This window comes from Roseovarius aestuariivivens (assembly GCF_004761875.1).
Classification (GTDB): domain Bacteria; phylum Pseudomonadota; class Alphaproteobacteria; order Rhodobacterales; family Rhodobacteraceae; genus Roseovarius; species Roseovarius aestuariivivens.
The window spans coordinates 113,571-224,873 of sequence record NZ_SJEY01000001.1; the positions used below are offsets into that span (position 1 = coordinate 113,571).

Genomic DNA, 111,303 nt, shown 5'->3' on the forward strand with positions numbered 1-111,303 from the left:
CGAAGAGATCGAAGAGGCGTTTGCCGGCGACATCATCGCGCTTGCGGGTCTGAAGGACACGACCACCGGCGACACGCTCTGCGACGCCAAGGCGCCCGTCGTGCTCGAAACGATGACCTTCCCCGATCCGGTGATCGAGATCGCGGTCGAGCCGAAGACCAAGAACGACCAGGAAAAGATGTCCCAGGGCCTTGCGCGCCTGGCGGCAGAGGACCCGTCCTTCCGCGTCGAGACCGATATCGAATCCGGTCAGACCATCATGAAGGGCATGGGCGAACTGCATCTCGACATCCTCGTCGACCGCCTCAAGCGGGAATTCAAGGTCGAGGCCAATATCGGTGCGCCGCAGGTCGCCTATCGTGAGACCATCAGCCACGAGATCGAACACACCTACACCCACAAGAAACAGTCGGGCGGTTCGGGTCAGTTCGCCGAGGTGAAGATGATCATCTCGCCGACAGATCCCGGCGAAGGCTACTCCTTCGAGAGCCGCATCGTCGGTGGCTCGGTGCCGAAGGAATACATCCCTGGCGTCGAGAAGGGCATCGAAAGCGTCATGGACAGCGGGCCGCTCGCCGGCTTCCCCGTGATCGACTTCAAGGTGGCGCTGATCGACGGTAAGTTCCACGACGTGGACTCGTCCGTCATGGCGTTCGAGATCGCGGCCCGGATGTGCATGCGCGAAGGCCTCAAGCGGGCCGGCGCCAAGCTGCTCGAGCCGATCATGAAGGTCGAGGTCGTGACGCCCGAGGATTACACCGGCAACGTCATCGGCGATCTCACCTCGCGTCGTGGCCAGGTTTCGGGGCAGGAGCCGCGCGGCAATGCCATCGCGATCAACGCCAACGTGCCGCTCGCCAACATGTTCGGCTATATCAACACGCTTCGCTCGATGTCCTCGGGACGCGCGCAGTTCACGATGCAGTTCTCGCATTACGACACGGTGCCGTCGAACATCTCCGAAGAGATCCAGTCGAAATACGCTTAACCCGGGTGGCGGGGTGAACCCCGCCCTACCCATCACCGTAGGGTGGGGTTTGACCCCACCATCCGTACAAGAAAAAGAGGAGCCAAACCCATGGCAAAAGAAAAGTTTGACCGTTCGAAACCGCATGTGAACATCGGCACGATTGGCCACGTTGACCACGGCAAGACGACTTTGACGGCGGCGATCACGAAGTATTTCGGCGATTTCCGGGCCTATGACCAGATCGACGGTGCGCCCGAGGAGAAGGCGCGCGGGATCACGATCTCGACGGCGCATGTGGAATACGAGACCGACGCGCGCCACTACGCCCATGTCGACTGCCCCGGCCACGCCGACTACGTGAAGAACATGATCACGGGTGCCGCGCAGATGGACGGCGCGATCCTGGTGGTGAACGCCGCCGATGGCCCGATGCCGCAGACGCGCGAGCACATCCTGCTGGCCCGTCAGGTCGGCGTGCCGGCGCTGGTGGTGTTCCTCAACAAGGTCGACCAGGTCGATGACGAGGAGCTTCTGGAGCTCGTCGAGATGGAAGTGCGCGAGCTTCTGAGCTCGTACGACTTCCCGGGCGACGACATTCCGATCGTGGCGGGCTCGGCCCTGGCGGAGATGGAAGGCCGCGATCCGGAGAACGGCGAGAACAAGATCCGCGAGCTGATGCAGGCGGTGGACGACTACATCCCCACGCCCGAGCGCGCCGTAGACCAGCCGTTCCTGAGGCCGGTCGAGGACGTGTTCTCGATCTCGGGGCGCGGCACCGTGGCCACCGGCCGGATCGAGCGTGGGCTGATCAAGGTCGGCGAAGAGATGGAGATCGTGGGCCTGAACAAGAACAAGAAGACGACCTGCACGGGCGTCGAGATGTTCCGCAAGCTTCTCGATCAGGGCGAGGCCGGCGACAACGTGGGTCTTCTGCTGCGCGGCATCGAGCGTGACGGCGTGGAGCGCGGCCAGGTGCTGTGCAAGCCGGGTTCGGTGAACCCGCACACGAAGTTCGAGGCCGAGGCCTATATCCTGACCAAGGAAGAGGGCGGCCGCCACACGCCGTTCTTCGCCAACTACCGCCCGCAGTTCTACTTCCGCACGACGGACGTGACCGGCACGGTGACGCTGCCCGAGGGCACGGAAATGGTGATGCCGGGCGACAACCTGAAGTTCGAGGTCGAGCTCATCGCGCCGATCGCGATGGAAGACGGCCTGCGCTTCGCCATCCGCGAAGGCGGCCGCACCGTCGGCGCCGGCGTCGTCTCGAAAATCCTCGAGTAACCCAGACGTTTGCAAACTTAGGGTGGGCAGATTGCCCACCCGACCAGACATGTGGCGCGACGAAGGCCGGCAATGCCGCCGTTCTTCCTCTCCGCTGAAACCCTGTTAGGGATAAGATCAATGGCCATTCAAAGCCAAAACATCCGCATCCGCCTCAAGGCGTTCGATTACCGCGTGCTCGACGCCAGCACGCAGGAAATCGTCAACACCGCGAAACGGACGGGCGCCGAAGTGCGCGGGCCCATTCCGCTGCCGAACAAGATCGAGAAGTTCACCGTTCTGCGCAGCCCGCACGTGAACAAGAAATCGCGCGACCAGTTCGAGATCCGCACGCATAAGCGTCTTCTCGACATCGTCGATCCCACGCCGCAGACGGTCGATGCTTTGATGAAGCTCGACCTCGCCGCCGGCGTGGACGTGCAAATCTCGGTTTAAAGGAGGGTGGCAGACATGTTGCGCTCTGGAGTTATCGCAAAGAAAGTCGGCATGACCCGGCTTTTCATGGAAGACGGCAAGCAGGTTCCCGTCACCGTTCTGCAGCTCGACAAGCTGCAGGTCGTGGCACAGCGGACCCCCGATCAGCACGGCTATTCCGCCGTTCAGCTCGGCGCCGGCACGGCCAAGGCCAAGCGGACCACGAAGGCCCTGCGCGGCCATTTCGCCGCCGCCAAGGTCGAGCCCAAGCGGAAGGTCGCGGAGTTCCGCGTCGCCCCTGAGAACATGATCGATGTGGGCGAGGAAATCACCGCGAATCACTATTTCGAAGGTCAGTTCGTGGACGTCTCGGGCACCTCGATCGGTAAAGGTTTCGCCGGTGCCATGAAGCGGCACAATTTCGCCGGTCTGCGCGCGTCGCACGGTGTCTCGATCAGCCACCGTTCGCACGGCTCGACCGGTCAGTGCCAGGAACCCGGCAAGGTCTTCAAAGGCAAGAAGATGGCCGGACACATGGGTGCGGCCCGCGTGACCACGCAGAACTTGCAGGTCGTCAAGACCGACGCCGACCGTGGCCTGATCATGGTCAAGGGCGCCGTTCCGGGCTCCAAGGGTGGCTGGGTGACGATCAAGGACGCGGTGAAAAAGCCGTTCCCGGAAAACGCGATCCTGCCCGCCGCGCTGAAATCCGCCGCTGAGGAAGCCGCGAAAGCCGCCGAGGAAGCCGCCAAGGCCGCCGAGGAAGAGGCCCGCGCCGCAGAAGAGGCGCGTCTGGCCGAGGAAGCCGCTCAGCAGGAGGCCGCGCTCAAGGAAGCCGAGGCCGAGATCGAGGCCGAAAAGGGTGACGGCGATGCCGCGGCACCCGAAAAGAAGGACGGTGAGGAATGAAACTCGACGTGATCAAACTCGACGGCGCCGCCGCCGGATCGGTCGAGCTCTCGGGCGAGATCTTCGATCTCGAACCGCGTGCCGACATCCTGCACCGCGTCGTCCGCTGGCAGCGCAACAAGGCGCAGCAGGGCACCCACAAGGTCAAGACGCGATCCGAGGTCAGCTACTCGACCAAGAAGATCTACCGCCAGAAGGGCACCGGTGGCGCACGCCACGGCGACCGCGGCGCGCCGATCTTCCGCAAGGGTGGTATCTACAAGGGCCCCGTGCCGCGCAGCCACGCCCATGACCTGCCCAAGAAGGTGCGTCAGCTTGGCCTCAAGCACGCGCTCTCGGCCAAGGCAAAGGCGGGTGAACTGGTGGTCATCGAGGCCGCCGACGGCATCGCCAAGACCAAGGACCTGGCGCGTCACGTCAAGGATCTTGGCTGGAAGCGCGCGCTGGTGATCGACGGGGCCTCGGTGAACGAGGAATTCGCCCGCGCCGCCGCCAATATCGAAGGGCTCGACGTTCTGCCCTCGATGGGCGCTAACGTATACGACATCCTGAAGCGTGACACGCTCGTGCTCACGAAGGCGGGTGTCGAAGCACTGGAGGCTCGACTGAAATGAGTGCCAAGCCAGAACATTACGACGTGATCCGCAAGCCGGTCATCACCGAGAAAGCCACCATGGCGTCGGAATCGAACGCCGTGGTCTTCGAGGTCGCCATGGACGCCGCCAAACCCCAGATCAAAGAGGCCGTCGAGGCGCTCTTCGGGGTCAAGGTGAAAGCCGTGAACACCACTATCACCAAGGGCAAGAAAAAGCGCTTCCGCGGCATCATGGGCCGTCGGAAAGACACCAAGAAGGCCTACGTGACGCTCGAAGAGGGCAACACGATCGACGTGACCACCGGTCTCTGATCGGCGGGGGAGACCCCAATCCAGAATTGAAAGGCCCTCGGCATTTGCCGGGGGCTTTTTTCATGTCCCACGCGTGAGGCAATGGGAGATGGGTTGAATTTCAATGGGGTAGGATGACGAATTAACCGGTTGTCTATCGCTGCTCACGGAGTAACCGGCATACCGCGATAGCGGTGTTCGGCTCAGCCATGGGCTGCGAGGCGCCATCATACCCGTGCCTCCCATCGCGAGGCGGCGGGAGGGCAAAGCGAAAAGGGCTGCCCGCGTGCCAGCGACCAGCCCCTGACGCAGATGGTGATGCGATATCAGGTCTTGCGCCGCCGCAGGCCGTACAGAGCGAACGCACCGGACAGCAGCAGGACCATGCCAGCCGGGAGCGGCACCGCGTTCAGCGCCTCGATTTCCCAGTCGATCGTTCCGTCGAACTGCGAGAACTTAGGAACCCCACCACTAACATTCGACACCAGGTCGATATCGATCTCATAGACACCGGCTGCGAGATCGTAGATCAGCGTTGTCGTCACGGAGGGATCCGTGGCATTGGCCAGGTTCTGACCGGAAACGCCCGGCGCCAGTTCTTGCAGGACCACCCCCTGGAGTCCAAAGCTCGTTGTATTCGCGGCGTCTGCAAAGATGTCAAAATCGATCGTCAGCCGGGCGGCGTCGTCGAGCGAGAACTGGTAGTAAAATCCACTGCCAATAAGGTTCGCACTGCCCGGCGTGATGTCGCTACTGCTGGTCCATCCCGCATCTACAATGCCGAAGGACCCCTGCGCGGCGCTGACAAAGTTTGCCGATAGGGTCGAGCCCGCGTTGGCGAAAGCTCCGCCGGGGGTGAAGGTCGTTACATCCGTAAAGGCAGACAAGGGGTCAAGTGGATTGGTCCATGTCCCGGTCTGCGATGTTGACGCGCTTGCTCCACCAGAGACGGAAACGAATGCACTGGACGTCACGTTTGCATCGAGAGCGGTCACGGTCAGGGCCGAGGCGGTGCCAGCCGACAGCGCAAGGGCAAGTGGCAGTGCAAAACATGTCTTAGTCAGAGTGTTCATGAAATTCCCCTAAAACGAATGGTTTTTTTATTTGAGCTTATTATCAGTTTGTCGACTTGTCCAAGAAATTTCACAATTGGGCGCGATAGGGCAATATCGTTTCAGACCTGCGCGATCCCTTGGCAGAGGATGCTCGCCATATGCCGGGGGTAGATGTTTCCGAGGCGGCGGTCGGGGCGCAATCCTTGTATCGCGGCATGGTTCGCAAAAAAGGCGGAGGTTGGTCGAATGCCCGCCGGGCGGACCTCCAAAATCTCGGCCATTTCATGGCTGGGATTTTGTATTTAGACCGGCACGTCGTCATAGCCGCGTGACGTACCCGTTTTGGCTCCCTTCACCGCCTCTCCGCCGGCGTCGGTCATGATCTCGAACATCTTGTAAGCCTCGGCGGTATACTGGCTCATGGCCTTCTGAAAGAACTCGGCCTGAACCTTCGCCAGCTCGGCCGGCGTCTTGCAGGCCAGCATCTCCCGCTGCGCCTTGACATCCTCCTGCAGACGTTCTGACACGAAGCGCGCGCTTTCCGTCGCCATGTCCGACCACAGCTTTGCCATCGCCGGATTGGCGCTCATCATCGCTTCGGTCATTGCCGCCACGCCGCTCGCCGCGGTTTCGGTGGGTGTCTTCGATTTGGTCATGGTTTTCTCCCGTTTTTCTGATGCAGTGCCGCCCCTGGCAGGCGGGCCGTCTGTGATACCTGCACACCATACCATATTGTCGCGCGGACGACATTGATCTGGATCGTGCGCGCGAATGTCGGGTGTTGCCCCTTGACCCGGGCGCGCGGCTTTATTACGAGACCCCATCCGCACGGCCCCGGATTCGTCCGGGGCTGTGCATTTTTGCCGCAAGGCATCTCAACCGGGCACCTGCGGGGGCCTATATAAACGGCCACCTCCGGGGGGCTATCACATAGGCGGGACATCCCGGAACCGGGCCCTGCCGTTTGCTAAACGGAAGACAGAAAGCATGGCACTCAAGTCGTATAAGCCGACGACGCCGGGCCAGCGCGGGCTGGTGCTGATCGACCGTTCGGAGCTGTACAAAGGACGTCCCGTCAAATCCCTCACCGAGGGTCTGACGAAATCGGGCGGCCGGAACAACACCGGGCGGATTACCTCGCGGCGTCGCGGGGGCGGGGCGAAACGCCTCTACCGGATCGTCGATTTCAAACGCAGCAAATACGATGTCTCGGCCACCGTCGAGCGGATCGAATACGATCCGAACCGGACGGCCTTCATCGCGCTCATCCGCTACGAGGACGGCGAGCAGGCCTATATCCTGGCCCCGCAGCGCCTCGCTATCGGGGACAAGGTCGTGTCGTCCGCCAAGGCCGACATCAAGCCGGGCAACGCAATGCCCTTCGCCGGCATGCCCATCGGCACAATCGTCCACAATATCGAGCTCAAGCCCGGCAAGGGTGGCCAGATCGCGCGTGCCGCCGGCACCTACGCCCAGTTCGTGGGCCGCGATGGCGGTTACGCCCAGATCCGTCTGAGCTCGGGCGAACTGCGCCTCGTACGTCAGGAATGCATGGCCACCGTCGGTGCCGTGTCGAACCCCGACAACTCGAACCAGAACCTCGGCAAAGCCGGCCGTGTGCGCCACATGGGCAAGCGCCCGAGCGTCCGCGGCGTCGTGATGAACCCGATCGACCACCCCCACGGCGGTGGCGAAGGGCGCACCTCGGGTGGCCGTCACCCGGTCACGCCCTGGGGCAAGCCGACCAAGGGCGCACGCACGCGCAACACCAACAAGGCGTCGCAGAAACTCATCCTGCGCTCGCGCCACGCCAAGAAGAAGGGCCGTTAACACATGAGCCGCTCTGTATGGAAAGGCCCCTTCGTCGATGCCTACGTGCTGAAAAAAGCCGAAGCATCGCGCGAGTCGGGGCGCAACGAAGTCATCAAGATCTGGTCGCGTCGCTCGACGATCCTGCCCCAGTTCGTGGGCCTGACGTTTGGCGTCTATAACGGCCAGAAACATGTGCCGGTCAACGTGACCGAGGACATGATCGGTCAGAAATTCGGCGAATACGCACCCACCCGGACCTATTACGGGCATGCGGCCGACAAAAAAGCGAAGCGGAAGTAAGTCATGGGCAAGGAAAAGAACCCCCGCCGCGTGGCTGACAACGAAGCGATGGCAAAGCTCCGGATGCTTCGCACCAGCCCGCAGAAACTTAATCTCGTTGCCGCCATGATCCGCGGCAAGAAGGTCGACAAGGCGCTGAACGACCTGACCTTCTCGAAAAAGCGGATCGCGCAGGACGTCAAGAAATGCCTGCAATCGGCCATCGCCAACGCCGAGAACAACCACAATCTGGACGTGGATGAACTCATCGTGGCAGAGGCCTATGTCGGCAAGAACCTCGTGATGAAGCGCGGCCGCCCGCGCGCACGGGGCCGGTTCGGCCGGATCCTGAAGCCGTTTTCCGAGCTGACGATCAAGGTGCGTGAAGTTGAGGAGCAAGCCTGATGGGAAATAAAGTCAATCCGATTGGCATGCGCCTGCAGGTGAACCGCACCTGGGACAGCCGCTGGTATGCCGACACGAAAGATTACGGTGATCTTCTGCTGGAAGACATCGCGATCCGCGATTTCATCAAGAAAGAGTGCAAGCAGGCCGGCATCAGCCGCGTGATCATCGAGCGCCCGCACAAGAAGTGCCGGGTGACGATCCACACGGCGCGCCCCGGCGTGATCATCGGCAAGAAAGGCGCCGATATCGAGGGTCTGCGCAAGAAACTGTCGAAAATGACCGACAGCGAACTGCACCTCAACATCGTCGAGGTCCGCAAGCCCGAGCTCGATGCCGCCCTCGTCGGCGAAAGCATCGCCCAGCAGCTCGAGCGCCGGGTTTCGTTCCGTCGCGCGATGAAGCGCGCGGTGCAGAACGCCATGCGCATGGGCGCGCTCGGCATCCGCGTGAACGTCGCGGGCCGCCTCGGCGGGGCCGAGATCGCCCGGACCGAGTGGTACCGCGAGGGCCGTGTGCCCCTGCACACGCTGCGCGCGGATATCGACTATGCCAATGTCGAGGCGGAAACGCCCTACGGCATCATCGGCATCAAGGTCTGGATCTTTAAAGGCGAGATCCTCGAGCATGACCCCGCCGCGCGGGATCGTAAGGCGCAAGAGCTGCAGGACGGCCCGGCCCCCCGTGGTGCCGGCGGCGGCCGCCGCTGAGGAGGATAGGACATGCTTCAACCAAAGCGCACGAAATTCCGCAAGATGCACAAGGGTCGGATCAAGGGCGACGCCAAGGGCGGCTCTGATCTGAACTTCGGCACCTACGGTCTCAAGGCAACCCAGCCCGAGCGCGTCACCGCGCGCCAGATCGAGGCGGCACGCCGCGCCATGACGCGTCACATGAAACGTCAGGGCCGCGTTTGGATCCGGATCTTCCCGGATACGCCCGTCACCTCCAAGCCCACCGAAGTCCGGATGGGTAAGGGTAAGGGCTCGGTCGACTTCTGGGCCTGCAAGGTCAAGCCGGGCCGCGTGATGTTCGAGATCGACGGCGTCAGCGAGGCGGTCGCGCAAGAGGCCCTGCGCCTCGCCGCGATGAAACTGCCGATCAAGACCCGCGTCGTCGTCCGCGAGGACTGGTAACGTCATTTCGCCAGAAATGACGCGTGCGGGAAAGCGATTGACGCCGTCAATTGCGGTCGCACCCCGGTGAAGAAATTGGAACCCCCGTCGGAGCACCGGCGGGGTTTTTTCTTGCGACGTCGCTCAAGGCGTCACTCACTGCCGTGGCAACCAAACGCGCGTCTCTCCGCCTAAAGCCCGATGCGCAGCAGGATCCGGGCGTCAGGACGGCGCGGCGGTGTCCGCCCTATGCTTCAAGGTCGGGTTTGAGATCCGGTTCGCGCCATACCCGGGCCGGTTTTCAAAGCTGCCCTTCAACCGGAAGCCAGCCGGTCACACGCGCGACAATGCGGCTGATTAGCCCGGCTCCGGGTTCGCGATCGAAAGTGGCCGGGCCGTTTTCGCCCGTATAGTGCCATTGCAGCCCGCCATTCTCTGCCAGCACGACCTCAAAGGCGTAATCCGGCGCAAGCGCATCGACCCGCGAGATGATCCCGCCGGCCAGCGAGGCGCTGTCGACGATCATGGCAATTTCGGAATTCAGATTGAACGAGCGCGGATCGACATTCGTCGATCCGGCAAAGACGGTCTGCCCGTCGATCACGGCAAGCTTCGTGTGCATGGTAAGCGGCGTGTCATGCCCCGTGATCAGCGCGGGCGCATCGGACCTGACTTCAAGAAACTCGACACCGGCTTTCAGCAACGACACGCGATACCCGGCATAGCCTCCGTGCACATAAGAGTGGTTCGTCGATGCCAGCGAGTTGGTAAGGATCCTGACCTTGCGCCCCTTGGCGGCCTGCTCGGCCAGAACATCCGCAATCCTCTGTTGCGGTACGAAATACGGGGTGATCACTAGAATATCGCGCGCCGCGCCGCCAAGCGTTTCGTAAAGCGCATCGGCGACCGCTCTCGGCCCCTCTCCGGGCCGCGCGCGCAGCTTGCCGGGGTGGTCGACCACGACGCGGGCAGTGCCGTCATGGCGCGCCGCCGTTCCCTGCTCGACGGCCTTCAGGAACTCCGAATTGATCGCGCGCCCATAGGCCTCGAACTCTCGGGACGCAGATTGAGACCGGAACCGCTCCACGATGTCCTGTAACGGCTTCGGATCAGAGGTCGCGATGCGATCCAGCGGGACCGACCAGTGATCGTTCCAGTAAAGGTCAAAGGCCTCTGACACCTCGCCCGTCACCGCCCCGGCCACCAGCATATCGAAATCCGCAAACTCATGATCGGTGCCGATCTGGTAATACTCGTCGGCAATGTTGCGCCCGCCGATCACGGCAATGGATCCATCGACGATCATGGCCTTGTTGTGCATGCGCCGGTTCACCCGCTTGAAATCTAGGATAAAATTCATCGCGAAACCGCTGTTCCGGGACAACGGGTTAAAGACCCGAAGCTCGACATTGGGATGCGCATTCAGCGTTGCGATCTGGTCGTCGCGTGCCGTCGTGAAGACGTCGTCGAACAGCAGACGGATCCGCACGCCGCGTGCGGCGGCTTCGTAAAGCTCGAGCCAGACGAGCTTTCCGGCCGCATCGGGTTTGATCAGAAAGGTTTTAAGATCGATCGACCGCTCGGCCTTTTCGATCAGCTTCAGGCGCGCGCCCAGAGCGTCATTTCCGCTCAGAAGGGGAAAGAATGCGGCGGCCTCGGCATCTGGGCCGACGACCTGTTCCGACAGGTCCGCCGCCGCCGTACTCTCTCCCGATAGCGCCTGTGTCATCTCCTTGTCTTGCTCGAAAGGGACATAGGTGCAACTGGACACGGACGCGAGGTAAAGACCAAGACCAAGCAGAAGCAAAGCTGAAACAAGGCGAAGACCTCTCAAAAGCATACCTTTGAAACCGCCGTCAGACCCGCCGCCGATATCACTGGCCACGCACTCGCGACAGCGGGGACCGCGCCCTTACCCATAGGGCCAAACGAGATTGAGCACGGTCATGACGACGAAGATCGCCAGAAAAAGCGGCCAGCTCCACCGTGGGCCGCCGTCCTTACGGGCGGTGTAAAAGCCAAGCCACTGCATGCCGAAGAGCGTCGCAAGAATAAGCAGCCCGGCCACAAGGGCGTGTGCAAGGTCGAAATGCATCAGGTGTCCTTTCGGTTCTGGTCGAAGCGCGGCGTGCGACCGTGCGAAGGTGCAAGAGAACTGTTCAGGCAAAGTCCCGATGGGTCAAGTCGGGCGCGGGCGAAAGCCACGACCAGCTTGCAACGAGCCCGAAATTTGCGACCGGATCCGGTCAGAGACCAAAAAACGCCCGCCGTGATATTGGCGAGGAAGCTCGTCCGGTCCGTGTGCACCGCGTCTCACCACAGTTCGATGTCCCACGGGTTGAGGTCCTCGACCGACACGCCTTCCAGACGGATCAGCCCATTTTCCCATTCGATCACCACGCCCGGATCGGCCTGGCCGAAGGCATGCTGCTCGATATATTCGGCAAAAGACAGATCGGTGAAATCCGGGTCGGTGTTGCGAATGATAAGCTTGTCGACCCCAAGCTCGAAATCCAGGATAAGGTCCTGTCCGCCGCCGGGTGTCAGCGTCAGAACCCCGTCCGACGAGAACACGAACGTATCCGCGCCCGTGCCGCCGGAAAAGGTGTCGTCGCCGGCGTGATCGGCCAGCCAGTCGTCGCCCGCATCGCCATAAAGCGCGTCATGGCCCGCGTCGCCGAACAGGGTGTCCGCGCCTTCGCCGCCATGCATCTCGTCGGCGTCGTTTCCGCCGCGCAGGGCATCGTCGCCACCTTCCCCCCACAGCGTGTCGTTGCCGTTGCCGCCGGCGATGGCGTCTAGGCCGCTGCCGCCCACGACCTCGTCGTCGCCCCAGCCCGCGTCGATCTGGTTCTGTCCCGAATGGCCATAGATCGTATCGTTGCCGGCATAGCCGTAGATCAAGTTGTCCTGGGCATTGCCGTGAAGAACGTTGTCCTCATCGTCTCCGTGGATCTCGATCGGCAGGATCGCAAAATTGCCCAAGGTTGCCGTGCCGTCGCCCCGATTATCCCCGGACCCGATCGCGAAACCGGCCTCCGGCTGACTGACGCGCGTCGGCTCAAGCAGCTCCCAGGCGGCCAAGGGGTCGTCGGACGGTGGCGCCACGGGGCTTTCCATCAGGCTCAGCCACGGGGCGAAGGGCGTGTAGGTTTCAAGTGAAAGGCTGTTCAGCGCGTCTGCGATAAGGCGGGTGCTCATGGTCTTAACCTCCGGTCAGGGGGATGGATTGGATCGCTTGTCCATGGGTCGCGCGCATCCCCGGGAAGGTTCAAAATGGCGGCAGGCCGTCTTGCCACAGGAAAACCCCCGCCGGTCATGCGGCGGGGGCAGTGGCAGGCGGCGACCGTCCGCGCGTCAGGGCGTGGGGCCATGGCAAAAGCCGGTATGCGAGTTGTTGAACTCCGAGGTTTCAGCGATGTAGTGCGACGCGTCGACCTGGCCCAGAACCTTGACCGATTGCGAATACCCGGGCTGCGCCGCTGCCGGAACCGGGAAGGTCACCGTGGTTTCCTGACCGGGATTCAGCGATTGAACCGGAAGGACCGCGCCGCCCGCATATTGGCCGTTCTTTTGCAGAATGACGTTCAGGCTGGTCGACTCGGCGGACCCGGCGCCCTGATTGCGAACCTTGAACTTGACGTTCACATAGCCCGCGCTCCATGCGCCGCACACGCCGGTATTGGGCATGCCGCTGGCATTTGCCGTGATCGGGATCACCACGAGATCGGGCAGGTTCGGCATGGCGCCTTTCAGAACTCTGGAAACGGACGGCTTGACGATCTTTCGATCGGCCGCCTTGGTTCTCAGCCTCAGATCGGCGGCGCTCGCGGCCGAGCAAATAAGTCCGAAGGCCAGAAGGCCGGCAATGGCGATGGTTTTCTTGTCGTGTGTCATGATCTTGTCCTGTCTTTGCGTTTCGTACTGGACATGCGTCGCAGACAGGGGCGACTTCGTTCAAAAGAGGCGTCTCATGGTCTTTGGCGCGCATGGTCCGGCCATCTTTCGGGCGCGGTTCGGTGGCGGCAGGCCGCAGCACCCGGCGGCGCAGGTCGGAAAAGCCGGTTCAACCGCCCAGAATGCCCCGCACTTCCCGCGCATAGGCCTCATAGCTCAGCACCGCCTTGTTGCCCGCGATCCCCTCGTAATAGGACCGCCCCGACGGTACCGGCAGCCCGGCCCAGATCTTGGCGAGGTTCTGCATGAAGGTCTCTGGCGCCATCTGCCCCGCCTCGACCCGCGCCAGCCCGGCATCGCCCAAAAGCAAATCGCCCAGCCGGTCCTGCACCTCCGCGCTGAACCGCGTCTCGGGCGGCAGGCCCAGTCGTTTTGCGGAATGGCGCATCGTGGCCGGGATGAACTGATACCGCCCGATCGCGTGGGGCTGACCGGGCGTGGCTTTGATCCAGTCATAGATCTCCTGCAGGGTCATCGCCGTGGGCGGCTTGGGCGGTTTCATCCGCGCGCCCAGCTGCACCGCGTCATAGCCCGCGCGCCCTGCCTCGGCCCGGGCAATAAGGTCCCGCAAGCGCGCGGCCTTCGTTCCGCCGCGCAAGAGAGGCGCATCGAGCCGCGCGGGCAGAGCGGCGAAAAGCCCACCCTCGGCGCGATCCTCGAAAAGGCTCGCGCGCCCGCTGCCCCGTCACCCCCTGCCGCGCCTCGAAAAGCGGTGCGCGCTCGGTAAACAGCCCGACGCTCAGAACGCTTTGCGCAGCGGCGGGTGCCGCGCAACAAAATATCAGCAAGACGGGCAGGGCGATCCTCATGCCGCGCACCCTGCCGCAAAGCTGTGAAGAAACCCTTGCGCCGCGCCCCGGAACATCGCAGACCGGCGCCCGACCGCTGCCCGAAAGGACGCCCATGCCCGAGATCCACTCGCTTTTCGTCACCCGCCTCTACCGCGCCGCGCTGGCCGATCACAGCCCCGCGCTCGACATGGCCGAACTGCGCGCGTCTTGCTACTCCATCGCCGAGGATGACGAGGCCGGCCAGGACTGGTGCGAGGAGAACGCCTATCCCGGCTATACCTCCTACGCCTCGCTCACCGATCTGCCCTGGCGCTTCCCGATCTTCGCCGATCTGGTCAAATCGCTCGATGCCCATGTCGCCGCCTTCGCCGAGGATCTGGAGTTCGACCTCGACGGGCGCGACCTCAAGCTCGAGGATATCTGGATCAACATCCTGCCCGAGGGCGGCAGCCACGGCAGCCACATCCACCCCCATTCGGTCATTTCCGGCACCACCTATATCGCCATGCCCGAGGGCACTTCGGCGCTCAAGCTCGAGGATCCGCGCTCTGGCCTGATGATGGCCGCCCCCGCCCGCCGCAAGGGCGCCCGCGAAGACCTCAAGACCTTCGTGCCCGTCGCCCCCAAGGTGGGCGACGTGCTCCTCTGGGAAAGCTGGCTCAGACACGAGGTGCCCGTCAACATGGCCGAGGACGACCGCATCTCGGTCAGTTTCAACTACAGCTGGGGCTGATCTGCCGCTCGCCGGGGCGCGATTGACACCGCCGGGCGCGGTCTATACTGCAAAAGCGTGGACAAGATGCGCTCTACCGCCATGCTGCCGATTGTGCGCCTCCACAGCCTTCCGCGACCAGTGGCATTCACACCGTATCCTCCCGGATGCGGCTGCAGAGGCATCGTCATTTGGAAAAGAAACCGCTCAACCAGGCCCTTGGCCTGCGCATGAAAGCCGAGCGCGCGCTCTTTCGCGCAAGCGGGCGCACCACACGGCTTGTGGCCATCGGCCTTGCCGTAGCCTTCGTATGGCTGGCCTTCAAATATATCTAGAACCGCGACCCGCCCGCTGGCCCAAGGCGTAACGCCGCAAAGGACGTGCAATGTCATTCAATGACTTCAAGAAGAAAGAGGCCCGTCTGCGCGATGACGAGGCCAAGCAGAAGACACCCAAAGACCCCGCGGATCCTGCAAAGGCAAAGCCGGCGCAGGATGAGGACGATTCCGAAACAGGATCCTGACAGAGCCCGGCACTAGGGCTGAAAATCCTTGGGGAATTAGGGTGAAACCCCATGCCTCGACCCGGATCGTCCTCTTTTGCCGATCCTGGCCATGTCGCGCGGCAGCGCTGCGATGCACGTCCTCCCGCATAAGACGAAATCCGCGCATAAGCCCCTGACGCGAGCACGAGGCTTGCTCGAATCGTCTTCGTGGCACCCTTATAGAGGTGTTAATTGATACGACTTTCCCGGTAAGCGGTATTTTTTGCCCGCGCGGGGACGAGCCAGCATTTCATCGGCTCCGTCAAATCTCGCGCTCTTGTTTTGAAAAAGGAGATTACCCATGCGACTTTCTTTCGCGAGCCTTGTCTTTGTCCTGATCACGTTCACCACCCCGCCAGCGTTTGCGGAATCCCGGCATTGCGACGCCGGCTATCTGTGGGAAACCACGGGCGGCACCTTCGGCGGCTGGCTCGACGGGTTCAGCGCCCGGGGCAGTTGCCCGGCGATCAACCCGAACAAGTGCCGCACGCAGGCCAAGAGCCGCGCCGTGCGCTGCATGCGGACACAGTGGGAAAATCGCTGGTCGCATCATCCCTTCAACCGCGATGGAACCCAGGACGACGGCTACACCCGGGACGCGCCCGAGGCCTGTCTCGCCGCAGCCGAAATCAAGGGCTACGACCTGACCCGGACCTGCGTTCAGGAACGCAAGGACGGACACGATCCGGCCGCCATCTGCCATGACGGCGTGCATCCGACCAACGTCAAGAAGCAGAAGGTCGTCGCAACGCGCGGCGATGTCAAAAGCGCGCTGGAAACACAGGTCTGCTGCTTTTTCCGTGAAGGCAAGTACCAGTTCCAGAACAACGCGTCGGTGCATGTCCGGCTGGTCGCCATCACCAACAGCGGCAACGACCCGCAGAAGAAGTGCAGCAGCCGGCGCACGCTGACGGATGACTACGTGATTGACTGCAACCGCGTCCGCGCGCAGGTCTGCAACTGAGCCAAAAGGCGCGCTTTTGGCGCACGCGGGGCAGGGGGCCAAACGCCGTTCCTGTCCCGCGGGCGTCACGCCTTTCCGGTGCTGGTCCTATCGCGGCGGAAAAAAGCCGGAAACCCCTTGCCCCAAACCGGATCACCCCTTATACGGCCCCAATCCACGGCTCCCCGCGCGTTGCGGGGATTCGTTTGTTTGCAATTCATCCACCGGGTTCCAAGGTGACCCTGAGCTTACCGTCAGGGGCTTTCCGGTGTTTTGACGAAAGGACGACGGCACAATGGACGCCACAGAGTTGCGCGACAAGACGCCCGACCAGCTCCGCGAGGATCTGGCAAATCTCAAGAAAGAGCAGTTCAACCTGCGCTTTCAGGCCGCCACCGGCTCGCTTGAGAACCCCGCACGGATCAAAACGGTCCGCCGGGACGTGGCACGTGTGAAGACCGTGCTGAACGAAAAAGCCGCCTCGGCTGCTGAATAAAGGAGAGCCACAATGCCCAAGCGTATCCTGCAAGGCGTCGTGACCTCCGACGCAAACGCCCAGACCGTCACCGTATCGGTCGAGCGCCGCTTCAAGCACCCCGTGCTGCAGAAGACCATCCGTAAGTCCAAGAAGTACCGGGCTCACGACGAGAACAACACCTACAAGGTGGGTGACACGGTTCGCATCATCGAATGCGCGCCGAAATCCAAGACGAAACGCTGGGAGGTTCTGCAGGCCTAAGCCCGCACAACCTTCCGGTTCAATCGAAACCCAGGGGTCGTTACCCCTTAGGTCGGGAGAAACCATATGATCCAGATGCAGACCAATCTGGATGTCGCTGACAACTCCGGCGCTCGCCGGGTGCAGTGCATCAAGGTCCTGGGTGGTTCCAAGCGTAAATACGCCTCCGTCGGCGACATCATCGTCGTCTCGGTGAAGGAAGCCATCCCCCGCGGCCGTGTGAAGAAGGGCGACGTGCGCAAGGCCGTCGTCGTGCGCACCGCCAAGGAAATCCGCCGCGACGACGGCACCGCCATCCGCTTCGACCGCAACGCCGCCGTGATCCTGAACAACGCAGGTGAACCGGTCGGCACGCGTATCTTCGGCCCGGTGGTCCGTGAACTTCGCGCAAAGAACTTCATGAAGATCATCTCGCTCGCCCCGGAGGTGCTGTGACATGGCTGCGAAACTGAAAAAAGGCGACAAGGTCGTCGTGCTCGCCGGCAAGGACAAGGGCAAGGAAGGCACCATTTCTTCCGTTGACCCCAAGGCCGGCAAAGCCGTGGTCGAGGGCATCAACATGGCCATCCGCCACACCCGCCAGAGCCAGACCAGCCAGGGCGGCCGCCTGCCCAAGGCGATGCCGATTGACCTCAGCAACCTGGCCTATCTCGACGCCAACGGCAAACCGACCCGCGTCGGCTTCAAGACCGAGGGCGACAAGAAAGTGCGCTACGCCAAGACCACGGGGGACGTGATCGATGCTTGATACTGAAACCTACGTGCCGCGTCTGCGCCAGCAGTTCAACGAGACGATCAAGGCCGCGCTTAAAGAAGAATTCGGCTACACCAACGACCTTCAGATCCCGCGTCTGGAAAAGATCGTGCTGAACATCGGATGCGGCGCCGAGGCGGTGAAGGACTCCAAGAAGGCCAAGTCGGCCCAGGAGGACCTGACCACCATCGCCGGCCAGCATGCCGTCGTGACCGTCGCCAAGAACTCCATCGCCGGCTTCCGCGTTCGCGAAGGCATGCCGATGGGCGCCAAGGTGACCCTGCGCGGCAACCGCATGTATGAATTCCTCGACCGGCTGATCACCGTCGCGATGCCCCGGATCCGGGACTTCCGCGGCGTGTCGGGCAAGTCGTTCGATGGCCGTGGCAACTATGCCACGGGCATCAAGGAACACATCGTCTTCCCCGAAATCAACTTCGACAAGGTCGACGAGGTCTGGGGCATTGACGTTGTCATCGGAACCACGGCGAAGACCGACGCTGAAGCCAAGGCGCTGTTGAAGCACTTCAACATGCCCTTCAGCAGCTAATCGCGAGGAATTTGGAACATGGCTAAAAAAGCAATGATCGAGCGCGAGAAGAAGCGTCAGCGCCTCGTGGCTCAGTACGCCGCCAAGCGGGCGTCGCTCAAGGCGATCATCAACGATCAGGACAAGCCGATGGAGGATCGCTTCCGCGCCTCCCTGAAGCTGGCGCAACTGCCGCGCAACAGCTCGGCAACCCGCCTGCACAACCGCTGCCAGCTCACCGGCCGGCCGCACGCCTATTACCGTAAGCTCAAGATCAGCCGTATCGCACTTCGCGATCTAGGCTCGTCGGGTCAGCTTCCGGGCATGGTCAAGTCGAGCTGGTAAGGAGGGAATGAGATGAACGATCCTATCGGCGATATGCTCACCCGTATCCGCAACGCGGGCATGCGTGGCAAATCCACCGTCATGGTGCCGGCCTCCAAGATGCGCGTCCGCGTTCTGGATGTGCTGGCCAACGAAGGCTATATCCGTGGCTTCGAGAACACCACGGGCGAGAATGGCCACCCGGCCATCGAGATCAGCCTGAAATACTTCGATGGCGCCCCCGTCATCCGCGAGATGAAGCGGGTCTCCAAGCCCGGTCGCCGGGTGTATATGGGCGTCAAGGACATCCCCTCGGTCCGTCAGGGCCTGGGTGTGTCGATTGTCTCCACCCCCAAGGGTGTGATGTCGGACGCAGCCGCGCGCGCAGCCAATGTCGGCGGCGAAGTGCTCTGCACCGTATTCTAAGGAGGCCGCACATGTCTCGTATCGGTAAACAACCCGTGGCCCTGCCCGATGGCGTCACCGCCACCGTGTCCGGCCAGACCATCGAGGTCAAAGGCCCCAAGGCGACCAAGAGCTTCACCGCGACCGATGACGTGTCGATCGAGGTGGGCGACGGCGCCATCACCGTGACGCCGCGCGGCAAGTCCAAGCGCGCCCGTCAGCAGTGGGGCATGACCCGCACCATCGTCGCCAACCTCGTGCACGGCTCGAAAGAGCCCTTCAAGCAAGAGCTCGAGATCCGCGGCGTGGGCTATCGTGCCCAGATGCAGGGCAACGTCCTGAAGCTGAACCTCGGCCTCAGCCACGATGTCGATTTCGAAGTTCCGGAAGGTGTGACCGTCACCGCGCCCAAGCCCACCGAACTGGTGGTCGAAGGCCATGACAAACAGCTCGTCGGCCAGGTCGCGGCCAATATCCGCGATTGGCGCCGGCCCGAGCCCTACAAGGGCAAGGGCATCCGCTACAAGGGCGAGTACATCTTCCAGAAGGAAGGCAAGAAGAAGTAAGGAACGCGACAGATGGCAAACAGCAAAAGACAACTGTTCCAGAAACGCCGCCTGCGCGTTCGGAGCAAACTTCGCAAGGTCAACTCGGGCCGTCCTCGGCTTTCGGTGCATCGCTCGTCCAAGAACATGAGCGTGCAGATCATCGATGACCTCAATGGCGTGACCCTCGCCGCGGCCTCGACCCTCGAAAAGGATCTTGGCTTTTACGGCAAGAACACGCTCGAAGCGGCCGCCAAGATCGGCGAGACCATCGCCGAGCGCGCAAAGGCCGCCGGTGTGACCGAGGCCCAGTTCGACCGGGGTGGATTTCTCTACCACGGCCGTATCAAGGCCCTCGCAGACGCCGCGCGTGAAGCGGGTCTGAAACTCTAAAGCGTAGGCGGGCAGCCTTGCCCGCCTCGATGATCCGGGAGCACCTCCATCAGGGCTCACCTGGATTGACCAAACCGGGCGCCACGCCGCGCCACGACAACGAAAAGGACGCCGTTCATGGCAAGAGATGACAACCGGGGACGTGGTCGCGACCGCGACGAAAGCCCCGAATTCGCCGATCGCCTGGTTGCGATCAACCGGGTTTCCAAAACCGTCAAGGGCGGCAAGCGCTTCGGCTTCGCAGCACTCGTGGTCGTGGGTGACCAGAAGGGCCGCGTCGGCTTCGGCAAGGGTAAGGCCAAAGAGGTGCCCGAGGCGATCCGCAAGGCGACCGAGCAGGCCAAGCGTCAGATGATGCGCGTGCCGCTGCGCGAAGGCCGCACCCTTCACCACGACATGGAAGGCCGCCACGGCGCCGGCAAGGTCGTGATGCGCACCGCACCCCAAGGTACCGGCATCATCGCCGGTGGTCCGATGCGTGCCGTCTTCGAGATGCTGGGCGTGCAGGACGTGGTCGCCAAGTCGACCGGGTCGCAGAACCCCTACAACATGATCCGCGCCACGCTGAACGGCCTGTCCAAGGAAAGCTCGCCCCGCATGGTGGCGCAGCGCCGTGGCAAGAAGGTCGCCGACATCCTGCCCAAGCGCGACGAGGCCCCGGCCGCGTCCGACCAAGTAGCCGAGGAGGCGTAAACCATGGCAAAGACCATCGTCGTCAAGCAGGTGGGCTCTCCCATCCGCCGCCCCAAGATCCAGCGCCAGACGCTGGTCGGTCTGGGCCTCAACAAGATGCACCGCACCCGCGAGCTGGAAGACACTCCCTCCATTCGCGGTATGATCAACAAGATCCCGCATCTGGTCGAGATCGTCGAAGAAAAGGGCTAAGGCCCCGGGCCGCGCTGAAGCACGGCCTACGAGATCAGGCGCCCCGGTCAGGAATGGCCGGGGCGTTTCGTTTTGCCTGTCCCCGAGGCCGCGCTGAAGCACGGCCTACCGATCCGTTGTAGGGTGTGCTTCAGCGCACCCCTGTGTTCAATCAGCTGGGCACCACCGCGCGTAACGGGCTCGACCCAATCACCGCACAGCCCAGCACCTGCTCCAGCGCCGCCGCCAGCTCGTCCACCGTCTGCGTGTCCACGTACCGCCCGCCCGTGGCATCGGGCAGGCACTTGGCCACCGTCTTGCCGTCATACCCCGCCGCCTCCGGGCTGTTCCAGGAAAACGGGTCATGGACCACGCGGAAGCCGATCACATGCACCGTGATCCCCGGCCTTTCGCGCGCCAACCGCGCCCCAAGCGCGCAGGGCCGCCCGCCGCAGGTCTCGTTCCCGTCGGTCACCAGCACTACGATCCCGTCGCGCCCCAGCACCTCCACCGCCGCCTCGACGGACCCCGCCAGCGGCGTCAGCCCGCCGGGCGCCACCCGCTCGACCTCGCCCAGCACCGCCGCCCCGGCATCCGCCCTTGGCGCAAACCGCAGATCCACGCCCGAACACCCGCCCACGCCGCCTGGCCCGTAGATCAGTAGCCCCACCCGCCGCACCGGCGCGATCCGGGGCATCGCGCGACCCAGCGCCGCGCGCGCCTCCTCCATCCGCGTGGGCGCGCTGACATCGAACCCCAGCTCGCCCATCGAGGCCGACCCATCCAGCACCAGCATCGCGTCGCGCGCGCAATCCTGCGCCGCAACGGGCGCGGAAACCGCAAGACAGAGGAGGAAGGGCAGAGCGGGGCGCATCCCTCATGACACCGCGATCCCCCGCCAAAGGCAAGCCTGCGATGCGCCGCCGCCACCGTAGGGCGTGCTTCAGCGCGCCCTTGCCGCCACCCGCCGATTGCCTTTCACCGACCGCTCGGGCAGCATCACGGCAAAGGATCCGCCCATGCCCAGACCCGCCGCCCTGCAAAACTTCTTGGAAGCCGCGCTCACCGCCTTCGCGGTGCGCGCCACGGATGCGCGGGCACAGGCCTCGATCTCCGCCTGCGCCCGCGCGCTAGGCCGTCCCGGCGACATCTCCGACACGCCCGGCGCCCGCCTGCCGGTCTGCGCCGAACTCGCCGCCGCCGCCGACCCGGCCCGCATGACCGACCCCGCGCTCGAAACCCTCCTGCAGGCGTTCCACGCGCTGGAGCCGCACCTGACCTGGACCCGCCGTCAGGGCGATATGACCCATGCCAGCGCCAATATCGCCGAGGGCCACGCCAACGCGCTCATCCTTGGACCCGGCGGGCTGGAACGGCGCGCCGATGTCTGGCTTGGGGCCTCTCTTCTGGCCCCATACATGCGCTATCCCGATCACTCACACCCGCCGGAAGAGACCTATCTCGTCCTGACCGACGGCGCGTTCCGGCAGGGCGAGGGAGCGTGGTTCACCCCCGGCCCGGGCGGTAGCTTCTACAATCCGCCCCATATCCTGCACGCCATGCGTTCCTTCAACACGCCGCTTTTCGCCTTCTGGTTACTGCGCGCCGGCGATCCGGCCTGAGCGCGTCAAGCCCCTGTATTTTCAACCGGAAATGCGGCATACTGCATTCTGGTCGCGGCTTTGCCCGACCGCAAAAAAACAGGGGGGAATTTCGAAATGACCAATCCGTATTCCGGCGGCTGCGCGCACGTCAAGGTGACGGCGACGGCAGAGCCGATCGACAATCACGAATGCCATTGCAACGTGTGCAAGTCCGTCACAGGGCAGCACACCACCCATGTCGCCTTCTTCAACTGGGGCGATCTCAAGGCCGAGGGCGGCGAGATGAACCGCCAGCCCTTCAACGCCGACAATCCCGACGGCCCTCTGGAGCTTTGTACCTGCGCCGAGTGCGGCGCCGCGCTGATGCTGGACGACAAGGAAAAGCGCATCCGCGTCGCCGTGCCCAACGTGATGGGCTATGACGATGCGGCCTTCCCGGACGCCACCTATCACGCGTTCTGGGACGAGAGCAAAGGCTACGCCAAGCCCGATGACGGCCGCCCTGTCTACGAGGGTCTGCGCCCCGATTTCAGCTGGCCCGCCTCGGCGGCCTGAACGCCCCGTCTTTCTGACTGATCGCCCCTTGCCCGGCCGGCACCGCAGGGCAGGGGGCCTTGCGACGCGGCCACCCCGGTCAGCCATAGCCGGCACGCCATTCCATGCGCCTGCCGCCCGTGAAGGCGCGCCTTTAGCCGCCCCTTGAAAGGCGCGCGCATCCCGTCTATACGCCCGCAGGTGGTCTTTCGGGACCATGGAATCACATATCGGCATGCCGTGGTTGGCCCCACCGCTTCGGGGGTCACATCCGGCTTCAGGAGAAGCGAACATGAAACTGCATGAACTGCGCGACAACGAAGGCGCAACCAAACGCAAAAAACGCGTCGGCCGTGGCCCGGGCTCGGGCATGGGCAAGACCGCCGGCCGCGGCATCAAGGGCCAGAAATCCCGTTCGGGTGTGGCCATCGCAGGCTATGAAGGCGGCCAGATGCCGCTCTATCAGCGCCTGCCCAAGCGCGGCTTCAACAAGCCCAACCGCAAGAAATTCGCCGTGGTCAACCTCGGCCTGATCCAGAAATTCGTCGATGGCGGCAAGCTTGACGCGGGCCAGACCATCACCGAGGACGCGCTCGTGGCCTCGGGCCTTGTGCGCCGCAAGCTCGACGGCATCCGCGTGCTGGCCAAAGGCGACGTGTCCGCCAAGCTCACGCTCGAGGTGACCGGCGCGTCGAAATCCGCGGTCGAGGCCGTGGAAAAGGCGGGCGGCTCTGTGACGACCGCCTCCGCACCGGCGTCCGACCAGACGGCTGAATAAGAGGTTGTGAGCGGGCGTCTCGCCCCTTACATAACTTCCTAGTTTTTCCAAAAACGCCGCCTGGCCGGAAAACGGCTCTGGCGGCGTTTGCCATAACAAAGCAAAAAGAGACCGCGCATGGTATCCGCAGCAGAACAGATGGCCGCCAACACAAGCTGGTCGGCCTTCGGCAAAGCCACCGAGCTTCGCAAGCGCATCGTCTTCACCATCGCCATCCTGATCGTCTACCGGCTGGGCACCTTCCTGCCCGTGCCGGGCATCGACGGCGCGGAACTGCGCGAATTCATGGCTGGCGCGCAAAGCTCCATCGGGGGGATGCTCTCGATGTTCACCGGCGGCGCGCTGGGGCGGATGGGTATCTTTGCCTTGGGCATCATGCCCTACATTTCGGCCTCGATCATCGTGCAGCTGATGACGGCCATGGTGCCGGCGCTCGAACAGCTCAAGAAAGAGGGCGAGCAGGGCCGCAAGAAGATCAACCAGTACACCCGCTACGGCACGGTGTTCCTGGCCACGTTGCAATCCTATGGCCTCGCGGCCTCGCTGCAATCGGGGGGCCTTGCCTCCGATCCGGGCTTCTATTTCATCGCCAGCTGCATGATCACGCTGGTGGGCGGCACCATGTTCCTGATGTGGCTGGGTGAGCAGATCACCGCGCGCGGCGTGGGCAACGGCATCTCGCTCATCATTTTCGTGGGCATTATTGCCGAGGTGCCGGCGGCGCTGGCGCAGTTCTTCAGCCAAGGCCGCTCGGGCGCGATCTCTCCGGCGGTGATCATCGGCGTGATGATCATGGTCGTGGCGGTCATCGCCTTCGTGGTGTTCATGGAACGCTCCTTGCGCAAGATCCACATCCAGTATCCCCGCCGCCAGGTCGGGATGAAGGTCTATGACGGCGGCAATTCGCACCTGCCGGTCAAGGTCAACCCGGCCGGCGTGATCCCGGCGATCTTCGCGTCCTCGCTGCTGCTTCTGCCTGCGACCGTAGCCACCTTTTCGGGCAACCAGACCTCGCCGTGGCTGTCGACCATCCTCGCCTATTTCGGCCCCGGACAGCCCGCCTATCTGGTGTTCTTCACGGCGATGATCGTGTTCTTCACGTATTTCTATACGTATAACGTGTCCTTCAAACCCGATGACGTGGCCGACAATCTCAAGAACCAGAACGGCTTCGTACCCGGCATCCGCCCGGGCAAGAAGACGGCTGAGTACCTTGAATACGTGGTCAGCCGCATCCTTGTGCTGGGCTCGGGCTATCTCGCGCTCGTCTGCCTGCTGCCCGAGGTCCTGCGAAGCCAGTTCGCCATCCCGTTCTATTTCGGCGGCACCTCGGTCCTGATTGTGGTGTCGGTCACCATGGACACCATCCAGCAGGTCCAGAGCCATCTTCTGGCGCATCAATACGAGGGCCTGATCGAGAAATCACAGCTCAGCGGCAAGGGTCGCAAACGCTCACGCAGGAAGGGGGCCGCGCGCCGATGAACATCATTCTCCTCGGACCGCCGGGCGCCGGCAAAGGCACTCAGGCACAGATCCTCGTCGAGGCCCGCGGCATGACCCAGCTTTCCACCGGCGACATGCTGCGCGAGGCCAAGGACAGCGGTACGGAAATGGGACAGATCGTGGCCGACGTGATGGCGCGCGGCGATCTCGTGACCGACGATATCGTGATCGGGCTGATCCGCGAAAAGCTCGCCAGCGACAGCGGCGCGGGCTTCATCTTCGACGGATTTCCCCGCACACTTGCGCAGGCCGATGCGCTGGCCGATCTCCTGTCCGACGTGGGTCAGACGCTCGATGCCGTGATCGAAATGCGCGTCGACGACGAGGCGCTGGTCAAGCGCATCACCGCGCGCTCGACCTGCGGCGGCTGCGGCGCGGTCTATAACGACATCACCAAGCCCTGGCCCGAAGACGGCAAATGCGCCAATTGCGGCTCGACCGAGGTCAAGCGCCGCTCGGACGACAACGAGGACAGCCTCAAGCAGCGGCTGATGGAATACTACAAGAAGACCTCGCCGCTCATCGGCTACTATCACGCCAAGGGCACGCTCAAATCCATCGACGGGCTGGGCGAGATCGACGAGGTCAAAGCGCGCATCACCGGGGCCCTGGACGGGTAAGGCGGACGCGCCCGCCATGCGCCTTCGCCCTCAGCAGGAATTCGACGTCCGCTCGCCGTTGCTGGATTTCCTGCTGACCGCCGAAACGCGCCCCGGCATGTATTACGGCGCTTACGAGCTCGGGGCCGTGCACAAAACCCTGCATGGCTGGATGATGCACCGCGCCGTCACGGGCGACGACGACCCCTTCGCCGAGCTGTTCGCCGACTTCCACGCCTTCGTCTCGCAGCGGCTCGGGGATGACCGCAGCTGTGGCTGGGCCGCGATGATCGCCGCCGCCACGCCTTCCGACCGTGACGCCTTCGCGCTGTTCATGACGCTCGTCCGAGAGCTCGCCGCCACGCGCTTTGCCCCGCCTTCCACGCCGTGAGGGTCGGGTATTGCGGCCCCGGTCACTCGCCAAAGGTGGCAGCGCCGAAGACCTTGTTGATCTTCTCCGCCGCCGTCTTCGTCCTGGGGCGGCGCAACACGATGGGCGTCTTTTCGCGTGCCGGCGACGCTGTCCGGACCGGTAAACCAAATCGGCCGGGAAATATCTTGACACAGGGTTGACGCTCCGCCCGTTTCCTCCTAACCAGCACCATCTCAACTGAGACCATGATTCCCGTTGCGGGTCGCGCCCGCCAGTGAATCTGACCACCTGAATTCAGCTGCGGCCCGATGCATCACGCTCGGGCCTACGTTGTGAAAAAAGGTTCTGGAGCTACGGAACCGCAACGAAAAGGATATATGATTTGGCACGTATCGCCGGCGTAAACATCCCGACCCACAAACGGGTCCCGATCGCCCTCACCTACATCACCGGTATCGGTCACTCCTCGGCCCGCTCGATCTGCGAGGCGGTCAACATCGACCCGGCCCGCCGCGTCAACGAACTGTCGGATACCGAAGTCGTGGCCATGCGCGAGCATATCGACGCCAACTACACCGTCGAAGGCGATCTGCGCCGCGAGGTGCAGATGAACATCAAGCGTCTGATGGATCTCGGCTGCTACCGCGGCCTGCGCCACCGTCGCAACCTGCCCGTTCGCGGCCAGCGCACGCATACCAACGCGCGCACCCGCAAAGGCCCGGCGAAACCCATCGCCGGCAAGAAGAAATAAGGGAGGGCTGAGACAATGGCACGAGATACCCGTCGCACCAAGCGCAAGGTTTCCAAGAACATCGCCACAGGCGTGGCGCATGTGAACTCATCCTTCAACAACACCAAGATCCTGATCTCGGACGTGCAGGGCAACGCAATCGCGTGGTCGTCGGCCGGCACGATGGGCTTCAAGGGCTCGCGTAAATCGACGCCCTACGCCGCACAGATGGCCGCCGAGGATGCGGGCCGCAAGGCGCAGGAACACGGCATGAAGACCCTTGAGGTCGAAGTGCAGGGCCCCGGGTCCGGTCGTGAATCCGCGCTGCGCGCCCTCGCCGCCGTGGGCTTCAACATCACGTCCATTCGCGACGTGACCCCGATTGCCCATAACGGCTGCCGCCCGCCGAAGCGCCGCCGGGTCTGATCGACAGTATTTTCCGGGTGGGGCCGCGTGAATTTTCACGGCCCCATTCCGTCATTTTGAAACCTCGGGCGTTCCCGGCCTTTGGACATGGGGCTGAGAACAGGAATGGAGGGATCGCATGATCCATAAGAATTGGGCTGAACTCATCAAGCCGACCCAGCTTGACATCAAGCCGGGCAATGACCCGCTGCGTCAGGCCACCGTCGTGGCCGAACCGCTCGAGCGCGGTTTCGGCCTTACCATGGGCAACGCGCTGCGCCGCGTGCTTCTGTCGTCGCTGCAGGGCGCGGCCATCACCTCGGTGCAGATCGACAACGTGCTGCACGAGTTTTCCTCGGTCGCCGGTGTCCGCGAGGACGTGACCGACATCGTCCTGAACCTCAAGGGCGTCGCCATCCGCATGGAAGTCGAAGGACCCAAGCGCCTGTCGATCTCGGCAAAGGGGCCGGGCGTCGTCACCGCCGGCGACATCACCGACAGCGCCGGCATCGAGATCCTGAACAAGGACCACGTGATCTGCCACCTCGACGAGGGCGCGGATCTCTTCATGGAACTGACCGTCAACACCGGCAAGGGCTACGTTGCCGCCGACAAGAACAAGCCCGAAGACGCGCCCATCGGCCTCATCGCCATCGACGCGATCTACTCGCCGGTCGTGAAGGTCAGCTACGACGTGCAGCCCACCCGCGAGGGCCAGGTGCTCGACTATGACAAGCTGACCATGAAGCTCACGACCGACGGCTCGCTGACGCCCGAGGACGCCGTGGCCTACGCCGCGCGCATCCTGCAGGACCAGCTGTCGATCTTCGTCAACTTCGACGAGCCGGAGTCGGCCACCCGCCAGGACGACGACGACGGTCTGGAGTTCAACCCGCTGCTCCTCAAGAAGGTGGACGAACTGGAACTGTCGGTGCGCTCGGCGAACTGCCTGAAGAACGACAACATCGTCTATATCGGCGACCTCATCCAGAAGACCGAAGCCGAGATGCTCCGCACGCCGAACTTCGGCCGCAAGTCGCTCAACGAGATCAAGGAAGTGCTCTCGGGCATGGGTCTGCATCTCGGCATGGATGTCGAGGACTGGCCGCCGGACAATATCGAGGACCTCGCCAAGAAGTTCGAAGACCAGTTCTGAGGGCGCGCTGAAGCACGCCCTACGGCTTGACCGGTCGGGCGTGCCTCGCTAAGGCCGCTTCGAACTTTGTACAAAATGCACAATGGCCCTCGGAAATTTGGGCCATTTTGTACAAAACGGGCATCCCGCCCCAAGGAGAGCCGGTGACACGCATCGCCGGCCGGACAAAGCAAAACCGCCCCTCGACGGGCTTTAGGAGACAAGAAAATGCGTCACGCAAAAGGCTACCGCCGCCTGAACCGTACCCACGAGCACCGCAAGGCGCTCTGGGCGAACATGGCCGGCTCGCTCATCGAACATGAGCAGATCAAAACCACCCTGCCCAAGGCTAAGGAACTGAAAAGAGTGGTGGAAAAGCTTGTCACCCTCGGCAAGCGCGGCGATCTGCACGCCCGCCGTCAGGCCGCCAGCCAGCTCAAGCAGGACAAGTATGTCGAGAAGCTCTTCGACGTGCTCGGACCTCGCTACGCCGAGCGTCAGGGCGGCTATGTCCGTGTTCTGAAAGCAGGATTCCGCTACGGTGACATGGCGCCCATGGCCATCATCGAATTCGTGGACCGCGATCTGGATGCCAAGGGTGCCGGCGACAAGGCCCGCGAGGCCGCTGCCGAGATCGAGGCAGAAGAAGACTAAAGATTTGAAATCCTTGTGATTTCCAGAAGCCCTCGCCGGATCGGCGGGGGCTTTCTCTTGCAAACGGGCGGCACTTTTTCCATATCTCTGGTACCCGCAACCAGGTGCCTTTCGTGAAGATCCTTGCTTATCTCCTTGTTTGTCTTCTGGTTTCTCCCGCACTGGCCGAAATGCGCGTGCCGCAAAGCCAGGCAGAGGTGACGATTGGCTTCGTGCCGGTGGTCGACACCGCAGCACCCGCCGTGGTCAACATCTACGCCCGGCGCGTGGTCAACACCCGGTTAAGCCCGTTCCGTAACGACCCGTTTTTCCAAGATCTTTTCCGCGATTTCGGCTCTCCGCGCCAACGAGTGCAGAACTCTTTGGGCTCCGGCGTGATCCTCAGCGAGGACGGTATCGTGGTGTCCAATTATCACGTGGTGGGCGAGGCGACGGATATCCGCGTGGTGCTGAACGACCGTCGCGAATTTTCCGCCAAGGTCTTGTTATCGGACGAGGAATCCGATCTTGCCATTCTCCGGCTAGACGGCGCCTCGGACTTGTCCGCGCTGCAGTTGCGCGACAGCGACAGCGTGCAGGTCGGGGAACTTGTGCTAGCCATCGGCAACCCTTTCGGCGTGGGCCAGACGGTGACCAGCGGGATCGTGTCGGGTCTTGCGCGGTCGGGCACCGCTACGGGCAACGCGCGCGGTTACTTCATTCAGACAGACGCGCCGATCAACCCGGGAAACTCCGGGGGCGCTTTGGTTGATGTGAACGGCCATCTCATTGGAATTAATACTCAAATTCTGAGCCGATCCGGAGGGTCGAACGGCATCGGCTTCGCCATTCCCTCTGACCTGGTGGCGCAATTCGTGGCGCAGGCACAGGCAGGAGAAACCGAATTTCAGCGCCCCTGGGCCGGCGTGACGGGTCAGCCGGTGACCGCCGACATGGCCGAGGGGCTCGGCCTGCCGCGTCCCGGTGGCGTCATTCTGTCCGAACTACACCCGCAAAGCGGCTTTGCCGAGGCCGGTCTCGCCCCGGGCGACGTGATCACGGCGGTGGACGGGGCGCCGGTCAACACCCCGGCGGAAATGATCTATCGGATGTCAGTGACAGGGATCGGGACGTTGGCCCCATTCACGCTCTTTCGCAACGGCTCGTCGGATGTCATTGAAATCACTTTGAAACCCGCGCCGGAAAACCCCGCGCGCGCAACGCGTGTCACCACAGGTTCCAGCGTGATCCCGGGGTTGCGGCTGTCCACCGTCAATCCTGCCGTGATCGCCGAACTGAACCTTCCGCTGACGACCGAGGGCGTCGTGGTCGAAGATCCGGGGCGTTTCGGCCGACGTGCCGGGTTGCGCACAGGCGATGTGCTGTTGCGGATTAACGGGGTTCCGGTGCAGGATAGTCCATCCGCCGAGGCGCTGTTGGTCACGAACGGGCCGTGGTTGATCCTCGACATTCAGCGTGGCACGCAACGCAGCACCCTGCGATACAGGCTCTGATCATGGCCGATCTCTTCGACACTGCCGGCGCGCAGGCCGCTCCGGATACCGCGCCGCGGCCCTTGGCGGATCGTCTGCGTCCGCGCCGCTTGTCCGAGGTTATCGGGCAAGATCAAGTGCTTGGCCCCGACGCGCCGCTTGGCGTGATGCTGTCGTCGGGCAGCCTGTCCTCGCTGGTGTTCTGGGGGCCGCCCGGTGTGGGAAAGACCACGATCGCCCGGCTGCTGGCGGATGAGACCGATCTGTATTTCGTCCAGATCAGCGCGATCTTCACCGGCGTGCCGGAATTGCGCAAGGTTTTCGAGCAGGCCAAGCACCGTCGCGCGAACGGGCAGGGAACGCTGCTTTTCGTCGATGAAATCCACCGCTTCAACAAGGCGCAGCAGGACGGGTTTCTGCCGCACATGGAAGATGGCACGATCCTTCTGGTGGGTGCGACGACTGAAAACCCGTCTTTCGAGCTCAACGCAGCCCTGCTCAGCCGTGCGCAAGTCTTTGTTTTGCAAAGGTTGGGCCTGGCTGATCTCGAACGCCTCGCACAACGGGCCGAACGCGAACTCGGCAAGGGTCTGCCGCTAACCGGCGAGGCGCGCGAGGCGTTGCTGGAAATGGCGGATGGCGACGGGCGTGCGCTTCTGAATCTCGTGGAGCAGGTGGCCGCGTGGAAGACCGAAGGAAAGCTGGACAAGGATGCGCTGAACAAGCGCCTGATGCGGCGGGCGGCGAAATACGACAAGTCCGGTGATGAGCATTACAATCTGATCTCGGCTCTGCATAAATCCGTGCGCGGCTCTGACCCGGACGCGGCGCTTTACTGGCTGGCAAGGATGCTGACCGGCGGAGAGGACCCGCGCTATCTCGCGCGGCGTATCACCCGCATGGCAATCGAGGATATCGGTATGGCCGATCCCCAGGCGCAGACCGTGTGCCTGCACGCTTGGGAGATCTACGAGCGGCTTGGCAGCCCGGAGGGAGAACTGGCCCTTGGGCAGGCGGTGACCTATCTCGCGCTCGCTCCGAAATCGAACGCCGGGTACTCGGCCTTCAAGGCCGCGCTGCGAGAGGCAAAGAAAACCGGAAGCGAACCACCCCCGAAGCACATTCTGAATGCACCGACGGCGCTGATGAAGGATCAGGGCTACGGCGACGGCTACGCTTATGACCACGACGCCGAAGACGGTTTTTCGGGCCAGAATTACTTTCCGGAAGGTGTCAAGCGCCCGGTGCTCTACACCCCGGTCGAGCGCGGATTTGAGCGTGAATTGAAAAAGCGGCTGGACTACTTTTCGAAATTGCGCGCCCGGCGAGAGACCTGAACGGCGCGGTCCGGGCATGTCGTTTTCCGACACGACCGCGCGGTCGGGCAGGCCAGTCCATTCCGAAATACGCGCGAAACCTGTTGTTTGCGTCGTCACAATACTCTTTTAAAACGGAAAATTATTTGACGCTCTGGGGCAGAAGAGGCTGGATACCTCGGATATTTCGTGTTTTGCTTTGAACATGTCGCAATTGGACCTGTCCGCAGGGAAGATGGGGATGAAAGTTTTAGGGGAACCGGCGAGAGACCGGCTTTCTAGCGACAAAAAAACTTCACAGGGAGACAACATGACAAACGCAAAAGATCAGGTTCTTCTGGATCGTCTTGCCGAGGCGGCGCGCAGCGGCTCGATTTCGCGACGGTCCTTTATGAACACCGCGATGGCCGCGGGGATCACCTCGACGGCGGCAACCGGTCTTTGGACCTCCTCGGCCAAGGCCGAACCTTCGCGCGGGGGCACCTTCCGCCTTGGCGCGCATGACGGCAACACGTCGGACACGCACGATCCCGGCACCTACGTGACCTTCTCGATGATCCAGGTGGCGCATACCTATCGCGCCTACCTGACCCTGATCGAGCCCGATGGCTCGCTCGGCCCGGATGTCGCCTCGGAATGGAGCGCTACACCCGATGCGAAGGAATGGACCTTCGTGATTAACGACAAGGCCACGTTCCACTCGGGCAAGAAAGTGACGGCCAATGATGTGATCGCGTCGATGAACCATCACCGCGGCGACGAAACGACCTCGGCGGCGAAGGCGCTTCTGTCGGATGTCGAGGATATCACCGACAACGGCGATGGGTCGGTCACCTTCGTGCTGGGAGCCGGCAACGCCGACTTGCCGTGGCTGATGACCGACTATCACCTGCCCATCGTGCCCGCGAATGAGGACGGTACCGCGAACTGGCAATCCGGCGATGGCTGCGGCCCCTACAAGCTCGACAATGCCGAGTTCGGTGTGCGCTACAGCTTCAGCCGTCATGACGACTGGCACCTTGACGGTGCCTATTTCGACGCGGTGGAGATCATCGTTCTCAACGACCCGAACGCACGTCAGACGGCGCTCGTCACCGGCGACGTCGACGCGGTCACGCAGATCGAACTCAAGACGCTGGCCCTTCTGCAGCGCGACCCGAACATCGCCATCGACAACGTGCCGTCGGCCGCGGCTATCACCATGCCGATGCTCTGCGATGTCGATCCGTTCACCAACGTGGACGTTCGCAATGCGCTGAAGCTGTCGGTGAACCGTCAGGAACTGATCGACAAGATCGCGTTTGGCGCGGCCACGATCGGCAACGACTTCCACCATTCGCCGGCCATGCCTTATTGGCCTGAGGACATCCCGCAGCGCGAGTATGATCCGGATGAAGCCAAGTCGCTTCTGAAGAAAGCCGGGATGGAAGACCTGACCGTCAATATCAGTGTGGCGGACTCGGTCTTCTCGGGTGCTGTCGACATGTGCGTGCTTTATGCCGAACATGCCAAGGCCGCGGGCATCACAATCAACGTCAGCCGCGAACCGAACGACGGTTACTATTCCGACGTGTGGCTGAAAAAGCCGTGGTGCGCGGTGCAGTGGGGCGCGCGCCCGACGCCGGACGTGATGTACTCGCTGGCCTACAAGGACGATGCGGCGTGGAACGAAAGCCACTGGCAGAACGAGCGTTTCAACGTGCTTCTGCGTCAGGCCAAGGCTGAGCTCGACAACGATAAGCGCGCGGAGATGTATGCCGAGATGGCGATGCTGGCGCGCAATGACGGCGGCACGGTCATCCCGTTCTTCCCGAACTTCGTTTATGCCCGCCGCACGAATGTGCAGCACGGCGAAAACCTTGCGGCGAGCTGGCAAATGGACGGCGCGCGCGCCTGCAGCCGCTGGTGGTTCGAAGCCTGATACGACACAAGTCCCGGCGCCTCGTGCGCCGGGACATCACGGATTTGCGCCGGTGTCGGAAAGCATGGGGGCAAGGCCGCTAGGGGGCTCCGTCGGGCTGGCCGTTCTCATCCCGCACGGACAAGAAAAATAAACCTGTTATGCCATCCTGCGCCGCGCGTCGCGGCCTGAACGGACAGGCACAAACAGCAGGAGGGACTTATGGGTGATATCATAAAGCTTGTCGGCAAGCGCCTAGGATTGGGCCTGCTGATCTTGCTGATCATTTCCATCATCATCTTTTTCATGGTCGAGCTTCTGCCGGGCGACATTGCTCAGGCGGTTCTGGGACAAGGCGCGACCGCGGAGAACCTCAAGGCGCTCCGGACGAAGATGGGTTTGGATGATCCGGCCATTGTGCGATACCTAGCTTGGCTTGCCGACGCGGTAACGTTCGATTTCGGACGCTCGATTGTGACGGACGAAAAGGTGACGACGATCATCGGCGAGCGTTTTGCGAATACGCTCTTCCTCGCGGCCTACGCGGCGGTCATCGCGGTGCCCGTGTCGATTATTCTTGGCGTCGTCGTCGCGCTTCTGCGGAATTCGGTCTTCGACAAGGTGGCCAACGTGGTGACCCTGTCTTTCATCTCGTCTCCGGAATTTTTCCTCGGCTATATCCTGATCCTCTACTTCTCGGTCAAATGGGGCATATTTCCCTCGATTGCGAGCCTGAGTGACAGCATGAGTTTCTGGGAACTGCTGAACCGCACCTTCCTGCCGGCGCTGACGCTGGTTCTGGTGGTCATGGCGCACATGATGCGGATGACACGTGCGGCGATTATCAACCTGTTGGCCTCGCCCTATATCGAGATGGCCAAGCTCAAGGGCGCGCCGCCCTGGAAGGTGATCGTGAAACACGCGCTGCCCAATGCATGGGCGCCGATCATCAACGTTATCGCGCTAAACCTTGCCTATCTCATCACCGGTGTGGTGCTGGTCGAGGTGGTCTTCGTTTACCCGGGTATCGGGCAGGCGCTCGTCGATGCGGTGAGTAAACGTGACTTCCCCGTGGTGCAGGCCTGCTGCCTTATCTTCGCGGCGACCTTCATCCTTCTCAACCTTGCAGCCGATGTTGGTGCGATCCTGACCAACCCGCGTCTGCGGCATCCGAAATAAGGGGGCGTCATCATGAGCTTTTTCGTAGTCGGATATTACGCCCTGCTGCTGGTGACCTCGTGCCTGGCAGCGTACTTTAACCAGCGCCAAGCTTTCCTGGTGCTCTTCAGCCTGACGCTCGTGTCCTTTGTTCTCGGCATCGTCGGAGGTGTGCCGGCACTGCGCGCGGTGGCGACCTGTGCCGGGCTCCTGCTCTTTGCCGGCATGATCGCGTATGCGTTCCGCGAATTCCTGATCTATCTGTCGTCCGACGATATGGGCAAGGAACTCAGGACCGCGCCGCTGACCGCAGCCTTCGGCATGTTCGTTATCTTCACCTACGCGATCATGGGAATCTTCGCGCCTTGGATTGCGCCGCATGGCGAGGCCGAGGTGATATCCTCGGCATTCGCACCGGCTGATGAGAACATGCTGCTTGGGGCTGACCAGCTTGGACGCGACATGTTCAGCCGGATCGTTTTCGGCGCAAGAAACACCGTGGCGCTGGCGCTTGTTGGGACAACCCTCGCCTTCATTCTCGGTGCTATGGCAGGCCTGCTGGCCGCGACCAAAGGCGGGTTCTTTGACGGGGTCATGGGGCGCACGGCGGACGTGATCATGTCGATCCCCTCGCTGATCTTCGCGCTGCTGATGCTGTCGATCTTCGGCGGCTCGCTGGCCGCACCCTCGACGAGCTTCTGGCTCTTGACCGGATTCTTCTGTGTCGTGGGGCTGCTGTTCCTCGCCGCAGCGGCGGAGGGGGCCATGGGCTGGCTCATCGGCGCGGCCATTGCGGTGGGCGTTGCCGTGGGCCTCGCGCTCTTTGGTACGTCGATCTTCAACGCCTCCGAGGTCATCCTGATCCTCGTTGTCGCCATCATCTATTCGCCGCGGGTCTATCGCCTTACGCGGGCGGTGGCGGGCAACGTGGTCGTGATGGACTATATCGAGGCGGCCAAGCTGCGGGGCGAGGGCAACTGGTACCTCATCCGCCGCGAGATCCTGCCGAACTCCACCGCGCCGCTCATCGCGGAATTCGGTCTGGAATTCTGCTTCGTGTTCCTGCTCATCGCCGGTCTCAGCTTCCTGGGTCTCGGCATTCAGCCGCCCACGGCTGACTGGGGATCGATGGTGCGGGAAAACGCGACGCTCATCTCATTCGGTGACATCACCCCGCTCATTCCTGCGGGGGCGATCGCTCTCTTGACCGTTGCGGTCAATTTCGTGGTCGACTGGATGCTGCACCGGTCCTCGGGTCTGAAGGAGTAATCACAATGAAGTTCAAGGAAAGCGATGTCCTTCTGAAAATCCGCGATCTAAAGATCCAGGGTTATTCCGATGAAACTTGGGTCGACATCATCAAGGGTGTCGACCTCACGCTCCACCGGGGCGAGGTGATGGGCCTGATCGGCGAGTCCGGTGCGGGCAAATCCACCATCGGCGCGGCCGCAATGGGCTATGCTCGCGATGGAACGCGTATCGTCGAGGGCTCTTCGATCGAGTTCGACGGGATGGAACTGACCAACGCCTCGGAAGCGGACAAGCGGGCGCTGCGCGGATCGCGCATCGCCTACGTGGCGCAATCAGCGGCGGCGTCCTTCAACCCGGCGCATAAGCTGATTGACCAACATACCGAAGCGCCTGTTCAGTACCGCATCAAGAAGCGGCTGGAAGCGCAGGAAGACGCGATCGAACTCTATGAGCGCCTGCGTCTGCCCAATCCGCAAGAGATCGGTTTCCGCTATCCGCACCAAGTGTCTGGCGGTCAGCTTCAGCGGGCGATGACAGCGATGGCCATGTCCTGCCGGCCCGACATGATCATCTTTGACGAGCCGACCACCGCGCTTGACGTGACCACCCAGATCGAGGTGCTGGCCGCGATCCGCGATATCGTGGATCAGTTCAACACCGCCGCGATCTATATCACGCACGACCTCGCGGTCGTGGCGCAGATGGCCGACACGATCAAGGTGCTGCTCAAGGGCGAAGAGGTCGAAGAGGCCCCGACGGATCAGATGTTGAGCAACCCCAAGGAGGACTACACCAAGAGCCTCTGGGCGGTGCGTAGCTTTACCGTCGAGCAAAAAGCGCGCCCCAAGGACAGCGTGCCGCTCATCTCGATCAAAAATGTCGATGCGTCCTATTCCAACGGCCCCAAGATCCTCGATGACGTGTCCTTCGACATCTACGAGGGGATGACCGTGGCCGTGGTGGGCGAATCCGGGTCGGGCAAATCGACCACGGCGCGGGTGATCACTGGGCTCTTGCCGCCATCCAAGGGGGAGGTGCTCTTCAAGGGAGAGCCGTTCCCGCCAAGCTACAAGGACCGCACCAAGGACCAATTGCGGCAGTGCCAGATGATCTATCAGATGGCTGACACCGCCCTCAATCCGAAGGTGCAGATCTCGGAGATCATCGGGCGACCGGCGCAGTTCTATTCCGGTCTGAAGGGCACCGCGCTCAAGAACCGGGTGGATGAACTACTCGATCTGATCGAGCTGGAGCCGGCGAAATACTACAACCGTTTTCCGCCTGAGCTTTCGGGCGGCCAGAAGCAGCGCATTGGTATTGCCCGCGCACTCGCGGCAGAGCCTAGCTTCATCGTCTGCGACGAGGTCACCTCGGCCCTCGATCAGCTGGTGGCGGAAGGCATTCTGCGGCTGCTCGATCGTCTGCAGAAGGAGCTGAACCTGGCATATATGTTTATCACGCATGACCTTGCCACGGTGCGGTCCATCGCCGATGAGGTCGTGGTGATGCAGAACGGACAGGTGGTGGAGCAGGGACCGAAGGACGACATGTTCACGCCGCCGCACCATCCCTACACCGACCTCTTGCTCAGCTCGGTGCCGGAGATGGATCCGAACTGGCTGACCACGCTGCTTGAAGAGCGGGGCATTGATAATATCGGCGATGCGGCCATGGCCAATATCGACCCCGACGACGAAAAGGTCGAGGGCACGCAAGTCTGACCAAGTTTTGCATTGGTTCTGAAACAACGAACGGCGGTCCGAAAGGACCGCCGTTCGCGTGGGTCACATTGTGTCGGCTTAGCTGGTGATCGCCATACCGGTCAGGATCATCGTCGCAACGATGACGCCGTAAACGATGACGACGGATTGCCAGGTGGCGCTGTGCATGCGCAATTCTTTGATCAGCTGGTCACGGGTCATGGCGGGCCCCTTTAACTTCAAACGCGGGTTTTACTGGCGGTTATGAGTTGAAAACAGGTGTCTCGGTCGTCCTTCAGGCGATGATCGACATCGCCGAAAGAACGAGTGTTGCCACGATGGCACCGTAAACAACCGCTACGGACTGCCAGGTGGCACTGTGCATGCGAAGTTCGCGGTTCAATTCGTCGCGGGTCATCTTGGCCTCCTGTTCCTGAGGGTTTGCGGTTGTCGACGCGAAGTGCGTCTACGATCCGCACATAACCAAAAAAACCCATTTCGCAATCCATTTTTCTCGAAAAATGCATGCAATTTGTGCATGCCCGTTCTGGCGTACAGTCATGTCTGGTAAGCGTCAAAAAATATATTTAAAAACAGTATCTTAAGTCATATTCTCCCGTTTGGTAAACGGTGTTTATGCTGCACCCTGTAGCGGCATTACCACAAGTTCTCCCTCTTGCCGGGCTTTCATGGCGAGTGCGGCGGCATGCGCGCCCGCAGCTGTCGTGTAATACGGGATCTTGTCGTAGAGCGCGACCGAACGGATCTCGCGACTGTCCTCGACGGCCTGTGCGCCTTCGGTCGTGTTCATGACAAGGGAAATCTGGCCGTCCTTTAGCATGTCGACCACGTCGGGACGGCCTTCATAGACCTTGTTGACCACCTCGCAGGCGATACCGTGCCCTTCCAGGAAAGCCGCCGTGCCGCGTGTGGCGACGATGGCGAAACCCAGATCGACAAGAATCTGCGCCGTTTCGACCAGTTGTGCGGTCTTGTCATCGTCCTTGATCGAGAAAAATACCTTGCCGCCTTCGGGAAACATCGTGCCCGCGCCCATTTGCGCCTTGAGGAAGGCACGCGGGAAACTGACATCCCAGCCCATCACCTCGCCAGTGGAGCGCATCTCCGGCCCCAAGATCGTGTCGACACCGGGGAAACGGGCGAAGGGCATGACCGCCTCTTTCACCGAGAACCATGGCATCTTCGGGTCGGCCAACGTCAACTGGTCCGCCATGGGCAAAGTGCCGGGGCGCGCGTTTTCCGGGTAGGGGCCACGATGGGGGAATGCGTCCATCGTTTCTCCTGCCATAAGCCGAGCCGCGATTGATGCGATGGCACTGTCGGTGGCCTTGGCCACGAAAGGCACGGTCCGCGAGGCGCGCGGGTTTACCTCGATGAGGTATATTTCCCCGTCCTTCACCGCGAACTGCACGTTCATCAGGCCCACGACGTTCAGCGCGACAGCAAGTGCCTCGGTCTGGCGTTCGATCTCTTCGATGATGTCGGGGGGCAGGGAATAGGGCGGCAGAGAACAGGCACTGTCCCCTGAATGCACACCGGCCTCTTCGATGTGTTGCAGGATGCCGGCCACATGAACCGTTTTGCCGTCGCTCAGCGCGTCCACGTCGCACTCGATGGCCCCTGACAGGTAACCATCCAGCAGAACCGGGCTGTCGCCTGATACGACCACCGCTTCATTGATGTAACGTTCCAGATGCGCCATGTCGCGCACGATTTCCATCGCGCGTCCGCCCAGAACGTACGAGGGGCGGATCACCAGCGGGAAGCCTATGGAGTCGGCGATGGCCAGCGCTTGGGCGTCGGTGCTGGCAATCCCGTTCTGCGGTTGTTTCAGGCCGAGCTGGTTCACAAGGGCCTGAAACCGCTCGCGGTCTTCTGCAAGGTCAATGGCATCCGGTGACGTTCCAAGGATCGGAATACCTTCCGCTTCAAGCGCACGGGCGAGTTTCAACGGGGTCTGCCCGCCGAATTGTACGATCACGCCGTGCAATGTGCCGGCATCCTGCTCGACGCGCAGGATCTCCATGACATGCTCGAAGGTCAGCGGCTCGAAATAGAGGCGGTCAGACGTGTCATAGTCGGTCGACACGGTCTCTGGGTTGCAATTGACCATGATAGTCTCATAGCCCGCGTCGGTCAGCGCGAAACAGGCGTGACAACAGCAATAGTCGAACTCGATCCCCTGGCCGATCCGATTGGGTCCACCGCCCAGGATAACGACCTTTTTGCGTTCAGAAGGGCGCGCCTCGCACTCTACGTCGCCCATCATCGGGGCTTCGTAGGTAGAATACATATAGGGTGTCTGCGCCTCGAACTCGGCGGCGCAGGTGTCGATCCGCTTGAATACGGCGGTGACGCCGGCGGCCTGTCGCGCGCGCCGCACGTCGGCCTCGGTGAAGCCTGTGAGCTTGGCCAGCCGCGCATCGGTGAAGCCCATCATTTTGAGTTTGCGCAGACCCTGTTCGTCCGTGGGCAGACCCTCCTGCCGGACAACCTCCTCGGCCTCGACGATCTCGCGGATCCGAGCCAGGAACCAGGGGTCGTATTTGGTGGCGAGGAAAATCTCGTCGTCGCTCAACCCGTCACGCATCGCCTGTGCGATGACGCGGATGCGGTCGGGTGTCTGTTGGCTTAGCGCCTTGACGATTGCAGCTTTGTCGGGGCTGCCTTCGATCTCGATTTCGTCAAAGCCGGAAAGGCCGGTTTCCATCGATGCCAAAGCCTTCTGCAGCGACTCGTGGATCGTGCGCCCGATGGCCATGGCCTCACCCACCGATTTCATCGCTGTGGTCAGATGCGGCTCAGAGCCCGGGAATTTCTCGAAGGCAAAACGCGGGATCTTGGTCACGACATAGTCAATGGTCGGCTCGAAGGATGCGGGCGTAACCTTGGTAATATCGTTGTCCAACTCGTCGAGCGTATACCCCACGGCAAGCTTCGCCGCGATCTTGGCGATGGGAAAGCCCGTGGCCTTCGACGCCAGAGCCGAGGAGCGCGATACGCGCGGGTTCATCTCGATCACCACCATGCGGCCGTCTTCGGGGTTGATCGCCCATTGCACGTTCGAGCCACCTGTTTCGACTCCGATCTCGCGCAGCACGGCGATAGAGCCGTTGCGCATGATCTGGTATTCCTTGTCGGTGAGTGTGAGCGCTGGCGCCACGGTGATGCTGTCGCCGGTATGCACGCCCATCGGGTCGACGTTTTCGATGGAACAGACGATGATGGCGTTGTCCGCGCGGTCACGCACGACCTCCATCTCGAATTCCTTCCAGCCCAGAAGCGACTCGTCGATCAGGATCTGGCTGACGGGCGAGGCATCGAGGCCCGATTTGCAATAGTGTTCGTAATCCGTCCGATTATAGGCAACGCCGCCGCCCGTGCCGCCTAGAGTGTAGGCAGGGCGGATGATCGCCGGCAGCCCGACATGCTCAAGCGCCGCCATGCATTCTTCCATGTTGTTGGCAATGGTGGCCTTGGGGTTTTCAATCCCCAGCCGGTCCATCGCCTCGCGGAACAGCTTACGGTCCTCTGCCATCTCAATGGCCTCTCGATTGGCGCCGATGAGCTCGACACCAAATTTCTCAAGAACGCCCATGTCGGCCACCGCGAGCGCGGTATTCAGCCCGGTTTGCCCGCCCATCGTGGGCAAAAGCGCATCGGGGCGTTCTTTCTCGATGATCCGCGCCACGACATCTGGGGTGATCGGTTCGATATAGGTGGCGTCGGCCAGCTCGGGATCTGTCATGATCGTTGCGGGATTTGAGTTGACCAGAATGACCCGGTACCCTTCTTCGCGCAGTGCCTTGCATGCCTGCGCGCCGGAGTAGTCGAATTCGCAGGCCTGCCCGATGATGATGGGGCCGGCACCGATGATCATGATAGACTGAATATCGGTTCTTTTTGGCATCTCGTCCCCCGGGGCAGCGCAAATTGATGGCGGTTATATCCATCGCGCGCGCATCTGCAAGGGGCATCGGAAAAAGCGCATGATGCGGCGCATTTGCAGGTGGCAAGCGGCATGTGCCACTTTAAATAGCGGTCGAACGGAGAAGGGGCGCAAATCTTGGAGATTCGGTTCGATCACGGTCCTGACGGCGTGGCGGCGGCCTTCGAAGCGCCGGAGCGTCTGATCACGGCCTTCGACATGACCGAGGTCGAACCGGCGCTTGTCGCGCTGGACACCGCGCGCGCGGCTGGGGCGTGGCTGGCGGGTTTTGCCAGCTACGAGCTTGGCTACGCGCTTGAACCCAAGCTTGCGTCCTTGATGCCCGTCCGTCGCCGCGTGCCTCTTTTGCAGTTCGGCGTGTACGAGGCGCCGGGCCGTGTTCCGGCTTTGCCCGATACATCCGCCGTGCTGGACAACTTTTCTGCGATTTGGGACGAGGCGCGCTATGTCGAGTCGTTTCAGACAGTGCACGATCACATCGCCGCCGGAGATATATATCAGGCGAACCTGACCTTTCCCGCGCGAATGTCGACCACCGCCCCGCCAGAAGCGCTTTACGCAGCGTTGGCGCGGCTTCAGCCGGTTCGCTTTGGCGCCTTCATTCGCGCCCAGGGACTGCCCGCGATCCTGTCGCGCTCGCCCGAGCTTTTTTTCAGTACCGACGGCGCCGGCCGGATAGAGACGCGCCCAATGAAAGGCACCCAACCGCGCAGTGACGACCCGGTCGAGGACGCGCGGCGGCGCGATTTCCTGCGCGAGGATGAAAAGAACCGTGCGGAAAATTTGATGATCGTGGATCTTTTGCGCAATGATATCAGCCGGATCTGTCGGCCTGGCAGCGTGAAGGTCCCCGATCTTTTCCGTGTCGAGACTTACACCACCCTTCACCAAATGATTTCCCGCATTACCGGGCAGATGGAACCGGGAACCAAGCTTTCGGACATCTTCCGCGCGCTTTTTCCATGCGGATCGATCACTGGCGCACCCAAGGTTCGAGCCATGGAGGTCATTGCCGAACAGGAGGCCGGGGCGCGCGACATCTACTGTGGCACGATCGGCTGGGCCGCGCCGGACGGTCGCTCGGAATTCAATGTGGCCATCCGCACGCTTCTCGCGGATCGCGGACAAATCACGCTCAACATGGGCGGGGGCGTCGTTTACGACAGCACCGGTCCCTCGGAATACGAGGAAGCGCTTTGGAAGGCCCGCTTCGCCCGCCAGCTCAGCCCGGCTTTCGTCTGATCGAGACAATGCTATGGACGCCCGACACCGGCGTGCACCGGCGCAAGCGCCATATGGAGCGCCTGCAGCGAAGCGCGCGACGGCTCGGGATCGCTCCGGTCGGCGTTGACGCAGTACTAAAGGAGTTGCGTGGTGACGGCCCGTTGCGCGTCCGGCTGACCGTTGACGCGAAAGGCTCGGCAGATGTGACGACGGCTCCGTTCCAACCGTTGGCCCCGGGCTCGGTCTGGCGCATTGCGATGTCCGAGGCGCGACTTTCGTCGGAAGACCCTTGGCTTTCGGTAAAATCCACCATGCGAGCTCTTTATGACGAGACCCGCGCCAATCTTCCCACACATGTGGACGAGATGGTTTTTCTGAACCAAGACGGCGCGCTCTGTGAAGGGACCATCACCAATATCTTTGTCGCGCGAGACGACATTTTACTGACCCCGTCCCTGGAGTGCGGAGCTCTTCCCGGCATTCTTCGCGAAGAATTGATCGAGAACGGCCGGGCGCGTGAGGCGCGTCTCGATGCCGGGGATTTGGCGCGCGCCGAGATGTTTTTTGTCGGCAACGCACTACGAGGCCTTATCCCGGCGCGGATGGTGTGACCGCTATTCCGCTGCGTGACGCAAGTCTTCCAGTGCGCCGTGCCGGTAGAGATAATCACGCGTTAGCGGCACGCTGGTTTGTTTTGGCGCAAGCTGGAACTGGAAAACCACCTGTTTGTTGAAGCGGAACGTCTGTTCGCAGGCGACCAGGTAATAACGCCACATCCGGCAGAACCGGTCGTCATAGAGCGTGCGGGCGATGTCGATATTGCCCATGAAGCGATTGTACCAGTGCCGCAGCGTGTCGGCGTAATGCAGCCGCCAGACCTCGATATCGGTGGTGAAGATATCCTGGTCCTCAATGGCGCGCAGCGCTTCGGACATCGAAGGGACATAGCCCCCGGGGAAGATATATTTCGCGATCCACGGGCTTGTCGTGGCGGGCACGTCGCACCGTCCGATCGTATGGATCAGTGCGATCCCCTCGTCTTTGAGCCGCTCGCGCACCGTGCGGAAATACTCGCGATAGTGTGGCACGCCCACGTGCTCGAACATGCCGACGGACACGACACGGTCGAAGGTGCCTGTCACATCACGGTAATCCATCAGCTCGAACCGTGCGCGGTCGGAGAGCCCGGCTTTGTCGGCCCTAGCGCAGGCGACGGCGTGCTGTTCCTCTGACAGGGTCACACCAAGTACCTCAGCGCCGTAATCGCGCGCCAGCGTGAGGGCCATTCCGCCCCAACCGCATCCGATATCGAGCACGCGCATGCCCGGTTCGATCAGAAGCTTGCCGGCGATGTGATGTTTCTTGGCCTCCTGCGCCTCTTCAAGGGTCATATCGGGCCGCGTGAAATAGGCGCAGGAGTACTGGCGGTCAGCGTCGAGAAACAGATCGTAAAGCTCTCCCGAAAGGTCGTAGTGGTGCGCCACGTTCTCCTTCGACCGATGTGCCGGGTTGAATTGCTGCAGCGTGCGTCCCAGATGCCGCAGCAGGACCAGCGGGCGGCGGAACCAGGGCTGTCCCTGCCGCCCGATATTGTGAATGGCCAGCCCGAGAAAGCCATGCAAGTCGTCGTTCTCGATCGTCAAACGCTGGTCGACATAGGCCTCACCGACGGCAAGATCAGGAGAGAGCAGGATCTTGCGCGGCAAAGCCGGATCATGCAGCGTCATCGCCGCGCTTGGCCCTTTGCCGTCTCCGTAAGTCTTCGTCGTGCCATCGGGAAAGGTCAGGGTCAGCGTGCCCTGACGGAAAAGATGCGTCAGAAAAGCATCAAGGACTTTGGTCCACATGTTTTCACCTCCGTCGTGCCGCGCCTGTCCGCGCGTGAAGGACATGATGTGAAACCCGCCATGTGACCGGATTGCGCCCGGTCTTATGCTCGACCGTGAAAATTTTTGCGGAAAACGTCTGTTATGTAAATCTTTTTAGTGCGCTCGGCGATGTGTCGGCTGCTTGCTGCCTTGACTTTGGGCGCGTGCCAAGGTGTATCGGCGCGGACCATGCCAAACGCGCCGGGCTCCGCGCCCAGAGAGGACGACATGCACGCATATCGCAGCCACACCTGCGCCGAGCTTACGAAATCCAATGTTGGGGATACAGTCCGCCTGTCGGGCTGGGTGCACCGCATCCGCGATCACGGCGGCGTGCTCTTCATCGACCTGCGCGATCATTACGGCATGACGCAGGTTCTATGCGATCCAGACAGCGCCGTTTTCGCCGAGGTCGAAAAGCTTCGCAGCGAATGGTGCATCCGGATTGATGGCGAAGTGAAGGCCCGCGACGAAAGCCTCGTGAACCCCAAGATCGTCACTGGCGAGATCGAGGTGTTCATCCGCGACATGGAAGTTCTGGGCGGCGCGAACGAACTGCCGCTGATGGTCTTCGGCGATCAGGAGTATCCCGAGGAAACGCGCCTGCGCTACCGTTATCTCGACCTGCGCCGCGAGGCTATGCAGGACAACATGAAGCTGCGCTCGGACGTGGTCGCCTCGATCCGCAAGCGCATGTGGGATATCGGGTTCCGCGAGTATCAGACGCCGATTATCACGGCCTCATCCCCCGAAGGCGCGCGCGACTTCCTTGTGCCGTCACGTTTGCATCCTGGCAAGTTCTACGCCCTGCCGCAGGCCCCGCAGCAGTTCAAGCAGCTCATCATGGTGTCGGGCTTCGACAAGTATTTCCAGATCGCGCCCTGTTTCCGCGACGAGGATCCGCGCGCCGACCGCTCGCCTACCGATTTCTACCAGCTCGACATGGAAATGAGCTTTGTCACCCAGCAGGACGTGTTCGATACGATCCAGCCGGTGATCAAGGGCCTGTTCGAAGAGTTCGGCGACGGCAAGAACGTCGATCAAACCTGGCCGCAAATTTCCTATCGCGACGCCGCGCTCTGGTACGGCACCGACAAGCCCGACTTGCGCAACCCGATCAAGATGCAGGACGTGTCCGAGCATTTCCGTGGCTCGGGTTTTGCGATCTTCGCCAAGCTTCTGGAGCATGAGGGCAACGAAATTCGCGCCATCCCCGCGCCCACGGGTGGCAGCCGTAAGTTCTGCGACCGGATGAACGCTTTTGCGCAGAAGGAAGGCCTGCCGGGGATGGGCTATATCTTCTGGCGCGATCAGGGCGATGGCATGGAGGCCGCCGGGCCGCTTGCCAAGAATATCGGACCTGAACGCACCGAGGCTATTCGCGAACAGCTGGGCCTCGGCGTCGGTGACGCTGCCTTCTTCCTCGGTGGCAAGCCGCATGCGTTCGAGCGAGTCGCGGCCAAGGCGCGCGTGACCATCGGCGAAGAGCTGGGCTTGACGGACGAAAACCGCTTCGCCTTTGCCTGGATCGTCGATTTCCCGATGTACGAGGCCGACGAGGAAACTGGCGAGATTGATTTCTCGCACAACCCGTTTTCTATGCCGCAGGGCGGGATCGAGGCGCTTGAGGGCAATCCGCTTGACGTGCTGGGGTATCAGTACGACCTAAGCTGCAATGGCTACGAGCTGGTCTCGGGCGCGATCCGGAACCATAAGCTCGATACCATGATCAAGGCGTTCGAGCTGGCGGGGTATGACGAGGCCGAGGTGCGCAAACGCTTCGGCGGAATGGTCAACGCCTTTCAATTCGGCGCACCGCCGCATGGCGGTTGTGCAGCAGGAATCGACAGGATCGTGATGCTGCTTGCCGGAACATCCAATATCCGCGAAGTCATCATGTTCCCGATGAACCAGCGGGCCGAGGACCTGATGATGAACGCACCTTCAGATCCGACCTCGGACCAGTTGATGGAACTTGGTCTGCGGGTGATCCCGAAGGACGACTGACCGCATCTTTCGTCATCGCTCTCTGGATCCGGCGGTCAGCTGCCGCCGGCAGAACGCCTTGCAAACCATTTCACCTTGCACGGAGCGGGGGTGGCGGAACACCGCCCAATCTCGCGCACGCCCGCACGACATAAGATGAATACTGCCGCGTTGATCGCTAGACTTCGAAGGACCCATGTCTCAGAGGGCCGGTCATGCGCTTTGATCCACAATTGTCCGCGATCCGTTTCGGGTGCGGCTTGTCAGCCAAGTTAGACCCGCCGGCAAGCCCGTCGGCGACGATGGCACTTTTACAGGGTCCCGACGCCGCCGCTGCCGCTTTTCCGATCCCGGATTTCGCCCATGTGCGTAAGGCGGTCTTTGCGTATAAAGAGGTCAGCGTCGCGCGAAAGCAGGCCAAGACAGAGGCCGAGGCGCTGAACTTGCACGAGCGCATGAAAAAGATGCGCCGCGCGTACCAGATCGAGGCGATGGGCTGGGCCCGCCAGACGCTCTGCCGTCGGGTTTTTGCCGAGGACGGGTTTCGCGAAAGGCTGACGTTTTTCTGGGCCGACCATTTCACAGCGCGAGATACAAAGCAGCGCACGCGCAATGGCTTCCTGCCATATGTCGAAGACTCTATCCGCCCCCATGTCATCGGGCGCTTTGCCGATATGCTCAAGGCCGTAATCACGCATCCGGTGATGCTTGAATATCTCGATCAGGCGTATTCGATTGGGCCGAACAGCAAGGTGGCGCAGAGACGCGGCCGAAACGACGGCATGAACGAGAACCTGGCGCGCGAATTACTCGAGCTGCACCTGCTTGGCGTCGAAGGACCATACACACAGACCGATGTGCGTCAGCTCGCCGAGCTGCTGACCGGGCTGCGCTTCGGTCTCAAGCAAGGATTTCATTTCCAGTCGGATTTCGCCGAGCCTGGCCCCGTGACCATTCTCGGGCACCGCTACGGTGACGAAACACCCGCGTTATCGCACATCATAGAGGCGATGGAGGATCTGGCGCGTCATCCCGCGACCGCCCGCCATATTGGCCGGAAACTGGCGATCCACTTCCTCGGCGATGCCCCCGACAATGATCTTGTGGCGGAACTGGCCGCGCGCTTTTTGGAAACCGATGGTGATCTTCCAGCAGTCTACGAGGTCCTGCTAAACCATCCGGCCTCATGGTACCCTGGGCCCGGCAATGTGAAGCAACCGGTCGATTTTATCGGCTCTGCTTTGCGCGCCCTTGATCTTGTGCCGCGTCATGTGCCTAAGAAACCCCGCGACCTGAATCAGGTGGCGTTTGGCCCGCTGCGCCTGATGGGGCAAGCATGGGGTAAGCCGCTTGGCCCGGACGGCTGGCCAGAAGACGACAGCGCGTGGATCACGCCACAGCGCATGGCGGCGCGGATCCACTGGGCGATGCGCGCGCCATTTCTGCTGCGTCGCGTGCTTCCGGATCCGCGCGCGTTTCTGCGCGTGGCTCTGGGCGATACCGCTCCGAAAGACCTTATCTTTGCCGCATCCGCTGCCGAAACCCGACCAGAGGGGATCGGGATCATTCTCGCCTCGCCGCAGTTTCAGCGGATGTGAAGAGGATCGCCGCCATGCCGTCATCTCCTTCTTTCACGCGCCGGCGACTTTTAACGCGCAGTCTGGCTTTGGGATGCTCACTGGCGGCTAGCCCACTTGTTACGCCCGTCACGCTGGCCAGTGCGCCCTGGGACGCACGCCTTGTTGTCATCATTCTGCGCGGCGGTTTGGACGGGCTCGACGTCGTACGGCCCATTGGCGCCAAGGAATTTGCCGGGCTGAGACCAGAGCTTGTCGAAGGCGGCACCGATCTTGATGGTTTTTTTGCACTTCATCCCGCTCTCAACGGTCTTATGCCGCTCTGGCGTGCAGGAGAACTTGGCATGGTACACGCCGTGTCGACGCCGTATCGCGACAAGCGGAGCCATTTCGACGGTCAGGATATTCTTGAGGCAGGGACTGACAGCGATGCGCTTGGGCGGATCCGCGACGGTTGGCTCAACCGATTGCTGCAGGCCATGCCGGGCATCGAAAGCGATACCGCCTATGCTGTAGGGCAGGGCGAGATGCTGGTTCTTAAAGGAGCGGCAGAGGTCGCCAACTGGGCGCCAGATTCCATGCTCGCGCTTAGTCCGCAGGCGCGCCGCCTACTGGAGCTGGTGATGCACGATGATCCGCTTTTCCGCGATGCGATGCATGAGGCAATCGACCTGTCGCAAACTGGGTTGGCGAGCCTTACAGGCGGGGGCGAACTTGACAGCGCGTCGATGATGAACGCGATGGAGCAAAGCATGCGCCCGGCGCGTGGTGCGGGAAGCGCGAGCAGTATTGCGCGTTTCACAGCCGAACGATTGCGCGACAGCAGCCGTATCGCGGCGTTTTCACTCTCTGGTTTCGATACCCACCTGAAACAGGCCCGGCAGCTTCCAAAAGCTCTTGACCAGTTGCAGGAGGCGATCCTCACCCTCCGGACGGAGTTGGGCGACGTCTGGCAGAAGACGGCGATTGTGGCGATGACCGAGTTCGGCCGCACTGCGCGGCTAAACGGCACCCGTGGCACCGATCACGGTACCGCCGGCGCGATGATTTTTGCCGGTGGGGCTTTGCGCGGCGGGCGGGTGTTCGGCGACTGGCCCGGGCTTGAAGAGGCCCAGCTTTACCAACGTCGCGATTTGATGCCGACACGTGATGTGCGCGCCTATGCCGGCTGGATGATGCGAGAACTGTTCGGGGTCAATCGAAGCCTGATCGAGCAAAGCGTTTTTCCCGGCGTCGATCTGGGAAATGACCCACATTTGGTTCTTTGACCGGTCGAAAATCGGATTAATCCCGAAATCACGAGGGGATAGCTGTCCCTGTGGCACGAAAACGCTTCCGTCTTGCGCCGGTGTCCGCCTAACCTGCCAACGTGATGAGGTAGCCGTAGGAAGCCGGATGACCGCCGATCGGCCCGTAGGAGAACCCGTTGACGGGTGGAAACCGCCGCCTTTGCCGGATGGCGTTACGCTTGCGGGTCGGTATGCCCGGCTCGAAACGCTCGACGCGGACCGGCATGCCGCGCTTCTTTTTCGAGCCTTCGATCAGCACGATTGGGTCTGGGATTATATGCCGATGGGGCCTTTCGCCTCCGCCGCCCAATTCCACCGCTGGATACGCGAAATCACGGCGCGGAACGATCTTCTGTTCTATGCAATCTATGACAACGACAGCGCCGCCTATGGCGGCTTTGCCGCCTTCCTGCGCATGAAACCGGAAACGGGCTCGATCGAAGTGGGATACATCGCGTTGTCTCCCACCTTGCAGAAAACCCGCGCCGCGACGGATGCGATCTACCTCATGATGGACTGGGCTTTTCGCGCCGGCTACCGCCGACTTGAATGGAAGTGCGATGTGCTCAACGCCGGATCCCGGCGGGCCGCACAACGCTTCGGGTTCAGCTTTGAGGGGGTGTTCGTGCAGGCAACGCTGGTCAAGGGCCGAAATCGCGATACAGCGTGGTTTGCAGTTATCGACAAGGATTGGCCGGCCTTGTCGCAGGCGTTCGAGTTCTGGCTTGCGGAAAGTAATTTCACCTGCGATCGCCAACAGAAAGAAGCGCTTGGCGATTTGACCCGGTTCGTACGCCGTGCGGACGACCCAGACCTGGCCGGTGTCAGGTAAAGACCGGCCGGCTGCACCGGATACTAAATTGCGACGCGTCCTTTGATCCGCTCGCGGAGCAGGCCGGCCAGGTGCGCTACGGCGTCTGCCGTACCGGCACCGGTCATGCGCCGGCTGGCCAACTCCCGGGCCGCCTCTGCCAAAACAGAATCTTCGGCCGAATTCGCGACACCGCGCAGAAACTGCGAGACGTAGTCGAGCGTTGGTCCATCCTTGTATTCGTCCAGAAGGCTTGCGGCATGGTTCATGTCATCGCGATATGCCATGCGGTCCGGAACCACCTGTTCGTCGCACAGTTTGCGTGGTCCGACGGGCTGTTGCTCGGGCGGTAGCACCGCAAGAACCGCCTGTTGAAACTGCGCTAGGCTTACCAACGGCTTGGTCAGAAAGCCATCGGCGCCTGCCTGTCGCGCGTGGCCCTCGGTATCCGGATCTCCGCTCAGACCCAGCAGGCCGCTCACCCGGGGCGTGGCATGTGCCAGCTCTTCGATTAGATCCACGCCCGAACCATCGGGAAGTCCCATGTCAACGATGACGACGGAGGGTCGATACACCTGCAGATGCTGCCGCGCCGACCGCAGGCAATCCGCACGCCGGATGCGCGCGCCGCTGCGCAGGCACATAAGACGAATGGTCTCGCAGGCATAAAGGCTGTCTTCAACCACGAGAATGGTCAGGCCCAGAAGCGGACGGCGCGCGGTCGGCGCCTGGATCGGGAAATGCGGATCCTTGTCTGTCATGATCGGTCTCCACCAGGTTAATGCAAAGCGCTTGATCGAAGCCTACGAATCCTTGGCTAACGAAGCGTTAAGCCTCAGACACCGCGCGGCAGATCGACCGAAAGCGGGAATTTGCTCTCCGGGTACTCTTGTTTCGTGTCAGGCGAATCTTCATAACGGCAGCAATCAAAGAAGCGGAGCTGCCACTATGATCGGACGCCTAAACCATGTCGCCATCGCCGTGCCTGATCTCGAGGCTGCGGCGGATCAGTACCGTACAGCGCTTGGCGCCAAGGTCGGTGCGCCGCAGGATGAGCCGGATCACGGTGTCACCGTCGTTTTCATCGAGCTTCCCAACACCAAGATAGAACTGCTTTATCCGCTGGGCGACGACAGCCCGATCAATGGTTTCCTGGAAAAGAACCCATCCGGTGGCATTCACCACGTATGTTACGAGGTCGAGGATATCCTGGCCGCACGGGATCGTCTGAAGGAAACGGGCGCGCGCGTTCTCGGCTCCGGCGAGCCCAAAATCGGCGCGCACGGCAAGCCGGTGCTTTTCCTGCACCCCAAGGATTTTAATGGCTGCCTCGTCGAGCTGGAGCAGGTCTGATGGGCATTGCCTCGGGCATCGTTCTTTTCATGGTGATCTGGTTCATGACGTTTCTTTGCGTTCTGCCGATCCGTATCCAAACGCAAGGCGAGGCCGGAACCACGGTGCCAGGCACGCATCACGGCTCGCCGGAACAACACCACCTGAAGAAAAAATTCGTTATCACAACCGCCATCGCGTTTGTGCTGTGGGCGATTGCCGCCACCATCATCCTGTCGGGCTGGATCACCGTGCGTGACATAGATTACTTCGAACGGATGGGGCCACGCGGCGAAGAGACCGGGGTTTGATACCCCTAATTGGCGATGTAGCGCTGTCGATTGTGATTGAAGGTGATCACGAGATTGAGGACCAGAGCGCCGAGCAAAGACCAGCCTACAATGCTTAGCGGAAAGAGCAGGGCGGCGATTGTGAAAATCACTGCATCGGTCATCAGCTGTACGTAACCGGCGCGAAACCCGGTTTTTTCCTGTACCCAGAATGCTACAACGCCCAGCCCGCCAAGCGAGCTTTTGTGTCGGAACATCGCCAAAAGTCCCATGCCGACCGTAGCGCCGAAAATCACGGCGCCGAGGGCGGGGTGCAATGTCTCTATCGTGAACCCGAGCGGCAGCAGATCGGTCACGAGCGAGAGGAGCGCAACGGAAAAAAGCGACTTCGCGGTGAACTCGCGTCCGAGTTGCCCATAGGCAAGCGCGTAGAAAGGCAGATTGATCAGGAAAAACACGACGCCGAAAGACCAGCCGGAAAGGTAGCTGACGATCACTGCAACCCCGGCTGTTTGTCCGGTGATCAAACCGACGCTTGTAAGAATATGGATGCCCACGCCGCAAAGCAGCACCCCAAGCGCAAGGCCTTGGGCATCCTCCAGTTTGGAGTGGGGCACGGTTGCTCGGTCAGTAGACGCCATGTTGTGGACAATTAGGGCAGAGGGCCTGCCATTTCCAGTTTTTTACAATCTCGCCTCGTCGCGACGCGACGAACCGGGCACAGGTAAGGTTTTCCTTAAGTTGAGCGACTCAGTCGCGTTGTGGTATCTTTACGTGTGGACCAAGTCTCGCAGCGATCCCGAAAACAGGCACGCTTGCCGCCTTGGGTCATTGATTTGTAAGTGCTTTTTTCTGACTTCCAGGACCTGGTGGATCAAGCGGAAAGGTTGGGTTTTCCGATCCATATTGTTGAGTCCAAACAAAACTTTCGGCAAAGCCGCCGGTCCGGCACGTTACCTGTACGAGTGTCCCACCGCGATGTTTCCGCGACATTTTATTAAAGGAGCTTGTCCCATGAAATACCTTGAATTGTTTAAACGCATTTTCCTACTTTCTTTTCTGGTCGTGACGCTTTCGGTCGCCGCACCGGTTCAGGCGCGTCAGCCGGACGCCCCGGTTTCGGTCGAGTTGAAGCCCGACTCTCTGGATGAGGCGACGGTGCAGGTAACTGTCACCGTCAGCCCCAATGTCCGTCTCCAAGGCGGCGTCTTGCGCATCGACGTGCCGCGTGGCGTGTCCCTTGAAGGTCCAAACGAGATCGAAGTGCGTGGCGATCCCGAAGCCGTGCAGCAGATCGATCTGCAGTTAAAAGCGGAACGGCCGGGTGAATTCCCGATCCTCTTTTCGGTTAAGGCCAGTGCCGAGCTTTACGAAGAAGCCGGCACCAGCGAGAAACGGTATCTTGTTATCCGCGAAGGTGAGCCAGCCCAGCTTGTCACCGGCAAAGAGAGACGCCGCATCTTGCGCCGTGATATTCAAGAGCGGCTTGAGGAAAGCCGCAGGAACAACCCCGACGACCCGCTGTTCTTTGGCGATCTGATTACGGGCAACCTCACTCGTACCGATATCGACCCGGACCGGGTCAAACCTGACCGGGACGTGCTGCTGGCGCCGCCGGCACCGGGGATCGAAGACTATGAAAAAGCCTACGTGGTCGAACGCACCGACGAGGTGGTCAAAGCACTCGATCCGATTACGGTGACCGGCTCGATCTTTTACCAGAATCGGTCCGGTTCCACCGTACCGCTGGTCAACGCGACAGTGGATGTTCGCGACAGCGACACCGGCTTCGACGAGCAGCTGACAAGTGTGATCACCAACGGTTCCGGAAGCTTCAGCGCGGTGGTCGATGCCGATGACGGCTGGTTTCAGAACGGACGCGATATCTATATCCGCGTGCGAACGACCAACTCGCGTTTTCGGGTGCAGGACTGTGCGGGCATTCTGCCGGATAGCACCTATTCGTGGTCATCGAACGTGGTCAACAGTGTCTCGGACGGAACCACCGTTAATTTCGGCAGCCTGTCTGTCGGGGCCGATAACGAGGCCGCGATCATCTTTCAGGATCTCGATGATGGCTGGCAGTTCCTGACCAGCGCGGGCGCTTTCGATCCCGGTTTCGTCGATTTGTGCTGGCCCGAGGGGGCAAGCGTCTATTCCACCTTCTGGAAGGAAATCGACATCCAGGATGGCGACGAGGTCGCGCGCGATATCGTGCTGCACGAATATGGTCACGCTACCATGCACAACGCCTATAACGGCTTCTGGCCGTCTAATACGGGCGGTGCCCACACTTTCGATGACACCAACCAGCACCCCAACTTCGCTTTTGTCGAAGGGTGGGGAACCGTGATCGCGCTCGCCGTCAATCCCGATGGCGTTTACAATTCCAACGGCTGGTCTCGCTCCATCGAAAGCTTCTCGACGAGTGAGACGGATGGCACGGAAAACGAGGGCTGGGTCGCCGCCGCCTATAACGACGTGCGCGACACCGCCAGCGATGGTGGATGTGGCGATGACGATTGCGATCCTTCGGGGTCGAACGCCCCGGCCTTTTCCAAGATGTGGCGCGACTCGTTTGTCGGCAACAATTCGGAAACCGCGCTGGAATACTGGGATCACCTGTGTGGTGAACTTGACTCGGACGAACATACCGATGCGCTTGCCGCGATGGATTTCAATCGCATCGACGCTCCGTCCTGCCGCTGTACGGTGTCGCGGGTGATGGTGGCTTCCGCCCCCAACCAGGCGACGCAATCGATCGCGGCGGTTCGGCGCTTCCGGGATCTCGCCTTGCGCGGCACAGATGTGGGGGAAGAGATCATCGACACCTATTACGCCCATATGGGCGAGGCGACGAAGATCCTGATGGAAGACCGCGAGGCGCAGAAGATGGCGGCTCAGGTCTTCGGGCGGATCGGCGAGATGACCTTGCGTGCAGAAAAGGACCCGGTCGGCGCGGCCAAGCGCCCCTTCCTCGATGTCGAGACGGCGCAGATGTCACAGGAACTGATCGAACGGATCCAGAAAGCGGCCTCGCCCGAATTCCGTTCGGCGCTGGAGCGTGTGCGCCCGGTGCTGACCAAGTCGGATGGCATGACGCTGGATGAATTGAGAGAGCGCATGACCAAATCCGGCCTCAAAGAACGCCGCTAAGGTCTCTTGCAAATAAAAATGCCGCCCCTTGCGACGCGCGGGGCGGCATTGCCTTGGAAACGCTGGGTTACCCGATAATCCCGTTGAGCGTGGCGCTCGGGCGCATCACCGCCGAAAGCTTTTCCGGGTCGGGGTGGTAGTATCCGCCAATATCCGCCGGGGCACCCTGTGCCTCGACCAGTTCCGAAAGGATCTTCTCTTCGTTTTCGGCCAAGGCGGTCGCGACTGGTCCGAACTCTTCGGCGAGGGCCGCGTCGTCAGATTGTGCGGCAAGGGCTTCTGCCCAGTAGCGGGCGAACCAGTAATGACTGTCACGGTTGTCCGGTTCACCGACCTTGCGGCTGGGAGAACGACCATTGTCGAGAATGCCTTGCGTCGCGGCCTCCACGGCCTCGCCCAGCACCTTGGCGCGGGCGTTGCCGCGCGCCTCGGCCAGAAACTTGAGGCTTTCACCCAAGGCGCAGAATTCACCAAGGCTGTCCCACCGAAGGTGATTTTCTTCCTGCAACTGCTGCACGTGCTTGGGCGCCGAGCCGCCGGCGCCGGTCTCAAAAAGGCCGCCGCCGTTCATAAGCTTCACGATGGACAGCATCTTGGCCGATGTGGCCAGTTCGAGGATCGGGAAGAGGTCGGTCAGATAATCACGCAGGACGTTGCCGGTGATGGCAATGGTGTTCTCACCCTTGGTGATCGTCTCAAGGCTGGCGCGGGTGGCGTCCCGTGGGGCCATGATCTCGAACTTGTCGGCCACGGCCTTCGACTCCAGGATCGGCATTACGTATTTGATCAGTTCCGCGTCATGCGCGCGGTTTTCATCCAGCCAGAAAATCGCGCGGTACCCCGTCGCCTTCTGCCGTTCGATGGCCAGATGCACCCAATCCTCGATCGGCGCCTTGCGCGCCGAGGCCGAGCGCCAGATATCGCCCTGTTCTACCTTGTGCTCGTGCAGAACGGTGCCGTCGTCGAGGATCATTTTCACCACGCCATCCTCCGGGATCTCGAAAGTGGTGGGGTGTGATCCGTACTCTTCAGCCTTCTGCGCCATCAGGCCCAGGTTTTGCACCGTGCCCGCCGTCGCAGGATTCAGTTTGCCATGCGCTTTGAAGAACTTGATCGTCTCGTCATAGACCGGCGCGTAGGAGTCGTCGGGAATGACACAGGTGGTGTCATGCTGCTGGTTGTCAGGGCCCCAGCCCTTGCCCCCGTCGCGGATGAGCGCGGGCATCGAGGCGTCGATAATCACATCGGAAGGCACGTGCAGATTGGTGATGCCCTTGTCGGAATTCACCATGTACATCGGCGGACGGGTTTTGCGGACCTCCTCGATCGCGTCCATGATCTCGGGCTTGTCCTTCACCCGCTCAAGCAGGTCGCCAAGGCCAGACGCCGGGTCGACGCCCGCAGCCTTCATTTCGTCGCCGTATTGCTCGAAGACGGGCTTGAGCCATTCCTTGACCGCATGCCCGAAGATGATCGGGTCGGAGACCTTCATCATCGTCGCTTTCATGTGCAGTGAGAAAAGCGTCCCTTCCTGACGGGTCTTCTCGATTTCCTCGGCCAGAAACGCGTCGAGCGCCTTGGCCGACATGAACGTAGCGTCCACGACGGTGCCCTCGGGAAAAGACACGCTGTCTTTCAGTACGGTCTCTCCATCGGACCTTTCCAGAACGATCTTGGCGGTTGCGGCCTTGTCCAAGGTCGCAGACTTCTCGTTCGAGAAGAAGTCGTCGCCTGACATGGATGCCACGCGCGTCTTGCTTGCGGCGGTCCACTCGCCCATGCGGTGCGGGTTGTTCTGGGCAAAGGTTTTGACCGCTGCAGCCGCGCGGCGATCGGAATTTCCCTCGCGCAGTACGGGATTTACCGCCGAACCCTTGATCGTATCATATTTGGCCAGGACCGCGCGCTCTTCGTCCGTGGCGGGCGTTTCCGGGTAGTCCGGAATGTCGAAGCCTTGGCTTTGCAGTTCTCGAACCGCCGCCACGAGTTGCGGTACCGAGGCCGAGATATTCGGAAGCTTAATCACGTTGGCTTCGGGCGTCTTCACGAGTTTGCCCAGTTCAGCAAGATCATCGGTGACCTGTTGATCTTCGCTTAGCGCCTCGGGAAAGGTTGCTAGGATCCGTCCGGCCAGCGAGATATCCTTGGTGCCCACCGTTACGTCGGCTGCTGCCGCAAACTTGCGGATGATCGGCAAAAGCGACGCGCTGGCAAGCTCGGGCGCCTCGTCCACCTTCGTGTAGACGATGTCGGGATTGGTGTCTTTGGCCATCTGTGATCCCTTTCGATCAGGTGTCATGTCGTCGCGCGCGATGTCCACCAAGCTTTGCGGGTCGTCGGAAAGGGGTGCTTTGACCCTTCTAATCAAGGCCCATCGCACCGCTTCTTCCCGCTACATCAGGAATCGCGGTTGTTCGCGTCATAGCGGATTGGGTGCAGTCTGGAAAGGCCGTATGCGACAGTATACCGATTTTATCCACTAATCCGCTCTTCCGCGCGGATGGCGCGCATCAGCCATAACGCAACGCAAGCCAAGGCCAGAACCCCCGTCATAAGCGGTATGGGCGTGCCGTTGAAGGCCAGTCCAATCGGCACCGCCAAAAGAACCGAGCCGACCGTTGCAAGACCAGTGATCAAGCTCGACGCCAGACCAGCGACGTGGCCCAGAGGCTCCAGAGCCAAAGCGTTGAGATTTCCAAGCGTCAGCCCGACCTGGAAGAAAACGCTCATCTGCCAGAGGAAAAACACTCCGAACGCAGCGCCCTCGGTCAGATCGCTCATGAACAGACCGCACGCGAGAGCGGTCAGCCCCGCTTCGACCAACAGCGCAAAGTGAATCAGCTTGCGCATGCCCAACCGCATCACGAGCGCCGCGTTTAAAAGACTGCTCGTCGCCGCGGCAAGCGCGATGAGTGCGAACCAGTAGGGGAATTGCGCGCCGCGCCCGAACGTAATGTCCATCACTTGCTGAATCGAACTGATCGAGGCGAAGAGCATGGCGAAAACCAGCGTTTGTACTGCCGTGGACAGCCGTACCATGCGGATCGAGAAGACGTCGCGCAGTCCCCGCAATAGCTTGACCGTCGTAATCGGCACGCGCCGCTCTGGCGGCAAAGGTTCGGGCAGGCGCAGCGCCATCCATCCAGCAGAGAGCGCCGCGAAAAGGATGAACGACCAGAAGATTCCCTGCCAGTCAGACAAGGCGATGATCGCACTTCCCGCCATGGGCGATGCCGCCGGCACAAGAGTAAAGACAAGCATGACGAAGCTCATCAGGCGCGCCATCTCTCGGCCAGAGAAGAGATCCCTGATGATCGCCACGGCCACGATGCGCGCCGCCGAGGCGCCAAGCCCCTGCACAACGCGTGCCGCGATCAGAGTTTCGAGCGCTGGGGCATGAAGCGCGGCCAATGCGCCTCCGGCATAGATGGCGCTACCCACCAAAATCACCGGTTTGCGTCCGAACCGGTCTGACAAGGGGCCGACGAGGAAGGTTCCGGCTCCCAGCCCAAGAATAAAGGCCCCGATCACCAATTGGGCGCGGTTGGGATCTTCCGGCGAGAATTCGGTCCCAATCGCTGGCAGGGCCGGCAACATCGCATCGATTGAAAACGCCACGGTTGCGACAAGCATCGCCATCAGCGCAACGAACTCCAACCGTCCCGGCGAAGGGGCAGGGGCGGTGGCGGAGGGCGCTGTAGGAGGGGCTATCTGGGTCATAGCAGGCCGCTAGCACGGCGCATGACGGGGCGCCAGTCAGGTCACCGCACAGATCGGTGGCCGTGCACGCACAGACCCCGGCACATTAGATCGTATCACCCGCGTCCAGCTTGGCATTGAGTTCGTCGATCACCTTGATCCACATCTCCGCCGGCTGGCATCCGGGAACGGCATGTTTACCCGCAACGATGAAACAGGGCACGCCCGTGATCCCCATCTTTCGAAATCCCTTGTCCTTAAGCCGAATGCCCTCGGCATCCGCATCCGAGTCCAGAAGCTTTAGGATCACCGCGGCATCCATGCCCGCGCTGTCGGCGATATCGGCAAGAACTTCGTGAGAGCCGATATCGCGTCCCTCTTCGAAATAGGCGCGGAACAAGGCCATCGCGACGACCATTTGCCGGTCCTCGATCCCGGCCCAGTGGATCAGGCGATGCGCATCAAGCGTGTTGGGTGTGCGTTTGATCGCCTCAAAGTCGATGTTCAACCCTTCTGCCGCTGCGCGCTCGACGACCGGCAGATAAGCCTTCACGGCGCCCTCCTTACCGCCGAATTTGCCTTCCAGATAGTCCCGCCGGTCCATACCTTCGGACGGCATGTCCGGATTAAGCTGGAACGGGTGCCATTCGATCTCAAACGGGTGGCGGGGACGCTCTGCGATCGCCTTATCGAGACAGGTCTTGCCGATATAGCACCACGGGCAGATCGGATCGGAAATGATGTCAAGCTTGACCATGCAGGTCCTCGTAGATGGGCCGCAGGGCGCGGCGCAGGAGTTTGCCGTTCGCGCCGGTGGGCAGCGCGTCGAGATGAAAAAAGCCCCGGGGCTGCTTGTAGCTTGCCAATCGCGCGGCGGCAAAGCCGTGCAGGTCGTCCAGGTCAAGGGCGCGCGGCCCTGTGTAGAACGCCATGATCAGCCGCGCGTCGCGTTTGACTTCTATTTCAGTGACCGCGGATTGGGTGATACCCGGGTGAGTGTTGAGAACGGCTTCCACTTCCAGCGGCGAGACCCGAAAGCCGCCGGCGTTCATCATGTCGTCGGCGCGGCCTAAATAAGTAATATCGCCCGTTTCGCTCATCCGGCCCTGGTCGCCGGTCAGAAACCATGCCTCGCGCATTCGGGCGGCGGTTGCATCCCGCGCGCCGAAATAACCCAGCATCAGCCCCGGATCGTCGCGATGCACCGCAATGACACCATCTTGTCCACGCGGCACCGGGCCGTCCTCGCCAAGGATCGTAACCCGCCGTCCCGCTTGTGGCCGTCCCAATGTTCCGGGCGCCGCCGGGCGATCGGGACTGGCCGAGATAAAGGTCGAACACTCTGACATGCCGAACGCCTCGTGGATCGCGGTGCCGGTTGCCGCCTGCCAATCCTGCCGGACCGTCTCCGACAGCTTTTCTCCGGCCGAAAGCGCGTGCCGCAATCTGGGAAGGTTGGGCAATTGTCCTGCCAGCATCTTGCGGAAGACACCCGGCGCGGCGGCAAAGATCGTGGCGTCGTGACGCTTCATCAAAAGTGGCAGCTGCTGAGGCGCAATCCCCGCTTTGGGAATGAGCGCGGTCGCCCCGGCGGTCCACGGATCCATAAGGCCTGTGCCGAGCGTATACGTCCAGTTGAACGCCCCGGCATGCATCATCCTGTCGTCCTGCCGAAGCCCGTACCAGCCGTCGACCATCATCTGGCGCGCCCAGATGGCGCGATGGGCATGGACCACGGCACGTGGCACGCCCGAGGTGCCAGAGGTAAAGATGATATACCCGGGCCGGTCGGGATCTCCCATTTCGAACGACGCCGGGGGCAGGGCATACATGTCGTCGAGCTCTGACAAGCCGAGCATCGGCAGCGCCGTGTCGGGGCAGGCCACTTCCTGTGCCCTGAGGATCAGCCGGGGCTGAACCGTGTCGATGATCTCGGCGACCTCTTTTGCCGTCAGCTGCGAAGAGGTCGGCACTGGCACCAACCCCACGGCGAGCGCGCCGAGATAGGCCACCGGGAATTCCACCGTATTTCCCAGCCGCATGAGAACGCGGTCACCGGGTGAAAGACCGGCCCGCAAAAACCCCGTTCCCGTTCCCAAAACGGCCGCCTTCAGCCGGGCGTAGCTACAACGCTCCGCACCTGCCAGGCCCAACACCGCAAGTGCCACCTTGTCGGGCAAGCTGTCGGCATGGCGCAGCACATGCGCGGCCATGTTGAACGGCGCGGGACAGGGCGCGAACGGCGCGGACTGTGTCTCGGACAGCATGCGCACAGGCTTAGGACCCGGTTGTGCCAGTTGCAAGTGTCGCACCCGCTGCGTAAAGCTTTGCGCCATGGAAGATCGCTCGCCTGTCAGCCTGATCCGCATCGCGCGGGAAAATGGTGCCGAGGAATCGGCGGAACCGCTCAACTTGGGAGAGCGGGTACGCGAATTGCGCAAATCGCGCGGCTGGACCCTCGAACAGGCGGCCCGGCACGCGGGACTCGCGCGCTCGACGCTCTCGAAGATCGAGAACGAACAGATGTCGCCCACTTATGAGGCGCTCAAAAAACTCGCTGAAGGTCTGCAGATCTCGGTGCCGCAGCTTTTCACGCCGCCGCAGCGGGACCAGATCAGCGGACGCATGGCCGTCACGAGAACCGGTCTTGGAACGCATCATGCGACAACTACCTATGAACATGAACTTCTGGCAGATGCCCTGTCCAAAAAGCGCATGCTGCCCTATCGGGCACGGGTGCGCGCGAGGTCGATGGACGAATTCGACGGGTGGGTGCGCCACGACGGCGAGGAATTCCTCTATGTTCTCACCGGCGTCGTGCGGCTTTTCACCGAATTTTACGAACCCATTGAGATGCGCCGCGGCGACAGCGCCTATTACGACGCGACTATGGGGCATAATGTCGTGTCGGTCTCAGACGAGGACGCGACGATCCTCTGGATCACCTCGCTCGGATAATCCGTTTCTACCCCGCCTGACGCGCGTTCACCTTATGGAATATATGCGTGAAGGTGGCCGCACCGAGGATCGGAATCACCAGATTCAGGACCGGAACCGTAAGCGGGATTGCCATCAGCGCGCCAGCGGCCCAGATCAAACCGCGGTTGGCCTTGCGCATCGTTTTGGCGTTCTTGCGCCCGATCCTGCGCATCGCGGCGAGCTGAAAATACTCCATCCCCAACAGATATCCGTTGAGGCCCCAGAAGATGAAGGGGGCCATCGGCGCGAACAGCGCGTAGAAAAACAACGCCACGATATTCGCCGCAACAATCACCCCTAGAAAATTGACGGTATCCTTGAACGCCTCGCCCATTGGCTGCGGATCCGCCGGCGGCAGATCCGGGTAATGGCGATCCTCGACCGCCTGTGCCACCTCGTCGAGAAACATCGACGTGATCGCCGACGCCACCGGCACCATCAGCACGATGGAGAGCAGGATCATCACCCCAAGCCCCGCAAAGCTGAGCAGATCGTCGATCCAGTTGACCTCGCCGATCAGCCACACGGTGGTCGTATCGCCGCTGATCCACTGAATGAAGATCAATACACCCACCGTCGCGGCGATGAGCAGCGCAAGGGTCAGACCGATCCCGAGCAAAAGCACGCGCCGGAACCTCGGATCGCCGATCTGACCGAGGGCCTGGAAGAAGGAGCCGAAGATCATTCCGATACCCAGGTCGTGATGGCGTCGAGATCCGGGCGCGGGCGTTCGGGCGGAGCGCTTTTTTCGGTACCGATATGGATAATGCCCGCGATACGCTCATCCGTGGCAAGGCCTAGTCCTGCCTCGACAAAGCCTCTGTCATGCGCCGCCCAGCCGGAGAGCCAGTTCGCCCCCCAGCCCGACGCCAGCGCAGCATTCAAAAGCGCGAGGCAGACCGCGCCGGCAGAGTAGGTCTGTTCGACCGGCGGAATTTTCGGAGACGGTTTCTGAACCTCAATCACTGCAATCGCGAGATAAGAGTCCGCGAACTGGCGGTGCGCCTTGTCGATGTCGTCCTCGCTGCGGCCAAGGCTCATACCCCGCGCCGAAGCCAACTCCGCCAATCGCAATAACGCCGAACGCTCAAGCACGATGAAGCGCCATGGTTCCAGCTTGCCGTGATCGGGTGTGCGGGCCGCGGCCCGCAGGATCGGTTCCAGCGCAGCGCGGTCCGGCACCGGCGGGGCCAGCGTCTTGGCAGGGCGCGACCGGCGCGACAAAAGAAAATCGAGGGCGGCTTGATTTCGGTCTGGCACGGGGCGTGGCCTCTTTCGTTGCGACAGGTTTGCCCTACATGTCGTCGTCACAGCGCACTCTTCAAGTCCGCAAACGCGTTCAGGTCTTGGAAACACGCAGGCTATACACCCCTTCGGGCAGATCAAGCGCGGCCCCGAGATCGCGCAACTGCTCGGCTGACAGCGTCACCTTCTGCATCCGGTCGGTGCGCGGATCGTACTGTTCGATCGTCACGCATTCCTCGAACGCATTGATGATGACATCCTCCTGCAAAGGCGCAGGACCCTCATCAACGAGGGTTACGACGGTCGAGTCGAATTCATGTTCGATGGAAAACATACACGCACCCTAGCGTGACGCGCGCCGGGCGCAATCGGCTTTTGACCGCCATCAAGATCATGTTGGTGTGATCGGGGTGGCGGTGGCCAAAAACCCTGTTACTTATTGTTCAACCCAAGATATGACGGACGTTGCCATGCGCTGGATAGCTCTGATTTCACTCGCCCTTCTGACGGCATGCGAGGTGACCACCGCACCCACCGGCCCCGCACAGCCCGGCCAACCACAGGCCCGGACCGTCAGCGCGCCCAACGGGTCTCAACTGAACCGTTTCCGGCAGGTCGTCGCCCGGGTCGAACCCGAGGCCGAAAGATATTGCCGCGCCCGCACGGGGCGCGGGACGAATTGCGATTTCAACATCGTCATCGACGACCGCAGGGGGCAGCCGCCCAATGCTTTCCAGACCCTGGACCGGAATGGCCGTCCGATTATCGCCTTCACGCTGGCGCTGATTGCCGATACGCGCAATTCCGACGAATTGGCATTCGTGCTCAGCCATGAGGCTGCGCACCATATCGCCGGCCATATCCCGAGACAGCGCCAGAATGCGGCGGCGGGGGCAATCTTGCTGGGAGGGCTTGCCACCCTCGCGGGCGCGGGCGCCAGCACTGTCGATGCCGCCACCAATATCGGAGCGAGCGTCGGCGCGCGCAGCTATTCCAAGGATTTCGAGCTCGAGGCCGACGCGCTTGGCACGGTGATCGCCCGGCGGTCTGGATATGATCCGGTGCGCGGCGCGGCCTATTTCACGCGCATTCCCGACCCCGGTGACCGGTTTCTCGGCACCCATCCGCCAAATGCGCAGCGGATCGAGACAGTACGGCGCGTTAACGCCAGCCTTTGAATGCGCCAGCTTACGGGCGTGATCAGCGACAGGGGGTCGAAATACGCCGTATCCGGCGCCCCGGCGCACGACCGCGAAGCCGTCGATCTGGTGCTCAAAGATCTCAAGCGCGACAAGAAATTCGCCAAGGCCACGCACAACACATGGGCGATGCTTCCCTCCGACGGTGCGCCGCTTAAATCTGACGATGGCGAGGCCGGGGCTGGAATGGTTATCTTGCGCATGCTGCAGCGGGCCGATCTTCGCGACCATGTGGTGATCGTCACACGCTGGTTCGGCGGCAAACATCTTGGCGGCGACAGGTTTCGGCATGTGCAGGACTGCGTCACCGCGTATCTCGACGCGCTTGACGCAGATCAAGGCGCCTAGACAAGGGCCGCCGCAGGGTGGAACCGTTCCTGCCCGAAAAGGATAATCCGAATGACCCAGACGCTGACGATCAAACGCCACGCCGCGCTTGTCGACCGCATGGCCGAAACTCTCGGCATCGATCTAGAAGAGGCCACATTACAAGGCTTCGTGTTGCCCGACACCCTGACGGACGCCGTATTGCGCTGCACCGGCTGCAGCAATCCAGACGGCTGCACGCAATGGCTGCAGTCCCACAGCGCGGGCGCCGAGGCCACGCCGTCGATGTGCCGCAATGGAGATCTCTTCGCGATGCTCCGCGATGGAAAGCGCGTTTAGAACGCGGGCGGGGCCGCAAGCGCTGAGGTGATGCCAAGAAACGTACAGGCCGTTGCGGCCAGCACGAAGGCGTGCCAGATGGCATTGGCGTAGCGCAGACTTTCCCAACAGTAGAAGACCACGGCACCGGTATAGATCATCCCGCCCGTGATAATGAGAAACACGCTTTCGCGCGGTAGGTTGGGCCAGAGTGGGATGAGAAGGACCAGCCCCAGCCAGCCAAGCGCGACCTGCGGCAGCCATCCGGTGGACATTTTTCCCGGCGCCGCGCGCAGCTTGAACACGGCTCCGGTCAACGCCAGCGCCCAGATGAGGCACAGAATGACGTAGCCGGACAGACTTCCGAGCAGGACACCAAGCGGCGTCAGCGTGCCTGCGATCTTCACGTAAATGGCCGCATGGTCGATCCGCCGCAGCAAAGGGCGCGCGCTCGTATGTGCTGCAAGATGGTAGGCCGCCGAGGCGCTCAGCATCGTCACGAGGGCCAGCGCGTAAACCATTGCCGCCCAGAACGTGCTCCACGGAAGCTGATCGGCGATCATCGCGAAAAGAACAACGACGCCGGCCAGCGCCGCGCTTACACCTACCACGTGCACGACGCCATCGGCGATCCGTTCAGCTCTGGAATAGGCGGGATAAGACATCGACATGCCTCCTTGCCTTTACGATACCATGAATTCCAGGCTTCAACGTACCGGAATTTGGTCACAAAATTGTTTCCAAGTCTTTCAGGAATTGGCGCAGTCGGCCCGACGAAACTTTCAGCGCGTCGTCAGCCGTCCCCAAAGATCGTAGTCCCCGGCTTCGTCCACCTCCACCGTAACGATATCGCCAACCTGAAGGCGCTCGGTGCCTTCGTCGATGAATAAGCAGCCGTCGATTTCTGGCGCATCTGCCTTGGTTCGGCAGGTGGCGATACCATCCTCGTCGATGTCATCAACGATTACGTCTTGCACGGATCCAACCTTTTCGGCCAGCTTATCCACAGAAATCGCCTGGGCGACCTGCATAAAGCGCTCCCAACGCGCCTGTTTGACTTCGTCCGGTACGTGATCGGGTAGGTCGTTCGACCGTGCGCCCGCCACGTTCTCGTATTGGAAGCATCCCACGCGATCGAGCCGCGCTTCGCGCAGCCAGTCAAGCAGCGTCTCGAACTCCGCTTCCGTTTCTCCCGGGTAACCCACGATGAAGGTCGATCGCAGGGCGATATCCGGGCAGGCCGCACGCCAGGCGGCGATCTCATCGAGCGTTTTGGCGGCTGCCGCCGGCCGCGCCATACGTCTGAGCGTGTCGGGATGCGCATGTTGGAACGGAATGTCCAGATAGGGCAGCAGTCCGTTTCCCGCGTCGGCCATGATCGGTATGAGGTCGCGCACATGGGGATAGGGGTAGACGTAGTGCAGCCGCACCCAGGCCCCGAGGTCGCCGAGCGCACGCGACAGATCGACGATGTGACTGCGCAGATCGCCGCCCTTCCACGGATTTATGTCATGCTTGCGGTCCACCCCGTAGGCGCTTGTATCCTGTGAGATAACCAGAAGTTCGCGCACGCCTCCCTCGGCTAGCTTTTCCGCTTCGCGCAGAATGGCGTGCGCCGGGCGAGAGGCCAGACGCCCGCGCATGTCGGGGATAATGCAGAACTTGCACTTGTGATTGCAACCTTCTGAAATCTTGAGATAACTGTAGTGGCGAGGCGTCAGCTTCACACCCCCCGCCGGCAGCAGGTCCACGAAAGGATCCGGATCAGGCGGGACGGCGGCATGCACCGCGTCCAGCACCTGTTCGTATTGATGCGGGCCGGTCACCGCCAGCACCTTTGGATGCGCCCCGGTGATGTAGTCGGGCTCCGCGCCCAGACAGCCGGTTACGATCACCCGCCCGTTTTCTCGCAGTGCTTCGCCGATGGCCTCAAGGCTTTCAGCCTTGGCGCTGTCCAGGAACCCGCAGGTATTCACGATCACCGCGTCGGCGCCTTCGTAGTCGGATGAAATGCCATAGCCTTCGGCGCGCAGCCGCGTGAGAATCTGTTCGCTGTCCACCAGCGCTTTGGGGCATCCCAGCGAAACCATGCCGACCACCGGCTGGCCCGGGCGCGTGCGCGCCGTCATCTCGGGCCGGGCAAGGTCGGGGCGCAGGTCTGGGGGATTGGTGCTCATGGCCGGGCCTATATCGCCGCACCGGCGCTCATGGAAGCACAAAAGCGGTTGTTGGCGGCGCGCCGCCTTCCTAGACTTTGCATGAAAACGTGGGAGAGAGGAATGCGCTGGATCATCCGTTTGGTCGCCCTCGTTGTCGTCCTGGCCCTTGTGGCCGTAGGCTCGCTGCTTTTTTTGCCCGGAGACAGGATCGCCCGGATTGCCGCAGATCAGATCACGCGCATGACGGGCCGTGCCGTCACGCTTGAGGGCGACACGAGGATCAGCTTCTATCCTGTGCTGGGCGTCAGCACGGGCGCGATCACCATTGCCAACGCATCCTGGGCCGGGGAGACACCGATGTTCCGTGCCGACAGTCTCAAGGTCGGGGTGGAACCGCAGGCGCTTTGGGGCGGCGATATCCGTATCACCGGGCTCGAGGCGGTCGCGCCCGAAATCACCCTGCACCGCGCAGCCGACGGGCGCGTCAATTGGGAACTGGGGGTCGAGAACGTCGCCCCATCCGGGCAGGCTTCGACCGATGGTGCGACGTCGGCGCCCGCGGAATCCAGACGCCTCGCACTCACGCTGGACCGTGCGCTTATCACCAATGCAACGCTGACCTATATCGACGATGGGGCGGGTCGAACAACCCGCCAGTCGGGCGTGGATTTCGATCTGCGCTGGCCGGATTACGAAGGCACCGCCGAGTTCAGTCTTGTTTTGCGCCCCGCAGGACAGCCCGTGACCATCGCAGGTCATCTTGACCGGGTGGCGCATTTCATCGACGGCGGCGTTTCGGATATCGCAGTCACCGTGAACACGCGCGGCGGCGAGATCGCGTTTGCCGGCCGGGCCGGCAGCGCGCCCGAGGCCGCGGGTCGCTTCAGCACAGATATTGCCGACATCAAAGGGTTTCTCGGCACGCTGGGTCTGTCCGGCATCGAGCTTCCCGCGGGGATCGGCCCGGGCATCGCCGCCGCAGCCGACCTGACTTATACCCGCGATACACGACTCGCCTTGCGCGACATGGCGGTCGAGCTCGGCGGCAACGCCGTGACCGGGGGGGCCGATCTCGCCCTTGCGGGAGACAAGCCGCGTCTCAATCTGCAACTCAATGCCGACGCGCTGGATTTCTCTTCCAAACCGGGACAGGGCGGCGCGTCGGGTGATACCGCCACGGCTGCGGCGTCAAGCGCCGGCTGGTCGACCGACCCGATCGACGCCTCCGCTCTTGCCTGGCTCGATGCCGAAGTGGCGCTTGTCGCCAACAGCATCGATCTGGGCGATCTGACGCTTGGCAAGACCCGCACGCTGGCCACTCTGACGCGGTCGCGCCTAGTGTTCGATATCCGCGAGCTGCGTGCCTACAAGGGTCTCATCACCGGCCAGTTCGTGGTCAACAACCGCTCTGGCCTTTCGGTCGGTGGCGACCTTGCGGCAACCGACATCGATTTGCAGACCCTGCTGACCGAGACGATGGAGGTCACACGTCTCTCGGGCACGGCCGATGGAACGCTGAAATTCCTTGGCGTGGGCAATACGATGCAGACGATCATGTCGTCGCTGTCCGGCGAGGGATCGCTCAAAACCGGGCGCGGTGTGATATCAGGTATCGATCTTGATCGGCTGATGCGCTCAGGCGATGCCACCGGCGGCACAACCGTTTTCGACAGCGCGTCCGCCACCTTTCGCATGGAAGATGGCAATCTATTCAACGATGACCTCACGATGATCCTGCCGCTGGCCCGCGCCTCCGGCGCAGGGCGCATCGGGCTTGGTGCGCGCGATATCGATTATGTCTTCACGCCAAGGCTGCTTGATGGCGGATCAGGCAATGGTCTTGCGATCCCGGTCAAGATTCGCGGACCTTGGGCAAACCCACGCATCACGCCCGATCTGGAAGCGGCCATCGACCTGAATTTCAACGAAGAAAAGAAAGAGATCGAGCGCAAGGCGCGCCGCGAGGTCGAGCGCGAGGTTGAAAAACAGCTTGGGATTACACGCCAGGAGGGCCAGTCGCTCGAAGACGCGGCCAAGGACGCCCTGGAAAAGGAGCTAGAGCGGGGCATCCTCAAGCTCGTCGATTGACCTTGTGGACCGCCCCGCATAGCTGAACTTGCATGACCCTTAATCCAGTCAACGCCGATTTCATCGACCGCCTGCGCGACGAGCTGCCCGACGCCGCCTTCAGGGAGACCGCCGCGACCTATCTCGAAGAGCCGCGCGGCCGCTGGAAAGGGCAGGCGGGCGTCGTCTTGGCGCCCGGCACGGTCGAAGAGGTCGCTTGCATGATCCGTCGTGCCTCCGACGCGCGCGTGCCGGTCATTCCATATGGTGGCGGCACGGGTCTGGTCGGCGGACAGGTCGCTGAGGACGGGCCCGCGCCGCTTCTGCTCAGCCTCGAACGTATGCGCGCGGTGCGCGGTATCTGGCCGGAGGAGAACGTCATGGTGGCCGAAGCGGGCGCGATCCTGTCCGATATCCACGACGCCGCCAGCGACGCAAACCGGCTTTTCCCACTTTCCATCGCCTCGAAAGGCAGCGCGCGGCTTGGCGGGCTTCTCGCCGCCAATGCCGGCGGCGTGAACGTCCTGCGCTACGGCAACGCCCGCGATCTCTGCCTCGGGATCGAGGCCGTCTTGCCGGATGGCGAGATCTGGCATGGCCTGAAACGTCTGCGCAAGGACAACACAGGCTACGACCTGCGCAATCTTCTCATCGGCTCGGAAGGTACGCTTGGCGTGATTACTGCCGCTGCGCTAAAGCTTTTTCCGGTGCCGGCCGCCCAAGGGACCGCGCTTATGGTGGTCGAAAGCCCCGACGCCGCGCTAACGCTTCTGGCGCTTGCGCGCGATCACATGGGCGAGGCGATCTCGGCCTTTGAACTGATGCATCGAACCGGTCTCGAATTCCTGGCCGAGACGATGCCCGATCTGCGCCAGCCCTTTGCCGATCATCCGGACTGGTTCGTGCTCATCGATATCGGCCTCGCCAAAGGCCTCCAAGCGGATGCCGCGCTCGAACGTCTCTTCGAAGAGGCTCTGGAAGATGGGCTGGTCAGTGATGGCCTGATCGCGCAATCCGAGCAGCAACGTCAAGAATTCTGGACTATCCGCGAAACCATCCCCGAGGCAAATCGTCGGATCGGCGCGGTCTCGAGCCACGACATCTCGCTGCCGCTTGGCGCCGTGCCGGAGTTTATCGTCAAGGGTAACGCCGCGCTTGCCGAACTCGGACCGTTCCGTGTCAATTGTTTCGGGCATCTGGGTGACGGTAACCTGCACTACAACGTCTTCCCGCCCGAGGGCCAAAGCCGTGAGGCCTTCACCGACCGGCGCGAGGCGATCAAGCGCTGCGTGCATGATCTCACGCACGGAATGGGCGGCTCGGTCTCTGCAGAACATGGGATCGGGCGCCTAAAGGTCGACGATCTCGAACGCTACGGCGATCCGGCGAAACTGGCGGCGATGCGGGCGATAAAGGCGGCGCTCGATCCTTTGGGCATCATGAACCCGGGCGCCGTTTTGCGCCGAGACGCCGGTTGAGGGGGGCGCGGCTACTCGTCCAAAGATCCGTGGATCGCGAATTGCTCCAGCCCGGCGTCCTGCGCTTCGATCACCCGGTAGGTTTCGCGCACGCCCGCCTCGGACAGTTCGCGGGCCACGGTCAGCAGCGTGTTGGGCGCATGGTCCTCGCACATCTCCGCCATCTGGCCCAGTTCTTCGGCGGCCACGGGCCGGGCAGTTGCGGCGTCCGGCGCGCCGTAGATATCGACGAAATGCTGCGCCAGAGCGTCGGTCAGGCGGTCCATCTCGCCCGGCTCGATCTGCGTGACCGCGACAAAGGTCACCCGGCCGAAAGTTTCCAGCCCAAGCCAGCCATTTGAAAAGGCCTGCCTTTGTTTGCCTTCAAGATCGCTCTCGGCCCAGTTCGAGAACTCGAAGCCGCCCGAGATGCACCACTCGCCCGTCCTGGCCGGAGAGTGATAGACCCGCATATCGCTTTCATCGAAATGAATCGCCCGTGCCAGTTTCATGCATCCGTCTCCAGAATCGTGCTCATGGGGATCAGGCGTGTGTCTTCGCCCACCCGGAAGAGCATGCCGAAATTCTCATCCACACCGAGAAACGTCCCGGTTTCGTCGTTCATCCTGATCTCTTCCCCGATGCCGTGTGCAAGGCCGCGCCATTCGGCATGCAGCGCCCGCGGCCCTTCGTCTTCCCATCTGGTGATCCAGACAAGGGTGTGTCGCGCCCAGGCCTCAAGCAGCTCGACCGGATCCACATCTGCGCAGCCTTCTTCGTAGAGCGCTGTGCGATCAGGCGCCTCGCCTGGGCTCGTCCCGGCCAGCAAAAGCGGCACCTCCAGCCCGACCACCAGCCATCCCGGCATCGCCTTGGGGTCGGATGCGCCTGCCGCGGCGCGGAAATGTCCGCAAGAGGCGCCGTTCACCCGAATCCCGCCGGTCCATTCAAGGTGCACCGCCACTTCGGGCGGGGCGAGCGCGCCAAGCGCATTCTGAAAGCCCACGCCGCAGGCTGGTAACATCGCCATCGCGTGTTCCAGCGGAACCTCGGGCGCAATCACCAGCGCCGCCGTCAACCGGTCGACGCTTGGTGCATAGACGATCAGCCCGGCGTCGCAGCCCAGCGCAGCCATCGCGCAGGCCTTCTCAAACGGGTCGATGCCCGCATCGACCGCGTGTCCGCTCATCAGCGGCGGAAAGGCGGGCGTGCGATCCGTCATGCCACGCCGGCCTCGATCAGCTTGCGCGCCACGTCGCGAAAGGCCTGGCTTTGCGGCGCGTCGGGCTTGGACACGACGATGGGGGCACCACCGTCCGAGGCGAGGCGGATATCGATATGCAAAGGCACCTCGGCCAGAAGCGGCACGCCCAGCTTGGACGCTTCCGCCGCGACGCCGCCATGGCCAAAGACGTGCTCCTCGTGCCCGCAGTTGGAACAGATATGCGTCGACATGTTCTCGATCATCCCCAGCACCGGCACCTTGAGCTGGTTGAACATGTCGAGCCCCTTGCGCGCATCGAGCAGCGCCACGTCCTGCGGGGTCGACACGATCACGGCGCCATCCACGACGGCCTTCTGGGCAAGCGTCATCTGCACGTCACCGGTGCCCGGCGGCAGGTCCACCAGAAGCACGTCAAGCGCGCCCCACTGAACCTGCATCAGCATCTGCTGCAGCGCCCCCATGAGCATCGGACCACGCCAGACCACCGCCTGATCTTCGTTTGTCATCAAGCCGATAGACATCATCGTGACGCCGTGGTTGCGCATTGGCAGGATGGTCTTTCCATCGGGGCTGGCGGGCCGGCCCGAGACGCCCAGCATCCGCGGCTGGGACGGGCCATAAACATCTGCATCCAGTAGCCCGACGCGCCGCCCTTCGGCGGCCAGAGCGCAGGCAAGATTTGCCGAGACGGTCGACTTGCCGACACCACCCTTGCCGCTTGCGATGGCGATGATGTGGTTGACACCCGGCACTTTTTGCGGCCCCTGCTGGGTGGCCGGTTGCTTGGGCTTGAGTTCGGGTGGCGCCTTGGCCTGATGGGCGGTCAGGACCGCCGAAACCTCGGTCGCGCCGTCCAGCGCCTCGACCGCCTTCTGGGCCGCGTCACGGACCGTTTCGTACATTTTGGCCTTACTTGGATCGATCTCCAGTACAAAACGTACAAGTCCGTTTTCCACGTTCAGGCCGCGGGTGACGCCCGCGCTCACGATGTCGTCGCCCGACACCGGATCGGAAATGGTCTTGAGCGCGCCAAGCACGCTCTCTCGTGTCAGTGCCACGTTATTCGCCGCCCTTGATCTTGCCCGTCACCTCGTGCTGCACGTCGATCCCGTCGACGGTCAGCGTCACCTTCGCGGTGAATTCCTTGCCCAAGGTGTCGGGCGTGTTGCGCATGCCTTCCTCGATGGCCTGCTGCGAGGTCACGCCGACCTGCTTGAGGAATTTGCGCATCGACATGTTGAAATCGTCGCTCATCTCGTCTCTCCCGTCTGGTGTCGTTTCTGTTGACGCGTGGGGTACGCTGTTTTTACCGTAAAGCCCATGCACCGATTAAAAAGATATCTCTGTGCCGCCGCCGTCGCCCTTGCCGGGGCCGCAGCGCCGGGATGGGCCGAGGATCTGCGTCTCGCCGCCCCGGCCTCGCTGGTCGACAGCGGCCTTCTGAAATATGTCCTTCCGCGCTTCTCGCTCAAGACCGGTGTGCGGATCGAGGTGGTGGGCCCGGAAGAGCCCGCGCAGATCGTGCTGTCGCCAGAGGCGGACGGGCCGCGGGTCTTCAGCGGACCGAATGCCACCTGGCGTCTGGGCCTGAGGGCCGCCGACAACGCCGACGCGGTGCGCTTTGCCGACTGGCTGACGTCCGAAATCGGGCAACGCACGGTCACCTCCTACACGCGGGACGGCACAGCGCCCTTTACCTTGCCAAAGGCCAAGGTGGCCGAGGTGGCACCGGTCACCTTCGATGGGGATCCGGTGCAGGGCGCAAAGCTGTCGGTGGTGCATTGTGCCCGCTGCCACGCGGTCAGCGAGGCGACCCGGATGAACGCCATCGGCTCCACCCCCAGCTTTTTCGTGCTGCGCGCGATGCGCGACTGGGACAGCCGCTTTGCCGCCTTCTACGCGCTCAATCCGCATCCCGCCTTTACACAGGTGGATGAGGTCACGCCGCCTTTTCCCATAAACCGCCCGTCGCCCATCGTGCCGGTCGAGATCACGCTCGACGAGCTCGAGGCGATCCTCGCCTATGTGAACGGCATGCCGCCGGCGGATCTGGGGGCGCCGATCCGGCATCAGTGATCCCGGCGCTTGGAAAAATAATCGTCCGTGGTGCGCACACGCGGCTTTTCACCGGCGGCGAAGGGATTGTCCTTTGAGTGGAACTGCGCCTTGACCCGGCAATCGTCGCACATCTGAATTAGCTTCGCCGCGCTGTCGGTGCCGAACATCGAGTGTTTGCCGGCAAGCTTTTCGGTGATCCGCTCGATGGTGGATTTGACTCCGAAAAGCGATCCGCATTCGATGCAGGCAAAGGGCTCTTCCTCGTTCAGCACGACCTGACCCAGGGCCTCATCCCGCAGGTTCATGCGCGGCTCGTAGCTGATGGCATCCTCGGGGCAGACATTGGAACACAGTCCGCATTGCAGACAGGCATCTTCCTGAAAGCGCAGTTCGGGCCGGTCGGGGTTTTCCACCAGCGCGCCGGAAGGGCAGAGCGAGACGCAGCTGAGGCAAAGCGTGCAGGCGTCGATATCGACAAGCACAGCGCCATAGGGCGCATCTTCGGGCAGGGGCAGGACGTCGTCCTCGCCGCGCAGCGCGCGGGCCGAAAGACGCGCGACCTGGCGGCGGCTGCCCATCGGCAGAACCGGCGTGTCCAGCGGGGTGGCGGGCGCCTCGGCGTTATACAGCGCGTCGCAGAGCGCATCGGGATCCGCCACGTCCAGCAGGCGCAGCTTGCCGGGGCCGGCGATTGCCTCGGCCATGGGCAATTCGCGGTCGAGCGCGTCGCGTTCCGTCGTGGGGGCAAGCAGGATGGCGACATCCGCAAAGCCCGAGGCGAGCGCGGCCAGCATCTCGGCATGGCCGAAGCCCGAAAGTGCGGGCACCTCCAGCGGGATGACATCGGCCGGCAGACCACGAGAATAGCGCGCGGCGAGCGAGATCATCTCTTGCCCGAACCCGGTGTCGCAGACCAAAAGGCGCGGGGCGGTGCCGCCTGCCTTGCGATAGGTCGAGGCCAACACCTGGATCCGGCGAAAGATCGTTGCGGGCGAGGGGGCGTCATAGCTGATCGCACCGGACGGGCAGAGCGCCGAGCAGGCGCCACAGCCCGCGCAGATCATGGGATCGACGGTCACGTGATCGCCGTCGGGCCGGATCGCGCCGGTGGGGCAAACATCAAGGCAGTTCGTGCAGCCGATCTTGGACGCCCGGGAATGGGCGCAGAGCAGCGGCTCGGTCGCGACATAAAGCGGTTTCTCAAAGGTGCCGACCATCTGGCTTGCCTGAAGCGTGGCGTCGGCCACCGCCGTGACGCTGCCCGGATCGGCGCGCAGATAGCCCTCGCGCTTTTGCGGCGCGGGGAAAAGCGGCGTGCCGCCGGTCAGATCGAGGATGATGTCGCACTCGGTGCGCGCGCCGTCCTTGGGGGCGGTCCATTGAAGGGGGCCACGGCCTGCGGGGTCGACCTGTTGCAGCGCGTCGATCCGAAGGCTGAACCCGCCAAGCGCACCCTCGGCGCGTTTCAGATCGCCGCGGATGACGTCATAGGCGCGGGTGTCGGGCGGATCGGTATCGTCCGTCAGCAGGACGGTCACGCCAAGCGCGTCCTTCAGGCGATCGGCCGCGGCGAGCGCCACGTCGCCCGCGCCGATAACTAGGCAAAGCCCCTCGCTGATCACGTCGAGGCTTTTCTCGGCGGGGACGTCCAACGCGGCCTCGGCCAGAAGCGCGGCCATTTTGGGTAGTTTGGGCGCGGGGTCGTCGGACCATCCTGCGCGGTCGCGCAGGTCGGTCAGCGGCGCGGCAGGCTGGTCCAGTTCGGCGGCCAGCTCTTCGAAAAAGCGGTGTTCCTGCCGGCAGCAGATCAACGCATCGCCTTCTGCGAGTGCGGCGGCGGCCTGTTCGCCCTGCGTCGTGCAAAGTGCGGAATGCACCGCGCTGCAGCGCAGGCCTGTCGCCTGTTCGAGCCCGGCCTTGTCGATGTCCTGCGTGCCCGAACAGTTGCACAAAATCAATTGTTTAGCCATAGGTTTTTCGGTGCTCCCCTCACCTTGCCACGGGCCTTGCGGTTGCGCGCGGCGGCGCTACCTAGACATGATTCGCGCTGCGCGTAAACCTGCGCCGCACTTGTGCGCGTGGCGGTCTCCGCCAGCCCGTCAGCGCGGCGATTCTTCGTCTCTGGACCGCGATCTTTCAAGGCGCAAAGCGGCGGCGCGATACGATTCGGTCATTCTGTCCCATGCGCCCTGCGCCCTTGCAGGAAGCTGCCCATTTTGTCCAGTCGGCGGCTTTGTCCACGAGCGCATGCAAAAAACTCCTTTCACTGCTTCGGTTTTTTTTCCAATCTGATTCTAACGGGAGAAAACGACCTTCATGATCCACAATCCGGACATGTACGCCACGATGCCGCTCGGGGTCGTCATTCGACGCACACCCGGTGTAACGCGTTGGGCGGCTTGGGCATGGAAGGCTGTCGCGGTCCTGCCGGGCGCGGGCCCGGCGGACTGGCGCGTTCTGCGAGAGGAACAGGATATCACCGAGTATCACGCGGCGACCCTGACGCTCGAACTGCACGGCGCGGAGACAGAGGCCTATCTGCACGGGCTGTCGTCGCGCACGCCGTCCGTCTATGTCGTGCTGCGCCAGACGACGTCGCCCGAATGCCCGCTCGACGCGGTGCTGGTCACCGCCTCGCCTTATGAGGCGCAGGACTATGCCGACAATGGCGAGGATATCGTCGAGAAGGTGCCGATGCCAGAAGGGCTGGCGGCGTGGGTGCGCGATTTCGCGCGGGCCTACCATAAGGAAGAGGAATTCAAGAAGCGCCGCCGCGACCGGGTTGATGTGGACCGCAAGCAGGACGGCATCGGCGATCCGCGCATCGCGCAGACCAGCGATGTGTTCCGGTCCCCCACGTTGAAGCGCAAGGAGCGTTTGCAATGAGCCGGGGCGGCGATTTCTGGTCGCGCCGCAAGGCGCAGGTGGAGGCCGAGGAGCGCGCTGAGGCCAAGGCCCGCGAGGCCGCCGAGCTTGCCGCGCGCGACGAGGCGCTTAAAGAGAAGACCGATGAGGAGATCCTCGAAGATCTCGGTCTTCCCGATCCTGACACGCTGGGCGAGGGCGCGGATTTCAAGGCCTTCATGGCCAAGGCCGTGCCGGACCGCATCCGCCGCCGTGCGCTGCGCCGGCTCTGGCTCAGCAATCCGGCGCTGGCCAATCTCGACGGCCTACTGGATTACGGCGAGGATTTCACCGACAAGGCCACCGTGGTCGAAAACCTTCAGACAGCCTACCAGGTTGGCAAGGGCATGATGGCCCATGTCGAGGAACTGGCGCGGCAGGACGCTGCCAGAGAGGCCGGCGAGGATCCGTTCGCGCGGCCAGGCCGCGACGAGGCGCCGGAAGATACTGCCGAAGCCGATGCCGAGGCGGATGACACGCCCGAGACCGAGGCCGAAACCGACGCCAATTCACCGCTCGCCGCAGTGCAGGATGACCCGGTTGCGCACGGAGAAGATGTAGCGGAAGATGCGGGTCCCCGTCGCAGAATGCGCTTTGCATTCGAAGATCACGCAGGCGGTACTGCATGACCCAGCAAGAGGTACGGATGACACCCACCGAGGCACCCCAGAAGATCGCCGAAGAAGACCGGCTGCGCGCCGATCTTTATGATTTTCTTGGCCTTTTGCTGTCGGCCCCGCCGGCTGAGCGGCTTTTGAAGCAGACCGCCGGCCTGTCGGGCGACGATCAGACCGACCTGGGCACCGCTGTCGCCGCGCTGTCGCGGATCGCAAAGCACAGCAAGCCGCAGGCGGTGGAGCGGGAATTCAATGCGCTTTTCATCGGGTTGGGCCGTGGCGAGCTTTTACCCTATGCCAGCTATTACCTGACGGGGTTCCTGAACGAAAAACCGCTGGCGGCGCTGCGCCGGGACATGGCGGCGCGCGGCATGACCCGCGCGCAGAATGTCTATGAGCCCGAGGATAATATCGCGTCGCTGATGGAGATGATGGCCGGTCTGATTGCCGGGCGTTTCGGCAAGCCCGCGTCGCTGAGCGATCAGAAGACGTTCTTCAACAAGCATATCGGCCCCTGGGCCGGGCATTTTTTCACGGATTTGGAGGCCGCCAAGAATTCGGTTCTCTATGCCTCGGTCGGCGCTGTCGGCCGGGTGTTCATGGAGATCGAGGCCGAGGGTTTCCGGATGAGCGCGGAGAGATCCGCATGAACCGGCGGGCTTGCCCGTCACCAAAAGAGAGGAGGACTCTCATGAGCCAGAAAACCGAGGGCAGCAGCCGTCGCGATTTTCTCAAACTGGCCGCCACCGGCGCGCCCGCGGTCGCGGTCGCAACTGTTGCGTCCACCGGCACGGCCGAAGCCGCCGCGCCCGACCTGTCGTCTGAAAAGATGCAGGACACTGCGCATACGCGCGCCTACTTCGACAGCGCCCGCTTTTAAAGGCGGACGACGTCACCCCCGCTGTGCCGGCAACTGGTAGCGATTGGCCCGACCGCTGGTGCTTGACCATCCTTAGTACCCAACCCCTGAGATAAAGGGGCACAGGGAGGAGATTGAAACATGCTTAGGAAAAAGACCAACGGGGTTGCGAGACGCCCCCAGCGGACAAGTATCCTGTCTGAGGTCGCCGGCAAATCCGTCGACCGCCGTGCATTTCTGCGCGGCTCCGGTCTGGCCATTGGTGGCCTTGCCGCAATCGGCGCAACCGGTGGCACCGTCACCCGCGCCAACGCCCAGACTGCTGCGACGCAGGCTGTCGAGACCGTCAAATCGGTCTGCACGCACTGCTCGGTCGGCTGTACGGTCGTCGCCGAGGTAAGCGATGGCGTCTGGGTCGGCCAGGAACCCGGCTGGGACAGCCCGTTCAACCTGGGCGCCCACTGCGCGAAAGGTGCCGCGGTCCGCGAGCACGCCCACGGCGAACGCCGCCTCAAGTACCCGATGAAGAAAGAGGGCGGCGAGTGGAAGAAGATCAGCTGGGAACAGGCGATCAACGAGATCGGCGACGGCATGATGTCGATCCGCGAAGAAAGCGGTCCCGACAGCGTCTACTGGCTCGGCTCGGCCAAGCATAACAACGAACAGGCCTACCTGTTCCGCAAGTTCGCCGCCTACTGGGGCACGAACAACGTGGATCACCAGGCCCGGATCTGTCACTCGACCACGGTCGCCGGTGTTGCGAACACCTGGGGCTACGGGGCGATGACGAACTCGTATAACGACATCCACAATTCCAAGGCCATCTTCATCATCGGCGGCAACCCGGCGGAAGCACACCCCGTTTCGCTGCTGCACGTTCTGAAGGCCAAGGAGCAGAACAACGCGCCGCTTATCGTGTGCGACCCGCGTTTCACCCGCACCGCGGCCCATGCCGACGAGTTCGTCCGGTTCCGTCCGGGCTCCGACGTGGCGCTGGTCTGGGGGATCCTGTGGCACATCTTCGAGAACGGCTGGGAGGACAAGGAGTTCATCCGCACCCGCGTCTGGGGGATGGACCAGATCAAGACCGAGGTGGCCAAGTGGACGCCCGAAGAGGTCGAGCGCGTCACCGGCACGCCGGGCAGCCAGCTTGAGCGCGTTGCGCGCACCCTGGCCAACAACCGTCCGGGCACCGTGATCTGGTGCATGGGCGGCACCCAGCACACCAACGGCAACAACAACACCCGCGCCTACTGCATCCTGCAGCTGGCCCTTGGCAACATGGGCACCAGCGGTGGTGGCACCAACATCTTCCGCGGCCACGACAACGTGCAGGGCGCGACGGACCTTGGTGTTCTGAGCCACACCCTGCCAGGCTATTACGGCCTGTCGGGCGGGGCCTGGGCCCACTGGGCGCGTGTCTGGGGTGAAGATCCCGAATGGCTTGCCGGTCAGTTCGACAAGATCACTGGCAAGGATGGCAAGGAAAGCTCGCTTCAGAATCTGAAGGGCATTCCCGTGTCGCGCTGGATCGACGGCGTTCTGGAAGACGAAGCCAACATGGACCAGCCGAACAAGGTGCGGGCCATGGTGCTTTGGGGCCACGCGCCCAACTCTCAGACCCGTATGACCGAGATGAAGACGGCGATGGAAAAGCTCGACATGCTTGTCGTGATCGATCCCTATCCGACCGTCTCGGCCGTGCTGCATGACCGCACCGACGGTGTCTACCTGCTGCCGGCGTGCACGCAGTTCGAGACCTATGGTTCGGTCACCGCGTCCAACCGGTCGATCCAGTGGCGCGAGAAGGTGGTCGATCCGCTTTTCGAGTCGAAGACGGATCACGAGATCATCGGTCTTTTCGCGCAGAAGTTCGGCTTCCACGACCGGATGTTCCGCAACATCGCGATCGAGGATGACGGCGTGACGCCGAACATCGAAGACACGCTGCGCGAGATCAACCGCGGTATGTGGACAATCGGCTATACTGGCCAGAGCCCGGAGCGTCTGCGGATGCACATGGCCAACCAGCACACCTTTGACCGTACGACGCTCAAGGCGTTGGGCGGTCCGGCCGATGGCGACTACTATGGTCTGCCGTGGCCGAGCTGGGGCACGCCCGAGATGAAACACCCGGGCACGCCGAACCTCTACGACATGTCCAAGCCGGTGGCCGAGGGTGGTCTCACCTTCCGCGCGCGCTTCGGCGTGGAGCGGGACGGCGACAACCTCTTGGCCGAAGGCGTCTACTCGGTGGGATCGGAAATCCAGGACGGGTATCCGGAATTCACCATGCAGATGCTGATGGATCTTGGCTGGGACGGCGATCTGACCGCGGAAGAGCGCGAGACGATCGACGCCATCGCAGGCCCCGACACCAACTGGAAGACCGACCTGTCGGGCGGCATCCAGCGTGTCGCGATCGCGCATGGTTGTGCGCCCTTCGGCAACGCCAAGGCGCGGGCTGTGGTGTGGACCTTCCCCGACCCGGTGCCGGTGCACCGCGAGCCGCTCTACACGAGCCGCTACGATCTGGTCGCGGATTACCCCACCTATGAGGACCGTCACGACTATCGCCTGCCCACCTTGTATGCGTCGATTCAGAAGAACGACTTCTCCAAGGACTTCCCGATCATTCTGACCTCGGGGCGCCTTGTGGAATACGAGGGCGGCGGCGACGAGACGCGGTCGAACCCGTGGCTGGCCGAGCTTCAGCAGGACATGTTCGTGGAAATCAACCCGCGCGACGCCAACAACCTTGGTGTGCGGGATGGCGAGCAGGTCTGGGTCGAAGGACCCGAAGGCGGCAAGGTCAAGGTCATGGCGATGGTCACCAACCGGGTGGGCGAGGGCGTAGCCTTCATGCCATTCCACTTCGGCGGCCATTACCAGGGCGAGGATCAGCGGTCCAAATATCCGGACGGCGCCGATCCTTATGTGCTGGGCGAAAGCACCAACACAGCGCAGACCTACGGCTACGACTCGGTAACCCAGATGCAGGAGACGAAGGCGACTCTCTGCAAAATCACGGCAGCTTAAGGAGATATAGGATATGGCAAGAGCTAAATTCCTCTGTGACGCCGAACGCTGCATCGAGTGCAACGCCTGCGTGACCGCCTGTAAGAACGAGCACGAGGTGCCCTGGGGCATCAACCGGCGCCGCGTGGTGACCATCGAGGATGGTAACCCCGGGGAACGTTCGATCTCGGTGGCCTGCATGCACTGTTCCGATGCGCCTTGTATGGCGGTCTGCCCGGTGGACTGCTTCTACCAGAACGAGGAAGGGGTGGTGCTCCACTCCAAGGACCTCTGCATCGGCTGCGGCTATTGCTTCTACGCGTGCCCCTTCGGCGCGCCGCAATTCCCGCAGGCTGGCAACTTCGGATCGCGCGGCAAGATGGACAAGTGCACCTTCTGCGCCGGCGGCCCCGAAGAGAACAACAGCCAGGCCGAGTTCCAGAAGTACGGGCGCAACCGGATCGCGGAAGGCAAACTGCCGATCTGCGCCGAGATGTGCTCGACGAAGGCGCTTCTGGCCGGGGACGGGGACATCGTCGCGAATATCTATCGCGAGCGTGTCGTCTCCCGTGGCTTCGGCTCGGGCGCCTGGGGTTGGGGCACGGCCTACGACCAGAAGGGCGGCTAAGGACGCGCGCGGCCCGCAAACGGTCGCGCAGGGTGGGCAAACTGCCCACCCGATCTGTCCAGCCAAAAACAACCGGGTGGGCGGCCTGATCGGGCCGCCCCCCGTGCTCAATGTCCAACGACATTCAGGAATCACACCCATGGCACGACTTCTGCTCACCCTCGTTCTTTCGCTGATCCTGGCCGCGCCGCTGACCCAAGGGGCCGCCGCGCAGGACGCAACCGAAGCGCCGGTGTCCGATCGCTCCGCCACCGGCGGCGCGCAGACGCTGGAGGACATCCTGGCCCGCCAGCGCGGCGAAGAGGTGCCGAGCCGCGCGCGGTCCGACGATCCCGACAGCGCCGGCGCCATGGTCGGTCAGCTTGGATCTCTAGGCGGCGCGTCAGATTCTGACGTCTGGAGCGCGCTGCGCTATGGCACCGCCGACGTGACCGTCTCTTCCGGCGGCGCCCCGGCCCGCGTTCTCATCCAGGACCGCGGCATGTGGTGGCTGGAGTTCCGCGAGGGGCCGCTGACGAAATACGGTGGCTGGCTGCTTCTGGGCACGATCATCGCCCTTGCCGTCTTCTACGTTGTCCGCGGCCGGATCCGAATCGACGGCAAGAAGACCGGACGCACTGTGACGCGGTTCGGCGCCGTCGAACGGTTTGCCCACTGGCTCATGGCCGGGTCCTTCATCCTGTTGGGGATCACCGGACTTCTGGTTCTAATGGGCCGGCAATTCATCATTCCCGTTTTCGGACACGAGGCGTTTTCAACCGCCGCCATCGCGTCGAAATGGATCCACAACAATGTCTCCTGGGCCTTCATGTTGGGGCTCGTGCTGGCCTTCGTCTTCTGGGTTGGTCACAATATCCCCAACAAGACCGACCTGAAATGGATCGCCGTGGGCGGTGGCATCTTCAAGAAGGGGGTGCACCCGCCCGCCAAGAAATTCAACGCCGGCCAGAAGGTGATTTTCTGGTCCGTGATCATCCTCGGCGCGTCGATCTCGGCCTCGGGCCTGTCGCTGCTGTTCCCGTTCGAACTGCCGATGTTCGCCAAGACGTTCAACATCCTGAACGATACCGGTCTGCCGCAAACCCTTGGGTTCGGCGCGTTGCCATCGCAGCTCGCCCCGCATGAGGAGATGCAGTACGCGCAGCTCTGGCACGCGATCGTCAGCTTTGTGCTGATGGCGATCATCATCGCGCATATCTACATCGGCTCGGTCGGCATGGAAGGCGCTTATGACGCCATGGGCTCTGGCGAGGTCGAGGAACAATGGGCGCGCGAGCACCATTCGCTCTGGCTCGAGGAGCTGCAGGAAAAGGGCAAGGCCGCCGATCCCTCCAAGGCGGCGACCCCCGCCGAGTGACATGCGCGCAAGGCTCGCTTCCCTTCTGGGGTTTCTCGCCGTGGCCGGCCTGACACCGGCCGCGGCGCAGGACTTCACCACGCTCAAGGGGCATGGCGGCCCGGTCATGGGCCTTGATGTGCACGACGTGACCGGGCAGGTGGCCACCGCCAGTTTCGACAATTCCGTGGGGCTGTGGGAAGACCGGACACCGCGCTGGATGGACGGGCACGAGGCGGCGGTGATCACCGTGCGGTTCCTGGACGAACGCATGGCGATGTCGGGCGGCGACGATTTTGACGTCATCCTGTGGAACCTCGAAAGCGGAGCCTCCACGCGCCTGGAAGGGCATCAGGGAAAAGTCGCGGAACTGCGCCTGTCGCCCGACGGACAGACCATCGCCTCGGCCAGCTGGGATGGCTCTATCGGGCTTTGGCCGCGATCGGGCGGCTCTGGTACGTTCCTGAAAGGCCACGGCGCGGGCGTGAGTGACCTTGCGTTTTCGCCGGATGGCACGCGTCTTTATTCCTCGTCCGCGGACGGGACGATCCGGGTCTGGAACCTGAACGCGCCGGAGGACAAGCCGCGTGTGATCGTCGATCAGGGATTTGGCGTGAACCGGTTGATCCTTGCCCCGGACGAGACATGGCTGGCCTATGGCGCGGTCGATGGCGTCACCCGCGTGGTCGCGCCGGAGACCGGCGAGACATTGCGCGATTTCTCGCTCGACAGGCGGCCGATCCTGTCGATGGCCTATCACGAGGGCACGGCGCAACTGGCGGTGGGCGACGGGCACGGCTTTATCATGATGATCGACACCGCCGAATGGCGGATCATGCGGGATTTCCGCGCCATGCGGCAGGGACCGGTCTGGGCGCTGGATTTCTCGCCTGACGGCCGCCGCATCTATGCCGGCGGGATCGAGGACGTGGCCTTTGCCTGGCCGGTGGCGCTCTTGGACGAGTTCGAGCCCGTGGGCGGCGCGACGCGGTCCTTCCTGCGCGACCCCGAGGACATGCCCAATGGCGAACGGCAGTTCATGCGCAAATGCTCGATCTGCCATGCGCTGACGCCGCCGCCCTCGCGCAAGGCCGGGCCGACGCTTTATGGTCTTTTCGGGCGACGCGCGGGCGCGGTCGAGGGTTATCCCTATTCCGAGACGCTGGCCGGGTCGGACATCGTCTGGTCGGATGACACGATCGATGCCCTGTTCGATCTCGGTCCGGATCATTATATTCCCGGGTCCAAGATGCCGATGCAGCGCATCACCGCCGCCGCGGACCGCCGTGACCTCGTGGAGTTCCTGCGCGTTGCGTCAACCGCCAAAAAGGAGACAGACCAATGAAAGCGATGCTGACGGCCTTCGTGGCCATAGGGCTGATCTCGGTCGGGGCGTGGTACGCGCTCCATGAGATCGGGTTCGGTACGGGCGAGGTCAATGCCGGACCAGACGTGCGTCTGGGTGACGCCGACGAATGACGGCGCCGCACGCCGCGACACGGGCCCGTCCCCCTGAGACGGAGCCGCGCCGTGACGACTACGGGGAGAACCTGCAGGCGGCGTCGGTGCTTGTCATCGACGACGAGCCGGGGATGCGGAACTTTCTCACCAAGATCCTCGAGCCGCGCGTCAAGCGGGTGGAGCAGGCGCGCTCGGCGGCGCAGGCCGCCGAGATCCTGGACCAGGCGCATTTCGACCTGATCATTCTCGACAACATCATGCCCGGAAAGACCGGGCTGGAGTGGCTGGGCGAACAGCGGCGCGTCGGGCTTTTCGCCGACGCCATCATGATCACCGCCTATGCCGATCTCGACACCGCCATTCAGGCCCTGCGCACCGGCGTTGCGGATTTCGTGCTCAAGCCGTTTCGCGCCAACCAGATCCTCAACGCCGTGGCGCGCGCGCTCGACCGCAAGTGTCTGGCGCGCGAGAACTATCTTCTGAAACACGCGCTGTCGGATGGCGGCACGGCGGCGCAGGGGCGTCTTCTGGGCAACTCGCCGGCCATCACGCGGGTCCGCGAGATGCTGGTGAAGGTGGCGCCCACGCCCAGCACGGTGCTGTTCACTGGGGCGAGCGGGACCGGCAAGGAGATCGCCGCGCGCACGCTGCACGGGCTGTCGGACCGCGCCGAGGCGCCCTTCGTGGCGGTCAATTGCGCCGCGATTTCGCCCGATCACATCGCCGAGGAGCTTTTCGGCGTGGTCGAGGGGGGCGCGCGGCGCAAGGACGGGCTTTTTCTGCATGCCGACGGGGGCGTGCTCTTTCTCGACGAGGTGGCGCAACTGCCCGAACAGGTGCAGGCGGCGCTTTTGCGCGTGCTGGAGGACCGGCGCATCCGCCCCCTCGGCGCTGAGCGCGAGATCCCGCTTAACCTGCGCTTTTTCTTTGCCACCAATGCCGATCTGGAGGCGGCCGTCGCCGAAGGCCGGTTCCGGGCAGACCTCTTTCACCGCATCAATGTGGTCAACATAGAGATGCCGCCCCTGCGCGAGCGCACCGAGGATATCGTGGAGCTTGCGGCGCTCTTCATGAGCGAGATGTCGCGGGGTCTGGCTCTGCCGGCGCTGGAACTCAACGAGGACGTGCTGTTGAAGCTGGCGCGCTACGACTGGCCGGGCAATGTGCGCGAGCTGCGCAACATGATCGAACGGTCGGTCATCCTGGGCCAGTTCCCCGAGGAATTCGCCGGCCACGGGCGGATCACCGGCGAGGCCGCGATCGAAACGCTCGAACTGGTCGAGCAGCGCCATATCCTGAGCGTTCTGGACAGCTGCGGCGGCAACCGCGCCGAGGCCGCGCGCCGCCTTGGGGTGTCGCGCAAGACCATCGACCGCAAATGCGCGGCCTGGGATCTGTGAGTGAGCGGTGCGGCTGCGCTGCGCAGGTTTCTTCGTCGGGGGCGCTGCCCCCGAACCCCCGAGGTACTTTTCGCCAGATGAAAGAGCGGCTCAGGCGGCGTCTTCGGCCTGATCTTCGCTTGCCGGCAGCCAGACCGTGAATTCCGCGCCGCCGGTGGCGCGATTGCGCACGCTGATAAGCCCGCCGGCCTGCCGGATAAGCGTCTGGCTGACCGAAAGCCCCAAGCCGGTGCCTTCGCCGGGCTTGGTGGTGTAGAACGGATCGAAAACCGAGGTCAGCCGGTCCGTGTCGATGCCCGGCCCGGTGTCGGAAACGACGAGCGCGGCGCCATCGCGCCCGTTGCGGTCCGCGGCCGTGACGCGGATGTCGAGCCGGCCTTGGGTTTCCATCGCCTGGGCCGCGTTGACGATAAGGTTGATGATCACCTGCTGCAGCTCTCCGGGGTTGATGCGCACGTCCGGGGCCGCGTCTCGGGTGATGTTCACGGCGATGTCGCCGCGCGCGAAGACGTGATCCACGAGCACCAGACAATCGTCGAGCACGGCAGAGATATCGACGCTTTCCTCGAACGCACCGAATTCGGAGGGCCGCGCGAATTGCAGCAGCTTGCCGACGATGGCGTTGATGCGCCCGACCTGGCGATCGATGAGCGCCAGCTCCGTGGCCACCGGTTCCGCGTCCGCGCCGAGCACTTCGCGCATCACGTCGAGATTGCCCTGAATCACGGCCACCGGGTTGTTGATTTCATGCGCCACGCCGGCGGTGATTTCGCCGATCGCGGCCAGTTTCTCGCTCATCACGAGCTGCTGGTAGGTGGCTTCAAGCTTCTGGTTGGCTGCGCGCAGCTCGGCGGTGCGATCCTCGACGCGGGCGTTGAGTTCGTCGGCCCAGGACCGCAGCGCACGGTCACGTTCCTGTACCTGGTCGAGCAGGCTGTCGAGATGGGCCGCCACCGCGCCGATCTCGTCGCGTGCGGCCACCGGACCGATGCGCGCCTCCAGATGGCCCGCCTCGACGCGCTGCATCGTGCGCGTCATGCGTTCGAGCGGCGAAAAAATGCCCCCCGCCAGCCGCAGGAAGAGCGGCACGGTCAAGGCCAGTACGCCCGCGAAGGCCCCGAAGATGAGCCAGTAGGCCGCGCGCTTGGCCGCGACGAAGGGCGCTTCGAGAAAACCCACATAAAGCATGCCGACCCGGGTGCCGAAGCTATCGGTCAGCGGCAGGTAGCCCGAGATGTACCAGTCGTTCACCACGAAGGCCCGGTTGAGCCACGTCCGCCCCTCGTCGAGCACCGCGCGGCGCACCACCGCCGAGACGCGCGTGCCAAGCGCGCGCGCGCCTTCGAACAGCCGCACATTGGTCGACACGCGCACATCCTCCAGAAAGAGCGTCGCCGTGCCCTGCCGTTCGCCGTCCTCTGGTGGGGCGGCGTCGGACTGGTAGACCAGCGCGTTGATCGTATCGATGAAATCGAGGTTGCGATTGAGAAGAATGCCCCCCACCAGCACGCCACCCACCCCCGGAAGGGCCAGATCGGTGGCGGTGTGCACCACCATGCCGCGATCCTCGACAATGCGGTCGGTGGGCACCGCGGCTTCGGTGTCGATCAGCGGAATGCGCGCGCGGGCCGACAGGAGGGGATCGATCTTGCGCAGCTGGCGGGGTCCGAAAATGTCGATCTCGGTGGCGTTGCCGCCGGCATGGGCCGCCGCGATCACCGGCCAGTCGCGCGCGGCGGCGCGCGCCGCCTCGGGCGGGAGGTGGTAAAGGAAATCTAGGCCGAGCCGGGCGCGTTCGGAATTCAGGAAGGCCTGAAACCCCTGCGGGCTGAGCCCCGTGGCCTGGTGCAGTTGCGCCGAACGCGCAAGCGCCGTGACGTCGCGGCCCGTGGTGATGAGGATCTGGTCGAGATATTGCTCGGCGATGCGCAGGTCGCTTTCCACGTTGCGCGTCAGCACGTCGTCGTAGTTGGCCGCCCACCGCCCGACCGCAAGCGCAAGCAGGAGCGGCAGAAGCACCACAAGCGGAAGAAGCGCCAGAACCAGCAGCCTGAGCCGCACCGATGTCATGCCGTCTCCTCTTTTCCGCAAAGCCCCGACGCCGGATCATAGGCGATCACACCGCGCCGGTCCATCACGGGGCGGGACGCGAAAACTTCCCCCTAGCAAGGTGCGGGTCCATCGCCTAAGTTCAATGGGCATTGACGGGACCGAGGGGGCACATGTCTGAAACCGGGCTGCAGAAACTGGCGTTTTTTCTGCTGGTGCTTCTCATTCTGTTTGTATCCGTCGCCGGGGGCGTGTGATGGCGCGGCGCTATGGCGGAAAATACAGCCCCGAGGGGGGGGGACCGGAACAAAGCCCCGTCGCACGCGGCACGTTCCACGGCGCGCGCCGCACTCGCGCGGGCGGGCGCGTCAACCTGCTCTTTCTCGCGCCGCTGCCGCTCGTCTGGCAGGCCTTCAGTTCGGGGCCGACGGGCCTCATCCTCAACCTTCTGGCGCTGGGCATGCTGCTGCTGGCGGCGTGGCTGACGCGCGAGGGGATCCTCGCGCAGGAAGCTTACGAGGCGCGCAAGGTGGCGCGCGCGCCGGGCATCCCGCGCAAGCTCTTCGGCTCGGTTCTGACGGGGCTCGGGCTGGGCCTTGCGGGCTTCGCGGCCTCGGATGGGATCGTGGCGCCGTTGATCTATGCCGTGGTGGGGGCCGTTCTGCACAGCTTCGCCTTCGGGCTCGACCCGATGAAGGACAAGGGGATGGAGGGCATCGACAAGATGCAGACCGACCGCGTGGCGCGCGTGGTCGATCAGGCCGAAACCTATCTTTCCGCCATGACAGACGCGATCAAGCGCGCCGGCGACCGGCAGGCCGAGGCGCGGCTGGAACGATTTCAGCTATCTGTGCGCGACATGCTGCGCACGGTCGAGGACGATCCGCGCGATCTGACCGCGGCGCGCAAATACCTGGGCGTCTACCTCATGGGCGCGCGCGACGCGACGGTGAAGTTTGCAGATATCTACGCGCGATCCCGCGATGCCGACGCACGGTCCGATTACATGATGCTACTGACTGATCTCGAAGAGAATTTCGTCGCCAAGACACGCAAGCTTCTGGAAGATAACAACACCGATCTGGAAGTGGAAATCGGCGTCTTGCGCGACCGGCTGGAACGCGAGGGCGTCCGGCTTGGAGATACTCCCTAACCTAAGAGGACACATTCATGTCAGACGATATTCGCAGTAAGGCCGAGGCGGCGCTGGCCGAGGTGGAGGAAGTCAGCCGGGTGATCCTGCCCGAACCGAAGCCCGCGACCGAGATCGTGGCCCTGGAAAAGGCCGCGCCCGAGGAAAGCGCCGAGATCCGTCAGCGGATAGACGAGATCGACATGGCCGACACGAACTCGATCGTGTCTTTCGGGTCCGCCGCGCAGGCCGAGTTGCAGGAGATCTCGCAGGCCATGCTTCAGGGCGTGCGTAACAAGGATGTGGGCCCAGCGGGCAATTCGCTGCGCTCCATCGTCACCACGATCCGGGGCTTTTCGGTGTCCGAACTCGATGTGCGGCGCGAGCGGACCTTCTGGGAAAAACTTCTGGGGCGCGCCGCGCCCTTCGCCAAGTTCACGGCGCAGTTCGAGACTGTGCAGGCGCAGATCGACAAGATCACCGATGACCTGCTGAAGCACGAGCATGTGCTTTTGAAGGACATCAAGTCGCTCGACCTGCTCTATGAGAAGACGCTGCAATTTTACGACGAACTGGCGCTCTATATCGCCGCCGGCGAGGAAAAGCTGAAGCAGCTTGATGACAAGGAGATCCCCGCCAAGGAGCAGGAGGTGCAGGACGCCCCAGAGAATGACCAGGTGATGAAGGCGCAGGAATTGCGCGACCTGCGTGCGGCGCGCGACGACCTTGAACGCCGGGTGCATGATCTGAAACTGACGCGTCAGGTGACGATGCAGTCGCTGCCCTCGATCCGGCTGGTGCAGGAAAACGACAAGAGCCTTGTCACCAAGATCAATTCGACGCTCGTTAACACCGTGCCGCTGTGGGAGACGCAGCTGGCGCAGGCGGTTACGATCCAGCGCTCGGCCGAGGCCGCCGGTGCGGTGCGCGACGCCAATGACCTGACGAACGAGCTTCTGACGGCCAACGCCAAGAACCTGCGCGACGCCAACAAGATGATCCGCGAGGAGATGGAACGCGGCGTCTTCGATATCGCGGCGGTGAAACAGGCCAACGCGGATCTGATCGGCACCATCGAGGAAAGCCTGCAGATCGCCGATGAAGGCAAAGCACGCCGCGCCGCCGCCGAGGAAGAGCTCAAGAAAATGGAAAAAGAGCTGCGCGACACGCTGGCCGCCGCCAAGGCGCGCCGGGACGGGGTGGGCGACAACGCCGGCACCGCCGTGCCGCAAGGCTGAGAGGGCAGGCAGGGCGCATGGGCAGGCGAATAAGGGCAGGGCGGGCGTGTGCCGCCGTGATCGGGGCGTTCGCGCTTGCGGGGTGTCTGGCCGCGCCGCCGCCCGCGCCGACGGCCAAGCCGCAGGCCCGGCCCGCAGGCCTTGTGCCGCCCGCGCCCGAGGGCTCTGCGCCCTCTGCCGCGAGCCAGGCTTTGACGCGCTATTACCGGCGGCTGGAAAACGACCTTGTGGCGCAGGATCTGATGCGCACCGGCGGTGGCGGGATCGACACGCCCTATACCGACACCGACCTCAAGCGCAATTTCGAGCGCATCGCGTTCTACAACGAATACCAGCGCAATGGTGGTCTGCGCCCGTCCGACGGGCGGGCCGGTCGGCTTAAGAAGTGGCGCGTGCCTATCCGTATTGGCGTGGAATTTGGCGCGAATGTGCCGCAAGAGCACCGCGCGCGCGACCGCGCCAACGTGGCCAAATACGCCGCGCGCCTGGCGCGTCTCACCGGCCATTCGATTTCCGTCAGCAACCGGGATCCCAATTTCACGGTCATGATCATGAGCGCCGATGACGGCGCGCAGGCGCGGACGCGCGCGCTTGAAATCATGCCGAATTTTCAGGAGCCGAACCTCGTCTTCTTCTCGAACCTGCCGCGCGCGATTCAGTGTTTCGTGATCGCGGCGGGCTACGAGAACGAGCATGAGTACCGCGTCGCACTGGCCTATATCCGTTCGGAAAACACCGCGCTGCAGCGGCTGGCCTGCATTCACGAGGAACTGGCGCAGGGGCTTGGCCTGGCCAATGACAGCCCGCGCGCGCGCCCGTCGATCTTCAACGATGACGAGGAATTCGCGCTTCTGACGACGCATGACGAGGAGCTGCTGCGCATCCTCTACAATCCCGCGCTCGAGCCGGGCATGTCTTTGGAAGAGGCGCGCCCGATCATCACCCGCATCCTTGCCGGCCGGCTGGGGCCGAGCTGACCATCTCAGGAGGTTTTTCATGGGCATTTTCGATTTCCTCTCCGGTGAATTCATCGACGTCATCCACTGGACGGACGACACCCGCGACACGATGGTCTGGCGGTTCGAACGCGAAGGTCACGAGATCAAGTACGGCGCCAAGCTCACCGTGCGCGAGGGGCAGGCGGCGGTCTTTGTGCACGAGGGCCAGCTTGCGGATGTGTTCACGCCCGGTCTCTACCTGCTTGAGACCAACAACATGCCGATCCTGACGACGCTGCAGCATTGGGATCACGGTTTCAGAAGCCCGTTCAAATCCGAGATCTACTTCGTCAACACGACGCGGTTCAACGACCTCAAATGGGGCACGAAGAACCCGATCATGCTGCGCGACCCCGAGTTCGGGCCGACGCGCATCCGCGCCTTCGGCAGCTATTCGGTGCGTGTGACCGATCCCGCCCGGTTCCTGACCGAGATCGTCGGCACCGATGGCGAGTTCACGATGGACGAGATCTCGTACCAGATCCGCAACGTGATCGTGCAGGCCTTTTCCCGGATCATCGCAGGCAGCGGTATTCCGGTGCTCGACATGGCGGCCAACACCGCCGATCTGGGCAAGCTGGTGGCCAAGGAAATCTCGGTGGTGGTGGCCGAATACGGGCTGACGATCCCGGAATTCTATATCGAGAACATCTCGCTTCCGCCTGCGGTGGAAAAGGCGCTGGACAAGCGGACCTCGATGGGATTGGCGGGCGATCTTGGCAGGTTCACCGAATACTCCGCCGCCGAGGCGATGACGCAGGCCGCCTCCAACCCCTCGGGCGGGGGTGGCATGGGGGCGGGCCTCGGCATGGGGATGGGGATGGCGATGGCCAACCAGATGGGCCGGGTCGGGCCGTGGGGCGCCGCGCCGCAGCCGAACACGGCGTCCGTGCCCGCGCCGCCGCCGCCACCGGTCGAACATGTCTGGCACATCGCAGAGAACGGCCAGACGCACGGTCCTTATTCCAAGGCCGCGCTGGGGCGCATGGCCACGGACGGCAAACTGACGCGCGACACCCATGTATGGACCGCAGGGCAGGATGGCTGGATGACGGCGGGCGAGGTTCAGGAACTGGCGCAGCTCTTCACCGTGTTGCCGCCGCCGCCGCCGGGCGCGTGACGCGGGCGGTGATGTCCCGCCAGTTGCTCACCTCGATCCTGCACTGGACGGCGGCGCTGTCGCTGCTGTTCCTGCTGTCGGTCGATAACAGGATCTACGGCGCGTTGGGCTGGGTCTTTATCCTGTCCGGCGGCGCGATGGTCGCGATCTGGGCCGTGCTGGGTCTGCAGAACGGCCCCGGTCCGGCACTGACCGGGCCGCTGCGCGCGGCCCACCCTTGGCTCAGCCGGGCGATGTATGCGCTATTGGGCTGGTCCGCGCTTTCGCTGGCGCTGGCGAGCCTTGGCGTGACGCTCCCCGGTCCGCATCCGCGCAGCCTCTTGCTCATCCTGGGCGGCGCGGCGCTGGGCCACGCGATCTTCCACCTCTGGCGGCATACGGCGCTGCGCGACGGCGCGCTGCGCCGGATCACGCCGCGCCCGTTGCACAAGTATCTCTGATGGCTGACACCGCCCCGACCCCGGCCGAGCATCGGTTCCCCTGCGATCAGTGTGGCGCCGACCTGCGCTTCGATCCCGGGGCGGGGGCGCTGGTCTGCGACTATTGCGGTCACGCGCAGGCAGCCGAACCTGCCGCGCACCCCGTCACGGCCATCCGCGAGCTGAGCTTCGACAAGGCCGTCGCCGGGCAGCTGGCCACCGAGGAGATCGAGGAAACCCGGGTCCTGAGCTGCACCAATTGCGGTGCGCAGGTGGAATTCGCCCCAGATATCCACGCCGCCGAATGCCCGTTCTGCGCCACGCCCGTTGTCACCGACACCGGCACCCACCGGCATATCAAGCCGCGCGGTCTCTTGCCCTTCGCGCTTGATGAGGGCGCGGCGCGGCGGGCCATGACCGACTGGCTTGGCAGCCTCTGGTTCGCGCCTTCAGGGTTGCAGGACTATGCCCGCAATGGCCGCCGGATGCAGGGCATTTACGTGCCCTACTGGACCTTCGATGCCGACACTACCTCGCGCTATACCGGCGAACGCGGCACGGTCTACTACGAAACGGTCACCGTCATGCACGAGGGCAAACGCCAGCGTCGTCAGGTCGCCAAGATCCGCTGGACGCCGGCGTCGGGAAGGGTTGCGCGTGCCTTTGACGACGTGCTGGTGCTGGCGTCGCGATCCTTGCCCGCGCGCTATACCGATGCGCTCGAGCCGTGGGATCTTGGCGCGCTGAAGCCCTACAGCCCGCAATTTCTTGCCGGGTTCCGCGCCGAGGGCTATCAGGTTCCGCTGGCGACCGGGTTCGAACAGGCGCGGGTGAAAATGGACGCGGTGATCATCCGCGACGTACGGTTCGACATCGGCGGCGATCAGCAACGCATCCACCGCATCGACACCGACATGCGCGATGTCACCTTCAAGCATATCCTGCTGCCGGTCTGGCTGGCCGCCTACAAGTACCGCGGCAAGACCTATCGCTTCGTGGTCAACGGTCGCAGCGGGCGGGTCCAGGGCGAGCGACCCTGGTCGCCGGTCAAGATCGCCATCGCCGTGGTGCTGGGCCTCATCGTCGCCGGCGCGGTGGGTTACGTGATGGCCAACAGCTAGGGGGGGTGCGCATGACCGAGGACGCCGAGACGCTCAATCGCCTGATGCAGGCACGATGGTCCTGCCGGGCCTTCCGGCCCGATCCCGTCGCCGACGCCGTGATCGAAGAGATCGTGGACACCGCCCGCCATACCGCGAGCTGGAACAACGTCCAGCCCTGGGAGCTGATCGTGACCCGCGCGCCCGAGACCGAGCGCTTTCGCACGGCGCTTCTGGCCGAGGTCGACAGCGGCGCTGTGCCCGCGCCGGACCTGTCGTGGCCCGAGGGCTATCCCGGTGTCCTCGGCGACCGGCGGCGGGCCTGCGGTTACGCGCTTTACGAGGCGGCGGGCATCGCACGCGAGGACAAGCCCGCCCGCGCGCGCCAGTCGCGCCGCAATTTCGAACTATTCGATGCGCCCCACGTCGCGATCCTGCATATCCCGAAGGTGCTTGGCCCCTATGGCGCGCTCGATGCGGGCGGCTTCCTGACCGCCTTCATGCTGGCGGCCACCGCCCGGGGCGTGGCCACCATCGCGCAGGCTGCCGTGGCCGCCTATCCGGAACTGATCCGGCGGCATTTCAACCTGTCCGAGGACCGCGTGGTGCTGTGCGCCGTCAGTTTCGGCTATGCGGACGAGACCGCTGCGGTGAACCGCTACCGGACTGAGCGGCGCGCGGCCTCCGAGATCCTCGATCTGCGCGGCTGACCGGGCTCAGCCGGTTTTTATCGCAACCTTTGCGGCCTCGCGTGTCTTGGGCGCCGATTTCGGCACCGTGATGGTCAGCACCCCGTCCTTGAGATGCGCCTCCACCTTGTCGCCCTCTGCGTCGCCGGGCAGACGGAAGGTGCGGCTGAACGCGCCATACTGCCGCTCGGAAAAGAACCACGTATCGCTCTTTTCTTCGCGCTCGGCGGTCTTCTCGCCCTTCACGCTCACCACGCCGTCATGCACGGTGACGTCGATATCCTTTTCCTCGACGCCCGGCAGTTCAAGGCTGATGCGGTAGGCGCTGTCATCCGCCTTGGCGTCCGAAGCGGGCGACAGCCAGTCGGCCACGCGGGTGCCGAACTGGCGGAAAGGTTCGTAAAAGGCCGGCCACATACCGGCAGTGTGCGATTTCTCGACCATGTTAGAGCTCCATCCTTGCAACCGGGCAAGATCTGCCCGGCGCACACTGTGCTCTGTCCCTCCGACCGCCGCTTTGATCGGCGTCAAGTCCCGACCTGGTCGTTTCAGTCGGTCTTCCACTCCCACGGACGGGTGAACTGGCCAAGGGTCTCGGCCAGCGCGGTCTCGTCCACGGCGTCGCCGGTCTTTTCAAGCCGGGCCACCAGACCCCGCTTCTTGTCGTCGATCACCTCGGCGACATGGGCGGCCACTCCGGCCTGCGAGAGCGCATCGTCGTAGATCCGGGTGATGGCCCGCTTTCGCAGGTCCGGCTTGAAGACCTTGCCGACGGCGGTCTTTGGCAATTCGTCCAGCACTTCGACGTGGCGCGGCACGGCGGCGCGCTCGTGCACGTGAACCTTGCAGTGCTCGCGCAGCTCTTCACCCGTGACGCTGCCGCCTTCGACCAGTTCGACATAGGCGCAGGGGATCTCGCCCGCATGCGCATCGGGCTGACCGATCGCACCGGCCATGGCGACCTGCGTGTGCGCCATCAGCGCCTCCTCGATCTCGGCGGGGTCGATATTGTGCCCGCCGCGAATGATCAGGTCTTTGGCCCGGCCAGTGATCCAAAGATACCCGTCCGCGTCGATCCGGCCCAGATCGCCGGTGCGCAGATACCTGTCGTTGAAGAAGAGATCGGCGTTCTTGGCGGCCTCGGTATAGGTGTTGCCCGCATAGACGCCGGGGCTCGAGATGCAGATCTCGCCGACCTCGTCGGTGTCGCATTCCACCGAAGCGCTGTTTTTCTGAGTAAAGATCTTCACATCCGTATGCGGAAACGGCACGCCGACCGAGCCGACCTTCTTTTCGCCTGAGGGCGGATTGCAGGACACAAGGCAGGTCGCCTCGGTCAGGCCGTAGCCCTCGATCACCGTCATGCCTGTGGCACTCTCGAACCGCTTGAACAGTTCCAGCGGCATCGGGGCCGAGCCGGAAAACGCATTCTTCACCGTCGAGACATCGGCATCGACCTTGCGCTGCATAAGGGCGGCGACCGCGGTGGGCACGGTGATGACAAAGGTCGTCTTCCAGCGCTCGCAGAGCTTCCAGAAATTGTCGAACACACCATCGCCGCGATAGCCCGCGGGTGTGGGGAAGACCACATGCGCACCGGACTTGATCATCGCCATCAGGATGACGTGACAGGCGAAGACGTGAAATAGCGGCAGCGGGCACATCACGCTGTCCTTCTCGGTGAAGAGAAGCCGGTGCCCGATCCAGCCGTTATAGACCATGCCGGAAAACTTGTGCTGCGCCACTTTGGGCATGCCGGTCGTGCCGCCGGTGTGGAAATAGGCCCCCACCCGATCTTCGGTATCCGGGGCGAAGGTCAGCGATTTGGGTTGTTTCTTCATCTCCGCGGCGAAGCTTTTGACATCGGCGTGATGGTTGTCGGGGTTCTTGGGCCGCACCAGCGGCACGATCCAGCTTTTGGGCGGCGTGAGATAACGGTTGAGATCGACCTCCAGCACCGTGTGTACGCGCGGCGCGTGACGCACCGCCTCGGAAAGCTTTTGGGCGATATCGGTCTTGGGGAAGGCGCGCAGGGTCACCACGACATTGGCGTCGGTCTCGCGCAGGATCGCGCCGATCTGCTCGGGCTCCAGCAGGGGGTTGATCGGGTTGGCGATCCCGGCGACCATCGCCCCGATCGTGGCCACCGCCGTTTCCAGCGTGTTGGGCATGACCAGCGCGACCACATCCGTCGGGCCGATCTTGAGGCTGCGAAAGAGGTTGGCGGCCTGGCACACCTGCTCGTGGAACTCTTTCCAGCTGAGCGTGGTCGCCCTGTCCGTGGGTCCGGAGAAAAGCTGATAGCTTATCGCGGGTCGCTCGGGGAAGGCCGCCGCTGTCTCCGCAAGCATCTGATAGACGGTGGCGGGCACGTCGCGCGCGTCCCATGGCATTTCGTTCTGGATGTCCAGCACATCCTGCCGCGTGGCAAAGCTCATTCTCAATCCTCCAAAAAGCACGGCCCATGATTTGGGGGGCTTTCTCTCCCGTGGGGCGCAGCATGGGGATGAAGCGGGGGCTGCGCAAGTTTTACGCTGCGTTTGTTTTTCGCCCGCTGAAGATAGGAGCCGGAAAAGCGCTTGACTCTTTTTGTCGGAAATCCCAGACATTCCTTATCAAATGACTCGGAAATGAAAGGACGCGTTCCAGCATGACCACTTTTACCGCGCGAACCCTCACTGCCGCCGCTGCCTTTGCGGCCTTCGGCGCACCGGCGCTGGCGCAGGATGTGAATGTCTATTCCAGCCGTCACTACGAATCCGATGACGCGCTTTATGCCCAGTTCACCGAAGAAACGGGAATCACCGTCAACCGCATCGAGGCAAAGGCGGACGAGCTGATCGCCCGGCTTGAGGCGGAAGGCGACAACAGCCCGGCCGATGTGCTGATCACCGTCGATGTCGGCCGCATGGACCGCGCCGAAAAGGCCGGTCTCCTGCAGGCCTACGACTCGGACACAATCGAAGAGCGTATTCCCGAGCGGTTCCAGCACCCCGAGGACCTGTGGTTCGGCATCTCGCAGCGCGCGCGCATCATCTTCTACGCCAAGGACCGCGTCGATAACCCGCCGCAAAGCTACGAGGAACTGGCCGACCCCACGTGGAAGGGCAAGATCTGCATCCGGTCGTCCTCGAACATTTACAACCAGTCGCTGCTTGCCTCGATCATTGAAACCCACGGGGAAGAGGCGGCGAAAGACTGGGCCGCCGGTGTGCTCGACAACATGGCGCGCGCGCCTCAGGGGGGTGACACCGACCAGCTGCGCGGCCTTGTGTCGGGCGAATGCGACATCGCGGTCTCGAACCACTATTACTACGTGCGCGGCTATGCCGGGCAGGTCGACGGGCTGACCGAAGGCGTCGACAATATCGGCTGGGTCTGGCCCAACCAGGACGGGCGCGGCACGCATGTGAACCTGACCACGGCGGCGATCACCGCCCACGCGCCCAACGCTGAGAACGCGCAGAAGCTGCTGGAATTCCTGGTCAGCGACGCGGCACAAACCCTGCTCGCCGAAGGTAATCACGAATACCCCGCGGTCGACGGCGTCGAAGGTACCGAAACCACCGACCGGCTCGGCACGTTCAAAGGCGACGAGACGACGCCCACCGCCGCCTTCAGCCGCAACGCGGCCAAGGCGCAGGCGATCTTCAACGAGGTCGGCTGGGACTGATCCCCCATCCTGGACCGATCGGAACGGCGCCCCTCGCGGGCGCCGTTTTAATTTTGCGCGCTCTTTTAAAACGGGTCAGCCCGGCGTCGCCGAGCGCTGCGGCAAACCGGCGCCGGCCCGCTCCGTCTACCCATCCAGCAAGGCCGCCCGCGCCAGCCGCTGCACCTCGTCCAGATACGCCTTCTGCGTCCAGCCGCAGTCCCGCACCAACCGCTCCCACAGGCCCACCGACAACAGCGACCACAAAAGATCGGTCGCTTGGGCCTCGGTCAGGCCGGGACGCAGATCGCCGTCCCGGGCAAGCGCGGCCACCGCCGCCGCGCATCCCTCCTTCATGTCGGCCATCCGTTCGGCCCAGGCATGCGCGGCGTCTTCATCTGTCTCGCCCAGAACGATCAGGGTTTTCGCCACGCCGTGGATGTCGGGAATGTAATTGCCCCACGCCTCGACGAAGGCGGCAAGCCTCTCCCGCCCTGTCTTGGCCGCGCGGCTCGGGGCGAGACGCGCATCGATGTGGAACTCGGCGTCCTTCGCCTTGGTCGCGGCGATGAACAATTCGGTGCGATTCGGAAAATGCAGGTACAGCGCCTGACGGCTTACGCCCGCCTTTTTGGCAATGTCCGACATCCGCGCCGCCACGCCGGGCCGGGAGTCCAGCAGATCCCAGGCTGCCGCGAGAATTCGCGCACGGGTCGATGGATTTGAACTTGACACAGTGTAAATCTCCAATTATTTGACACCGTGTCAATTGACACCGTGTAAAGTCAACCACCATTTTCCCGGAGCACACCAATGCCAAAGAAAATATTCATCTGGGAGGCCCACCCGGCACCCGCCTCCTTCAGCGCCGCACTGGCCGACGCCTATGCCGCCGGCGCGTCATCTCAAGGGGCCGAGATTCGCCGCATGGCGCTGTCGGACATGACGTTCGAGCCGCGTTTCGAAGGCTATCACCATCCCGCGCCAGACCTGGAACCGGACCTTCTGCAATGGCAGGACGCCATCGCCTGGGCCGACCATCTGTTTGTCGTCCATCCCTATTGGTGGGGGGCCATGCCCGCCACGGCCAAGGCCGTGCTCGATCGTGCGCTGATCTCGGGGTTCGGGTTCAAGTATCACAAGGGCGGGCTGGGCTGGGACAAGCTGCTGACCGGCAAAACCGCCGATGTGATCATCACCTCCGACACGCCGCCGCTGATCGACACTCTGGTCTATGGCCGGCCCGGACGCCGTGTGATCCGCAACCAGGTGCTGAAGTTCTGCGGCATCACACCCCGCCACGTCCTGCAATTCGGCCCGATCAAGACCTCGACCGCCGAACGGCGATCCCGCTGGCTTTCGCGGGCCGAAACCCTTGGCCGCCACGCGGCCTGACCATCCTTGCCTTAGGAGAAACGGATATGACCGACGTCCTCGTTTTAACCGCGTTTTCGACGCTGACCCTCATTCTCGCCCTCATCGCGGGCGTATTCCTCGCCTTCTCGGATTTCATCATGCGCTCGTTGCGCGCGGCCCACGTGCCCGCCGGGATCGAGGCCATGCAGGAGATCAACCGGGAAGTCATCTCCTCGGCCTTCGTGTTTTCCCTGATCGCGATGGTGCCGCTTACTGCGCTTTCCGCACTTTTTGCCGCAACGACGCTTGACGGCACATCGCAAACGCTGATCCTCGCGGGATCGGCCAGCTATGTGTTCGGCACCTTCGGGGTGACCATTCTCGGAAACGTGCCGATGAATAACAGGCTGGACAAGATGAGCCTCAACTCACCGGACATCTCGGCCTATTGGCGCATTTATGCCCGCGACTGGACCCGTTGGAACCACCTGCGCACAGGGGCCGCGATCCTGTCTGCGGGGCTTTACATGATGGCAACAATCCTGCTGGTCGGGCAGGGGAGCTGAAAGGACAAGGGCACCTCGTCGGATGCCCTTGTTACAAATGCCTTACGACACGTCCTTGTAGCTGATTTCCTTCTGGTCCTGCCCGGTCTTGCCGCGTCGGACCAGAAGCCGGTTGAGCGCATTGACGTAGGCCTTGGCGCTCGCGAGCACGGTATCGGTATCCGCCGACTGGCCCGAGGCGATGTTGCCGTCCTCTTCCAGCTTGACCGAGACCGTCGCCTGCGCGTCTGTGCCCTCGGTCACGGCGTGCACCTGATAAAGCTGCAGCCGCGCGCCGTTAGGGTGCAATTCGCGCACCGCCTTGAAGGTGGCATCGACCGGGCCGTCGCCGGTCTGATGTGCGGTCTTCTCGACGCCGTCGATGGTCATCACCAGGTCGGCCTCGGCGGGATTGCCGGTTCCGCAGACCACGCGCAGCGACTTGATCACCAGCCGGTCATGCGCGGCATCCTCGCCCGCCTGAACCAGCGCGATGAGATCTTCGTCATAGACCTCTTTCTTGCGGTCGGCGAGATCCTTGAACCGTACGAAGATATCGTTGAGCTGATTGTCCGCCAGTTCGATCCCCAGATCCCGCAGCTTCGAGCGCAGCGCGGCGCGGCCCGAATGCTTGCCCATCACGATATTGGTCTCGGTGAGGCCGACATCCTCGGGGCGCATGATCTCGAAGGTCTCGGCGTTCTTGAGCATGCCGTCCTGGTGGATGCCGCTTTCGTGCGCAAAGGCGTTCTTGCCGACAATGGCCTTGTTGTATTGCACGTTGAAGCCCGACACCGTGGCGACACGGCGGCTGATATGCATGATCTTGGTGCTGTCGACGCCCGTGTAGAAGGGCATGATGTCGCCGCGCACCTTCATGGCCATGACGACCTCTTCCAGCGCGGTGTTGCCGGCGCGTTCGCCAAGCCCGTTGATCGTGCATTCGATCTGGCGCGCGCCGCCTGCAACGGCGGCCAGTGCGTTGGCCGTCGCCATGCCGAGGTCATTGTGGCAATGCGTGGCAAAAACCACCTCGTCGGCGCCCGGCACCTCGGCGATGAGCCGCCGAATGAGGTCGGCGCTTTCCACCGGCGCGGTATAGCCCACGGTGTCGGGGATATTGATCGTCGTGGCGCCGGCCTTGATCGCGATCTCGACGACGCGGGCAAGGTAATCCCACTCGGTCCGGGTGGCATCCATCGGCGACCATTGCACGTTGTCACAGAGATTGCGCGCGTGGGTCACGGTCTCGTGGACGCGCTCGGCCATTTCGTCCTGCGTGAGGTTCGGGATCGCCCGGTGCAGCGGCGAGGTGCCGATGAAGGTGTGGATGCGCGGGCGGGCGGCATGCTTCACCGCCTCCCAGCAGCGGTCGATATCCTTGATCTGCGCACGGGCCAGCCCGCAGATCACCGCGTCCTTGGACCTTTTGGCAATCTCGCTCACCGCGCGGAAATCGCCTTCCGACGCGATGGGAAAGCCCGCCTCGATAATGTCGACGCCCATCTCGTCCAGAAGGCCCGCAATTTCGAGCTTTTCCTCATGCGTCATGGTCGCGCCGGGGGATTGTTCACCGTCGCGCAGGGTGGTGTCGAAAATCACCACTCGGTCTTTGTCGGAATTCGTCATGTCCGTATCTCGCAAATTTTCCTAAGCCTAAGGCGCGAAAGGCATCCCCTCTGAGCGGTCGCGCCGGTTCAGGGCACGCTCAGAGGCGGCTTAGGAGTAGCAGGACGGAAACGCAACCCGCACGGGGCAGCGTTTGCGGCGTTTTGATATGGTCCTGCCTGGTCATGCAGTGATGATAAGAGCGGGGCGCGCGTTTGAAAACCCCCGGAATGCGCGCCATCGGCTTGAAGCGGTGCGGCTTCCCGCTAGCTAGCAGTGCCATGGAAAACGCACTAGTTATCGGTAGCTCCGGCGGTATCGGAAAGGCGCTTGTCACGGCGCTCGAGACGCGCGGGGTCAGGGTCACGGGTCTCTCGCGCTCGGGCGACGGTCTCGACGTGACGGATGAATCGTCGGTCGAGGCAAAACTCGGCGCGCTGGACGGTCCCTTTGATCTCATCTTCGTGGCCACCGGCGCGCTGGAACTCAATGGTCATGGCCCCGAAAAGGCGCTCAAGCAGCTCACGCCAGAGGCGATGATCGCCCAGTTCAAGCTCAATTGCCTGGGGCCCTCGCTGATCCTGAAACACGGGATGCACCTTCTGCCGCGCGAACGGGAATGCCGCTTTGCCGCGCTGTCGGCGCGCGTGGGCTCCATCGGCGACAACGGCATGGGCGGCTGGTACAGCTATCGCACGTCAAAGGCGGCGCTCAACCAGATGATCCATGGCGGCGCGATCGAACTCAGCCGCACCCACAAGAAATCCATCTGCGTGGCTTTGCATCCCGGCACGGTGGAAACGCCGCTGACGGCGAAATACGCCGACGGGCATCCAACGGTGACGCCCGAACAGGCGGCGCAGAATCTGCTTGGCGTGCTGGACGGGCTGACCCCAAACGAGACCGGGCTCTTCTTTGATTGGCAGGGGGAGCGGGTCGAATGGTAAAGCGCCTGATCCTCGTGCTGGGCGACCAGTTGAGCGACGACCTTTCCGCCTTGCGCGAGGCCGACAAGGACAGTGACCTGATCGTGATGGCCGAGGTCAAGGATGAGGCGTCTTACGTCAAGCACCACCCGCGCAAGATCGCGCTGGTTTTTTCCGCGATGCGCCATTTCGCCGAAAAGCTGCGCGAGGACGGCTGGCAGGTGGCCTATGGCAAGTACGACGACGAGAACACCTCGACCTCGATCGTCGGAGAGCTGATGCGGCGCGGTCAGGAACACGACACGACCGAGGTTCTGGCCACCCGCCCCGGCGAATGGCGGCTGATCGAGGCGCTGGAAAACGCGCCCCTGTCGGTGAGCCTGATGCCCGACGACCGCTTTATCTGTTCGCTGGACGAGTTCGATGACTGGGCCGAGGGGCGCAAATCACTGCGGATGGAGTATTTCTATCGCGAGATGCGCCGCAAGACGGGCCTTCTGATGGAGGGCGACGAGCCTGCGGGGGGCAAATGGAATTTCGATCACGACAATCGCAAGCCCGCCTCGGACGACATGCTGCGCGCCGGGCCGATGGAATTTACACCGGATGAGACCACTGAAGAGGTGCTCGATCTGGTGGAGAAGCATTTCCCCAGCAATTTCGGCAAGCTGCGGCCCTTCAATTACGCCGTTACACAAGGCCAGGCGCGTCGCGCGCTGGATCACTTCGCCAAGAACCTGCTGGCCGAATTCGGCGATTATCAGGACGCGATGCTGCGCGGGGACGAATACCTCAACCACTCGCTTCTGTCGCAATATCTGAACCTCGGCCTGCTGTCGCCGCTGGAGATCTGTCAGCGCATCGAACAGGAGTGGAAAGACGGCAACGCGCCGATCAACGCCGTCGAGGGCTATATCCGCCAGATCATCGGCTGGCGGGAATACATGCGGGGCATCTATTTTCGCGAAGGCCCGGACTATGTGCATCGCAACGCGCTGGGCCATACCCGCGACCTGCCGGCGATGTATTGGGGCGGAGAGACCAAGATGGCCTGCGTCGAGCATGCAGTCGCCCAGACTCGCGATCTGGCCTACGCGCATCATATCCAGCGGCTGATGGTGACCGGCAATTTCGCGTTGCTGGCGGGGTTGGACCCGCACCAGCTGCACGAATGGTACCTCGCCGTCTATCACGACGCCTATGAATGGGTCGAGGCGCCCAACGTGATCGGGATGAGCCAGTACGCCGATGACGGGATCATCGCGTCGAAACCCTATGTCAGTTCCGGCAACTACATCGACAAGATGTCGGATTACTGCAAGGACTGCGCCTATTCGGTGAAGGACAAGACGGGGGATAACGCCTGTCCCTTTAACCTTTTGTACTGGGATTTCATGGTGCGCCATCGCGAGAAGTTTTCCAACAACCCGCGCATGGCACAGATGTATTCCACCTGGGACCGGATGAAGGACGACCGCAAAGAGGCCGTTCGCGACGGCGCCGCGCGCATTCTGGACAGGCTGGACAAGGGCGAGGTGGTCTGAGCGCCTACTCGCCCGGCGCGGTCTCGCCGGTCTCGGTGGGTGCTGCCTCTTCGGGTGCGGTTTCAGGCTCCGGTGTGGTCTCGGCATCCTGAGTCTGCCCGCTTAGCGCGCCATCCTCCCAGTCGCCGCTGGCCTCTTCGCCCGTGGCGTAGCGCATCGTGCCCTCGCCCTGCCGCTTGCCGTTGCGGAACATGCCCTCATAGACATCGCCATTCGCATAGGTCGCCACGCCTTGACCGGAAATCTCGCCCTGCTGCCACTGGCCTTCATAGGTAAAGCCGTCTGGCATCACGATCTTGCCCTGTCCGTGACGCTGACCGTCAAGGAACTGACCTTCATAGATCGTGCCGTCGGCATAGGTGGCGGTGCCTTTCCCCTCGCGCTGTCCGTCGGCCCATTCGCCTTCATAGCGGTACCCGTCGGGATAGGTCATCACGCCGTAGCCGTGGTTCTTGGCGTTCTGGAATTCGCCCTCGTAGACAAGGCCATTGGGATATGTCGCGACACCCGTGCCGTCGATCACGCCGCCCGACCAGTCGCCCTCGTAGGTCGCGCCGTCGGGATAGGTGACCTTGCCCTGACCGTTGGCCAGATCGTCGCGGAACTCGCCCACATAGACCGACCCGTCGGGATAGGTCACCTGACCGGTCCCCGAGATCTTGCCCGCGACCCACGACCCCTCGTAACGGTAGCCGTCAGACCCTGTGAAGATACCCTGACCGTGCCGGCGGTCATCGACGAAGTCGCCTTCGTAGACATCACCGTTGTTGTAGACGACGCGCCCCTGACCTTCGCGCCGCCCGGCCACAAGCTGGCCTTCATAGACGTCGCCATTGGGCTGCGTCAGCTTGCCGGTGCCATTGATCTGCCCGTCCGCCCAGGTGCCAGCATAGACAAGCCCGTCCGGCATTGTCAGCGTGCCCTGACCGTGGCGCGCGCCGCGCTGCACCTCGCCTTCGTAGACCGCGCCGTCGGGATAGGTGATGGTGGCCGTGCCCTCTTTCACCCCGTTCAGCCAGTCCCCGTCATAGACATAACCGCCAGGGCTTTCCATCCGGCCGCGCCCGTGATGCATCGCGTTGAGGAACCCGCCCTCGTAGCGCACGCCGTTGGCATAGATCGCCACGCCCTGGCCTGTGATCTTGCCGTCCGCCCAGGTGCCTTCATAGGTGCCGCCGTCGGAAAAGACGATTCTGCCCACGCCCTCGGGCTTGCCCTTGGCGAACTCACCCTCGTAGACCGATCCGTTCGGAAACCGCGCCACGCCAAGGCCGCGGATCTCGCCGTCGACCCATTCGCCGGAATATTCATAGCCGTTGGGCAGCGTGTAGGTGCCGGTGCCATGCTGAAGCCCGTTCTTGAACGTGCCCTCGTAGATGCCGCCATCCTCGTACTGCTTGGTGCGCACATCGCCGTCCTGGGCCAAGGCCAGTCCGCCGAACCCGGCCAAGGCTCCGGCCAAGATGAGTCGCGTGATCTTTGCGTGCTGCATGTATGCCCCTGATGCTCCCGGCTTTGCGTACCCCAAGCAGGTGCTGGAAAACCTAGTGGACGGGCGCGGCACTGACAACGGCTTTTGCCGGGTTTCGGCTTTCCCTCCGGCAAGGTTCTGCTACATCAAGGCCCCAACCGAAGCCGCATGAGGGGCCACCAACATGGCCGACCGCTTTCGCCTGACACTGGCGCAGCTTAACCCGACCGTGGGCGATCTGGCCGGGAATGCACGGCTGGCGCGCGACGCGTGGGAGCAGGGCCGCGCCGCCGGGGCGAATCTGGTGGCGCTGCCCGAGATGTTCATCACCGGCTACAACACGCAGGATCTTGTGATGAAGCCGGCCTTTCACCAGGCCGCCATCGCCGAGATCGAAAAGCTGGCCCGCGACTGCGCCGACGGTCCTGCGCTGGCCATAGGCGGCCCGGCGCTGGAAGGGGCAGAACTTTACAACGCCTATTACATCCTCAAGGGCGGGCAGGTGACGGCCTGCGTGCTCAAGCACGAACTGCCCAACGAAACGGTGTTCGACGAAAAGCGCATCTACGCCTCGGGCGACGTGGGCGGGCCCTACGCCGTCGACGGCGTGCGCATAGGCTCGCCCATCTGCGAGGACAGCTGGCACGAGGACGTGCCCGAAACGCTGGCCGAGACCGGCGCGGAGTTTCTGCTCGTGCCCAATGGTTCGCCCTACTACCGTGGCAAGCGCGAAACGCGCGTGAACCTGATGGTATCCCGCGTGATCGAGACCGGTCTGCCGCTTGTCTATCTCAACCTCGTGGGCGGTCAGGACGATCAGGTCTTCGACGGCGGCAGTTTCGCGCTCAACCCGCATGGCGCGCTGGCGCTGCAGATGCCGCTGATGCAAGAGGCGGTGGCGCATATCGATCTGACGCGCGGCAAGGACGGCTGGGTGATCGAGCAGACGCCGCTGGCGCAGATCCCCGACCTGTTGGAGCAGGATTATCACGCGATGGTGCTCGCCTTGCGCGACTACCTGCGCAAGACCGGCTTTTCCAGGGTGCTGCTGGGCCTTTCGGGCGGCATCGACAGCGCCATCGTCGCGACCATCGCCGTCGATGCGCTAGGGGCCGAGAATGTTCGCTGCGTGATGCTGCCGTCGGAATACACCTCGCAGGCTTCCTTGGACGACGCGCAGGCGCTCGCCGAAAACCTCGGCTGCCGCTACGATTTCGTGCCGATCCAGCAGGGGCGCAAGGCGGTCACCGAGACCCTCGCACCGCTTTTCGAGGGTACCGAGCCGGATATCACCGAGGAAAACATCCAATCCCGCCTGCGCGGGCTCCTGCTCATGGCGCTTTCCAACAAGTTCGGTGAGATGCTGTTGACCACCGGCAACAAGTCCGAGGTGGCGGTGGGCTATGCCACGATCTATGGCGACATGGCGGGCGGCTACAATCCGATCAAGGATCTCTACAAGACGCGGGTCTTCGAGATCTGCCGCTGGCGCAATGAAAGCCACCGCGACTGGATGCACGGACCCGACGGCGCACCGATCCCGGAAAACATCATCTCCAAGCCGCCCTCGGCCGAGCTGCGCGAGGACCAGAAGGACAGCGATTCGCTGCCCGATTACCCGGTGCTTGACGGCATCCTGCAGATCCTCGTGGATCAGGACGGCTCGATCGCAGATTGCGTCGCGGCAGGGTATTCGGCGGAAGACGCCAAGAAGGTCCAGCACCTCCTCTACATCTCCGAATACAAACGCTTCCAGTCTGCCCCCGGCACCCGCCTGTCCAAGAAAGCCTTCTGGCTCGACCGACGCTATCCCATCGTCAATCGCTGGCGGGACGACGGCTGACCGGGCGGCGAAGCCCAAGGTTCCATTGCATCGACTTGAAATTCGGATCCCGGGGTTTCCTGATCGGAACACGCTTGTTACCGTGCCTGTAAATATCTGCCGACAAAGGAGTTTTACATGATCCGTTTCGCCCCGACCTTTTGCGCCGCTCTGATTGCCGCCCCGCTTTGGGCCGCCGAGCTGAATGATCGTTACGAGCAAATCGGCACGCTTCAATTCACGCGCGGCGGCGAGACGCTTGATCTGGTTATTCCCTACGACACCGAACGCGACCGCGCTTATGCCGAGCAGAAGGTTTTCATGGGCTCCTACCTGACCATCAACGTGCTGGGCCGCAGCGTGGACGAAACGGGCAAGCCCGGCTCGCCGATGGTGCAGGTCACGTTGCAGAAGCGCTCGGGCGAAATGGCCTTCCTCACGGCTGAGCTCTTCGATGAACAGGGCTATTCGGCGCCGCTCTCCATGGGGCCGGATGGCGGTAAGGGAACGCTGACCTCTTTCGAGATGACCGACGACAACGCGGTGTCCGCCACCATCGAAGGAGAGATGCTGCGCCTTCAGGATTACACCGGCGAGCCGAAGGTCGCCGAAGGCGCAACCCCGGAGCCGGTCACGATCTCTTTCTCCGCGCAGCTCGCGCCGCTGGAAGACTGAAGCGTTATTCCCACCAGCGGTCGATCACGGCGATATCTTCGTCCGACCAGCCGAAGTGATGCGCGAACTCGTGCACCACGACATGTGCCACCAGATCGCGCAGGGCGATATCGCCCCGGTCGCGCCATTCCTCGAGGATGGGCTGGCGGAAAAGCCAGACGGTATCGGGTCCCATCGGCTGATCGAACACGGATTTTTCGGTCAGAGGGATGCCGTCGTAAAGCCCGGTCAGGTCAAGCGGATCGTCCATGCCAAGCTCGGCCAGCATGTCGTCGTCGGGCCAATCCACCACCTGCAGATTGACCTCGCTTGCGGCGGCGCGGAAGGCGGCCGGAAAGGCCGCGATGGCCGCAAGGGCGGCATCATGCATCTCGTCAAGGGAAAAGGCGCGGTCCATGCGCCGGGTTCTGCCGCAAGTCGCGCCCTTGCGCCAGCCGCAAAGCAAAGGGGGCCGGGCGCGTGTCGCGTCCCGGCCCCTTTATCGTGATCGGCAAAGTGCCCGGATCAGAGCATCAGCTGATAGCTCGTCGGCACGTAGCGAAACCCGTCGCCCGCCTGCTCGACATAGCCCGTGCCGGGCCAGGGCATGTGGTAGCCCACGAACGGAATCCCGTCAGACGCCAGCATGCCCAGGATGCGCTTGCGCGTCGCGGCGGCGGCGGCCTTGTCCATGTCAAAGGTCACCTCCCAATCGGGATGGGCCAGCGAGAACACGTAATGATTGGCGAAATCGGCGGCCAGCAGCAGGCTCTCGCCCTCGCTTTCGATCATGTGCACCATGTGCCCGGGCGTGTGGCCGAAGGCCGCCATCGCGGTATGCCCGGCAAACCCGTTCGCGCCGTCGTCGATCATCGTGGTCTGCTCGGCCAGCGGGCGCATCTTCGCCTCGAAGGTCTCGTTATCCTGCGCGGCCCACGCGTCGAACTCCACAGCGCCGGTGATATAGCTGGCATTGGGGAAGGTCGGCGTGTCGCCGTCCATAAGCCCGCCGATATGGTCGCCGTGCATGTGGGTGATCACAACCTTGTCGACCATGTCCGCGCTGTAACCAGCGGCCTCAAGCGCGCCGGTGATGCCTTCGGCGTTCAGGCCGGTGTCGAACAGGACAAGCTCGGACCCGGTGTTGACCACCGTCGGCGTGAAGAAGAACTGCGCGGTATCGGTGGGAAGGTTTGCGGCCTTTGCGGCGGCTGCGAATTCGTCGTCGCTCACGTTCAGTCCGAAGATCGAATGCGGGTCGGGCCGCTCGACCGTGGCGGCCAGCAAGGTGGTGACCTCGAACGCGCCCAGCTTGAAGCGGTTGAAGGGCGCCGTGGCCGGCCCCAGCATCGGCGCACCGGCCCAGGCGGGCAGGGCGGCGGTGACGGGAAGAGCCGCGGCAGAGGCCAGCAGCGACCGGCGGGTGATGAGCGTGTCGGACATGTAAAGAGCACTCCTTTTGGTTGCGTTGCGAAAAAAGTAGTGCGGCGCGCGGTCCCGCCTCCGCCGATCACACCAACGTGAAGCCTGTTTCACGGCAACACGCTGGCTTATCTTCGCCGGCATGATCGGGATTCTCTCCAACCGTAGCTTCGCCGCGCTTTTCGCCGCGCAGGTCGTGGCCCTTCTGGGCACCGGTCTTCTGACCGTTGCGCTGGGGCTTCTGGCCTATGATCTGGCGGGCGACCGTGCCGGCGCGGTGCTCGGCACAGCGCTGACGATCAAGATGGTGGCCTATGTCGGCCTGTCCCCGATCGCGCAGGCGCTGGTGCAGCGCCTGCCGCGCCGTGCCGTTCTGGTCGCCGCGGATCTCATCCGCGCCGCCGTGGCGCTCTGCCTGCCCTTTGTGACCGAGATCTGGCAGGTCTACGCGCTCATCTTCGTGCTTCAGGCGGCCTCGGCCACCTTCACGCCGGCCTTTCAGGCGACGATCCCGGATATCCTGCCGGACGAGGCCGATTACACCCGGGCGCTGTCGCTGTCGCGGCTCGCCTACGATCTGGAAAACCTGCTCAGCCCGGCGCTCGCGGGCCTTCTGCTGACCGTGCTCAGCTACAACGCGCTTTTTCTTGGCACCGTGCTGGGCTTCGCCGTCTCGGCGGCGCTTATCGCGCGCACAGCCCTGCCGCCGGCGGGCGGCGAGGTGGCGCAACGACCCTTTCGTGAACGCCTGACGCGCGGCACGCGCATCTACCTCGCCACGCCACGTCTGCGCGGGCTTCTGAGCCTCAATCTTGCGGCCTCGGCGGCGGGCGCCTTTGTACTGGTCAATACCGTGGTGGTGGTGCGCGGGGTCTACGGCGGATCCGAAAGCGATCTGGCCGTCGCCATGGCGGCTTTTGGCGCGGGGTCGATGGCCGGCGCGCTCATGCTTCCGCGTCTGCTCGACCGGCTCGACGACCGCCCGGTGATGCTGGGCGGCGCGCAGGCCCTGGTGGCGCTTACGCTGGGGCTTGCCGCGACGGTCTGGGCAGCGGGCTGGCCCGCCTGGCCGATCTTTCTCGCGCTCTGGGCGCTGTTCGGGCTGGCCTATGCCTGTGTGCTCACGCCCTCGGGTCGGCTCTTGCGTCGTTCCGCGCATCAGCAGGACCGCCCGGCGGTCTTCGCGGCGCAATTCGCGCTCAGCCACGCCTGCTGGCTCGTGACCTATCCGCTGGCGGGCTGGGCGGGGGCGGCCCTTGGCATGGTCCCGACGCTTGCGCTGCTGTCGGGGCTGGCCTTGCTCGGCGTTGGTGCCGCGCGCCGTCTCTGGCCCGCCGATACGCCGCGCAGCCTGCCGC

At 62.9% G+C, this 111,303-nt stretch carries 119 protein-coding genes (2 of these 119 running past the window's edge); 83 read left to right on the top strand and 36 right to left on the bottom strand.

What is annotated here, in order from left to right; all coding sequences use genetic code 11:
• From fusA to EZV60_RS00555, 6 genes are all read left to right on the top strand, one after another.
• A protein-coding gene (gene fusA / locus EZV60_RS00530; RefSeq protein WP_135501071.1) for an elongation factor G crosses the window boundary here: on the top strand, positions 1-988 show its end. The gene continues 1,136 nt to the left of window position 1, outside the view; the window shows 988 of its 2,124 coding nt (coding positions 1,137-2,124); the start codon falls outside the window, past its left edge; its stop codon occupies positions 986-988.
• Positions 989-1,078: 90 nt separating this feature from the next.
• Positions 1,079-2,254 (top strand): elongation factor Tu, encoded by a 1,176-nt coding sequence (gene tuf, locus EZV60_RS00535; protein WP_135501073.1) that lies wholly within the window; start codon positions 1,079-1,081, stop codon positions 2,252-2,254.
• A 126-nt stretch (positions 2,255-2,380) separates the two neighbouring features.
• Positions 2,381-2,689 carry a 30S ribosomal protein S10 gene (gene rpsJ / locus EZV60_RS00540; RefSeq protein WP_073199620.1) on the top strand — a complete coding sequence of 103 codons (309 nt, stop codon included), beginning with the start codon at positions 2,381-2,383 and terminating at the stop codon, positions 2,687-2,689.
• Between the two features lie 15 nt (positions 2,690-2,704).
• The gene (gene rplC / locus EZV60_RS00545; protein WP_135501075.1) at positions 2,705-3,577 is read left to right on the top strand and encodes a 50S ribosomal protein L3; all 873 of its coding nucleotides are present in this window, start codon (positions 2,705-2,707) and stop codon (positions 3,575-3,577) included.
• On the top strand, positions 3,574-4,191 hold the full coding sequence (rplD, locus tag EZV60_RS00550; protein ID WP_135501077.1) for a 50S ribosomal protein L4: 618 nt from the start codon (positions 3,574-3,576) through the stop codon (positions 4,189-4,191). Before rplC ends, rplD begins: the two co-directional genes overlap by 4 nt.
• Entirely contained in the window at positions 4,188-4,484 is a 297-nt protein-coding gene (locus tag EZV60_RS00555) for a 50S ribosomal protein L23 (protein WP_135501079.1), read from the top strand. The genes rplD and EZV60_RS00555 overlap by 4 nt, the downstream gene beginning before the upstream one ends.
• A 305-nt stretch (positions 4,485-4,789) precedes the next feature.
• Here the strand turns inward: EZV60_RS00555 and EZV60_RS00560 are convergent, their stop codons facing one another.
• Positions 4,790-5,536: a VPLPA-CTERM sorting domain-containing protein gene (locus EZV60_RS00560; protein ID WP_135501081.1), complete on the bottom strand. Its 747-nt coding sequence runs from the start codon at positions 5,534-5,536 to the stop codon at positions 4,790-4,792.
• 284 nt (positions 5,537-5,820) lie between these two features.
• Positions 5,821-6,174: a phasin family protein gene (locus EZV60_RS00565; protein ID WP_167853427.1), complete on the bottom strand. Its 354-nt coding sequence runs from the start codon at positions 6,172-6,174 to the stop codon at positions 5,821-5,823.
• 331 nt (positions 6,175-6,505) lie between these two features.
• On the opposite strand from EZV60_RS00565, the gene rplB reads away from it, so the two are divergent.
• From rplB to rplP, 5 genes are read left to right on the top strand one after another with little or no spacing between them, the layout of a single operon-like run.
• On the top strand, positions 6,506-7,348 hold the full coding sequence (gene rplB, locus EZV60_RS00570; protein ID WP_135501085.1) for a 50S ribosomal protein L2: 843 nt from the start codon (positions 6,506-6,508) through the stop codon (positions 7,346-7,348).
• A 3-nt stretch (positions 7,349-7,351) separates the two neighbouring features.
• A complete protein-coding gene (rpsS, locus tag EZV60_RS00575) occupies positions 7,352-7,630 on the top strand; it encodes a 30S ribosomal protein S19 (protein WP_135501087.1) in 279 nt (92 codons plus the stop codon).
• 3 nt (positions 7,631-7,633) lie between these two features.
• Positions 7,634-8,014, top strand: coding sequence for a 50S ribosomal protein L22 (gene rplV, locus EZV60_RS00580; protein ID WP_135501089.1), 381 nt, complete (start codon positions 7,634-7,636; stop codon positions 8,012-8,014).
• Positions 8,014-8,724 carry a 30S ribosomal protein S3 gene (rpsC, locus tag EZV60_RS00585; RefSeq protein ID WP_135501091.1) on the top strand — a complete coding sequence of 237 codons (711 nt, stop codon included), beginning with the start codon at positions 8,014-8,016 and terminating at the stop codon, positions 8,722-8,724. The genes rplV and rpsC overlap by 1 nt, the downstream gene beginning before the upstream one ends.
• Positions 8,725-8,736: 12 nt before the next feature.
• Complete coding sequence (gene rplP / locus EZV60_RS00590; protein WP_135501093.1) at positions 8,737-9,150, top strand: 50S ribosomal protein L16; 414 nt, start codon at positions 8,737-8,739, stop codon at positions 9,148-9,150.
• Positions 9,151-9,430: 280 nt separating this feature from the next.
• Here the strand turns inward: rplP and EZV60_RS00595 are convergent, their stop codons facing one another.
• The 5 genes from EZV60_RS00595 to EZV60_RS00615 form a co-directional block, all read right to left on the bottom strand.
• Entirely contained in the window at positions 9,431-10,858 is a 1,428-nt protein-coding gene (locus EZV60_RS00595; protein WP_167853428.1) for a phospholipase D family protein, read from the bottom strand.
• A gap of 183 nt (positions 10,859-11,041) precedes the next feature.
• Entirely contained in the window at positions 11,042-11,224 is a 183-nt protein-coding gene (locus EZV60_RS00600) for a hypothetical protein (RefSeq protein WP_135501097.1), read from the bottom strand.
• Between the two features lie 218 nt (positions 11,225-11,442).
• Positions 11,443-12,330, bottom strand: coding sequence for a calcium-binding protein (locus EZV60_RS00605; protein ID WP_135501099.1), 888 nt, complete (start codon positions 12,328-12,330; stop codon positions 11,443-11,445).
• 156 nt (positions 12,331-12,486) lie between these two features.
• A complete protein-coding gene (locus tag EZV60_RS00610; protein WP_135501101.1) occupies positions 12,487-13,026 on the bottom strand; it encodes a CARDB domain-containing protein in 540 nt (179 codons plus the stop codon).
• A 169-nt stretch (positions 13,027-13,195) separates the two neighbouring features.
• Positions 13,196-13,657, bottom strand: coding sequence for a lysozyme family protein (locus tag EZV60_RS00615; protein WP_135501103.1), 462 nt, complete (start codon positions 13,655-13,657; stop codon positions 13,196-13,198).
• A gap of 332 nt (positions 13,658-13,989) precedes the next feature.
• On the opposite strand from EZV60_RS00615, the gene EZV60_RS00620 reads away from it, so the two are divergent.
• The 15 genes from EZV60_RS00620 to rpmD all read left to right on the top strand — a co-directional run bounded on the left by EZV60_RS00620 (position 13,990) and on the right by rpmD (position 20,650).
• Positions 13,990-14,610 (top strand): TIGR02466 family protein, encoded by a 621-nt coding sequence (locus EZV60_RS00620; protein ID WP_135502160.1) that lies wholly within the window; start codon positions 13,990-13,992, stop codon positions 14,608-14,610.
• Between the two features lie 170 nt (positions 14,611-14,780).
• Positions 14,781-14,924, top strand: a complete 144-nt coding sequence (locus EZV60_RS18955; protein WP_167853429.1) for a hypothetical protein — start codon at positions 14,781-14,783, stop codon at positions 14,922-14,924.
• A gap of 50 nt (positions 14,925-14,974) precedes the next feature.
• A complete protein-coding gene (locus EZV60_RS18960) occupies positions 14,975-15,112 on the top strand; it encodes a hypothetical protein (RefSeq protein WP_167853430.1) in 138 nt (45 codons plus the stop codon).
• A 322-nt stretch (positions 15,113-15,434) separates the two neighbouring features.
• Complete coding sequence (locus EZV60_RS00625; RefSeq protein WP_135501105.1) at positions 15,435-16,097, top strand: hypothetical protein; 663 nt, start codon at positions 15,435-15,437, stop codon at positions 16,095-16,097.
• A gap of 274 nt (positions 16,098-16,371) precedes the next feature.
• The gene (rpmC, locus tag EZV60_RS00630; protein WP_135501107.1) at positions 16,372-16,572 is read left to right on the top strand and encodes a 50S ribosomal protein L29; all 201 of its coding nucleotides are present in this window, start codon (positions 16,372-16,374) and stop codon (positions 16,570-16,572) included.
• Between the two features lie 12 nt (positions 16,573-16,584).
• On the top strand, positions 16,585-16,815 hold the full coding sequence (rpsQ, locus tag EZV60_RS00635) for a 30S ribosomal protein S17 (RefSeq protein WP_135501109.1): 231 nt from the start codon (positions 16,585-16,587) through the stop codon (positions 16,813-16,815).
• A 66-nt stretch (positions 16,816-16,881) separates the two neighbouring features.
• On the top strand, positions 16,882-17,250 hold the full coding sequence (gene rplN / locus EZV60_RS00640) for a 50S ribosomal protein L14 (protein ID WP_057794990.1): 369 nt from the start codon (positions 16,882-16,884) through the stop codon (positions 17,248-17,250).
• A 1-nt stretch (position 17,251) separates the two neighbouring features.
• Positions 17,252-17,563, top strand: a complete 312-nt coding sequence (gene rplX, locus EZV60_RS00645; RefSeq protein ID WP_135501111.1) for a 50S ribosomal protein L24 — start codon at positions 17,252-17,254, stop codon at positions 17,561-17,563.
• Positions 17,556-18,119 carry a 50S ribosomal protein L5 gene (rplE, locus tag EZV60_RS00650; protein ID WP_135501113.1) on the top strand — a complete coding sequence of 188 codons (564 nt, stop codon included), beginning with the start codon at positions 17,556-17,558 and terminating at the stop codon, positions 18,117-18,119. Before rplX ends, rplE begins: the two co-directional genes overlap by 8 nt.
• Before the next feature lie 18 nt (positions 18,120-18,137).
• Positions 18,138-18,443: a 30S ribosomal protein S14 gene (gene rpsN, locus EZV60_RS00655; protein WP_135501115.1), complete on the top strand. Its 306-nt coding sequence runs from the start codon at positions 18,138-18,140 to the stop codon at positions 18,441-18,443.
• 12 nt (positions 18,444-18,455) lie between these two features.
• On the top strand, positions 18,456-18,848 hold the full coding sequence (rpsH, locus tag EZV60_RS00660) for a 30S ribosomal protein S8 (RefSeq protein WP_135501117.1): 393 nt from the start codon (positions 18,456-18,458) through the stop codon (positions 18,846-18,848).
• 11 nt (positions 18,849-18,859) lie between these two features.
• Complete coding sequence (rplF, locus tag EZV60_RS00665; protein ID WP_135501119.1) at positions 18,860-19,393, top strand: 50S ribosomal protein L6; 534 nt, start codon at positions 18,860-18,862, stop codon at positions 19,391-19,393.
• 12 nt (positions 19,394-19,405) lie between these two features.
• On the top strand, positions 19,406-19,765 hold the full coding sequence (gene rplR / locus EZV60_RS00670; RefSeq protein WP_135501121.1) for a 50S ribosomal protein L18: 360 nt from the start codon (positions 19,406-19,408) through the stop codon (positions 19,763-19,765).
• 117 nt (positions 19,766-19,882) lie between these two features.
• On the top strand, positions 19,883-20,458 hold the full coding sequence (rpsE, locus tag EZV60_RS00675; protein WP_135501123.1) for a 30S ribosomal protein S5: 576 nt from the start codon (positions 19,883-19,885) through the stop codon (positions 20,456-20,458).
• A gap of 3 nt (positions 20,459-20,461) precedes the next feature.
• The gene (gene rpmD, locus EZV60_RS00680) at positions 20,462-20,650 is read left to right on the top strand and encodes a 50S ribosomal protein L30 (RefSeq protein WP_135501125.1); all 189 of its coding nucleotides are present in this window, start codon (positions 20,462-20,464) and stop codon (positions 20,648-20,650) included.
• A 151-nt stretch (positions 20,651-20,801) separates the two neighbouring features.
• On the opposite strand, the gene EZV60_RS00685 is transcribed toward rpmD, so the two are convergent.
• Entirely contained in the window at positions 20,802-21,503 is a 702-nt protein-coding gene (locus EZV60_RS00685) for a vWA domain-containing protein (protein ID WP_245306158.1), read from the bottom strand.
• 145 nt (positions 21,504-21,648) lie between these two features.
• Between EZV60_RS00685 and EZV60_RS00690 the strand changes: the two genes are divergently transcribed.
• From EZV60_RS00690 to EZV60_RS00765, 16 genes are all read left to right on the top strand, one after another.
• Positions 21,649-22,251 carry a dimethylsulfonioproprionate lyase family protein gene (locus EZV60_RS00690; protein WP_135501127.1) on the top strand — a complete coding sequence of 201 codons (603 nt, stop codon included), beginning with the start codon at positions 21,649-21,651 and terminating at the stop codon, positions 22,249-22,251.
• A 96-nt stretch (positions 22,252-22,347) separates the two neighbouring features.
• The gene (locus tag EZV60_RS00695) at positions 22,348-22,788 is read left to right on the top strand and encodes a GFA family protein (RefSeq protein ID WP_135501129.1); all 441 of its coding nucleotides are present in this window, start codon (positions 22,348-22,350) and stop codon (positions 22,786-22,788) included.
• A gap of 271 nt (positions 22,789-23,059) precedes the next feature.
• Positions 23,060-23,545, top strand: a complete 486-nt coding sequence (rplO, locus tag EZV60_RS00700; protein ID WP_135501131.1) for a 50S ribosomal protein L15 — start codon at positions 23,060-23,062, stop codon at positions 23,543-23,545.
• A gap of 117 nt (positions 23,546-23,662) precedes the next feature.
• Positions 23,663-25,027, top strand: a complete 1,365-nt coding sequence (secY, locus tag EZV60_RS00705; RefSeq protein WP_135501133.1) for a preprotein translocase subunit SecY — start codon at positions 23,663-23,665, stop codon at positions 25,025-25,027.
• Positions 25,024-25,668 (top strand): adenylate kinase, encoded by a 645-nt coding sequence (locus EZV60_RS00710; protein ID WP_135501135.1) that lies wholly within the window; start codon positions 25,024-25,026, stop codon positions 25,666-25,668. Before secY ends, EZV60_RS00710 begins: the two co-directional genes overlap by 4 nt.
• Before the next feature lie 16 nt (positions 25,669-25,684).
• A complete protein-coding gene (locus tag EZV60_RS00715; RefSeq protein WP_135501137.1) occupies positions 25,685-26,038 on the top strand; it encodes a hypothetical protein in 354 nt (117 codons plus the stop codon).
• 364 nt (positions 26,039-26,402) lie between these two features.
• Positions 26,403-26,771: a 30S ribosomal protein S13 gene (rpsM, locus tag EZV60_RS00720; protein ID WP_135501139.1), complete on the top strand. Its 369-nt coding sequence runs from the start codon at positions 26,403-26,405 to the stop codon at positions 26,769-26,771.
• 15 nt (positions 26,772-26,786) lie between these two features.
• Positions 26,787-27,176: a 30S ribosomal protein S11 gene (gene rpsK / locus EZV60_RS00725; protein ID WP_135501141.1), complete on the top strand. Its 390-nt coding sequence runs from the start codon at positions 26,787-26,789 to the stop codon at positions 27,174-27,176.
• 118 nt (positions 27,177-27,294) lie between these two features.
• Positions 27,295-28,311 carry a DNA-directed RNA polymerase subunit alpha gene (locus tag EZV60_RS00730; protein WP_135501143.1) on the top strand — a complete coding sequence of 339 codons (1,017 nt, stop codon included), beginning with the start codon at positions 27,295-27,297 and terminating at the stop codon, positions 28,309-28,311.
• Positions 28,312-28,518: 207 nt separating this feature from the next.
• Complete coding sequence (rplQ, locus tag EZV60_RS00735; protein ID WP_135501145.1) at positions 28,519-28,944, top strand: 50S ribosomal protein L17; 426 nt, start codon at positions 28,519-28,521, stop codon at positions 28,942-28,944.
• A 119-nt stretch (positions 28,945-29,063) separates the two neighbouring features.
• Entirely contained in the window at positions 29,064-30,437 is a 1,374-nt protein-coding gene (locus EZV60_RS00740) for a trypsin-like peptidase domain-containing protein (protein WP_425353551.1), read from the top strand.
• Between the two features lie 2 nt (positions 30,438-30,439).
• Positions 30,440-31,753, top strand: a complete 1,314-nt coding sequence (locus EZV60_RS00745) for a replication-associated recombination protein A (RefSeq protein WP_135501147.1) — start codon at positions 30,440-30,442, stop codon at positions 31,751-31,753.
• A gap of 289 nt (positions 31,754-32,042) precedes the next feature.
• Positions 32,043-33,653: an ABC transporter substrate-binding protein gene (locus EZV60_RS00750; protein WP_135501149.1), complete on the top strand. Its 1,611-nt coding sequence runs from the start codon at positions 32,043-32,045 to the stop codon at positions 33,651-33,653.
• A 201-nt stretch (positions 33,654-33,854) separates the two neighbouring features.
• Positions 33,855-34,811 (top strand): ABC transporter permease, encoded by a 957-nt coding sequence (locus EZV60_RS00755; RefSeq protein ID WP_135501151.1) that lies wholly within the window; start codon positions 33,855-33,857, stop codon positions 34,809-34,811.
• Positions 34,812-34,823: 12 nt separating this feature from the next.
• Positions 34,824-36,059 carry an ABC transporter permease gene (locus EZV60_RS00760; protein ID WP_135501153.1) on the top strand — a complete coding sequence of 412 codons (1,236 nt, stop codon included), beginning with the start codon at positions 34,824-34,826 and terminating at the stop codon, positions 36,057-36,059.
• Between the two features lie 5 nt (positions 36,060-36,064).
• Positions 36,065-37,762 carry an ABC transporter ATP-binding protein gene (locus tag EZV60_RS00765; protein ID WP_135501155.1) on the top strand — a complete coding sequence of 566 codons (1,698 nt, stop codon included), beginning with the start codon at positions 36,065-36,067 and terminating at the stop codon, positions 37,760-37,762.
• A gap of 78 nt (positions 37,763-37,840) precedes the next feature.
• Here the strand turns inward: EZV60_RS00765 and EZV60_RS19425 are convergent, their stop codons facing one another.
• The 3 genes from EZV60_RS19425 to carB all read right to left on the bottom strand — a co-directional run bounded on the left by EZV60_RS19425 (position 37,841) and on the right by carB (position 41,672).
• Positions 37,841-37,963, bottom strand: coding sequence for a hypothetical protein (locus EZV60_RS19425; protein ID WP_280952548.1), 123 nt, complete (start codon positions 37,961-37,963; stop codon positions 37,841-37,843).
• 73 nt (positions 37,964-38,036) lie between these two features.
• Positions 38,037-38,159: a hypothetical protein gene (locus tag EZV60_RS19430; protein ID WP_280952549.1), complete on the bottom strand. Its 123-nt coding sequence runs from the start codon at positions 38,157-38,159 to the stop codon at positions 38,037-38,039.
• Between the two features lie 216 nt (positions 38,160-38,375).
• Positions 38,376-41,672, bottom strand: a complete 3,297-nt coding sequence (carB, locus tag EZV60_RS00770) for a carbamoyl-phosphate synthase large subunit (protein ID WP_135501157.1) — start codon at positions 41,670-41,672, stop codon at positions 38,376-38,378.
• Positions 41,673-41,828: 156 nt separating this feature from the next.
• Here carB and EZV60_RS00775 point away from each other — a divergent pair, with 156 nt between their 5' ends.
• Together EZV60_RS00775 and EZV60_RS00780 are read left to right on the top strand one after the other, a co-directional pair.
• A complete protein-coding gene (locus tag EZV60_RS00775; RefSeq protein WP_135501159.1) occupies positions 41,829-42,953 on the top strand; it encodes an aminodeoxychorismate synthase component I in 1,125 nt (374 codons plus the stop codon).
• 8 nt (positions 42,954-42,961) lie between these two features.
• Positions 42,962-43,546 (top strand): aminotransferase class IV family protein, encoded by a 585-nt coding sequence (locus EZV60_RS00780; protein WP_245306159.1) that lies wholly within the window; start codon positions 42,962-42,964, stop codon positions 43,544-43,546.
• Between the two features lie 3 nt (positions 43,547-43,549).
• Here EZV60_RS00780 and EZV60_RS00785 read toward each other — a convergent pair whose 3' ends face one another.
• Complete coding sequence (locus tag EZV60_RS00785) at positions 43,550-44,782, bottom strand: SAM-dependent methyltransferase (protein ID WP_135501163.1); 1,233 nt, start codon at positions 44,780-44,782, stop codon at positions 43,550-43,552.
• Between the two features lie 249 nt (positions 44,783-45,031).
• Between EZV60_RS00785 and aspS the strand changes: the two genes are divergently transcribed.
• The 4 genes from aspS to EZV60_RS00805 all read left to right on the top strand — a co-directional run bounded on the left by aspS (position 45,032) and on the right by EZV60_RS00805 (position 50,487).
• Positions 45,032-46,810, top strand: coding sequence for an aspartate--tRNA ligase (gene aspS / locus EZV60_RS00790; protein WP_135501165.1), 1,779 nt, complete (start codon positions 45,032-45,034; stop codon positions 46,808-46,810).
• A 281-nt stretch (positions 46,811-47,091) separates the two neighbouring features.
• Positions 47,092-48,387, top strand: a complete 1,296-nt coding sequence (locus tag EZV60_RS00795) for a DUF1800 domain-containing protein (RefSeq protein WP_342588749.1) — start codon at positions 47,092-47,094, stop codon at positions 48,385-48,387.
• A gap of 68 nt (positions 48,388-48,455) precedes the next feature.
• A complete protein-coding gene (locus tag EZV60_RS00800) occupies positions 48,456-49,634 on the top strand; it encodes a DUF1501 domain-containing protein (RefSeq protein WP_342588750.1) in 1,179 nt (392 codons plus the stop codon).
• Positions 49,635-49,761: 127 nt separating this feature from the next.
• Complete coding sequence (locus EZV60_RS00805) at positions 49,762-50,487, top strand: GNAT family N-acetyltransferase (RefSeq protein WP_135501171.1); 726 nt, start codon at positions 49,762-49,764, stop codon at positions 50,485-50,487.
• 23 nt (positions 50,488-50,510) lie between these two features.
• On the opposite strand, the gene EZV60_RS00810 is transcribed toward EZV60_RS00805, so the two are convergent.
• Positions 50,511-51,227 carry a response regulator gene (locus tag EZV60_RS00810; protein ID WP_135501173.1) on the bottom strand — a complete coding sequence of 239 codons (717 nt, stop codon included), beginning with the start codon at positions 51,225-51,227 and terminating at the stop codon, positions 50,511-50,513.
• A gap of 187 nt (positions 51,228-51,414) precedes the next feature.
• On the opposite strand from EZV60_RS00810, the gene mce reads away from it, so the two are divergent.
• A complete protein-coding gene (gene mce, locus EZV60_RS00815) occupies positions 51,415-51,819 on the top strand; it encodes a methylmalonyl-CoA epimerase (protein WP_135501175.1) in 405 nt (134 codons plus the stop codon).
• Positions 51,819-52,109 (top strand): DUF1467 family protein, encoded by a 291-nt coding sequence (locus EZV60_RS00820; RefSeq protein WP_135501177.1) that lies wholly within the window; start codon positions 51,819-51,821, stop codon positions 52,107-52,109. Before mce ends, EZV60_RS00820 begins: the two co-directional genes overlap by 1 nt.
• Positions 52,110-52,114: 5 nt before the next feature.
• On the opposite strand, the gene EZV60_RS00825 is transcribed toward EZV60_RS00820, so the two are convergent.
• Entirely contained in the window at positions 52,115-52,729 is a 615-nt protein-coding gene (locus EZV60_RS00825) for a YitT family protein (protein ID WP_135501179.1), read from the bottom strand.
• A 373-nt stretch (positions 52,730-53,102) separates the two neighbouring features.
• Here EZV60_RS00825 and EZV60_RS00830 point away from each other — a divergent pair, with 373 nt between their 5' ends.
• Positions 53,103-55,244 carry a hypothetical protein gene (locus EZV60_RS00830; protein ID WP_135501181.1) on the top strand — a complete coding sequence of 714 codons (2,142 nt, stop codon included), beginning with the start codon at positions 53,103-53,105 and terminating at the stop codon, positions 55,242-55,244.
• A 67-nt stretch (positions 55,245-55,311) separates the two neighbouring features.
• On the opposite strand, the gene EZV60_RS00835 is transcribed toward EZV60_RS00830, so the two are convergent.
• The 4 genes from EZV60_RS00835 to EZV60_RS00850 form a co-directional block, all read right to left on the bottom strand.
• Complete coding sequence (locus EZV60_RS00835; RefSeq protein WP_135501183.1) at positions 55,312-57,516, bottom strand: NADP-dependent isocitrate dehydrogenase; 2,205 nt, start codon at positions 57,514-57,516, stop codon at positions 55,312-55,314.
• Positions 57,517-57,716: 200 nt separating this feature from the next.
• Positions 57,717-58,964, bottom strand: coding sequence for a multidrug effflux MFS transporter (locus EZV60_RS00840; RefSeq protein ID WP_135501185.1), 1,248 nt, complete (start codon positions 58,962-58,964; stop codon positions 57,717-57,719).
• An 85-nt stretch (positions 58,965-59,049) separates the two neighbouring features.
• Positions 59,050-59,700 (bottom strand): DsbA family oxidoreductase, encoded by a 651-nt coding sequence (locus EZV60_RS00845; RefSeq protein WP_135501187.1) that lies wholly within the window; start codon positions 59,698-59,700, stop codon positions 59,050-59,052.
• Entirely contained in the window at positions 59,687-61,210 is a 1,524-nt protein-coding gene (locus EZV60_RS00850; RefSeq protein WP_135501189.1) for a class I adenylate-forming enzyme family protein, read from the bottom strand. Before EZV60_RS00850 ends, EZV60_RS00845 begins: the two co-directional genes overlap by 14 nt.
• A 67-nt stretch (positions 61,211-61,277) precedes the next feature.
• On the opposite strand from EZV60_RS00850, the gene EZV60_RS00855 reads away from it, so the two are divergent.
• The gene (locus EZV60_RS00855) at positions 61,278-61,901 is read left to right on the top strand and encodes a helix-turn-helix domain-containing protein (protein WP_135501191.1); all 624 of its coding nucleotides are present in this window, start codon (positions 61,278-61,280) and stop codon (positions 61,899-61,901) included.
• 7 nt (positions 61,902-61,908) lie between these two features.
• Here the strand turns inward: EZV60_RS00855 and EZV60_RS00860 are convergent, their stop codons facing one another.
• The 3 genes from EZV60_RS00860 to EZV60_RS00870 all read right to left on the bottom strand — a co-directional run bounded on the left by EZV60_RS00860 (position 61,909) and on the right by EZV60_RS00870 (position 63,501).
• Positions 61,909-62,607 carry an EI24 domain-containing protein gene (locus tag EZV60_RS00860; RefSeq protein ID WP_135501193.1) on the bottom strand — a complete coding sequence of 233 codons (699 nt, stop codon included), beginning with the start codon at positions 62,605-62,607 and terminating at the stop codon, positions 61,909-61,911.
• The gene (locus tag EZV60_RS00865) at positions 62,604-63,182 is read right to left on the bottom strand and encodes a nitroreductase family protein (RefSeq protein WP_135501195.1); all 579 of its coding nucleotides are present in this window, start codon (positions 63,180-63,182) and stop codon (positions 62,604-62,606) included. The genes EZV60_RS00860 and EZV60_RS00865 overlap by 4 nt, the downstream gene beginning before the upstream one ends.
• 79 nt (positions 63,183-63,261) lie before the next feature.
• On the bottom strand, positions 63,262-63,501 hold the full coding sequence (locus tag EZV60_RS00870) for a hypothetical protein (protein ID WP_135501197.1): 240 nt from the start codon (positions 63,499-63,501) through the stop codon (positions 63,262-63,264).
• Between the two features lie 136 nt (positions 63,502-63,637).
• On the opposite strand from EZV60_RS00870, the gene EZV60_RS00875 reads away from it, so the two are divergent.
• From EZV60_RS00875 to EZV60_RS00885, 3 genes are read left to right on the top strand one after another with little or no spacing between them, the layout of a single operon-like run.
• Positions 63,638-64,345 (top strand): M48 family metallopeptidase, encoded by a 708-nt coding sequence (locus EZV60_RS00875; RefSeq protein WP_135501199.1) that lies wholly within the window; start codon positions 63,638-63,640, stop codon positions 64,343-64,345.
• On the top strand, positions 64,346-64,714 hold the full coding sequence (locus tag EZV60_RS00880) for a YigZ family protein (RefSeq protein ID WP_135501201.1): 369 nt from the start codon (positions 64,346-64,348) through the stop codon (positions 64,712-64,714). It begins immediately after the preceding gene.
• Between the two features lie 51 nt (positions 64,715-64,765).
• Positions 64,766-65,032: a DUF6455 family protein gene (locus EZV60_RS00885; protein WP_135501203.1), complete on the top strand. Its 267-nt coding sequence runs from the start codon at positions 64,766-64,768 to the stop codon at positions 65,030-65,032.
• Here EZV60_RS00885 and trhA read toward each other — a convergent pair.
• Together trhA and rimO are read right to left on the bottom strand one after the other, a co-directional pair.
• Positions 65,029-65,676, bottom strand: coding sequence for a PAQR family membrane homeostasis protein TrhA (gene trhA, locus EZV60_RS00890; RefSeq protein ID WP_135501204.1), 648 nt, complete (start codon positions 65,674-65,676; stop codon positions 65,029-65,031). The two genes, EZV60_RS00885 and trhA, sit on opposite strands and share 4 nt — an antisense overlap.
• Before the next feature lie 117 nt (positions 65,677-65,793).
• Entirely contained in the window at positions 65,794-67,188 is a 1,395-nt protein-coding gene (gene rimO, locus EZV60_RS00895) for a 30S ribosomal protein S12 methylthiotransferase RimO (protein ID WP_135501206.1), read from the bottom strand.
• A 102-nt stretch (positions 67,189-67,290) separates the two neighbouring features.
• On the opposite strand from rimO, the gene EZV60_RS00900 reads away from it, so the two are divergent.
• Both EZV60_RS00900 and EZV60_RS00905 read left to right on the top strand, forming a co-directional pair.
• Complete coding sequence (locus EZV60_RS00900) at positions 67,291-69,258, top strand: AsmA family protein (protein ID WP_135501208.1); 1,968 nt, start codon at positions 67,291-67,293, stop codon at positions 69,256-69,258.
• Positions 69,259-69,290: 32 nt separating this feature from the next.
• A complete protein-coding gene (locus EZV60_RS00905) occupies positions 69,291-70,715 on the top strand; it encodes an FAD-binding oxidoreductase (protein ID WP_135501210.1) in 1,425 nt (474 codons plus the stop codon).
• 11 nt (positions 70,716-70,726) lie between these two features.
• Here the strand turns inward: EZV60_RS00905 and EZV60_RS00910 are convergent, their stop codons facing one another.
• The 4 genes from EZV60_RS00910 to EZV60_RS00925 are packed head-to-tail and all read right to left on the bottom strand — an operon-like array spanning position 70,727 to position 73,173.
• Positions 70,727-71,206: a DUF6505 family protein gene (locus EZV60_RS00910; protein WP_135501212.1), complete on the bottom strand. Its 480-nt coding sequence runs from the start codon at positions 71,204-71,206 to the stop codon at positions 70,727-70,729.
• Positions 71,203-71,916 (bottom strand): biotin/lipoate--protein ligase family protein, encoded by a 714-nt coding sequence (locus tag EZV60_RS00915; RefSeq protein WP_135501214.1) that lies wholly within the window; start codon positions 71,914-71,916, stop codon positions 71,203-71,205. The genes EZV60_RS00910 and EZV60_RS00915 overlap by 4 nt, the downstream gene beginning before the upstream one ends.
• On the bottom strand, positions 71,913-72,977 hold the full coding sequence (gene apbC, locus EZV60_RS00920; protein WP_135501216.1) for an iron-sulfur cluster carrier protein ApbC: 1,065 nt from the start codon (positions 72,975-72,977) through the stop codon (positions 71,913-71,915). The genes EZV60_RS00915 and apbC overlap by 4 nt, the downstream gene beginning before the upstream one ends.
• A 1-nt stretch (position 72,978) precedes the next feature.
• Positions 72,979-73,173: a DUF6494 family protein gene (locus EZV60_RS00925; protein WP_135501218.1), complete on the bottom strand. Its 195-nt coding sequence runs from the start codon at positions 73,171-73,173 to the stop codon at positions 72,979-72,981.
• Between the two features lie 66 nt (positions 73,174-73,239).
• Between EZV60_RS00925 and EZV60_RS00930 the strand changes: the two genes are divergently transcribed.
• Positions 73,240-73,995 (top strand): hypothetical protein, encoded by a 756-nt coding sequence (locus EZV60_RS00930; protein WP_135501220.1) that lies wholly within the window; start codon positions 73,240-73,242, stop codon positions 73,993-73,995.
• On the opposite strand, the gene EZV60_RS00935 is transcribed toward EZV60_RS00930, so the two are convergent.
• Complete coding sequence (locus EZV60_RS00935; RefSeq protein ID WP_135501222.1) at positions 73,989-75,947, bottom strand: 4Fe-4S binding protein; 1,959 nt, start codon at positions 75,945-75,947, stop codon at positions 73,989-73,991. The genes EZV60_RS00930 and EZV60_RS00935 overlap by 7 nt on opposite strands.
• A gap of 346 nt (positions 75,948-76,293) precedes the next feature.
• On the opposite strand from EZV60_RS00935, the gene EZV60_RS00940 reads away from it, so the two are divergent.
• From EZV60_RS00940 to EZV60_RS00980, 10 genes are all read left to right on the top strand, one after another.
• Positions 76,294-76,863 carry a DUF3305 domain-containing protein gene (locus EZV60_RS00940; protein WP_245306160.1) on the top strand — a complete coding sequence of 190 codons (570 nt, stop codon included), beginning with the start codon at positions 76,294-76,296 and terminating at the stop codon, positions 76,861-76,863.
• Entirely contained in the window at positions 76,860-77,510 is a 651-nt protein-coding gene (locus EZV60_RS00945; RefSeq protein WP_135501224.1) for a DUF3306 domain-containing protein, read from the top strand. The genes EZV60_RS00940 and EZV60_RS00945 overlap by 4 nt, the downstream gene beginning before the upstream one ends.
• On the top strand, positions 77,507-78,148 hold the full coding sequence (locus EZV60_RS00950) for a TorD/DmsD family molecular chaperone (protein WP_135501226.1): 642 nt from the start codon (positions 77,507-77,509) through the stop codon (positions 78,146-78,148). The genes EZV60_RS00945 and EZV60_RS00950 overlap by 4 nt, the downstream gene beginning before the upstream one ends.
• 41 nt (positions 78,149-78,189) lie before the next feature.
• Entirely contained in the window at positions 78,190-78,378 is a 189-nt protein-coding gene (locus tag EZV60_RS00955) for a ubiquinol-cytochrome c reductase iron-sulfur subunit N-terminal domain-containing protein (RefSeq protein WP_135501228.1), read from the top strand.
• A 120-nt stretch (positions 78,379-78,498) separates the two neighbouring features.
• Positions 78,499-81,396: a formate dehydrogenase subunit alpha gene (locus tag EZV60_RS00960; RefSeq protein ID WP_135501230.1), complete on the top strand. Its 2,898-nt coding sequence runs from the start codon at positions 78,499-78,501 to the stop codon at positions 81,394-81,396.
• Between the two features lie 13 nt (positions 81,397-81,409).
• Positions 81,410-82,003 carry a formate dehydrogenase FDH3 subunit beta gene (gene fdh3B, locus EZV60_RS00965; protein WP_135501232.1) on the top strand — a complete coding sequence of 198 codons (594 nt, stop codon included), beginning with the start codon at positions 81,410-81,412 and terminating at the stop codon, positions 82,001-82,003.
• Positions 82,004-82,142: 139 nt separating this feature from the next.
• Positions 82,143-83,360, top strand: coding sequence for a formate dehydrogenase subunit gamma (locus EZV60_RS00970; RefSeq protein ID WP_135501234.1), 1,218 nt, complete (start codon positions 82,143-82,145; stop codon positions 83,358-83,360).
• 1 nt (position 83,361) lies between these two features.
• Positions 83,362-84,684 carry a c-type cytochrome gene (locus EZV60_RS00975; protein WP_135501235.1) on the top strand — a complete coding sequence of 441 codons (1,323 nt, stop codon included), beginning with the start codon at positions 83,362-83,364 and terminating at the stop codon, positions 84,682-84,684.
• Positions 84,681-84,818, top strand: a complete 138-nt coding sequence (locus EZV60_RS18965; protein ID WP_167853431.1) for a hypothetical protein — start codon at positions 84,681-84,683, stop codon at positions 84,816-84,818. The genes EZV60_RS00975 and EZV60_RS18965 overlap by 4 nt, the downstream gene beginning before the upstream one ends.
• Positions 84,815-86,200: a sigma-54-dependent transcriptional regulator gene (locus EZV60_RS00980; RefSeq protein WP_135501237.1), complete on the top strand. Its 1,386-nt coding sequence runs from the start codon at positions 84,815-84,817 to the stop codon at positions 86,198-86,200. The genes EZV60_RS18965 and EZV60_RS00980 overlap by 4 nt, the downstream gene beginning before the upstream one ends.
• A gap of 90 nt (positions 86,201-86,290) precedes the next feature.
• Here the strand turns inward: EZV60_RS00980 and EZV60_RS00985 are convergent, their stop codons facing one another.
• Positions 86,291-88,270 (bottom strand): sensor histidine kinase, encoded by a 1,980-nt coding sequence (locus EZV60_RS00985; protein WP_135501239.1) that lies wholly within the window; start codon positions 88,268-88,270, stop codon positions 86,291-86,293.
• 235 nt (positions 88,271-88,505) lie between these two features.
• On the opposite strand from EZV60_RS00985, the gene EZV60_RS00990 reads away from it, so the two are divergent.
• Genes EZV60_RS00990 through EZV60_RS01020 form a run of 7 tightly spaced genes read left to right on the top strand, consistent with a single transcriptional unit; the run spans position 88,506 to position 94,966 of the window.
• The gene (locus EZV60_RS00990) at positions 88,506-89,402 is read left to right on the top strand and encodes a 5-bromo-4-chloroindolyl phosphate hydrolysis family protein (RefSeq protein WP_135501241.1); all 897 of its coding nucleotides are present in this window, start codon (positions 88,506-88,508) and stop codon (positions 89,400-89,402) included.
• Positions 89,403-89,419: 17 nt separating this feature from the next.
• Positions 89,420-90,619: a toxic anion resistance protein gene (locus EZV60_RS00995; protein WP_135501243.1), complete on the top strand. Its 1,200-nt coding sequence runs from the start codon at positions 89,420-89,422 to the stop codon at positions 90,617-90,619.
• Between the two features lie 56 nt (positions 90,620-90,675).
• The gene (locus EZV60_RS01000) at positions 90,676-91,596 is read left to right on the top strand and encodes a DUF2927 domain-containing protein (protein WP_245306161.1); all 921 of its coding nucleotides are present in this window, start codon (positions 90,676-90,678) and stop codon (positions 91,594-91,596) included.
• Between the two features lie 19 nt (positions 91,597-91,615).
• Entirely contained in the window at positions 91,616-92,737 is a 1,122-nt protein-coding gene (locus EZV60_RS01005; RefSeq protein ID WP_135501247.1) for an SPFH domain-containing protein, read from the top strand.
• An 11-nt stretch (positions 92,738-92,748) separates the two neighbouring features.
• The gene (locus EZV60_RS01010; protein WP_135501249.1) at positions 92,749-93,177 is read left to right on the top strand and encodes a hypothetical protein; all 429 of its coding nucleotides are present in this window, start codon (positions 92,749-92,751) and stop codon (positions 93,175-93,177) included.
• Positions 93,177-94,277, top strand: a complete 1,101-nt coding sequence (locus EZV60_RS01015) for a TFIIB-type zinc ribbon-containing protein (RefSeq protein WP_135501251.1) — start codon at positions 93,177-93,179, stop codon at positions 94,275-94,277. The genes EZV60_RS01010 and EZV60_RS01015 overlap by 1 nt, the downstream gene beginning before the upstream one ends.
• An 11-nt stretch (positions 94,278-94,288) precedes the next feature.
• Positions 94,289-94,966, top strand: a complete 678-nt coding sequence (locus EZV60_RS01020; protein ID WP_135501252.1) for a nitroreductase — start codon at positions 94,289-94,291, stop codon at positions 94,964-94,966.
• A gap of 6 nt (positions 94,967-94,972) precedes the next feature.
• Here the strand turns inward: EZV60_RS01020 and EZV60_RS01025 are convergent, their stop codons facing one another.
• Positions 94,973-95,389: an Hsp20/alpha crystallin family protein gene (locus EZV60_RS01025; protein ID WP_135501254.1), complete on the bottom strand. Its 417-nt coding sequence runs from the start codon at positions 95,387-95,389 to the stop codon at positions 94,973-94,975.
• Between the two features lie 104 nt (positions 95,390-95,493).
• Positions 95,494-97,383, bottom strand: a complete 1,890-nt coding sequence (locus tag EZV60_RS01030; protein WP_135501256.1) for an acyl-CoA synthetase — start codon at positions 97,381-97,383, stop codon at positions 95,494-95,496.
• Positions 97,384-97,595: 212 nt separating this feature from the next.
• Here EZV60_RS01030 and EZV60_RS01035 point away from each other — a divergent pair, with 212 nt between their 5' ends.
• On the top strand, positions 97,596-98,618 hold the full coding sequence (locus EZV60_RS01035) for an extracellular solute-binding protein (protein ID WP_135501258.1): 1,023 nt from the start codon (positions 97,596-97,598) through the stop codon (positions 98,616-98,618).
• 126 nt (positions 98,619-98,744) lie between these two features.
• Here EZV60_RS01035 and EZV60_RS01040 read toward each other — a convergent pair whose 3' ends face one another.
• Complete coding sequence (locus EZV60_RS01040) at positions 98,745-99,332, bottom strand: TetR/AcrR family transcriptional regulator (protein ID WP_135501261.1); 588 nt, start codon at positions 99,330-99,332, stop codon at positions 98,745-98,747.
• Between the two features lie 78 nt (positions 99,333-99,410).
• Here EZV60_RS01040 and EZV60_RS01045 point away from each other — a divergent pair, with 78 nt between their 5' ends.
• Positions 99,411-99,992, top strand: coding sequence for an NAD(P)H-dependent oxidoreductase (locus EZV60_RS01045; RefSeq protein ID WP_135501263.1), 582 nt, complete (start codon positions 99,411-99,413; stop codon positions 99,990-99,992).
• A 26-nt stretch (positions 99,993-100,018) separates the two neighbouring features.
• Positions 100,019-100,519 (top strand): anthrone oxygenase family protein, encoded by a 501-nt coding sequence (locus EZV60_RS01050; RefSeq protein WP_135501265.1) that lies wholly within the window; start codon positions 100,019-100,021, stop codon positions 100,517-100,519.
• Between the two features lie 42 nt (positions 100,520-100,561).
• Here EZV60_RS01050 and EZV60_RS01055 read toward each other — a convergent pair whose 3' ends face one another.
• Positions 100,562-102,127 carry a 2-isopropylmalate synthase gene (locus EZV60_RS01055; protein ID WP_135501267.1) on the bottom strand — a complete coding sequence of 522 codons (1,566 nt, stop codon included), beginning with the start codon at positions 102,125-102,127 and terminating at the stop codon, positions 100,562-100,564.
• 260 nt (positions 102,128-102,387) lie between these two features.
• Here EZV60_RS01055 and EZV60_RS01060 point away from each other — a divergent pair, with 260 nt between their 5' ends.
• Both EZV60_RS01060 and EZV60_RS01065 read left to right on the top strand, forming a co-directional pair.
• Complete coding sequence (locus tag EZV60_RS01060) at positions 102,388-103,053, top strand: SDR family NAD(P)-dependent oxidoreductase (protein WP_135501269.1); 666 nt, start codon at positions 102,388-102,390, stop codon at positions 103,051-103,053.
• Complete coding sequence (locus EZV60_RS01065) at positions 103,047-104,576, top strand: cryptochrome/photolyase family protein (RefSeq protein WP_135501271.1); 1,530 nt, start codon at positions 103,047-103,049, stop codon at positions 104,574-104,576. The genes EZV60_RS01060 and EZV60_RS01065 overlap by 7 nt, the downstream gene beginning before the upstream one ends.
• A 4-nt stretch (positions 104,577-104,580) precedes the next feature.
• Here the strand turns inward: EZV60_RS01065 and EZV60_RS01070 are convergent, their stop codons facing one another.
• Entirely contained in the window at positions 104,581-106,068 is a 1,488-nt protein-coding gene (locus EZV60_RS01070; protein ID WP_135501273.1) for an MORN repeat-containing protein, read from the bottom strand.
• Between the two features lie 163 nt (positions 106,069-106,231).
• Here EZV60_RS01070 and EZV60_RS01075 point away from each other — a divergent pair, with 163 nt between their 5' ends.
• Both EZV60_RS01075 and EZV60_RS01080 read left to right on the top strand, forming a co-directional pair.
• Positions 106,232-107,890 (top strand): NAD+ synthase, encoded by a 1,659-nt coding sequence (locus tag EZV60_RS01075; protein WP_135501275.1) that lies wholly within the window; start codon positions 106,232-106,234, stop codon positions 107,888-107,890.
• A gap of 117 nt (positions 107,891-108,007) precedes the next feature.
• Positions 108,008-108,544 (top strand): hypothetical protein, encoded by a 537-nt coding sequence (locus tag EZV60_RS01080; protein ID WP_135501278.1) that lies wholly within the window; start codon positions 108,008-108,010, stop codon positions 108,542-108,544.
• Between the two features lie 4 nt (positions 108,545-108,548).
• Here EZV60_RS01080 and EZV60_RS01085 read toward each other — a convergent pair whose 3' ends face one another.
• Both EZV60_RS01085 and EZV60_RS01090 read right to left on the bottom strand, forming a co-directional pair.
• A complete protein-coding gene (locus EZV60_RS01085) occupies positions 108,549-108,941 on the bottom strand; it encodes a metallopeptidase family protein (RefSeq protein ID WP_135501280.1) in 393 nt (130 codons plus the stop codon).
• Between the two features lie 107 nt (positions 108,942-109,048).
• Positions 109,049-109,966: an MBL fold metallo-hydrolase gene (locus EZV60_RS01090; RefSeq protein WP_135501282.1), complete on the bottom strand. Its 918-nt coding sequence runs from the start codon at positions 109,964-109,966 to the stop codon at positions 109,049-109,051.
• A 121-nt stretch (positions 109,967-110,087) separates the two neighbouring features.
• Here EZV60_RS01090 and EZV60_RS01095 point away from each other — a divergent pair, with 121 nt between their 5' ends.
• Positions 110,088-111,303: the 5' portion of an MFS transporter gene (locus EZV60_RS01095; protein ID WP_135501284.1), read on the top strand. It continues 116 nt past the right edge of the window; 1,216 of the gene's 1,332 nt are visible here — the first part of the coding sequence; its start codon is at positions 110,088-110,090; its stop codon lies off the right edge, out of view.

Bases quoted from the DNA above. Each gene is read 5' to 3' on its own strand.
- tuf (WP_135501073.1), top strand. From the start codon at position 1,079: ATGGCAAAAGAAAAGTTTGACCGTTCGAAACCGCATGTGAACATCGGC.
- rplC (WP_135501075.1), top strand. From the start codon at position 2,705: ATGTTGCGCTCTGGAGTTATCGCAAAGAAAGTCGGCATGACCCGGCTT.
- rplD (WP_135501077.1), top strand. From the start codon at position 3,574: ATGAAACTCGACGTGATCAAACTCGACGGCGCCGCCGCCGGATCGGTC.
- EZV60_RS00555 (WP_135501079.1), top strand. From the start codon at position 4,188: ATGAGTGCCAAGCCAGAACATTACGACGTGATCCGCAAGCCGGTCATC.
- EZV60_RS00560 (WP_135501081.1), bottom strand. From the start codon at position 5,536: ATGAACACTCTGACTAAGACATGTTTTGCACTGCCACTTGCCCTTGCG.
- EZV60_RS00565 (WP_167853427.1), bottom strand. From the start codon at position 6,174: ATGACCAAATCGAAGACACCCACCGAAACCGCGGCGAGCGGCGTGGCG.
- rplB (WP_135501085.1), top strand. From the start codon at position 6,506: ATGGCACTCAAGTCGTATAAGCCGACGACGCCGGGCCAGCGCGGGCTG.
- rpsS (WP_135501087.1), top strand. From the start codon at position 7,352: ATGAGCCGCTCTGTATGGAAAGGCCCCTTCGTCGATGCCTACGTGCTG.
- rplV (WP_135501089.1), top strand. From the start codon at position 7,634: ATGGGCAAGGAAAAGAACCCCCGCCGCGTGGCTGACAACGAAGCGATG.
- rpsC (WP_135501091.1), top strand. From the start codon at position 8,014: ATGGGAAATAAAGTCAATCCGATTGGCATGCGCCTGCAGGTGAACCGC.
- rplP (WP_135501093.1), top strand. From the start codon at position 8,737: ATGCTTCAACCAAAGCGCACGAAATTCCGCAAGATGCACAAGGGTCGG.
- EZV60_RS00595 (WP_167853428.1), bottom strand. From the start codon at position 10,858: ATGACACAGGCGCTATCGGGAGAGAGTACGGCGGCGGCGGACCTGTCG.
- EZV60_RS00600 (WP_135501097.1), bottom strand. From the start codon at position 11,224: ATGCATTTCGACCTTGCACACGCCCTTGTGGCCGGGCTGCTTATTCTT.
- EZV60_RS00605 (WP_135501099.1), bottom strand. From the start codon at position 12,330: ATGAGCACCCGCCTTATCGCAGACGCGCTGAACAGCCTTTCACTTGAA.
- EZV60_RS00610 (WP_135501101.1), bottom strand. From the start codon at position 13,026: ATGACACACGACAAGAAAACCATCGCCATTGCCGGCCTTCTGGCCTTC.
- EZV60_RS00620 (WP_135502160.1), top strand. From the start codon at position 13,990: ATGCCCGAGATCCACTCGCTTTTCGTCACCCGCCTCTACCGCGCCGCG.
- EZV60_RS18960 (WP_167853430.1), top strand. From the start codon at position 14,975: ATGTCATTCAATGACTTCAAGAAGAAAGAGGCCCGTCTGCGCGATGAC.
- EZV60_RS00625 (WP_135501105.1), top strand. From the start codon at position 15,435: ATGCGACTTTCTTTCGCGAGCCTTGTCTTTGTCCTGATCACGTTCACC.
- rpmC (WP_135501107.1), top strand. From the start codon at position 16,372: ATGGACGCCACAGAGTTGCGCGACAAGACGCCCGACCAGCTCCGCGAG.
- rpsQ (WP_135501109.1), top strand. From the start codon at position 16,585: ATGCCCAAGCGTATCCTGCAAGGCGTCGTGACCTCCGACGCAAACGCC.
- rplN (WP_057794990.1), top strand. From the start codon at position 16,882: ATGATCCAGATGCAGACCAATCTGGATGTCGCTGACAACTCCGGCGCT.
- rplX (WP_135501111.1), top strand. From the start codon at position 17,252: ATGGCTGCGAAACTGAAAAAAGGCGACAAGGTCGTCGTGCTCGCCGGC.
- rplE (WP_135501113.1), top strand. From the start codon at position 17,556: ATGCTTGATACTGAAACCTACGTGCCGCGTCTGCGCCAGCAGTTCAAC.
- rpsN (WP_135501115.1), top strand. From the start codon at position 18,138: ATGGCTAAAAAAGCAATGATCGAGCGCGAGAAGAAGCGTCAGCGCCTC.
- rpsH (WP_135501117.1), top strand. From the start codon at position 18,456: ATGAACGATCCTATCGGCGATATGCTCACCCGTATCCGCAACGCGGGC.
- rplF (WP_135501119.1), top strand. From the start codon at position 18,860: ATGTCTCGTATCGGTAAACAACCCGTGGCCCTGCCCGATGGCGTCACC.
- rplR (WP_135501121.1), top strand. From the start codon at position 19,406: ATGGCAAACAGCAAAAGACAACTGTTCCAGAAACGCCGCCTGCGCGTT.
- rpsE (WP_135501123.1), top strand. From the start codon at position 19,883: ATGGCAAGAGATGACAACCGGGGACGTGGTCGCGACCGCGACGAAAGC.
- rpmD (WP_135501125.1), top strand. From the start codon at position 20,462: ATGGCAAAGACCATCGTCGTCAAGCAGGTGGGCTCTCCCATCCGCCGC.
- EZV60_RS00685 (WP_245306158.1), bottom strand. From the start codon at position 21,503: ATGCGCCCCGCTCTGCCCTTCCTCCTCTGTCTTGCGGTTTCCGCGCCC.
- EZV60_RS00690 (WP_135501127.1), top strand. From the start codon at position 21,649: ATGCCCAGACCCGCCGCCCTGCAAAACTTCTTGGAAGCCGCGCTCACC.
- EZV60_RS00695 (WP_135501129.1), top strand. From the start codon at position 22,348: ATGACCAATCCGTATTCCGGCGGCTGCGCGCACGTCAAGGTGACGGCG.
- rplO (WP_135501131.1), top strand. From the start codon at position 23,060: ATGAAACTGCATGAACTGCGCGACAACGAAGGCGCAACCAAACGCAAA.
- secY (WP_135501133.1), top strand. From the start codon at position 23,663: ATGGTATCCGCAGCAGAACAGATGGCCGCCAACACAAGCTGGTCGGCC.
- EZV60_RS00710 (WP_135501135.1), top strand. From the start codon at position 25,024: ATGAACATCATTCTCCTCGGACCGCCGGGCGCCGGCAAAGGCACTCAG.
- EZV60_RS00715 (WP_135501137.1), top strand. From the start codon at position 25,685: ATGCGCCTTCGCCCTCAGCAGGAATTCGACGTCCGCTCGCCGTTGCTG.
- rpsK (WP_135501141.1), top strand. From the start codon at position 26,787: ATGGCACGAGATACCCGTCGCACCAAGCGCAAGGTTTCCAAGAACATC.
- EZV60_RS00730 (WP_135501143.1), top strand. From the start codon at position 27,295: ATGATCCATAAGAATTGGGCTGAACTCATCAAGCCGACCCAGCTTGAC.
- rplQ (WP_135501145.1), top strand. From the start codon at position 28,519: ATGCGTCACGCAAAAGGCTACCGCCGCCTGAACCGTACCCACGAGCAC.
- EZV60_RS00745 (WP_135501147.1), top strand. From the start codon at position 30,440: ATGGCCGATCTCTTCGACACTGCCGGCGCGCAGGCCGCTCCGGATACC.
- EZV60_RS00750 (WP_135501149.1), top strand. From the start codon at position 32,043: ATGACAAACGCAAAAGATCAGGTTCTTCTGGATCGTCTTGCCGAGGCG.
- EZV60_RS00755 (WP_135501151.1), top strand. From the start codon at position 33,855: ATGGGTGATATCATAAAGCTTGTCGGCAAGCGCCTAGGATTGGGCCTG.
- EZV60_RS00760 (WP_135501153.1), top strand. From the start codon at position 34,824: ATGAGCTTTTTCGTAGTCGGATATTACGCCCTGCTGCTGGTGACCTCG.
- EZV60_RS00765 (WP_135501155.1), top strand. From the start codon at position 36,065: ATGAAGTTCAAGGAAAGCGATGTCCTTCTGAAAATCCGCGATCTAAAG.
- EZV60_RS19425 (WP_280952548.1), bottom strand. From the start codon at position 37,963: ATGACCCGTGACCAGCTGATCAAAGAATTGCGCATGCACAGCGCCACC.
- EZV60_RS19430 (WP_280952549.1), bottom strand. From the start codon at position 38,159: ATGACCCGCGACGAATTGAACCGCGAACTTCGCATGCACAGTGCCACC.
- carB (WP_135501157.1), bottom strand. From the start codon at position 41,672: ATGCCAAAAAGAACCGATATTCAGTCTATCATGATCATCGGTGCCGGC.
- EZV60_RS00780 (WP_245306159.1), top strand. From the start codon at position 42,962: ATGCTATGGACGCCCGACACCGGCGTGCACCGGCGCAAGCGCCATATG.
- EZV60_RS00785 (WP_135501163.1), bottom strand. From the start codon at position 44,782: ATGTGGACCAAAGTCCTTGATGCTTTTCTGACGCATCTTTTCCGTCAG.
- aspS (WP_135501165.1), top strand. From the start codon at position 45,032: ATGCACGCATATCGCAGCCACACCTGCGCCGAGCTTACGAAATCCAAT.
- EZV60_RS00795 (WP_342588749.1), top strand. From the start codon at position 47,092: ATGGCACTTTTACAGGGTCCCGACGCCGCCGCTGCCGCTTTTCCGATC.
- EZV60_RS00805 (WP_135501171.1), top strand. From the start codon at position 49,762: ATGACCGCCGATCGGCCCGTAGGAGAACCCGTTGACGGGTGGAAACCG.
- EZV60_RS00810 (WP_135501173.1), bottom strand. From the start codon at position 51,227: ATGACAGACAAGGATCCGCATTTCCCGATCCAGGCGCCGACCGCGCGC.
- mce (WP_135501175.1), top strand. From the start codon at position 51,415: ATGATCGGACGCCTAAACCATGTCGCCATCGCCGTGCCTGATCTCGAG.
- EZV60_RS00820 (WP_135501177.1), top strand. From the start codon at position 51,819: ATGGGCATTGCCTCGGGCATCGTTCTTTTCATGGTGATCTGGTTCATG.
- EZV60_RS00825 (WP_135501179.1), bottom strand. From the start codon at position 52,729: ATGGCGTCTACTGACCGAGCAACCGTGCCCCACTCCAAACTGGAGGAT.
- EZV60_RS00830 (WP_135501181.1), top strand. From the start codon at position 53,103: ATGAAATACCTTGAATTGTTTAAACGCATTTTCCTACTTTCTTTTCTG.
- EZV60_RS00835 (WP_135501183.1), bottom strand. From the start codon at position 57,516: ATGGCCAAAGACACCAATCCCGACATCGTCTACACGAAGGTGGACGAG.
- EZV60_RS00840 (WP_135501185.1), bottom strand. From the start codon at position 58,964: ATGACCCAGATAGCCCCTCCTACAGCGCCCTCCGCCACCGCCCCTGCC.
- EZV60_RS00845 (WP_135501187.1), bottom strand. From the start codon at position 59,700: ATGGTCAAGCTTGACATCATTTCCGATCCGATCTGCCCGTGGTGCTAT.
- EZV60_RS00850 (WP_135501189.1), bottom strand. From the start codon at position 61,210: ATGCTGTCCGAGACACAGTCCGCGCCGTTCGCGCCCTGTCCCGCGCCG.
- EZV60_RS00855 (WP_135501191.1), top strand. From the start codon at position 61,278: ATGGAAGATCGCTCGCCTGTCAGCCTGATCCGCATCGCGCGGGAAAAT.
- EZV60_RS00860 (WP_135501193.1), bottom strand. From the start codon at position 62,607: ATGATCTTCGGCTCCTTCTTCCAGGCCCTCGGTCAGATCGGCGATCCG.
- EZV60_RS00870 (WP_135501197.1), bottom strand. From the start codon at position 63,501: ATGTTTTCCATCGAACATGAATTCGACTCGACCGTCGTAACCCTCGTT.
- EZV60_RS00875 (WP_135501199.1), top strand. From the start codon at position 63,638: ATGCGCTGGATAGCTCTGATTTCACTCGCCCTTCTGACGGCATGCGAG.
- EZV60_RS00880 (WP_135501201.1), top strand. From the start codon at position 64,346: ATGCGCCAGCTTACGGGCGTGATCAGCGACAGGGGGTCGAAATACGCC.
- EZV60_RS00885 (WP_135501203.1), top strand. From the start codon at position 64,766: ATGACCCAGACGCTGACGATCAAACGCCACGCCGCGCTTGTCGACCGC.
- trhA (WP_135501204.1), bottom strand. From the start codon at position 65,676: ATGTCTTATCCCGCCTATTCCAGAGCTGAACGGATCGCCGATGGCGTC.
- rimO (WP_135501206.1), bottom strand. From the start codon at position 67,188: ATGAGCACCAATCCCCCAGACCTGCGCCCCGACCTTGCCCGGCCCGAG.
- EZV60_RS00900 (WP_135501208.1), top strand. From the start codon at position 67,291: ATGCGCTGGATCATCCGTTTGGTCGCCCTCGTTGTCGTCCTGGCCCTT.
- EZV60_RS00905 (WP_135501210.1), top strand. From the start codon at position 69,291: ATGACCCTTAATCCAGTCAACGCCGATTTCATCGACCGCCTGCGCGAC.
- EZV60_RS00910 (WP_135501212.1), bottom strand. From the start codon at position 71,206: ATGAAACTGGCACGGGCGATTCATTTCGATGAAAGCGATATGCGGGTC.
- EZV60_RS00915 (WP_135501214.1), bottom strand. From the start codon at position 71,916: ATGACGGATCGCACGCCCGCCTTTCCGCCGCTGATGAGCGGACACGCG.
- EZV60_RS00925 (WP_135501218.1), bottom strand. From the start codon at position 73,173: ATGAGCGACGATTTCAACATGTCGATGCGCAAATTCCTCAAGCAGGTC.
- EZV60_RS00930 (WP_135501220.1), top strand. From the start codon at position 73,240: ATGCACCGATTAAAAAGATATCTCTGTGCCGCCGCCGTCGCCCTTGCC.
- EZV60_RS00935 (WP_135501222.1), bottom strand. From the start codon at position 75,947: ATGGCTAAACAATTGATTTTGTGCAACTGTTCGGGCACGCAGGACATC.
- EZV60_RS00940 (WP_245306160.1), top strand. From the start codon at position 76,294: ATGATCCACAATCCGGACATGTACGCCACGATGCCGCTCGGGGTCGTC.
- EZV60_RS00945 (WP_135501224.1), top strand. From the start codon at position 76,860: ATGAGCCGGGGCGGCGATTTCTGGTCGCGCCGCAAGGCGCAGGTGGAG.
- EZV60_RS00950 (WP_135501226.1), top strand. From the start codon at position 77,507: ATGACCCAGCAAGAGGTACGGATGACACCCACCGAGGCACCCCAGAAG.
- EZV60_RS00955 (WP_135501228.1), top strand. From the start codon at position 78,190: ATGAGCCAGAAAACCGAGGGCAGCAGCCGTCGCGATTTTCTCAAACTG.
- EZV60_RS00960 (WP_135501230.1), top strand. From the start codon at position 78,499: ATGCTTAGGAAAAAGACCAACGGGGTTGCGAGACGCCCCCAGCGGACA.
- fdh3B (WP_135501232.1), top strand. From the start codon at position 81,410: ATGGCAAGAGCTAAATTCCTCTGTGACGCCGAACGCTGCATCGAGTGC.
- EZV60_RS00970 (WP_135501234.1), top strand. From the start codon at position 82,143: ATGGCACGACTTCTGCTCACCCTCGTTCTTTCGCTGATCCTGGCCGCG.
- EZV60_RS00975 (WP_135501235.1), top strand. From the start codon at position 83,362: ATGCGCGCAAGGCTCGCTTCCCTTCTGGGGTTTCTCGCCGTGGCCGGC.
- EZV60_RS18965 (WP_167853431.1), top strand. From the start codon at position 84,681: ATGAAAGCGATGCTGACGGCCTTCGTGGCCATAGGGCTGATCTCGGTC.
- EZV60_RS00980 (WP_135501237.1), top strand. From the start codon at position 84,815: ATGACGGCGCCGCACGCCGCGACACGGGCCCGTCCCCCTGAGACGGAG.
- EZV60_RS00985 (WP_135501239.1), bottom strand. From the start codon at position 88,270: ATGACATCGGTGCGGCTCAGGCTGCTGGTTCTGGCGCTTCTTCCGCTT.
- EZV60_RS00990 (WP_135501241.1), top strand. From the start codon at position 88,506: ATGGCGCGGCGCTATGGCGGAAAATACAGCCCCGAGGGGGGGGGACCG.
- EZV60_RS00995 (WP_135501243.1), top strand. From the start codon at position 89,420: ATGTCAGACGATATTCGCAGTAAGGCCGAGGCGGCGCTGGCCGAGGTG.
- EZV60_RS01005 (WP_135501247.1), top strand. From the start codon at position 91,616: ATGGGCATTTTCGATTTCCTCTCCGGTGAATTCATCGACGTCATCCAC.
- EZV60_RS01010 (WP_135501249.1), top strand. From the start codon at position 92,749: ATGTCCCGCCAGTTGCTCACCTCGATCCTGCACTGGACGGCGGCGCTG.
- EZV60_RS01015 (WP_135501251.1), top strand. From the start codon at position 93,177: ATGGCTGACACCGCCCCGACCCCGGCCGAGCATCGGTTCCCCTGCGAT.
- EZV60_RS01020 (WP_135501252.1), top strand. From the start codon at position 94,289: ATGACCGAGGACGCCGAGACGCTCAATCGCCTGATGCAGGCACGATGG.
- EZV60_RS01025 (WP_135501254.1), bottom strand. From the start codon at position 95,389: ATGGTCGAGAAATCGCACACTGCCGGTATGTGGCCGGCCTTTTACGAA.
- EZV60_RS01030 (WP_135501256.1), bottom strand. From the start codon at position 97,383: ATGAGCTTTGCCACGCGGCAGGATGTGCTGGACATCCAGAACGAAATG.
- EZV60_RS01035 (WP_135501258.1), top strand. From the start codon at position 97,596: ATGACCACTTTTACCGCGCGAACCCTCACTGCCGCCGCTGCCTTTGCG.
- EZV60_RS01045 (WP_135501263.1), top strand. From the start codon at position 99,411: ATGCCAAAGAAAATATTCATCTGGGAGGCCCACCCGGCACCCGCCTCC.
- EZV60_RS01050 (WP_135501265.1), top strand. From the start codon at position 100,019: ATGACCGACGTCCTCGTTTTAACCGCGTTTTCGACGCTGACCCTCATT.
- EZV60_RS01055 (WP_135501267.1), bottom strand. From the start codon at position 102,127: ATGACGAATTCCGACAAAGACCGAGTGGTGATTTTCGACACCACCCTG.
- EZV60_RS01060 (WP_135501269.1), top strand. From the start codon at position 102,388: ATGGAAAACGCACTAGTTATCGGTAGCTCCGGCGGTATCGGAAAGGCG.
- EZV60_RS01065 (WP_135501271.1), top strand. From the start codon at position 103,047: ATGGTAAAGCGCCTGATCCTCGTGCTGGGCGACCAGTTGAGCGACGAC.
- EZV60_RS01070 (WP_135501273.1), bottom strand. From the start codon at position 106,068: ATGCAGCACGCAAAGATCACGCGACTCATCTTGGCCGGAGCCTTGGCC.
- EZV60_RS01075 (WP_135501275.1), top strand. From the start codon at position 106,232: ATGGCCGACCGCTTTCGCCTGACACTGGCGCAGCTTAACCCGACCGTG.
- EZV60_RS01080 (WP_135501278.1), top strand. From the start codon at position 108,008: ATGATCCGTTTCGCCCCGACCTTTTGCGCCGCTCTGATTGCCGCCCCG.
- EZV60_RS01085 (WP_135501280.1), bottom strand. From the start codon at position 108,941: ATGGACCGCGCCTTTTCCCTTGACGAGATGCATGATGCCGCCCTTGCG.
- EZV60_RS01090 (WP_135501282.1), bottom strand. From the start codon at position 109,966: ATGTCCGACACGCTCATCACCCGCCGGTCGCTGCTGGCCTCTGCCGCG.